Source organism: Nocardia gipuzkoensis, assembly GCF_021183645.1.
Classification (GTDB): Bacteria; Actinomycetota; Actinomycetes; order Mycobacteriales; family Mycobacteriaceae; genus Nocardia; species Nocardia abscessus.
On the sequence record NZ_CP089225.1, the window covers coordinates 6,287,541 to 6,402,883 of the forward strand.

A 115,343-nucleotide genomic window follows, 5' to 3' on the forward strand; every position below is an offset into this window, starting at 1 on the left:
CCGCCGCCGTGGCAGAACATCACGACCGGCGCGGGCCGCGGCGCGTCTTCGGGCCGGTAGATCCGGACCCGGACCTCGGACTCGCCCGGTGGACCGGGAATCCGCCGCTCCCGCACCTGCGCGACGGGAATCGGCTCGGTGGCGGGGGCGGGGCGAGCGGCGAGCAGCCGCCGCGCCTCGGCGGCGTCGAGCACCTCGGTGCCCAACGCGGGGAACGCGGCGGCGGCGGCATCGACGATCACCTGCGCCTCGGGCGTCAGCGGCATCGCGGCTCACTCCTTCGGCTGGTGCTCGGCGCCGGGCGGCAGGAACTTGCCCGCCGCCAGGCCGCCATCGATCGTCACCTCGGCGCCGGTGATGTAGGCGGAGGCATCGGAGGCCAGGAACGCGACCAGCTCGGCGACCTCCTCCGGCGCGCCGGTGCGCTGCAGCGGCAGGGCCGGGAAGCTCCCCGGGCCGGTGGTGAGGTACGGGACCATGGGCGTCGCGATCGGGCCGGGATGTACCGAGTTGACGCGAATTCCGGCCGGGCCCAGCTCCAGTGCGGCGGTTTTGGTCAACCCGCGCAATCCCCACTTCGACGAGCCATAGGCGGCGTGTCCCATCAGCCCCTCCAGGCCCGCCTGCGAGGAGATATTGACGATCGAGCCGCCGCCTGTCCGCGTCATCGGACCGACCACGGCCTGGATACCGCGGAACGGGCCGACCAGATTCACGCGCAGAATCCGCTCGAGTTCCTCGGGTGCGGTCTCGGTCAGCGGCCGGGCGGTGTAGATGGCGGCGTTGTTCACCAGGACGTCCAAACTGCCGAACGCCGAGACCGCCAGCGCCGCGGCGGCATCCCAGTCGGCGCCGACGCTTACGTCGTGCCGGAGGAAACGCGCCGCGTCGCCGAGGGATTCGGCGAGCTCGGCGCCTTCGGCTTCCAGCACGTCGGTGATCACCACGCGGGCGCCGCGCCGCACGAACAACCGTGCTTCGGCCGCGCCCTGTCCCCGGGCGCCGCCGGTGATCAGCGCGACCTTCCCATTCAGGTCAACCATGTGGAACTCCTCGATATGTCGGCGAACGCCGGTCAGCTGTTGCGGAAGTGGGGGATGACTTTCTCGCCCCAGTGCCGGATGGTCTCCAGGCACGCCTCTTGCGGCACGGTGCCCATCTGGATGAGGCACAGGATCTCGTCGGCGCCCGCCGCCTGCAGCCGCTCGACGTAGGCGATGGCGTCCTCGGGGCTGCCGTAGGCGTGCTCGACATTGAAGACCGAGGTGGCGCCGGTCTGCACGGGGATCTTGGCCTCGTGCAGGTAGGCCACGTGGTCGTCGGCGGCCTGCTTGATCGCGGCGACCTCGTCGGCGTTCGGATCGACGGCCTCGTCGGGCGCCGGGCCTGCACCGTAGTAGTGCTTGATGGACTGGGCGAAGAAGCGCTGCCCGCGGGCGCCGATCTGCTGTGCCTTCTCCCGGTCGTCCAGGACGATGGTCGGGCACAGCGCCGCGAAGTGGTCGTTCACGACGGTGGATACGAACCGCTCACCGGTGCGGGCGGCGATCGCCTCGTCGTAGGTGCGCCGTAGTTCCGCGATCTCCTCCACACCGGCGAAACCGAGGACCAGCGCGCCGATGCCGTAGTCGGCGGCCATCTTCAGCGTGTCCTTCTTGGTGCAGGCCATGAACAGCGGCGGATGCGGCAGCTGCTGCGGCCGCGGCAGCAGTGAATGCGGCGAAACCTGCAAAAGCTCACCGTGATACTCGAATTCGGCTTCCGGGTCCTGCCACGCCTTGCCGATCATCCGCAGCGACTCCTCGACCTCTTGATAGGTGCGCTCGGGGTCGACACCGCACATGGAGGTCTCGACCGGCGTCGCCCCGCGGCCCGCGCCGAGGTTCAGCCGGCCACCGGACAGCACGTCGAGCATCGCGGCGCGTTCGGCGGCCCGCACCGGGTGGTTGAAGTTGAACGGCATGCACACCACGCCGTGTCCGATCCTGATCCGCTCGGTCTTGGCGGCCACCCAGGTCAGGAAGACTTCCGGGGCGCTCATGTGCGCGTACCACTTCAGGCCGTGGTGTTCGACGGCCCAGACGGTGTCGAACCCCATCCGGTCGGCGAGCACCGCCTGCTCCACGCAGTCACGCAGCACCTGGTGCTCGTGCTCGCGCGACGGGTCGGCCATCTGGGCTTCGAAGATCATCGAGAACTTCATCCGGTCTCCTTTTCGCTCGCCCGGTCGGGGCGTTGTCTGCGGTTACGTCGAGGGGCTCATCCCGGGGCGGGACCGCCGAAAGCGGTATGCCTAATCGAAATATGACCGCCGGAACATCTGAGGTCAGGAGCTAGTCCCGCTGGCCGGGACCGTCCGGTGCCGGGGGCCGATGGGCGTCCTAGCGTCGGTGAACAAGCGATGGTCAGAGAGGACGGGAATCGGTGGGACAACTCGACGGCAAGGTGGCGCTGGTCACCGGCGGGGCGCGCGGCATGGGCGCCGAGCACGTGCGGCAGTTCGTCGCCCAGGGCGCGCGAGTGGTGTTCGGTGACGTACTCGATCACGAAGGAACGGCGCTGGCCGCCGAGCTGGGCGCGGCCGCGCGATACGTGCACCACGACGTGACCAGTGAGGCCGACTGGTCCGCCGCGGTGTCCGAGGCGGTCGGCCACTACGGGCGGCTCGACGCGGTGGTGAACAACGCGGGCATCCTGCGGTTCGTCCCGATCGTCGAGATGGGCCTGGCGGACTTCACCACGATCATGACGGTCAACGTGACCGGCACCTGGCTCGGCATCAAGACCGCGGCGCCCGCGCTCGCCGAGACCGGAGGTGGATCGGTGGTCAACGTCTCCTCGGTGGAAGGGTTCGTCGGCGCTGCCGGTCTGTCCGCCTACAGCGCGAGCAAGTTCGCCATTCGCGGCATCACCAAGTCGGCCGCCCGGGAACTGGGGCACTTGGGCATCCGGGTCAATTCGCTGCATCCGGGCGGCATCGCCACCCCCATGACCGCGGGAGTGGCCGGAGCCTCCGGCGTCGACGGCGACAACTTCTTCGCGAGCCTGCCGATTCCGCGCTGGGGGCAGCCCGCCGAGGTCTCGCACGTGGCGGTGTTCCTCGCCTCGGACGCGGCAAGCTACTGCACCGGAGGCGAATTCGTCGTCGACGGCGGCATGCTCACCGGTTGCGGCTACTGACGGAAGCGATGCGATGACTCAGGAATTCGAATTCGACGTGGTGGTCGTCGGTTCCGGCGCGGCGGGCATGACCGCCGCCCTGACGGCCGCCTACCGCGGGCTGTCGGTGACGCTGATCGAGAAGAGCCGATCCTTCGGCGGGTCCACCGCACGCTCCGGCGGCGGCATCTGGATCCCCAACAACCCGGTATTGCAGCGCGAGGGCGTGCCCGATAGCCCCGAGCTGGCCCGCACCTATCTCAAAGCCGTTGTCGGCGAGCGTGTTCCCGAAGCGAAACAGCTGGCGTTCCTCGACCGCGGCCCCGAGATGATGCGCTACCTCGGCGCCCGCAGCAAATACTGGGAGTTCGTCTACGACCGCGGCTACTCCGACTACCACCCGGAGTTTCCCGGCGGCCTGGCCCAGGGGCGCAGCATCGAGCCCGCGCCCCTCGACGGCAGGCTGCTCGGCGGCGACCTGCACAAGATCAACCAACCGACCATGTCCGGTCCCAAGGGAATCGCCTTCACGGTCAGCGACTTCCACGACCTGAACATGATCGCCCGCACCTGGGCGGGCAAGCGCACCGCGCTCGAGGTGGGTGTGCAAGCGGTGCGCGACAAGCTGCGCGGGCGGTTGCCGCTGAGCCTGGGCAAGGCGCTCGTGGCCCGGCTGTGGTTGTCGCTGCGTGACGTGGGTGTGCCGGTGTGGTTGAACACGCCGCTGACCGACCTGATCACCGAAGGCGACGCGGTGGTCGGCGTGCGCGCCGAGCACGACGGGACGCCGGTGGTGATCAAGGCACGCCGCGGCGTGGTGCTGGCCGCGGGCGGCTTCGAGCACAACCTGGAGATGCGCGAGCAGTACCTCAGCGGTCCGCAGTCCACCGACTGGACCGTGGGTGCCACCGAGAATGTCGGTGAGGGCATCGTGGCAGGCCAGAAGGCCGGTGGTGCGGTCGATCTGATGGACGACGCCTGGTGGGGCCCATCCGTGCGCAACCCCGACGGACCGCCGTTCTTCTGTCTGGCCGAGCGTTCCCAGCCCGGCGGCATCATGGTCAACCACGCCGGTCGACGATTCGTCAACGAATCCGCTCCGTACGTGAACGTCGTGCACACGATGTACGAGCAGGAAGCGACCGGCGGCGGCCACATTCCGGCGTACTTCATCATGGATCAGCGCTTCCGGGACCGGTACCTGTTCCTCGGGAACTTCCCCAAGCGCCCCCTGCCACAGAAATACCACGACGCCGGGATCATCGAGCAGGCCGCTACCCTCACCGAACTCGCGGCGAAAATCGGTGTGCCACCGGCGAATCTGACCGCCACCGTGGAGCGGTTCAACCGCTTCGCCACGGCCGGTCGCGACGAGGACTTCCGCCGCGGCGACTCCGCCTACGACCGCTACTACGGCGACCCGACCGTGCGGCCGAACCCGTGTCTGGCCCCGATCGAGCAGGGCCCGTTCTACGCGGTCGAGATGGTGCCCGGCGATCTGGGTACCAAGGGCGGCTTGGTCACCGACGAGCACGCTCGCGTTCTCGGCGCCGACGACCGGCCGATCGCTGGCCTGTACGCGGCGGGCAACAACTCGGCCTCCGTGATGGGCAACGACTACGCCGGAGCGGGCGCGACCATCGGTCCGGCCATGGTGTTCGGCTACATCGCCGCCGATCACCTCGCGGGCGGTGACCCGCGCGAAACCGCGAAACCGCCCGCACAGGCTGCGGCGAACCGGACCGAAGGAGATCGTTGATGGGACGGGTGGACGGCAAGAACGTCATCGTGACCGGCGGCGCCCGGGGCATGGGCGCGGCCTTCGCGCGACGACTGGTCGCCGAGGGCGCTACCGTGGTGATCACCGACGTCCTGGTGGACGAAGGCGCCGCGCTGGCCGCCGACCTGGGCGACGCCGCGACCTTCGTGCCGCTCGACGTCACCGACGAGTCCGCGTGGCACGACGTGGTCGCCTACACCGAGAAGGTGTTCGGGCCGGTCTCCGGCCTGGTCAACAACGCGGGCATCGTGCACGTCGATCCGATCGAGCGGCTGGCCGAAGCCGACTTCCGCAAGGTGATCGACGTCAACCAGGTCGGGGTTTTCCTGGGTATGAAGGCGGTGCTCGGGTCCATGCGCCGGGCCGGTGGCGGCTCCATCGTCAACATCTCCTCGATCGGCGGCATCATCGCCTTCTCCAACATCCTCGGCTACACCGCGTCCAAGTGGGCCGTGCGCGGCATGACCAAGACCGCGGCGCAGGAATTCGCCGCCGACGACATTCGGGTCAACTCGGTGCACCCCGGTGTCGTGGTCACGGAGATGACCGCCGATTCGGCGCGCTCCCAGGGCATGTCGGGCAACCAGCCGATTCGCAGGCCAGGCCGCCCGGAGGAGCTGGCCAACCTGGTGCTGTTCCTGATCAGCGACGAGTCGAGCTTCAGCACCGGGTCGGAATTCGTGGCCGACGGGGGCTACACGTGCCTGTGACAACGCCCAGCAGGACAACCCGGCGGGCCGACCGCCGAGCGAGACAAGGAAATCAACCGTGAAGAACTTCGAGGGCAGGACCGCGGTGATCACCGGCGCGGGCGCCGGCATCGGCCGGGCCGTGGCGGTCGAACTCGCCCGGCGCGGCGCGCGGCTGGCGCTGTCGGGCCGCAACGTGGAGAACGTCGCCGAGACCGCGGCGCTGTGCGGCAAGGAAGGCGCCCGAGCCCGCGCCTACAAGCTGGACGTGACCGACCGGGACGCCGTCTATCGCCACGCCGACGAGGTGGCCGGTGACTTCGGCGGAATCAACCTGGTCGTCAATAATGCCGGAGTCTCGCTGACCGCCAACGTGGAAGAACTCAGCTGGGCGGACTTCGAATGGATCGTCGGCATCAACTTCTGGGGCGTCGCGTATGGCACCAAGGCGTTCCTACCCCATGTGATCGCCTCCGGTGACGGGCACATCGCCAACGTGTCGAGTATGTTCGGCCTGGCCGCGTGCCCCAGCCAGGGCGCCTACAGCGCGACGAAATTCGCGATCCGGGCCTTCACCGACGCGCTGCGGCAGGAGATGAACATCGCCGGGCACGCGGTGGGCGTCAGCAGCGTCCATCCCGGCATGATCAAGACCGAGATCGCCTGGAAGGCGCGCGCGGGCGGCGATCGCGATCGCGACGCGCTGGCCGCCAACTTCGACCGGCTGGCCAAGACCACCCCGGAGCAGGCCGCGCGGGTCATCGTGAACGGCATCCGCAAGAACAAGGCGAAGATCTTGATCGGTACGGACGCGCGTGTGATCGACTGGCTGCCACGAATCTTCGGTGCCGGATACCAGAAGATCCTCACCGCCCAGATGAAGAACGAAGTCGCTTAGCGGGTTTCGGTCGAATACGAGGTCGCCCCGGCCGCCATGGCGGCCGGGGTTTTCGTGAGCGATTCAGCACGGTTACCGGACACCGTCGACGTGGCAGCCGCGGCAGCGGTGTACGTCGACGGTGTTCCGTCGGTCGGGCTCGTCGCCGCGCACGACCAGCGCGTCGCACGCTGATCGCGGTACGGACGGTGGGATCTCGCCGGACGCTCAGTATCGAGCCGCATTCGAACACAGGACGCGTTTGAGAACCTTCCCGCCCGCGTTGCGGGGTAGCGACGCCACGAACTCGATGCGGCGCGGGACCTTGTACCCGGCCATCCGAGTTCGCGCCCACGCGGTGATCTCCGCCGCGCCGATGGGCACCGATGCGTTGCGGACGACGAAGGCGCACCCCACTTCGCCCAGACGGTGGTCGGGGATGCCGACTACGGCCGCTTCGCGAATACCCGGGTGGGTGAGCAGGATCCGCTCGATCTCGGCGGGATAGGCGTTGAAACCGCCGACGATGAACATGTCCGCGATGCGGTCGGTGACGCGCAGGTAGCCGTCGGCGTCCAGGGTGCCGATGTCGCCGGTGCGCAACCAGCCCTCGGCATCCACGGCGGTCGCGGTGGCGTCGGGATCATCGAGGTAGCCGTGCATCACGTTGGGGCCACGAACCACGATCTCGCCGGGCTCACCGGCCGGTACGGGCCGACCGGACCTGTCCACGACGCCAACCCGCACGCCGGGCAGCGCTTTTCCCACGGTGCCCGCGACGAGATCCGCGGGCGCGTCGGGCGAGCAAACCGTGGCGACGCCGGTCGATTCGGTCAGCCCGTATCCGGTGAACACCTTCTTCACACCCAGATCACGGCGGATTCGCTCTACCAACCCGCTCGGCACGATCGCTCCACCTGTACCCGCCAGCCGCAGTGAACTCAGATCCCGGTCCACGCCCCGGTCGCAGGCGAGCAGGTCGTAGAAGAGCGTCGGGGGACCCGTCAGTACAGTGATCCGCTCGCGCTCGACGACGCCGAGCACCTGCTCGGGATCGAATCGGGGCACCGGCACCATGGCGGCGCCGCGCAGCAGACACGCGATGATCCCCGCCTTGTATCCGAAGGTGTGGGCGAACGGGTTGACCAGCTGATATCTGTCCTCGCCGGAGAGCGACACCGCCTCGGCCCAACGGGTGAACGCTTCGATCGTCTGCCGGTGGGTGGCGGGCACCCCCTTCGGCACACCCGTGGTGCCGGAGGTGAACAGGATGTCGCAGACCGCCTCCGGATCCACGGACGAACTGCGCGCCTCGGCCTCCTGCGCAGGTACGCCGGTACCGAGCGCGAGAAAGCGAGACCACGACAGCACATCGCGCCCTTCGTCCCGGGTGTCGTCCAGGAGAATCGTCGTCCGCAGATCCGGCAGCGTGTGCCCTGATTCCCGCAGCATTCCCACGTAGTCGTTGCCGAGGAAGTCGCCGGACGTCAACAGCATGCGGCACCGGCTACGAACGAGCAGATCAGCTGCCTCGCACCCGCGTAGCCGAGTGCTGATCGGGACGAGCGTCGCCCCCGCGCCGAGCGCACCGAGCGCGGCGATCACCCAGCGCGCACTGTTGGGCGCCCAGATCGCGACCCGGTCGCCGGGACGCACCACCGATCGCGCCATCATCGCCCGCGTGACGCTCTGCGCCGCGGCGGCGAGTTCGGCGTAGGTGAGCTGCCGCCGCGGGGCCACCACGGCGACGCGTGCGCCGTCGCGCCGTGCCCGGTCGGCCAGCACCGCGGGAATCGTCGCGAGCTCACCGGTCGCCGCGCGCCGTCGATCCATGGGGCGATCGTGCCGGACCAACCGCTCGATGCGGCCCGATCACCGCCACATATCCCGCTGACCGGGAACCTTTCCTTCCCGAAACACCCCACGGTGCCGAGTAGATACTCGCGCGCTGTCGCCGTACCGGCGGCCGTGGGACCTGCTCGAACGGGCGTGGTTGTCGATCCTGCTCAGCGGGACCGCGGCTACGGCAGGTGACCGCAGGCACGGCACGCTCGAATCGGGCGACAGGTGTGCGCGCCGCGGTTGGCACCCGGCACGACACAGTCCGCTGTACGAGATCCGAATCGCGCTGGGGCGCGCGGTGTTCAGTGAGTGCTAAGGAGTGACATGACCGCCGGAGCAGAGCTAGCGGAGCGAAACGACGAGGCAGCGGGCGCGGCGGCGGTCGTCGAACTCGACGGCGCCTGTTCGCTGCCGCGGGACCGGATCGGCGGGAAAGCGTGGAGCGTCAACCGCATGCGCGCACTCGGTCTTTCCGTGCCGCCCGCGTTCGCCATCACCATCGACGGCTGGGCCGACTTCGCGGCGCGCGGGGTGATCAGCGAGGACATCTGGCGTGCGGTCCGCGCGGGCATCGCCGCGCTGGAACGGGGTACCGGACGGACCTTCGGATCCGGCGCCCGCCCGCTGCTGGTGTCGGTGCGCTCGGGTGCGGCGGTGAGCATGCCCGGGATGATGGACACGGTGCTGAACCTCGGCATGAACGAGGTTGTCGCAGGAGCGCTGGCGGCGGAGACCGGGAACTCGGACTACGCGGTCGACACCCGGGAACGCTTTCGCACCCAATACCGCGAGACCGTGCTGGGTGACCCGGCCGGTGCGGTGCCCGAGGACCCGTGGGAGCAGTTGCGCGCGGCCATCAGCGCCGTGTTCCGGTCCTGGGACTCGCCCCGGGCGCAGACCTACCGGCGCAATCGCGGCGTGTCCGGAACCATGGGCACCGCGGTGACGGTGCAGGCCATGGTCTTCGGCAATCTCGACGAGAATTCCGGCACCGGTGTGCTGTTCAGCCGCAACCCGAACACCGGGGAGCGCGCGATGTTCGGGGAATGGCTGGTCGGGGGACAGGGCGAGGACGTGGTGTCCGGCCGGACGACCCCGCGACCGCTGGAGGAGCTGGCTGCCGCGCTGCCGCAGGTCCACCGCGAACTCGTCGCGGCGGCCGACCTGCTGGAACGCGATGGCCGCGATATCCAGGACATCGAATTCACCGTCGAATCCGGCGCACTGTGGCTGTTGCAGTCCCGCCCGGCCAAGCGCTCGGCGCGGGCGGCGGTGCGAGCCGCGGTGGCGATGGCCGAGGAAGGACTCATGGGCACGGACGAGGCGCTGAGCCGGGTCACCGCCGAGCAGGTGCGGGCCGTGCTGCGTCCGGCGACCGGTGAGTACACCGGAACACCGCTGGCCCGTGGGGAATCCGCTTGTCCAGGACTGGCGACGGGCGTCGTCGTGAGCGATCCGCACGAGGCGGAGCGCCTCGCGGAGGCAGGCGAGGACGTGATCCTGGTGCGCCCGACCACCAGCCCCGACGATCTGCACGGCATGATCGCCGCTCGGGGGATCGTCACCGGGCTGGGCGGCGTCACGTCGCACGCCGCGCTGGTCAGCCGTGAAATCGGCAGGCCGTGTGTGGTCGGCTGCGGTCCGGACGTCGTGGCGGCGCTCGTCGGCAGGCTCGTCACCGTGGACGGGGGCGCGGGCATGGTGTGGCCGGGCCGCGTCGAAGGCAGAGCCATCGACGCGAGCACCCTCGCGGATGCGGGCAGGCTGGCCGGCTGGGCGGGCACCGACGTCGACGGGTTGGCGGCGTGGCTGGAGGCGTGGGCGGCCGAGGGCCCCATCCGAAAGGAGGCGGAGCCCTCGGCGACGGTGACCGAGATTCCCGACCTCGATCTGCTGCGGCTGATCGGGATCAAAGGCCGTGCCGCGCACGACGCGCTCGCCGCGGGCGTCGGTGCGGCTGTCGAGCCCGTCGCCGCCCGATGCGAGGAGCTGGTGGCCCGAGGCCTGTGCGCCGCGACGCCGATCGGGGTGCGCCTCACACCGGAAGGCAGACAGCACTTGGACGGCCTGCTGGCGACCGAGCGACGGGCGGTCGATCGGGCCCAGATCGCCTCCGTCTATGCCGAATTCTGTGCGTTCAACGGCGATCTCAAGGAGATCGTGACCGCGTGGCAGATGAAGGATCCGGCCACGGTCAACGATCACGCCGACACCGACTACGACGGTGCGGTACTGGCCCGGCTGAGCGAACTGCACCGTGCGGTGCAGCCGCTGCTGCGGCGGATCGGCGACGTCGCGCCCCGGCTGGCCCGCTACTCCGCCCGGTTCGCGCAGGCGATCGAGCGGATCGCGGCGGGTGATCACGCCTGGGTCGCGCGGCCGGTGCTGGACAGCTACCACACCGTGTGGTTCGAGCTGCACGAAGACCTGATCGGGCTGTGCGGCCTGAGCCGCGCCGACGAGGCGGCGGCCGGCCGTGCCCACTGAGACCGCGGGAGAAGCCACTGTGCCGGAGGACCGGTGGGTCGAGTTCGCCCAGATCGACAACGTGCGCGATCTGGGCGGGCTGCCCGTGCGGGGCGGCGGGACCACCCGCCTCGGGGTGGTCTACCGATCCAGCACTCCGCAGCACCTCACCGAAGCCGATCTGGCGAAACTGCTCGGACCGCTCGGCCTGCGTACGCTGATCGATCTGCGACTGCCCGACGAAGTGGAGCGCGAGGGCTACGGCCTGCTGGCAGGCACGGATGTACGGCGGGTCTGTCTTCCGGTGCGCAAGTCGCCGCAATCCTCGCTGGCGGCAAGGGATCTGGTCCCCGACGCGGGCCGGGTCGACTTGGTGGACCTCTACGGCAAGCTGCTGGCAGGCAGCGCCGACTCCATCCTGGCGGCCGTGCGGCTCGTCGTCGACGCGGACGGCCATTCGGTGCTGTTCCACTGTGCCGCGGGCAAGGATCGCACCGGTGTGCTCGCCGCGGTGCTGCTCGACGCGGTCGGCGTGCCGCCGGAGGCGATCGCGGTGGACTACGCGCTCACCGGTGAACGCATGCAGCGGGTCCGCGACCGGCTCGACGCGCTCCCGTCCTACGCGGGCCTGCCCCCGGTCGACACCGGCATCCTCGCTGTCGAAGCCGAGGTGATGCGGCGTTTCCTCGCCACCCTGTCCACCGAACACGGCGGCGCGGGCGAATGGTTGCTGACCAGCGGTTTGAGCCGGGCCGAGCTGACCCGCCTGCGCGAAGTGCTCACCGTGGCAGAAGGGTGATCCGCGCTCGCGCTACTTCTGAACACCAGGAGCCGTGGATCGACTGCGCGGACAGACGAGAGAGCGGGCCGGTGGATACCATCCACCGGCCCGCTCTCGTCTGCGACTACTGAGGCAGCAGCTTGCCTTTCAGCGCCTCCAGCGTCGCGCCGTCGATGCCGAGCCCGTCGGAGACGAACCGGTCGAACGACCCGAACGACGCACCCGCCTGGTCGAAGGCGGCGTCGAGGAACTCAGCGCTCACACCGAGGATCGGCTCGAACAGCGCGGGATCGGTGACCAGACCTTTGGCCACCAGACCGTCCATCAGCGCTTTGTTGCCCGCGGCCAGATTGTCGTTCGATTCCAGATAGTCCTTGTACACCTGGCCCTTCGGGACGCCCAGCGCCGTCATCAGGATCGCGGTCATCCAGCCGGTGCGGTCCTTGCCTGCGGTGCAATGGAAAAGCACCGGCCCGTTCGCGGTCGCGATATCGCGGAGGGTGGCCCCGAACTGCGTGCGGGCCGTGGCGTCGGTGACCATCCAGCGGTAGTAGTCGCGCATGATTCCGGCGGCCTTGCCGTCACCGAACATCTGCTGCTGCGCCGCCGGACCGCCCTGCACTGCCTTGCCCACCATCAGGTAGAAATCGTTGCCCGGGTCGTACACCGGACGGGCGAGCGAAGGAATCGACGCGGGCAGCTTGTCGGGGTTGGCCCCGGACTCCGCCGGACTGCGGAAATCGATCACCTTGGTGATGCCGGAGGTCACCAGCTTCTGCTGGTCGGCGGCGGTGAGCTTGTCCAGGGCGTCGGTGCGGAAGACGACGCCCGTACGCAGTTTGCCATTGCCCTGGGTGGGATAGTCACCGATATCCCGGGCATTCGGCGCCGCCGACAGGTGCATGGAACGGTCGTGCACGGTGTGCACGAGCCCCGGGCCCGCCAGCGCGGTCGTGGTGGACGGGAATACGGCGATCAATGCGGCGGCGACACCGGTCATCGCACCGCGAATGGCACGCGAAATCGTCACTGGATCATTCCTTCCATAGGGTCGCGGCCCGGCGACGCCGAGCCGGCAGGTGGCCGGAGTGCGCGACCCCGGCCACAGCTCAGGCGTCGGCGAGCAGGGTGACCGTGCCGGCCGATCCGTCGACGCGCACCCGCTGCCCATCGGCCAGGCCGGTGCTCGCGGTCTTGGTGTCGACGACGCAGGGGATACCGAATTCCCGGGCCACGATGGCGGCGTGCGAAGCCGAGCCGCCGATGTCGGTGACCACCGCGGCGGCGTAGGCGAACATCGCGGTGTGCCCGGTATCGGTGACCGAGGCCACCAGGATGTCGCCCGGCTCGATGTCGTCGTCGAGAGACAGCACCCGTTTCACCGTGCCCTCCACGACCCCGGGGCACACCCCGATACCGGTCAGGCTCTCTCCGGGCGCCAGGGCGTCCACGTCAGGTAGCGGCGCCCAATCGCCCGCGATCACATCCGGCATCCGCACGCCCTGCAAGCGCGTCAGCTCCGCCCGCCGACGTGCTACGCGCTCGGCCATGTCGGCAGGCGCCCAGAGGATTTCATCGAGCGTGAGAAAGCAGGCGTCCTCGGCTTGCTGGAGTCGCCCGGCCCGGATCAGCCGTTCCGCTCGCTCGCGTACGGCCAGGCGCAGACAGTGGGTGTACCGGACGACGGCATCGCGGACGCGTTCGCGCGCCATCGTCGCACCGGCCGCCATCCGCGCGGTGCGCACCGGCGACGGGTCGACCGGCTCCCGCTCGGGTGCGGGCATCTCGGCAGCTCGTGCGGCGGCGATCACCAGCAGTTCGGGTCGATCGCCGAAGGTCGGGTTGAGCAGTTCGCACTCACCCGGTCCACGGTGCCCGATCTTGCGGAGCTCCTCGTCCAGCGCGGCGGAGAAAGCCGGGGAGATCGCCCGCGCCGTGGTGACGTCCCCCGCGTGTGCCGCTTTGTGCAACGCGGCGTCGGTGCGGCACAATCCGGCGAGCCGTTCGACGGCGAGCATGGTCCGGGCCGACTCCAGCCGCTCCAGATCGATCGGCACGGCCGCGGATTCCTTACCGCGGGCATGGATGGCGGTCGCCGCGCCGGTCATCATCACGCCGATGGATGCCGCCGCCCAGGACTGATTCAGCCGGTCCCGCCACAGCAGTGCTCTGGCATGGAGTTGCTCGTCGGTGAGTTCGCGCATCGCCTCGGCGCCCAGGCATTCCCGATGCGCCGCGGCGTTGATCCCGTCGGTGGTCTCGCGATACCGCAGCGCGGTGCGCAGCACCCGGCCTGCCGCGCGCCACGTGGCGCGGGTACTGGCGAAGCCGGTCGGTGTGGGCGGTTTGCCGTGCGGGGTCAGGGAGATCTCCGCCGGGATGTTGCCGTAGACGTCGCGGCGGATGCTCTGCTCGTCCCAGCCCGGCATGTTCTCCGCGGCCAGCACGCCGATGGAGGCGTTGATGTAGATGTGGTGGCCGAGCACGGTCGTGACGCGACTGGTCCAGTGCTCGAGCGCTATTCCCTCCAGCGCGATCATCCGGCCCATCGCCGCGTTGGCCAGCCGGATCGCGCCCGCTTGCAGGTCGACGGTCAGTGGTGTCAACGGCCCGGGCAGCGCCTCGGAGGTATTCGTCGCGGTGTGCACGGGATAGGCCGGGTCGACGCGATCGTCGAACTCGCCCTCGAGTCCGTCCGGTGCGACCGACACCAGGGAATGCCCGTCGGATGTGCTCGCCCGAGTGGGTATCACGTAGCCGGGCAGGGGGATCGCGCCGGTCTCGGTGACGAAGTCGTCCCCGTCGAACCTGCGGCCGACGAGACCGCGGACGATGTCGGCGGCGACGTCCGAGGCGTTCCAGCCACAGCGGAATCCCCACTCGTCGCGCGCCGCCGTCGCGTCCACCAGCGGTAGGTGCCGGGTACGGGACACCCATCGGGACGTCCGCGTCCCTGCCGCCCGGACGATGCGGCGCGCGTCCTCGGGCGAAATGACGCCGGAAGCGGCCAGTTCGACCACGCCGGTGCGCGGCGACGCGGTGGCGAGCACCAGGAAGCGTTCGAAGTCGTCGGTGTGCAGCACCTGCGGCCCGTTCGCCCGGCGAGCACCCAGCAACGGTGCCAGGATGCGCCAATTCTCGCGCTCGATTCGCCTGCCCGCGACCGGCGCGGTGCGCACGATCAGGGCCTGGACCCCACTGGATCGCACGACGTCGGTGGCCATCGAATCCGAACCCGCGACCACGGGGACCATGATCCGGGCTCCGGCGGCTCGGGCCGCCTCGGCGATCGCGGCGAGTGGACCGCCGAGGTGCACCACGGTCGCGCAACCGGCGACGGCCTGCGCGCAGGTCGATGGACCGGCCGGATCGCCGGTGATCACCTGGACCCGTGGGTCGACGTACCGGTGCCGCGCGTGGTCGAGCCCGACGACTTCGTATCCGGCGGCCAGCAGCATGCGCGCCACCGCGCGACCGGTCGGATCGGACACTCCGGTGACCAGGACCCGCATGAACATTCCTCCTCGCTGGCGTCCACGCAGACGTGACGCCGTTCACACACCATCGCCACCGGGCGAGCGAGCGACGGCCCGCAGTCCCGATGAACGGGACCGGTGGGTCGCTCACCAAGACGGGCAGGCGGCCACCACCCGCAGAAGGGGAACGTCGTTGCCATGAGTGGTCGGAATTCGGTCGCGCCCCGCGCGGTCGCCGAAATACGCGCCTTCGACATCGAGACCGATGTACTGGTGGTCGGCTACGGATGCGCCGGGGCCGCGGCGGCCTTCGAAGCGGCGACGGCGGGCGCGCGGGTGCTGGTACTCGACCGGATGGGTGGCCCGGGTGGCGCGTCGGCCCTGTCCGGCGGCGAGGTCTACCTCGGCGGCGGCACGCCGATCCAGCAGGCGTGCGGATTCGACGACGACCCCGCGGCCATGGCCGCCTTCCTCGGCGCCGCACTCGGCCCCGGCGCCGACCCGGACAAGATCGCTCGGTACAGCGAGGACAGCGTCGCGCATTTCCACTGGCTGGCCGATCGCGGCGTGCCGTTCAAACCCAGCCTGTGGGACGCGCCCACCTGGGTGCCGCCCACGGACGACGGGCTCATGTGGCTGGGGGAGAACAGCAGGCCGTTCGCCGAACTCGCCAGGCCCGCGCCACGCGGTCATCGCCCCACCGCCGACGACTTCGGCGGCAAACTGCTGATGGACTGCCTTGCCGAGGCGGCCCGATCCGCCGGTGCGACAACTCTTTTCGACACCCGCGCGACCTGCCTGATCGTCGCGGGCGACGGCACTGTCGCTGGTGTCGTGGCCCGGCGGTACGGCGTGGAGCTTGCCGTGCGCGCCCGCCGCGGCGTCGTACTGACCACCGGCGGATTCGTCGACAACGACGCCATGCTCGCCGCCCACGCCCCGAAACTGCTGGGGCACACCAAGGTGAGCGCGGGCACCGACGACGGCAGCGGCATCCGGATGGCGCAGGCGATCGGCGCGGGCGTGCGGCACATGGGTACCGGTCAGGTCGGCATCTCGCTCGTCCCCGGCCTCGCCGCGCGCGGCATGGTCGTGAACAAGCATGGGCAGCGGTTCGTCAACGAGGACACCTATCCCGGTCGCATCGGTCAGGCGGCGCTGTTCGGCCGGGGCATGGACACCTGGGTCGTGCTGGACGAACGGGCCTACGACGAGGTGCCGGAACAGCAGCGGTGGGGCGTGCGGCCCACACACGTGGCCGAAACGGTCGAGGAACTCGCCGACCTCATGGGCGTGCCGGGTGCCGCGCTGCGTGACACCGTCCGCCGGTACAACGCGTTCGCCTCGGACGGCGCCGATCCCGAGTTCGGGAAGGCGGCGCGCTGGGTGCGCCCCCTCGAACCGCCGTTCGCCGCGATAGATGTGCGGGCGGGAGTCCGGCCACCGGCGCAGGCGGGTGATCGCCGCGGTACCGGCGCCTCCGTCTTCACCCTCGGCGGCCTGCACACCTCGCTCGACGGCGCCGTGCTCGACATCGACGGCACCGCGATCCCCGGGCTGTTCGCCGCCGGGCGTGCCGCGAGCAACCTGCACGGCGAGGGCTACATCAGCGGCACATCGCTGGGCGACGGCACGTTCTTCGGCCGCCGCGCGGGCGTCGCCGCCGCCAGCGACAGCTGATCGCGGCGGTGGATTCCGGTCATCGGGATGGATCGGTTCCCCGGGCACCGGACCGGCTTAGCGTCGAAACGAAGGCACTACGAGGAGGACTACCGGATATGACCAACAAGGTGCTCGATCGGGTACGGGATCTGCTGCCCGCGATCCGTGAGCGAGCCGCCGACACCGACCTGCGGCGCCGAGTGCCCGAGCAGAGTATCCGGGAGCTGACCGAGGCGGGGGTGTTCCGCATGCTGCAGCCGTCCCGCTTCGGCGGCGACGAATCCTCACCGGTCGCGTTCTACGAGGTGATCCGCGCCGTCGCCACCGCATGCCCGTCCACGGCGTGGGTGGCGTCGGTGCTGGGTGCGCACCCCTGGCAGCTGGCGCTGTTCTCGCTGCGGGCGCAGGAGGACGTGTGGAGTCCCGATCCGGACACTCTGGTCTCGTCGTCGTACGCGCCGACCGGCAAGCTGACGCCGGTCGAGGGCGGCTTCGAGATCAGCGGTCGCTGGAGCTTCTCCTCCGGGTGCGACCATGCCCGGTGGGCCTTCCTCGGTGCGGTCGTGCCGGACGACGACGGGGGAGCGGAGTACCTGACCGTTCTGGTGCCGCGCACCGACTACCGCATCGAGGACGTCTGGCACGTGTCCGGGCTGTCCGGGACCGGCAGCAACGACATCGTCATCGAGAACGCGTTCGTACCCGTGCACCGGACCTACCGCGCCAGTGACCAGGCCGCCTTGCGCGGGCCGGGCCAAGAGGTCAACACCGCTCCGCTGTATCGCATCTCGTTCGGCGCGGTGTTCTCCAACACGATCACCGCCCCGATCATCGGCGCCGCGCAAGGCGCCTACGAAGCGCACATCGAGCGCATGCGCGAGCGGGTGCGGATCTCCTACGGCGGGCAGAAGGCTGCCGAGGACCCGTTCGCGCACGTCCGGGTGGCCCGCGCCGCCTCCGAGATCGACGCGGCCGTGCTGCAGATGGAGCGCAACATCGGCGAACAGCTGCGTTATGCCGAAGCAGGCGAGGAGATCCCGTTCGAGCTGCGGGTCCGCAGCCGCCGCGATCAGGTGCGCGGCACCGAACGCGCCATCGAGGCCATCGACCTGCTGTTCGACAACTCCGGCGGCCATTCGATCCGCAAACCCAACCCGATCGAGCGGCACTGGCGCGACGCGCACGCCGGCAGCGTGCACGTCATCAACGACGTCGAGCGCGCGCTCGTGCTCTACGGCCGCAACGCGTTCGGCCTGCCGGTCACGGATCGGATGATCTGATGACGCTCACCGCCGAGAGCACCACGCGCCGGAGCACCACCGGTGGACTGACCCTGCGCTACCACGAAGCGGGGTCGGGCGCCCCGCTGGTGCTGCTGCACGGCTCTGGACCCGGCGTCTCCGGCTGGGCCAACTTCGGCGCGAACCTGCCGGTACTGGCCGAGCGTTTCCGCTGCCTGGTCATCGATCAGCCGGGCTTCGGCGCCAGCGGCCGTCCGGAGGTCTACGAACGCAACTATCTGCGCATCTCCGCCGACGCGGTGCTGGGGTTGCTCGATGATCTCGGCCTGGAACGCGTTCACGTGCTGGGGAATTCGATGGGCGGCGCGGTCGCGACGTTGCTGGCGCTGGAACATCCCGAACGGGTCGATCGGCTGGTGCTGATGGCGCCCGGTGGCGTCGGGGTGAACGTGCTCGGGCCGGAACCGTCCGAAGGCATCACGCGGTTGCTGGAGTTCAACGCCGAGCCCACCCGGGAACGCCTGTTGCCGTGGCTGCGCACCATGGTGTCGGATCCGGCGACCCTGACCGACGAGCTGATCGATGCCCGGCTGAAAGCCGCCTCGGATCCGGCCGCCGTCACCGCGCTGCGCGACGCCTACGCGACCTTCGCCGACCCGGCTCTGGCCGAGCCGATTCCGCTGTGGGCGCGGTTGCGTGGCCTGCGCGCGCAGACCCAGATCCTGTGGGGCCGCGACGATCGGGTGACACCGGTCGAGGCGGCGCTGTTGCCTGCGCGGCAGATCCCGAACGCCGATCTGCGCGTTTTCGCCCGCTGCGGCCACTGGGTGCAGATCGAGCGCAAGTCGGCGTTCGAACGGGCGGTCGTCGATTTCCTCACCGCCGGACTCTGATCACTCGGGCCGGCACCGGTCACACGTCGTGATCCCGGACCCAGCCCGCGATCTGGGTCCGGGAGGTGAAGCCCAGTTTGGTGAGTATGTGCTCGACGTGGGTCTCCGCCGTGCGCACCGAGATCACCAGGTCGGCGGCGATGCGTTTGTTGCTGTGGCCGGCCGCCACCAGCCGTGCGACGTCCTTCTCCCGGCGAGTGAGGACGTCGGCCGCCGCCTCGGACACGACCGGAGCGGTGCGCGCCGGGGAGGAGACGCGGCCCAGCGCATAGTCGATCGCCTCGTCCAGCGACAACGCCGCGCCGCTGTCGAAGATCTCTTGGAACGCCTTCGCGCCCAGCGCTTCCCGCACTTCGTTGCGCATCTTGTCGCCCAGGACGCCGGTGATGGCGTGGGCGAGACGCACGGTGCTGCGCGCGAGGATCTCCGCGGCGCCGAGCAGGCGAGCGGCCCGCTCGAAGTCACCGCGCGCGACCGCCGTCCAGGCCAGCCCTTCGAAGGCGGAGGCCAGCCAGACGCATCGGTCGAACAGGCTGAACATCTCGATGGACCTGGCGAGGTACTCGGTGGCGGCATCCTGGTCGCCGTGCCGCCAGCGGTCCAGGCCCATCGACCACTGCGCCAGCCCGCCGAGCAGGTGTGGTCCCCGCGCGACGGCCACCGCCAGGAGCCGTTCGGCGAGAACGGTCGAGCGCGCCTCGTCCAGCACAAGCGCACACACGAACGCGAAGGCGAGGCTGTCCATCTCCATCGCGTGGTGGCCGCACTCCGCGGCCAGGTGGGTCGCGGTCTCGGCCAGTTCGAGTGCCCGAGCGGTGTCGTCGTCGTTGAAGGCCAGCAGCGCCGAGTCGAGCATCGCCTCGGCGAGGATGTCCGGAGCGTTGAGTTTCCTTGCCAGCGTGACGCATTCGTCCACCAACCGGCGAGCGGACCCGCGATCGGACAGCAGTGCGGCCAGCGAAGCGGCCGCCGACAGCGCGCGGGCGCGCGGCTGTGACGGTTCGCCGGACTTCGCCAGCGCGTCGGTCAGCCAGCGGTAGCCCTCGGTGAGGAAGCGGTTGTGCTCCCAGAACGGCCGCAGCACCGCGGCCATCTCCAGCGCCGTCTCCGGCGCGCCCGCGAGGCCGCACTGCAGCGCCGCGCGCAGATTCGCGTGCTCGCGGTTCAGTTCGCGGAACCAGGCGACGTCGTCGGAGCTCCAGTACGCGGTGCGGCCGCGCAACGCCAGCCTCCGGTAGTGCTCGAGGTGGCGCGCTCGCACCGCGGGTTCGCCGCCGCGTTCGGCCAGCCGGTCGTGGGCGAACTGCCGGATCGGCTCCAGCATCGCGTACCGGCCGACGTCGCCGTCGTAGCGCAGGCTCAGTACCGATTTGTCGACCAAGCCGGTGAGCGCGTCGAAAAGCGTCCGCCGACCGGCCTCCACCACGCATACCGCCTCGGCCGCTTCGATGTCGAAACCACCGGCGAACACCGACAGCTGCTCCCAGAGCCGCTGTTCGGCCGGGGTGCACAGGTCGTAGCTCCAGCGGATCGCGCCTTCGATGGTCTGCTGTCGCTGCGGCGCGAGGCGCGGTCCCGCACTGAGCAGGCCCATGGTGTCGTCGAGCCGGGCCAGGATCTGTTCGGGGGTGAACAGGCGAAACCGCAACGCGGCCAGTTCCAAGGCCAGCGGAATGCCGTCGAGCCGACGGCAGATCGCCGCCAGCGCACCACGGTTCGCGGCCGTGGCCGCAAAGCTGGGATTGGCGGCCCCGGCCCGTTCGGCCAGCAGCCGCATCGCATCGCTGTCCGCGGTCTCGTCGTCCGGTAGCGGCAGGGGCGCGACGGGCATGACCTGTTCGCCCTGCACCCCCAGCACCTCCCGGCTGGTCGCCAGTACCCGCACATCGGGGGTGGTGGCGACGATACGGCCGACCAGCCGCGCGCAGGCGTCGATCAGGTGCTCGCAGTTGTCCAGGATCAACAGCAACCGTTTGTCCGCGAGGAACTCGGTCAGTCGCGGCAGTGGCGCCGCCGTGTCGTCGCGCAGCGCCAGCACCTCCGCGACGGTCACCGTCACCAGATCGGGATCGTGCACGTCGGCCAGCTCGACCAGCCACACACCGTCCGGGAACGCGCGCGCGACCGCGACGCCGACCTGGCGGGACAGCCGTGACTTGCCGACGCCGCCGGGCCCGAGCAGGGTCAGCACCCGGGTCGTCGGCAGCAGCCGCTTCGCGGCGGCGAGTTCCTCCCGGCGCCCGACGAAGCTGGTGACCTCGGCAGGGAGATTGCCGATGGAACGCCGCGCCATGGGTGTCAACCCTAGGTACCGCGCGTGGCGCGCAAGAGCGTTCTGGACAAATTCGACTCCGGACCGCCGGTTCTCATCGGGCCGCGACCGCGGCGTCGACCTCGGTCAGCTGGTGGCGCATGCGGTCGCGCTTGGCGCGCAGATAGCGCACGTTGTGCTCGGTCGGTCTGGCCTGCAACGGTATTCGCGTCTCGACGGCGATGCCGTACTCGGTCAGCCCGGCTTGCTTGGCCGGGTTGTTGCTGAGCAAGCGGACCGACCGCACACCCAGATCGGCGAGGATCCGCGCGGCGGCGTCGTAGCGGCGAGCGTCGACGGGCAGCCCGAGCCGCAAGTTCGCGTCGACCGTGTCGGCGCCTTCGTCCTGGAGCTCATAGGCACGCAGCTTGTTCAGCAGGCCGACGCCGCGCCCCTCCTGGCCGCGCAGGTAGACCACGACCCCGCGCCCCTCGGCGGCCACGGCCTGTAGAGCGGCGTCCAACTGCTCGCCGCAGTCGCAGCGCAGCGAGCCGAACGCGTCGCCGGTGAGGCATTCCGAGTGCACCCGGGCGAGCACGTCCCGGTCGCCGGGCACACCGAACACGAGTGCGAGGTGTTCGGCGTGGTTCGTCTCGTCGCGGTAGCCGATCACCCGGAACTCGCCGAAACGGGTGGGCAGGCGGGTCTCGACGATCCGGACGACGCCCGACTCGAGCCGGTGGCGGTAGCCGATCAGATCGGCGATGGAGATGATGGGGATGCCGTGCACCCGGGCCATGGTCAGCAGCTCGGGCAGCCGGGCCATCGACCCGTCGTCGCGCACCACCTCGGCGATGACTCCGGCCGGGCGCAGACCTGCCAGCCGCACCAGGTCGACCGCGGCTTCGGTATGGCCCGGCCTGCCCAGCACGCCCGCCGGGTGCGCCCGAAGTGGGAACACGTGCCCGGGGCGAGTGAGGTCACCGGCCGTGGTGGCGGGATCGGCGAGCAGGCGCATGGTGCGCGCGCGGTCGGCGGCCGATATGCCGGTGCCGATGCCCGCCGCGGCGTCCACGGAGACCGTGTACGCGGTGCCCTTCGGATCTTGATTCACCGCCGTCATCGGTGGCAGCTCGAGCCGGTCCAGGTCGCCGCCCGCCATGGGAACGCACAGGACGCCGCTGGTGTGCCGCACCAGGAACCCGATGTTCGCCGCGGTCGCCTTCTCCGCGGCGAGCACCAGATCGCCTTCGTTCTCGCGGTCCTCGTCGTCCACGACGAGCGCCATGCCCCCGCTCGCGATCGCCGCCACCGCGGCAGGCACCGTGTCCAGTTCACCGGTCGTCATCCGCCACCTCCATATGCCTAATCGAAATATGACGAGGCAGGAAGAACCAGGCGGCGTCTCACTCAGTGAGGCGATCGATGTCCGCGAGTAGCTCCCTGGCGAAATCGCGCTCGGCCTCGTAGTGCCGCACACACCAGCGCAACACGAGTTCCGGATAGGCCCAGTCCGGATTCGCCTCGGCGCCCTGCGCGTCGGCCTCGGCCCGCTTGCGCATCTTCTCGGCGTAGGCGATGTGCTCGGTGAGGATCTCGCGCATCCGGTCGGGCTCGGCGAGATTGCCGAGCCACGCCCGCAGCAGCACGCTGTGCTTGAGCACCGGCGCCTCGACCGGCGCGTGGTTGACCCAGTTCGCGGCCGCCGCACGGCCTTCCGGCGTGATGGCGTACATCCGCTTGCCGCGCACACCGTCCTCGTGCACCACCGTGCGGGAGGTGGCGTAGCCGTGCTTCTCCAACCGTTTGAGTTCGGCGTAGATCTGGCTGAACGACGGGCTCCAGTAGAAGAACTGCAAACTCCAGTCGGCCCACTTCTTCAGGTCGTAGCCGGAGAGTTCGTCGGCGTGCGAGAGCATTCCGAGCACGGCCCACGCGGTGGTGGGCAGATCGGGCACCGCGGGTGTCACGCCATCGGTCATCGTCGGACTGTACCGCCCAGGCATATGCGGATTCGGAACTAGCGCCAGCGCGCCCGGCGTCCGAACAGCGCCCGACCGGCCTCGTGGGAGATCTCGAGCAGCACCCGGGCCAGCTTGTCGAAGCTCATCGCGTCCGCCCGCCCGGACAGCGACAAGGCCGCGGGTGCGGCGCCTCGGCCGCGCATCGGCGCTGCGACGCAGGCGATTCCGTCCATCGATTCCTCGCGGTCCAGCGCCACGCCCTGCCGCAGCCGGATCTGGGCCAGGGCGCGGTGCAGCGCGTCGGGCTCGGTGATGGTGTGCGCGGTCAGTCGGGGCAGACGGGAATGGAACGCCGCTTCGGCGATACTCGGCTCCAAGCCGGCCAGCATCGCCTTCCCGAGCGCGGTGCAGTGCGCGGGCATGCGGCCGCCGAGGCGGGTCGGCAGCATCGCCGCCAAACGGCCACCGGCCTTGTCCAGGTAGACGACCTCGCGTCCGTCGAGCACCGCGAGATGTCCGACCATGCCGGTGCGCTGACACAGTTCGTGCAGCAGCGGGCTGACGGCGTCGCGGATCTCGTTGTGATCGGCGGTGAGCCCACCCAGTTCCAGGGTGCGCATGCCCAGCCGGTACCCGCCGGAGGTGTGGGCCAGCCAGCGCAGCCGGATCATCTGGTCGAGGATCCGATGGACCGTCGAGCGCGGCAGGCCGGTGCGCTCCACCAGGCCGAGCAGCGTCAGCGTGGGGGTGGCGGCGTCGAACGCGTCCAGGATGAGCGTCATCCGCTCGATCATCGACACCGGCACGTCGGCGCCGGGATCAGCCGCCTTGGGGCGGGCGCGGTGTGGGACACGGCCGGTGCTCGGCTGTGTGTCGGGCAGCAGGGTGACGGTCATCGGAACCTCCGTCGGTCGGATTCGGTCAGCGTCGACCAGGCATCAGGTGCTCGATCGTTGTGTCTCCCATCACACTGACCGGTTCGTGACCGGGCCGAATCGGGAGAACTACGTAGCTTCCACGGATCTCCATCTCGGTGACCGGACACCGATCTTGACGCCCGCCCGGCGATGCCTGCTGTCATAGCTATCAGGTATATGCCTGATCGAAATAGGAGGCCCGATGGAACCGGTGCTCGAGATGGACGGATCGCCGCTGGACGTGCGCGACTTCAAGGCCGTGCTCGGTCGCTTCTGCACGGGTGTCACAGTGATCACCGGGCGCTCGGAAGGCGGGCCGGTCGGATTCACCTGCCAGTCGTTCTCGGCGCTGTCGCTGCGGCCGCCCGCGGTGTGCTTCTGTCCCGCGCGCACGTCCACGTCGTGGCCGCGTATCCGCACGGTCGGCCGGTTCTGCGTCAACATCCTGGCCCACGACCAGCAGGAGATCTGCAGGCAGTTGGCGCGCAGCGGCGCGGACAAGTTCGCGGGCGTCGACTGGGCGCCTTCGCCGAACGGGTCGCCGCGGCTGGCCGGAACCATGGCGTGGCTGGACTGCGAGCTGGAGCAGGAGGTCGACGGCGGTGACCACACCATCGTGATCGCCCGCGTCACGGCGCTGTCGGAGCATCGGGATGCCGCGCCGCTGCTGTTCTACCGCTCCGCGTTCGGGCGGCTCGATGAGGCCTGAGCGTCTCCCGGCCAGTGGGACTTCACATTTCCGCGCCGGCATTCGGAAACGAAATATCGAGGCGACAGACGTGCGCGAATTGTGGAGGAACCGATGACTACCGACCCCGAGATTCGAGTGATCGACGCGGGCGCTCCGCCGGCCCGGTACGCGCGCGGCTGGCACTGCCTGGGGCTCGCGGCGGACTTCCGGGACGGGAAACCGCATACCATGGAGATCTTCGGCACCGAACTGGTGGTCTTCGCCGGCTCGGGCGGAGAGCTCTCCGTACTGGACGCCTACTGCAGGCATATGGGCGGAAACCTCGGAGACGGCCGGATCGAAGGGGACTCGATCGCCTGCCCGTTCCACGACTGGCGCTGGGGCGGCAACGGTCGCTGCACCGGCATCCCCTACGGCCGCCGCGTGCCGCCCCGGGCGCGGACCCGCTCATGGCCGACGTTGGAGCAGAACAAGCAACTGTTCGTGTGGAACGACCCGGAAGGCAACCCGCCGCCGGAACAGGTCACCATCCCGCGCATCGAGGGCGCGTTCAGCGACGAGTGGACCGACTGGACCTGGAACACCATGGCGATCGACGGCGCCAACTGCCGCGAGGTCATCGACAACGTGGTGGACATGGCGCACTTCTTCTACGTGCACTTCGGGTTCCCCACCTATTTCAAGAACGTCTTCGAAGGCCACATCGCCAGCCAGTACATGACGTCGGTCTCGCGCGAGGACATGATGGGGGAGACCGCGAAGGCGTTGGGCGGCAAGAACGTTCTGCACTCCGACGCCTCCTACTACGGCCCCTCCTACATGATCGACCACTTGCGCAGCGAGAGCGCGGGCCTGACGGTCGAGGGCATCCTCATCAACTGCCACTATCCGGTCTCGCCCACGAAATTCGTGCTGCAGTACGGCGCGATCGTGAAGAAGCCGCGCGGCGTGCCCTCCGAGCAGGCGGAGGAGATCGCGGCGAAGTTCGCCGGTGGCCTGGGGCGCGGCTTCGAACAGGACGCCGCGATCTGGCAGCGCAAGACCCGCATCGACAACCCGCTGCTGTGCGAGGAGGACGGACCCGTCTACCAGCTGCGCCGCTGGTACGAGCAGTTCTACACCGACGTGGCCGAGATCGACCCGAAGATGACCGACCGCTTCGAATTCGAAGTCGACACCACCCGGGCGGTCACGGCGTGGGAGGCCGAGGTCGCCGCGAATCTCGCCGAGCGCGCCGCCGCCGGAGCCTGAGCGGGATCGGTATGGAACGAATCATCTGCCGCACCTGCGAAACCTGTGTGCTGGTCGAGAAGTTCAGTTCGCAGCACACCAGCGTGCAGTGGAGCGGTGCCGCGGTGGCGGCGTGCGCCGAGTTCGCCGGAGTGGACAGCGCGCGGAGGCGGACGTGCGCGGCGCTGCGCGACAGCATCGATGCCGCCGTCGCGGGCGGACTTCTCGTGGTCAGCACGCGGGACGGGGATGTGCCGTGAGCGTGGAACACGCGACGACAACCGTGGACGACCGGAGAGGAGACACGACAGTGGATCGGGTCGAAGCGGCCGTGCCGTCGGCGCCTGCCGCTATTCCCGCTGGAATCCTGAGCCTGCGCGTGACCCGGGTGATCCGGGAAACCGGTGATGCGATGTCGCTCGAGCTGGAACCGGAGGCGCAGCAGTCGAATTCGATCGACTATCGCCCCGGCCAGTTCCTGACCTTGCGGATACCGAGCGAGCTGACAGGCTCGGTGAGCCGCTGCTACTCGTTGTCCAGTGCGCCGCACGAGGGCGGGCCGCTGAAGGTCACCGTCAAGCGGACGCCCGGCGGCTACGGATCGAATTGGCTGTGCGACAACGCTGTGGCAGGCACGGCCGTCGACGCGCTGCCACCCGCCGGCGTCTTCACCCCCACCTCGCTCGACGACGATCTGCTGCTGTTCGCGGCGGGCAGCGGGATCACCCCGGTGCTGTCGATCCTGAAATCGGTGCTGGCGGCAGGGTCGGGGCATTGCACGCTGATCTTCGCCAACCGCGACGAGCGGTCGGTGATCTTCGCCGCCGAACTCGCCGATCTCTCGGCCCGGCATCCCGGCCGCCTGCTCGTGGTGCATTGGCTGGAGACCGTGCAGGGGCTGCCGACCCGCGCGCGGCTGGCGGCGCTGGCGGGGCCGTGGTCGGATCGCGAGGCGTTCGTCTGTGGCCCGGGCCCGTTCATGGACGCCGTCTGCGCCGCGCTCACCGAGTTGGGCGCCGACCGCAAGCGCGTGCACGTCGAGAAATTCGTGTCGCTGCACGGCAACCCGTTCGAGGCCGATACGTCGCAGGTGACCGACCCGGCCGACAGCGCAGCGGTGGAAGTCGAACTCGACGGCGAGACACGCGTACTGCCCTGGCCGCGCCACCGGGTCCTGCTCGACGTGCTGCTGGCCAACGGGCTCACGGCGCCCTACTCCTGCCGCGAGGGCGCGTGCAGCGCCTGCACCTGCCGGGTCGTCGCGGGGCAGGTCCGGATGCGGCACAACGAAGTTCTCGACGACGCCGACCTGACCGAAGGCTACGTGCTGGCCTGCCAGGCGGTCCCGGTCACCGACACGGTGCAAGTCACCTATTCCTGAGGAGTACGACGAACAATGGCTGACATCGCCTCGCTCGGTTACGTCCGAGTCGCCATCGCCGACGTGGCCGCCTGGCGCGCCTTCGCCTTCGACGTGATGGGCTTCGCGCAGGCCACCGGACCGAATCCGGACAGCGTGTACCTGCGGATGGACGAGCACGCCTACCGCTTCGAACTCGTTCCCGCGGAGCGGGATCGAGTGCTGGCCGTCGGCTGGGAGGTGCGCGACTATCGCGCGCTCGCCCGGCTGCGGGAAACGCTGGAACAGGCGGGCGTCACCGTCACACCGCTCGGCCAGGAACAGGTCGACGCACTGCGCGTGGAAGAAGCCTTTACTTTCACCGACCCCGCCGGGTTCACCGTGGAGGCCTTCCACGGCCCGGTGCTCGACCACAGCCCGGTCGTCACCGCGCACGGGCATCGTTTCGTCACCGAGGGACTGGGGCTCGGCCATGTAGTGCTGCCGGTACCCGATCTGGCGGAGGCCAACCGTTTCTACTGCGAGGTTCTCGGATTCCTGCCCCGTGGCTCGTTCCGGGTGCCCACCCCGCCCGGCGTCGGCCCGGTGCGCGTTCGATTCCTGGGGGTCAACCAGCGCCACCACAGCCTCGCCCTGATCCCCGGCACCCGATCCGACGGTCCGGGCCTGGTGCACATCATGGTCGAGGTCGACCAGCTCGACGCCGTGGGGCGGGCGCTCGATCGCGTCATGCGCGCGGGCTACCCGCTGTCCTCGACCCTGGGCAGGCACACCAACGACAAGATGATCTCTTTCTATGTCCGCACTCCCGGCGGCTGGGATCTCGAATACGGCACCGAGGGCGTGTTGGTCGACGAATCCACTTACAGTGCCGAGGAGATCACCGCCGACAGCTACTGGGGCCACGAATGGTCGCGCGGCTGACTTGCGGGGGCTTGCCCTGGATGTGTTCCGCGCCGCTCGATCCCGTCGCTGGACCTAGACTGTCGATTCGAGTAGGAAGGACGCTGATGAAGCGGAGATTGAACTGCCCCTGCGGAGAATCGATCGTCGGAACCGACGAGGACGATCTCGTGGAGAAGACACAGGCCCATCTGGCCGAGAACCATCCCGGACACGAGTACTCGCGCGACGAGATCCTGTTCATCGCGTACTGACGCCGAAGGCGCTGCGCCCGCTGTGGCGGGCGACCTATCGCGATGGGATCATCTCGGGCGCAGGCCGTCGATCATGTGCGTGATGGTCTCGTCCAAGAGTTCCTCGGCGGTCTCCGCCGCGATCACTCCGGAGCCGACGAAGGTGGCCAGGCCCTGCAGCGTCGCGACCGCCGAGAGTGCGATGCGGCGCGGGTCGCCCTCGATCACCTCGCCGAGTTGCTGGGCTTCGCTTATGAGCGCGACGGGGGTCGCGAACGCGGCGTCCACCCCCTGGGACATGGCGTCGCCGGCCGCCGGGCTGTGCCTGCGCGCGAACATCAGCGCGACGAGCGCCGGGTTCTCGGTCGCGAAGCGGAGATAGGTCCGGGCCAGCGCCCGGATGTGCCCGTCGATGGAGCCCGCGGCCGCGGTCCGCTCCAAGGCGGCGGCGAGCCGCTCGAATCCGGATACCGCGATGGCGTCCAGCAATGCCTGCTTGTCCTTGAAGTGCCGCGTGGGGGCGGCGTGGCTGACTCCGACGTCACGCGCCAGCCGACGCAGCGACAGGCCGTCGACGCCGGACTCGCGCAGCGTCGCCTCGGCCCGCTGCAGCAACTCGGCGCGCAGGTCGCCGTGGTGATAGGACCGGCTTCGGGTGATCGGCATGGTGTTTGCAGGATAACAAAATGTAGGCATTGCCTACTTTGTAGGCAGTGACTACATTAGCTCGCATGACGGTTCGGACCTTCACCGCCCCGATCGCAGTGCTCATGGTCTTCGCGGCACTGCTTGCCACCATGTACCTCGGCTACGCCAGCAATACCGAGCAGAACCTGCACGACTTCCCGGTGGCCCTGGTGAACCAGGACGTCGGCGACACGCTCGACGGCAAGCCCGCCAATGTCGGCGCCCAGGTCGCCGACGCGCTGGTCGCCGGCATTCCGGGAGAGAAGATCGACCTGCGCGTCGTCGGTATCGCCGAGGCGCGCAAGCAGTTGCAGCACGGCGAGGTCTACGGAGCCATCGTCATTCCCTCCGACTTCACCAAGCGGCTGGCGATCCTCGGCGCGTCCGCCGTGGTCCCCGGGCAGATCGAGCGGCCGGTGATCACCGTCCACACCAACCCCCGGATCGGCCCGTACACCACCGGGATCATGCAGCGCATCGCGGACCGCGCGCTGAACCAGGTGGACGAGACCGTCGGCAAGAACCTGACCGACCAGGTGAACTCCGCCCTCGCCGCGGGGCCGGGCGCGCCGGTCGAACTCAGTGGCGCCGCCCGCCTGATGCTCGCCGACCCCGTGCAGATCGTCACCGCGCCGTATCGCCCCATGGACGACGGCGCCGGGCAAGGTCTCGTCGCGTTCTTCTACACCTTGATCCTGCTGCTGGCCGGCTTCACCGGCGCCATGATCATCCACACGCTGGTCGATTCGGTCCTCGGTTTCACGCCTACCGAGTACGGCCCGTGGTTCGTCCACCCGCCCGCCACCGGCATCTCCCGTTTCCGGACGCTGCTGCTGAAGTGGGCGGTCATCGTCACCGCGGCGCCGATCCTGTCCGGAATTTTCCTGACCGTGGCGGCGGCATTGAGCGTTCCGCTGGGCAACCCGCTGCTGTTGTGGCTGTTCGGAACGCTGGCCATCGTCGCAGTCGGCGTGACCGCGCTGGCCGTCTTGGCCACCTTCGGCACCGCCGGATTGCTGGTCAATCTGATCCTGTTCGTGGTGCTCGGCCTGCCGTCCTCGGCCGCCACGGTGCCGCTGGAAGCGACGCCCCCTTATATCGCGCACCTGGCCGCTTTCGAACCGATGCACCAGATCTACCTGGCCGTGCGCGCCATCCTGTTCTTCGACGCCCGCGCCGCAGCAGGTTTCGGCCAGGGGCTGTGGATGACGTTGCTCGGCCTCGGAATCGGCCTGCTCCTCGGCGCGACGGCCACCGTGGCCTATGACCGCCGTGGACTGCACCGGGCCACAGCGCCCGCCGAGAGCGCACCGGTCGCCGGTGTGCCCGCCGTCGCCGGATAACGGTGGACCGGTGATCAGTCGTCGGCGGCGGCCAGTAGCGCGTCCAGTTTTCCGGGGTCGACACCGAAACCGGTGAGGCGGTTCAGCGGGAGGGAGGCGATCATCCGCATCATGTCCATGCCGAGTGCCGTTGCGTCGCCCATACTTTCGGACATGCCGCCGAACACCTCGGACAGCGCGGCCGCCGCCGTCGGATCGGCCAGCGCCTCGCCGAGGGTCGACTCCGCCGTGATCGGGATCCGCAGTTCGTCTCCGGCGAGGTCGACCTGTCCGGTGCGGCGCAGATCCCGGCTCGACGCGCCCGCCCAGACCTGGTAGCTACCGCCCTCCACGACCCAGCGGCCGACGCGGGTCTCCCAGTAGGCCAGGTCGTCGCGGGCCAGGAGAATCGAGATCTCTTCGCTCGCACCGGGTTCCAGTTCGGCAGTGACCGCGACGCCCTTCAACTCCCGAACCGGACGCGTGACGGAGGAGCCGGGCACCGCCGTGTACACCTGCACCACCTCGCGACCTGCGCGGGAACCGGTGTTGGTGACCAGGACGCGCACCGCGATACCCGCCGCGTCCGCCGCGAGCGCCAGATCGGCGTACTCGAACGTGGTGTAGGACAGACCGTGCCCGAACGGGTACGTCACGTCCATGTCCCGGCTGTCGTACCACCGGTAGCCCACGTAAAGACCCTCGCCGTAACGCACGTGCGAGTTCTCACCGGGGAAATTCAAGTAGGCCGGGGTGTCCTGCAGCCGTACCGGCACTGTTTCCGCGAGCCGACCCGACGGGTTCACCACACCGAACAGCACGTCGGCGAGTGCGCCGCCGCCGGCCTGGCCGAGCAGACCGCCGTCCAGGATCGCAGGCGCGGCGACCGGAGCCAGCCGAACCACTCCGCCGTGTGAGAGCACCACCACGGTGTCCGGTTGGGCCCGCACCACCGCGTCCAGCAGGTTGAGCTGCTCGGCGGGCAGTTCGAGGTGTTCCCGGTCGAACCCCTCGGATTCCTGCGTGGCGGCCAGGCCCAGGAAAACCACGGCCACGTCCGCGTCCTCGGCGGCGGCGACCGCTTCGGCGCGCAGCGCGTCGTTGTCCGCCTCGGTGTCGCTCGTGGTGAATCCCCGGCTGTAGGAAACGGTCCCGACGCCGGACAGCGCGCGGATCTCGTCGAGCGGCACATCGAGCCGGGTCGGGGTGACGTGCGAGCTGCCGCCGCCCTGGTATCGCGGTTCCACCGCGAATTCGCCGATCACCGCCAGCGAGCGCCCCGGAGCGAGCGGCAGGAGGTCACGGTCGTTGCGCAGCAGGACGACGCAGCGCGCGGCGATCTCGCGGGCCAGCCGATGGTGCTCGTCGGCGTTGTCCAGGGCATCGCCGAGCTCCCGGCCGGCCACCACCCTCGCCGCCAGCCTCGCCACGTTCCGCGCGGCGCGGTCGACGTCCGCCGGGTCGAGGGTGCCCTCGGCCATGGCCGCCACCACCTGTGCGTCGGAGACGCCGCTGCCGCCGGGCATCTCCAGATCCAGCCCGGCCGTCACGGAGGCGGGCCGGTCGGCCACCGCGCCCCAGTCGGACACCACCGCGCCGTCGAATCCCCATTCGCCGCGCAGCACGTCGGTGAGCAGCCAGCGATTCTGCGCGGCGTGCACACCGTTGATCCGGTTATAGGAGCACATCACCGTCCACGGCCGCGCGGTACGCACGATATGGGCGAACGCGCGCAGGTAGATCTCGCGCAGCGGGCGCGGGTCGATGTCGGAACTCGCGCGCATCCGATCGTGCTCGGCGTTGTTGGCGGCGAAATGCTTCAGCGAGGCGCCCACTCCGGTGGCCTGCAGACCGGTCACCCATGCCGCGCCGAGCCGACCGGTGAGCAGCGGATCCTCCGAGTAGTACTCGAAATTGCGCCCGCCGCGCGGATCCCGCTTGATATTGACGCCCGGCCCCAGCAGCACATCGACGCCCAGCGTGCGGGCCTCCCGGCCGAGCGCTTCACCCACCCGTCGCGCCAGCTCGGTATCCCAGCTCTGCGCGAGGCCGACCGCGGGCGGGAAGCAGGTGGCGGGCAGGCTCGCGGCCAGCCCGAGGTGATCGGTCGCGCCGGGCTGCCTGCGCACACCGTGCGGGCCATCGGTCATGGTGACCGAGGCGACCGGACCGATCGCCTTCGTGGTCCAGAAGTCGGCGCCGCTGCCGAGCGCCGCGCGGTCCTCCGGCCACAGGTCGGTGAGGTCGGGCTCGCTCGTCATGGCAGCTCCTCGGGTCGAAACCGTTATCGAAAACAGTATGCCATTCGGTTTTCGTGGCGGGGGAGATCCGAGTACAGTCGCGGCGTGGTTCGGCGCGGCGCGTATTCGAAGGGAATCGCCAAACGAGAGGAGATCCTCGAGGCGGCGCTCGAGATCGTGGCGCGTGTCGGGTACAGCCGGACCACTGTGCGCGAACTCGCCGAGTCCGTCGGCCTGAGCCAGACCGGTCTGCTGCACTACTTCGGCAGCAAAGAGCAGCTCTTCGCCGCCATCCTCGCGCGGCGCGACGAGACCGACCGCGCTACCTTCACCACCCCCGCCGTGCCACCCGATCTGCCCGCAGCGCTGATCCGCCTGATCCGGCACAACGCGGACGTGCCCGGCCTGGTCGAGCTCTACGCCCGCTTCTCCGCCGAGGCCACCCGCCCAGAGCACCCCGCCCACGACTACTTCCGGGACCGCTACCGCACCGCCCGCGACGCCCTCACCGCCGCCGTCGCCGACCTCCGCGAATCCGGCCACGTGCCTGCTGATCTCGACGCCGACCGCTTCGCCGTCATCGCCATGGCGCTACTCGACGGCCTGCAGACGCAGTGGTTGTACGACCCGGCCGTGGACATGGCCGACCACGTGGCCTACCTGTGGGAGCTGATCGAACGCTCCGGAAACGGAGCCGAGCGGTCGCGCCCACCCCGGTAGTATCGGGATTAGCGGTTTCGCGTCGGCCGTACCCGTATTCGGCCGGGCGGCAGCCATGGGAGTGGGAGATGAGCGCACGCGACGGCCCCAGCCTGCGGCGGTTGCATCGCAGCACGCGGGTGCTGGTGATCGCCGCCACGGTGTTCGTCGTGTCGATGCTGATCGTTCCCCGCCTGATCAGGGCCTATGTCAGCTGGCTGTGGTTCGGTGAGGTCGGATTCCGCGGTGTCTGGCTCACCGCGCTGCTCACGCGCCTGTCGCTGTTCCTCACCGTCGGCCTGCTCATCGGCGGTGCCGTTCTGGCGGCGATATGGCTTGCCTTCGCGTTCCGTCCGTCGTTCGTCCCCGCAGCCGGGGAGGAAGACAGTCTCCGGCCGTATCGGGCAGTGGTGCTGCGGCGGCCGCGGCGATTCGGGGTGGGCATCGCCGTCACGCTCGGCCTCCTCTGCGGCTTGATCGCGCAATCGAGCTGGATGAGAGTCCAGCTGTTCCTCCACGGCGGGTCCTTCGGGGTGTCGGACCCCCAGTTCGGGCACGACGTCGGGTTCTTCGTCTTCGATCTGCCGTTCTACCGGCTCGTCGTCAATTGGCTGTTCGTGGCCGTCGTGCTCGCGTTCCTCGCCTGCCTCGCGACGCACTACCTGTTCGGCGGGCTGCGTCTGTCCGGGAAAGCGGGCGGCCTGACGCACGCGGCCCGGGTGCAGCTCGCGGTACTGGCCGGCACGTTCATCGTCTTGAAGGCCGCCGCCTACTGGCTCGACCGGTACTCGTTGCTCGCCAGCAGCAGTAAGGAGCCCACTTTCGCGGGCCCCGGCTATACCGACATCAACGCCGTGTTGCCCGCCCGCTTGATCCTCTTCGCCATCGCCGTCATCTGCGCCGTGGCGGTGTTCGCCGCCGTCGTCGTGCGCGACCTGCGCATTCCGGCGATGGCCGCCGCGCTTCTGCTGCTGTCCTCGATTCTGGTGGGAGCTGTCTGGCCACTAGCCGTCGAGCAGTTCTCCGTTCGCCCGAACGCCGCCGACATGGAGCGCCTCTATATCGAACGCAACATCGCGGCTACGCGGCAGGCGTATGCGATAGGCAGCGACCGGGTCGATTACCAGCCCTATACCGGAGTCGGCACCAAGCCGCCGACCCAGGTGCCGGCGGACGCCACGACGATCGCGAATATGCGTCTGCTGGATCCGAACGTACTGTCGCGAACGTTCACCCAGCAGCAACAGCTGAAGAACTTCTACAGCTTCCCGCCGCATCTGGACTTGGATCGGTACCGCGTCGGTGGGGAACTGCGCGACTACGTGGTCGCGGCGCGCGAGCTGACCCCGAGCGCGCTGAGCGGCAACCAGCGCCACTGGGTCAACCGGCATACCGTCTACACCCACGGGAACGGGTTCGTCGCCGCACCCGCCAACCGCGTCAACGCGGCCGTCCGCGAGGCCGCCGGTGACGCCGCCAGCAGCAACAGCGGATACCCCATCTACGCGGTCGGCGACATCGCCTCGCGAGCAGCCGGGCACCAAGTGATCCGGGTGGACCAGCCTCGTGTCTACTTCGGGGAGGTGATCGCGAGCGCCGACCCGGACTACGCCATCGTCGGCGGCGGCACCGAGCCCCGGGAGTACGACACCGATTCCACCAAGTACACCTACACCGGCGCGGGGGGCGTATCGATCGGGAATTGGCTCAACCGGCTCGCCTTCGCCGTGACCTACACCGAACGCAACATCATCTTCTCCAAGGCGATCGGTCCGGAGTCGAAGATCATCTTCAATCGCGATCCGCGCCATCGCGTCGAACTGGTCGCGCCGTGGTTGACCACCGACAACAATCCCTACCCGGCGGTGGTGGACGGACGGATCGTCTGGATCGTCGACGCCTACACTGCCGTCGACGGCTACCCCTACGCCAAGCACAGCTCGCTCGAGGCGCTCGCGCCGGGCGACGATACCCGCCGTTCCCCGCACGAGGTGTCCTACGTGCGGAATTCCGTCAAAGCCACGGTCGACGCGTACGACGGCACGGTCACCCTCTATCGGATCGACCGGCAGGACCCGGTACTGGCGGCGTGGATGAAGGTCTTCCCCGGCACGGTAGAACCGGAGGAGTCGATCCCCCCGGAGCTGCGCGCCCACTTCCGCTACCCGGAGGACCTGTTCACGATCCAGCGCGAGATGCTCGCCAAATACCACGTGGACGAACCGCGAGAATTCTTCACCACCAATGCTTTCTGGTCGGTGCCCAGCGACCCCACGGTGGAGACCAACCCGCACCAGCCCCCGTTCTACGTCCTGCTCGGCGACCAGGGCACCGCCGAGCCGTCGTTCCGGTTGTCCAGTGCGATGGTCGGGTACAACAGGGAATTCCTCTCCGCCTACATATCCGCCCACTCCGACCCCGAGAACTACGGCAAGCTCAGCGTGTTGCAGCTGCCCACCGACACGCTCACCCAGGGGCCGCAACAGATCCAGAATTCGATGATCTCCGACACCAGAGTGGCATCCGAGCGGACCCTGCTCGAGCGGTCGAACCGGATCCAGTACGGCAACCTACTCACTCTGCCGATCGCCGACGGCGGCGTGCTCTACGTGGAGCCGCTGTTCACCGAGCGGATCTCGACGACACCGAACGCCTCGACGTTCCCGCAGCTGGCACGGGTGCTGGTGAGCTACCGCGAACCCGGTACCGGCGGCGTCCTCGTGGGCTACGCGCCTACCCTCGCCGAGGCGCTGGACCAGGTGTTCGGTCCGGGCACCGGCAGGCTCGCCACGCCGCCCGGCGGTGGGCCAGGCGTTCCGCTGCCACCTGGTCAACAACCGACGCCGCAGACAGCGCAACCGCCGGTGGACGCGGCGCCGCAGGATCAGGCGAAGATCGCCGAACTCAACGCGCAGATCGATGAGATCCGCGCCGCTCTCGAACGTCTCCAGAAGCAGCTGAACGAACTCGACCGCAACGGTCGCTGACGCTCGCGCCGTCGATCATCGCGGAAATCGCCTCGGGCCTACTTCGATTCCGTTGGTGGCGCGATACTTCCGGCGGCGGGGCCGGGCGGCGCGTCCGGTAGGTGCACGAGAATCAAGCCGACGCCCGCGATGAGGAAATTCTGCAGCGCGGCGGACGACGCGTTCACGTCGTCGTTGGCCCACATGCGGAACCATTCGCCGCCGACGGTCAGGAACCCGCCCGCGAACAGCAGCACCGCCATGGTCCAGCCCAGGCTCGACAGTTTCACCGCCACATCGAGACCGGCCCGCAGCCGGCGCGGCCGTCCGGTCAGCACCCTGCCCCATGCGCCACCCGCGGCCAGCAGCACGAAAGCGATCAGGAACTCCCAGATCACCACCAGGATGTAGGCGACAAGCGCGACATTGCCGTTGGTGATCGCGCGCCAGTCGGTGCCCGGATGGTGGATTGTCGCTTTCATCGACAGCACGGCGGCCACGCCGTTGCGGTTGGTGTCGGTGTCCACACAGTTGGTGAACGCGACGAACAGATAGTAGAAGCCGGTGATGGTGGCCAGTGCCGCCACCGCCATCCGACGGCTACCCACCACATCGAGAACCTTTGTGCCACCGCGCGTCATCTGCCTACCTCAGGTCGACTGGCATGAATGTCCGGACATCCAGGCGCCGACGATCATATAGGCCCCCCGATCGCGCCTACTCCCCGTAGCGGGGAGCCGAAGTCGGCAGATAGTGGATCGAGAAGCCTTCTGACGCAGATAGTTCCGACCCGTCACCCGGCCGGACGGCTCTCCGATCACCAGCCCCACCCGAGGGCCGCCATAGTGGCCGCCTTGGGGTAGGGGCTGGAGTCGATGGCGTCAGATTTTCCCGTCGAGTACCTCGCGCAACTTGTGCGCGAAGGCTTCCGGCCGGCCGGCGTACCCGAACTCTCCGTCGAGGAAGCCGCCGTGGTGGCTGGGGAACACGGTCGCCCGCTGACCGAGCAGCTCAGCGGCCGCGACAGCCGTGCGTCCGGTGAACGTGCCCGCGGACTCCTCGCCCACGGCGATCACGACACGAGTCGGCGCCGCGGCCAGCGCGGCCACGTCGGGCCGATAGCTGCTGACCGCCCAGGACCGGTCGGACAGCAGCGGGTCGTCCCGGGAACCGTCGTCCTCGGACGGCATCCCGAACAGCGCGGGGTCCGCGGCGGGCCGGGCGAAGTAGTCGTCGGTGAATTCACCTTGCCACGACGTCATCGCGATGAAGGCCGCCATGCCTGCGCCGAAGCCCTTGGCCTCGTAAGCGTCGCGTACGCCGGCGCGGGCGAGCTCGGCCGCCGCGGCGTCGGGGAGCACCGGGATGAGCGGCGGCTCGTGCGCCACCAGCGTGACCACATCGCCGGGATAGGCGGCCACGAGCGCGAGCGCGGTGACCGCGCCGCCACTGCTGGCGAACAGCTCCACCGGTCCGGCGCCGAGCGCCTCGATCACGGCGTGCACGTCCTGCGCCTGCACCTCGGGCGTATGGTCGACGGCGCCGTCTTTCCTGGTACTGCGACCGAGTCCGCGCGGGTCGTAGGTGATCACCGTGCGATCGGGGAAGTGCGCGGCCAGCGCCCGGAAACCGCCGGCGTCCATCGGCTGGCCGATCATGAGCAGCGGTGGGCGTCCCGCGACGGTGGGCAGCGGGCCGTGGACGTCGTAGGCGATATCGGCGCCGGGTGTCTCGAGCAAGTGGGTCGTCATGCCACTGTCGACGTCTCCTGCGCCGGAAACTCATCGGAACTTTCGGAGGAACCGGTCCCGAGCGAGGGCTCCTGGAACGCGACCGCTGCGCCACCTGGGGTGGTGGCGCAGCCGCTTGCTGTGCGCTCGGACAGCTCGGCGGGGCGGCCGGCGCGCACCCCACCGAGGTCGCCAGGTGCTACTGCGCGGTGGTCTGCCGCTTCGGTAGCTGCCATCCCGGGCGGGGGAAGTGGCAGGTATAACCGTCGGGGTAGCGCAGCAGGTAGTCCTGATGCTCCGGCTCGGCCTCCCAGAACTCGCTGGCCGGGGTCACCTCGGTGACCACCGTGCCCGGCCACAGGCCCGAGGCATCCACGTCGGCGATGGTGTCCAGGGCTATACGCTTCTGGTCGTCATCGAGATAGAAGATCGCCGAACGGTAGCTGGTTCCGATGTCGTTGCCCTGGCGGTCCTTCGTCGTCGGATCGTGGATCTGGAAGAAGAATTCCAGCAGTGCCCGGTAGTCCGTCCGCGCCGGGTCGTAGACGATCTCCACGGCCTCCGCATGCCCTGGGTGATTGCGATACGTGGGGTGGTCGTTGCGGCCGCCGGTGTAGCCGACGCGTGTCGACACCACCCCTGGCTGCTTGCGGATCAGGTCCTGCATGCCCCAGAAGCATCCACCGGCCAGAACGGCCTTACGCGTGTCGCTCACGCCTCCTCCTTCGCGAAGAGAGTCCTGTACTGCCCGTATCCTTCCGCCTCGAGGTCGTCGAGGTGAATGAACCGCAGCGCTTTCGAATTGATGCAGTACCGCAGGCCGCCCGCCTCGCGGGGGCCGTCGGTGAACACATGCCCGAGATGGCTGTCACCGTGCGCCGAACGCACCTCGGTGCGGATCATCAGATGACTGAAGTCCCGCTTCTCGACCACGTTCGCGGCATCGATCGGCCGGGTGAAACTCGGCCATCCCGATCCGCTGTCGAACTTGTCCACCGAGGCGAACAACGGCTCACCGGACACCACGTCCACATAGATACCCGGCTCGTGGTTGTCCCAGTACTCGCCCGTGAACGCCCGCTCGGTCCCGTTCTCCTGAGTGACGTGGTACTGCTCAGGCGACAGCGCGGCGACCGCCGCGGGATTCCGGTTGTACTCCCGTGCCACATGACCTCCTCATATCGGCTCCACGTACAACCCCTGCGACGGCTCGGAAAATCCCGACCCAGCCGGGCGTCACACTTCGAAACGCTCGACCGCGCACCACGGCGGCCGCGCCCCTCGTTACCGGCAGCTTCGACCAACCGCCGACCCGCTACGCCGTGGGGCTCGCGGCTGTTTCCGGAGCGGGAGCAACAGCGTTTTCCGCTGTCTTTCTCCGCGGCACCGTGAATACGGCGATCACGCACAAGACAGCGACGACGAAGCAGGCGAGTGTGTACCAGAGATTTCCGATCGGGTCTCCCTCGCTCGTCGTGCCGTCGACAGCGCCGAAGAAATCGGGCAACGCGGTCACCCAGAGAAGAGCCATCACGCCCAGATACACCACGCTGTAAATGCGGACGAAGTCGTTCGTATAGGGCGCGGTGTCCGAGGCGCCCCGCCGCAGCCGGAGCCATTGGCGGGTGAGGACGAGGACGGCGACAATGCTGACGACGACCAGTTCGGCGGCGTAGAGGACGCCGCGCACGGTGGTGCTACCCATGCCGAACACCGTTGCGGGGATGGGCAACACCGCTGTGCCCAGCGAGGCGAGCATGCCGATGACGACCGTGCGCCAGACCAATTGCGTTCCGGAGAAGGTTTGCCCCTGGTCGACGTGGCGGCCGACGAACCATTGGACGCACAACGCGAGCGACATCGGCCACAGGGCGGCGAAGACGACCACGCTCGGAAGCGGTACCGAATCGAACATCGGCTGATTCATCGGATTGTCGACCGACCATTCCCACCAGCGCAACTGCGGGCCGAGGTGGTCGAAGATCTCGTAGAAGGCATGGTGGACGAAGCCCACGCAAGCGGCGCCGACGAGAACGCCGTACTGCCGGAAGACTCCGAGTGTCCTGACCGTTTCGAAGGCAAGGGTCGCCATGAACGGGTAGATCGCGATGATGTAGAGCGGTAATCGGCCCCAGAGGAATTCCACGGTGAACAAATTGTGTGCGAACATCGTGTCGACGTGCGCGTCGATGCCGAAGGCCGCGGGAAAGTACAGCGGTGGTTCGATGATGAACAGGTACGCGGTCGCGCCGAACCAGAGCACCAGGTTGGTGGGATCTCCGTGGCGGCGCAACCGCACGATCGCGTAGACCAGCGCGAGGACCGCGCCGAGGACGATCGTGATCTCGAGGACGGGCAGCGTCCAGTTCTCCAACGCGAAGGGGTTCCGTACCTCGACGAGGCCGCCCGCCTCCGCGCAGGAGAAGCCGAGCGCCGTCGCGAGCTGATCGAAGGTCGGTGCGCAATGATCTGCCATCGGTCCGGCTCCTAGGGTGCGACCGCGTCGGCGGTGTACCAGTGCGAGACGTCGTATCCGGCCTCGTAGCGCTGGAACCACACGTCGGCGAGTGCGGGCAATTTCTCGTGGTCCGGGTTGTGCTTCGGCAACTGACTGCGGATGACGCCTGCCAAGGCGACGAGCTGCTCACGAAGGGGGAGATGATCGAACGCGCGCGGCATCGGGCCGTGGTCGTCCGCATGCAGAAACGGCAACCACGTGCGTAGCTTCTGCCTCCGCCGGTAGGACGCGAACATCGACAACGCGTCGACCTTCCGCTCTTCCAGCGGGACGTGCTCGTTGAAGCCCGCGCAGGCCACCCTGATCACTTTCAGCACGTGCCGGAAGATGGACGGAGCCATGCGCATTCGGTACACGTCGCTTCCGACGACGGAGTCGAAGATGATCAGCGCGGAACTGCGATGCTCGACTTCTTCGACGAAATGCCAGATGAACAGCGAAGCGACCCGGTCGTCTCCCGGCCGGAACAGGGTCGAGTCGTTGTCGAGCATCAGTTTGAACACCGGCGTGAAGGTCGCCTCCAGATCGGCGGTGTAGGCGAGCCGGTATTCGACCGATGTGTGCACCGTGAGGCGGTCGAATTCCGCGATCACCTCGTTGAGCGTCTCCTGCAATCCCGGGTAGCGCCGGATCAGACCGTTGGCATGCTGGCGATGGGCGGTGGAGTGCTGTCCCTCCTGCCGCACGAACGCGTCGGCTTCCTCCGCGACCGCCGGATCCGTGATCAGAGGCATGGCCTCGCGAATCATGTTGACGATCATCTTCTCGAAGCCGATCGCCAGGAAGGACACCGCGTTGGCCATGGACGAGAAGGCCGGATTCTCCTCGTTCCACAAGAACGGCACGTCGTAGTCGGCGAATGCGAAGCGCATCTTCCGGACTTGAAGATCGGTCACTGGGCTGTACCTCGTCTTTCGAATCGAACCGGTCCGGCGGCATCGCCCGGATGCGACCGAGCCGCGTTGGACGTGATCATACACAGAACCACGTTTGTGTATGATAAGAATCGAGGCTCGATCCGTGCAACGGGCGCAGGGCCGCCCTGTGATACCGTCGAGCCCTTGATTTGGATGGTCGTCAGGCCCTCCATCAGGGGGTTCGCCAGCGACAGGCGGCAAGTCGAGGAAGCGGGCAGTGGCAGGAAGGCGCGGGTGGGGCGGGAGTCCGCCGAAAGACGACGAGGAAGCCTCTCGTCGCATAGTCGCCGCCGCCGTCGAGCTGATCGGCCGGACCGGCTCGGAGATCAGCATCGCCGACGTCGCGGAGTCGCTGGGCGTCATCCGGCAGACGGTCTACCGATATTTCCCCAGTGCCGATGCGCTGATGACGGCCGCGGCCATGGCTTCGGTCGACGGTTTCCTCGATCGGCTGGCACGGCACGTCAGCGGCATCGAGGACGCGGTGGAAGCGATGACCGAGGCGGTGGTGTACACCCTGGCCGACGTGCGCCGGACACCCCATCTCGGCATCCTGCTGTCGAGCACCTACTCGAACGTCCACCCCGAGAGCCTCACCTCCGAAGAGGCGCAAGCCTTCGGAATGACGATGATCAAACGCTTCGACGTCGACTGGGAGCGGTACGGGTACGACGACGAGTCGCTGCACGAACTCGTCGAATACGTCCTGCGAACGATGCAGTCGTTCTTCATTTCCCCGGGCAACCCACCCCGCGGCGAGGATGATCTGCGGCGCTATCTACGCCGCTGGATGGGAGCCGCGATCATCGCCCAGCTGAAGCCGTCCGCAAGCGTCTAGCCGCTCGTCCGGATGGGATCGACGCACTCGGGAGATCAGCTCGCGTCGTCGAGACGCACCTTCACGAAGACACGGCCGCGTTCGTCGCGTTGCGCAATCGCGTGCCCGCGCCGTTGCGCACCGTCGAGATGCAGCGTGATGGGGCCGCCCTCGTCCAGAAAGTTCCGCCACCAAGTCTTCTTGTCCGGCAAGGCGACTCCGATGACGAGTTCGTCTCCTTTTCGCCAGTAATTGACCGGCGTGCTGAACGTTCGCCCTGACCGCCGCCCCACATACGTGACCACCACGAATCCCTTGCCGAGCAAGCGCCCGAGCAGCGGCACGTCGAGGAGGGCGGCGACCCCGCCGTTCACCGCTCGCACGGTGCGTCCCACCACCGTCTTCAGTTCCACGACTTCCTCCTGGCCGGTTCACGGAAAAATCCGAACAGCGCCACCCTAACCGCCACGGTGGCGGTCGGCCCGTTCCAGTGGGTCGGTCCTTTCCGGCCGACGTGCCGTCGCAGGCTCACCACAGGGGATTTGCAGTTCGACAGGTTCCGGATTTCGTTTTCCGACACTCGAGTTCTGGTTGGAGGCAGGATTCGCCCGTTGCCGGGCCCGGTGGCCGAACACGCCGTGATACTCGTGCACGACCGTCACCACGACGGCTGGAAGGCCACGCGCAGAAGGGAATTCCCATGACAACCAGCCTGCCCGCATTCCCCGCCCCGAACGAGGATCTGCTGGACACCTGCATCCGGCTCCGGGAGATCGCGCCGGTGGTCGAGGTGGAGTTTCCCGGCGGCGTGCCCGCCTACCTGGCGCTGACGCACGAGGCGGTGCGCGAGATCCTCGCCGGGGACAACAAGACGTTCGCCAGAGACCCCAAGCACTGGCCCGCCCTGTACGACGGTTCCATTCCGGAGGACTGGCCCCTGCGCGCCATCGTGCAGGGCGAACACCTGTCCACCAAGGACGGCGCCGACCATCGGCGGCTTCGCGGCCTGATCAGCAAGGCGTTCACCCCGGGCCGGGTACAGGCGCTGGAGCCGCGCATCCAGCAGATCATCGACGGGCTGCTGGACGAGGTCGTCGCCGCGGGCGACGGTGTCGACCTGGTGCCCACCTTCACCGAGGCGTTGCCGATGGCGGTGATCTGCGAACTGTTCGGAGTGCCGGAGCCGGAACGGGATCGGCTGCGGCGGTGGACCGCGACGCTCCTGGCGCACACCACCCCGCCGGAAGAGGCGTTCGCGACGCAGAACGCGCTGATGCTGTACCTGTACGAACTGGCGGACCGCAAGCAGCGCGAGCCCGGCGATGATCTGACCTCGGGCCTGGTGCAAGCTCGCGACGAAGGCGACAAGCTCACGGCCGAAGAATTGGTCGCCGTTCTGTGGATCATGCTGGTCGCCGGCCACGAGACCACGGTGCACATGCTCGGTTACGCGATTCTGGCGTTGTCGCAGCACCCGGACCAGCTCGCGCTGGCCAAGGCCGAGGACCGCTGGGCCGACGTCGTGGAAGAGACTGTCCGCTACCGTCATTCGGTGATGATGACCAGTTGGCGGTTCACGCTGACGGAGGTCACCGTGGCGGGTGTGACCGTTCCCAAGGGTAGCGCGGTCGGCGTGGCCTATCAGGCATGTGGGATCGACCCGGCGGAGTACGGCGAGACCGCGAACCAGTTCGACATCACCCGCAAGCAGCAGGGCGGGCACCTCGGGTTCGGCCACGGCCCGCGTTACTGCATCGGCGCCGGGCTGGCCCGTCTGGAGGGGCGGCTCGCACTGGCTTCGCTGTATCGGCGGCTGCCGGAACTGGAACTCGCCATCGACCCGAAGGACATCCCGTACTCGCCGTCCTTCTTCACCATCGGCCCCCTGTCGGTGCCGGTCAAACTGGGTGGCGAACAGCGGTAAGGCTCGCTCATCCGAGGACGAACGGAAGTCGCGCGGCCAGCTCGCCCAGTGCGGCCTTCTCCGCGTCGGTCGGTGCCCGTCGTCCGGTGCCGACCAGCAGTGCGTCGGTGTCGGAGAGCGAGGCGGGGAACGGGGCCCCGGCGATCTTCTCCAGCATTTCGCGGGACCGGGCGAGCCCCTCCGTAGGCGGCTCGTCCACCACCGGGAGGTGCGCGATCAGGTCGAGATGGTGCAGGGTGCTCTCCAGGACGTACGCGCGGAGGTAGTCGCCCGCGGTGAGTACCTCGTCGCGGGTGCCGACCCGGAGACCGGGGTCGGCGAGTTCGGCCGCGCGCCCGGCGGCGGCGCCGACGTCCTCGAAGTGGATCTTCAGCAACCTCGGCTCCTGGTACGCGGCGGCGAGCCGCACGATCAGCGCGTCGAGCGGGTCGGCGCCGGTCGGCGCTGTGTCGGCGACTTCCCAGTAGGTCACCGCGTCGCGGGTCGGTTCGGCTTCGGCGGGCGTCACCAGGGTGATCAGGACGTCCTGAGCGTCGATGATCAGATGGCACACCAGGTCTCGCACGAGCCAGCCGGTACAGCCGGACGGCTGTGCGAAATCCTCGTCCGAAAGGTCGGCGACCGCCGCGCGCAACGCTGCCCAAGAGCGTGAGAAGTCATCCACGCCGGGAAGCTAGCAGCGCGCGGCGCGCCCCGCGACAGATTTCGGCGGTCCGACCCGGCCGAGGCGTCGTCCTCGCGGAGCGGCGCCACCCCACGCGAATCGCACGGCCGACACCAGTGGCAAACATGATGCGCCGATCTGGTGACACGTGCGGACGTTAGTCGAAAATTGCAACGTTTCCGCTGTTCATGAGCCTATTTCGAATGGAGAACGCATCGTCTGATTTCGCACGGTCGATCCCGTTCTGTGTCAAGCTGCTGCCGTCCGCTATTCCGCAGTTAACTGGCAGGAAGGATCGATGACGCGTATGTCGCAAGGAGATTCGATCGTCGGGACCACGTCTGAACAGCTCGCTCGGATCGCCGTCGAGGGGCCCTGGGACGCTCAGGGGCAGGTCCGCCCGGAGGCGGTGCAGTTCGCGTCGAACTTGGTGAGTGCCCTGCAGAAGCGGAGCGGCAAGGGCCTGGTGCCCGATGACGTGGACGACGTGGTGAGCCGGGCGCTGAACGTCGCCGTGCCGACGTTTCCGCGCATCGAGACAGCAGACGGGACCGGTCTGTCGGCGCACATGCTGCGGCAGACAACGAGCAGCCCGTGCCCGCTGGTGGTCGTTCCGGCCGGGTGGACGCCCGTCGGGTGGCCGCTGTTCGAGTACGCCTATCTCACGCTCGCGCTGAAGGGTTATCACGTCCTGGCCTACACGCCACGCGGTATCGGCTGGACCGTCATACCGGGAACGAACTTGCCGTGGTTCGGCACTTCCGAAGGCAAGATCGATGTCGCCGGTCGACGGGACTGGGAGGACGGCTCGGAGGTGCTCACCTACGCGATCGACGCGCTCGAGCCCAGCGGAATCGCCTTCATGGGTGAGTCGTACGGCTCGGGCATCAGCCAGCTCGTGGCCGCGCACGACGAGCGAGTCGACGTCGTCGTCGCTCTGAGCACGTGGGGCAACCTGGCTACCAGTCTGTACGACAACGCCACCCGGCACGTCAGGGCCGTTGAGGCGCTGATCGGCCTGACCGGCGGCGCCAAGGAGGACAAATTCGACGAGGCGACGCTGGAGATCCTGGCGAAATTCGACGAGGGCACAGATATGAATCCGGTCGTCGCATGGGGCACCGAACGAGCGCCGGAACAATACGTCGGTTCCCGCGATATTCCGACGTTCTTCTCCAACACCTGGCACGAGGGGCTTTTCCCGGTGAACCAGGTTCTGGAGACCTTCGAGAAGCTCCCGCGACCCAAACGGCTGAACATGTGGATCGGCGATCACGCGGCGCCGGAAGGCCCAGGCCTGATCGCTCCACCCATGCCCGGCGCGGGACCGAACGAACCGCTGCGCGAGGCATATGCCTGGCTCGACCACTACCTCAAAGACGAGGACAACGGGGTCGACACGTGGCCGGAGATCAGCAACCAGGTCATGTTCACCTACGTGACCACTCCGGCAGCCGGGGACGGCCAGAACGTGATCATCGAACCCGCGCGGCGCGAGGAGAAGGCCTCGTGGGCCGACGTCACCACCGACACCGAAACACTGATCTTGACCGATACGCGCGAGGGCGGCGACGGTGCGCTGATCGCCGACGTCACGGCCGGCTGGCAGCGTGAGTTCACGGTGGGCGAGGAGGCCGAGGTCGTCGCCATGGACAAGCTCATGACGACCGGCCAGGAGGAGTGGGCCGGCAATCCCAAGATCTACCGGACGAGCGAGATCGATCGCAGCCATGCCCTGGTCTGGTCGACCGGGCCGCTGCTCGCGGTGCGAGGTGGCGTAGCCCGGCAGATTCGCGGAATCCCCCGGTTGCAGCTGACCGTCGACAGCACCGGCGAGTCCGCGACGGTGATGGCCTACCTGCTCGACGTCGATGAAGACGGTTCGGCGCGGATCATCACGCACGAGCCGAAAACCGTCGAGTCGGAAATGCCCGCCACCGTCTCCTGGGAGTTGCAGGCGGCCGCCTACGACCTGCTGGACGGTCACCGGTTGATGCTGGTCGTCGACGGGATGGATTTCCTCTATTCCAGCGCCAACACGGTCGGCTCGCGGATCACCATCAGTTCACCGCAGGGCGCCCCCTGCTGCCTGGAGTTGCCGCTCGGCTGATCGGCGCGCGTGGCCCGGGAGCGAGCCCCGGGCCACGGGAAGGTCGACGGCCGAGAACTGCTGATCGAGTCCGGCCTGCTCAGCCCGGCGCGAAGGTCACCACCAGAACATCGCGATAGGCGGGGCGGCGGGGGTCCATCGGATGCACCGGCGAGACGCTGTGCAGGGTGCGGCGGTCGTCGCCGAGCAGCAGGGCTCCCGGCTTGCTCAGGGTGGTGCGCAGCAGCCGCCTTTCGTTCGCGTCGAACACCGAACTCGCACCACCGACAGCGTTCTGCCTGCCGACCAGAAGCGACGACACCAGAGTCACACCGTCGCGGTGGCGGCCTTCCGGGGTCGGCAGGCCGTTCGCGTCCGCCGATGCGACGACTCGAAAAGGATGCACCTTCGCACTCCACTTCGACGGGTCGTCCAGTGCCGTCGCCACCCGCGCGAGCAGCCGCAGCACCGCCAGGAACACGGGATCGGCCATGAAGGCATCGGTCAGGGGCTCGAACCTGCGGTCCACGTCCACGTAGAGCGGATTGCTGTTCTCCGGCTGCACGAAGGACTCCTGCGGCAGCAGCTCGATCCGCCCGGCGGGGTCGGTGAGCGAGAACTTCCCGTAACGGCGCAGCCTGCACGTGCCGCGGGCGCCGGCGTAGATGTCCTCGCCCAACTCGTCCCAATGACGGCGGAAGTGGTCCCAGTCCGCTGTGGCCATGCCGAGACTCGATGTCGTGACCACAGCGGGCATGAGGTGGACGCCGTCGCGGGCCAATGCCGCGCGGGCGGCTTCCACCGCCTGCTCCGCCCGCGGGGCCGCGGCCCGGACATCCGTTCGTGCCGCAGGAGGGTTTCGCTTCACAGGTGGTCTGCCTCTCTGACCTCTCGCGACTGGGTCGCTCTCCGGACAGGGTCAACGGACGCCGACTCGCGGCCGGTCGCTCAGCAGAGACTCGACGCCTCGGCGGGTGGCTTCGGCGGGATCGTCTTCGGGCAGCTGCGCGAAGCTCCAGTGCCGAGTGCGAGGAGTTCCTCGGTCATGTGCTGCGGCTACCCATTGATGCGGCACCCATACCCGGAATCGGCTACCACGCCCCAGAGCAGCTGTCCGGGGCCTCGACGGATGGCCGGGGCCGAGTCGCTCGGTAGTCTGCAGGTGTGTCCGCCGCGCCCGCCGACGCTGACGCACCGATCGTGCCGGTGCGAAACGGCGTGTTCTTCACACTTCCGGAGGCACTGCCGCGTGGCAGGCACAAACTGGCGCGGGAGCAGGTGATGGCCGCGCAGCGGGAGCGGCTGCTCGCCGCCGTGACCGAACTGCTGGCCGCTCGCGGCTACGCCGGGTTCGGCCCCACCGATATCGCGAAACGGGCCGGAGTCTCCTTGGCGGCCTTCTACGAGGCGTTCGCCAACAAGGACGAATGCGTATTCGCGGGCTACGACCGCTTCATTCAAGTGTTGCTGACCCAGCTGACCGCGGCGGAGATCGTGGGCCGAGACCGCCGGGCCATCGTGGGCGACGCACTCGGCCAGTACCTGCGCACCCTGCAGAACGACCTGGTCGTCGCCCGCGCCTACCAGGTGGAGATCGAGGCGCTGGGCCCTGCCGTCCGCAGGCGCAGACGTAAGGCGCTGCGGCTGTTCGCCGAATACATCCGCGGTCTGGTGCGCGGCGCGGGCGGGAAACGGCTACCGGCGCTGTCGGTCACCGCTTACCTGGGCGTCGTGTACGCGGTGCGCCAACTCACCGCCGATGCGCTCGACGAGTCGGACGAGCCGGATCTGACCGCGCTCAGCGCCGACCTGGAACCGTGGCTGACCGATCTTTTCCGCGAGCGCTGACCCCGGCGCGCGGCGCCGCCGCCCGCGCTTGACATGACAGCTGCCGTCCATCAGCATTGGCGTAAATTTCATTACTCCGATACCCACCTCGGCGTGGTCACCGCAGCCGAATGTCCGATCACGCCGTCGTCGATCCGCTCGATGGATGCCAGTCGTCGAAAATGACCATTGCATGGCCGTAACAATCGCACTTTTCACCCGTGACCTGCGTGTCAACGACAATCCGGCCCTCTCGGCCGCCGTGCGCGAGGGCGCTGCGGTGGTTCCGCTGTTCGTGGTCGACGACCGCATCGTCGGCAGCGCCCGCCCCGCGGGCAATCAACTCCGGTTCCTGTCCGCCGCGCTGGCCGAACTCGATGCCGAACTCCGCTGTGCTGGAGGGCAACTGGTGATCCGGCACGGGGATTATGTCGAGGCGGTGGATCGGGTGGTGGCGCAGGTCCACGCCGACAGTGTCCATGTCGCCGAAGATGCCACCTGGTACGGCCGATGCCGGCTGCGGGCGCTGCGCGAGCGGCTGGACCGGCGTAGCTGCCTACTGCACATACATCCCGCCACCATCACGGCCGTGGATGCCATCGATTGCGCCCCGCACGGCCGCGACGGCAAGGCTCCGGACTTCGCGACGTACTTCCGCCGGTGGCTGGAGGCCCCGAAGCGGCTCCCGCTCGACAAGCCCGCGGAGTTGCTCGTCCCGCGCGTCGACAGCGATCCGGTTCCGAGATTCGACGAACTCGGCGATGCCGCGGTGTCACCGCAGCTGGCCGTCGGCGGCGAGATCACAGGTCGTGCTCTGTTGCGGGGCTGCACCGCAGGCCAGGGACAAGCACGCGGGCGGGCCCGCGGCGACCTCACGCGCGAGGGATTCTCCCGGCTGTCGCCGTACCTGCATTTCGGCTGCCTTTCCGCAGCCGAAATGGTGCACCGCGCCGATATGGCCACGACCGACGGCCGCGCCTTCGTCCGCCTGCTCGCTCGGCGCGACTTCCATCTCCAGTTCCTCGCCGCCCGCGCCGACATCGCGCGGTCGGACGATCGCGACCGCGGGCCGCAGGCCCACGATCCGGTCGTGGTCCGCGCCTGGCGCGACGGGCGCACCGGATATCCGATCGTCGACGCCGGCATGCGGCAACTGGCCGCACAAGGATGGATGCCGCAACGAGCCCGGGTGATCGCCGCCAGTTTCCTGACCACGACGCTACGAGTGGATTGGCGCGTCGGTGCCGACCATTTCCGCCGCTGGCTGCTCGACGCCGATGCCGCGAGCAATCGCTTCACCTGGCAGCAGGTGGGGCGGCTCGATCCGGGAGCCGCGGGCACCGGCGAACGGTACGACCCCGAGGGTAACTACGTACGGCGCTGGATACCGGAACTGGCTGCCCTGCCGGGTTCGGAAATCCATCGCCCGTGGCGCCACAGCGTGCCGACCTCGATATATCCCGCCCCCATAGCCGCACCGACCGTCCCTGACGAGTCCTCGGCGGGGTTCGCGCAATCGCTGTCGACAGCGCCGCGGGGCTCGTAGCCTTCGGCCGGTCGCGACAGCCCATCGATGCCTGCGGCGCCCGGCCCTTGCCGCCGCGCGCCGCCCGCTGAGCGCCTGGCCTGCGATCACGCCGCGATGGTCAGTCCGGAATGTGCGATTCGTGGGTGAACGGTTTGCTGCCGTGGACCGCGGGCTCGCCTGCGGGGTTGTTCTCGGCCCCGTGGTTCACGCGGTCGTCGGAGTCGAGCCATTCGGTGACCGGATTGTCGATGTAGCGCCATTCCGTCCCCGCGGGCCAGGGGCCCTGTCCCTCGTTCCACGGGCCGCGGGCGCTCGCGGCGCCGTTGGACATGTTGAACGCGACGTTCTGGAACCGATCGTCGCCGGGCAGGGCGCCCGGCGGGAAGTTGACCGGCAATTCGTTCAACGCCGCGGTGAACTGCTGGAAATGCGCGATCTCGCGGGTCATCAAGAACGAGAGCGTGTCCTGCACACCGGGATCGTCGGTGAACTGCTTGAGATACTCGTAGACGATCTTGGCGCGTGACTCGGCCGCGAGATTGCTGCGCAGGTCGACCGAGGGCTCCCCATTGGCGTCGACATACGAGCCCGACCACGGCACGCCCGCGGCGTTCGTCAAGACGGGCCCGCCGCCGCTCAGCGCGAAGTACAGCGGATTCGTCGCGACCTGATGGATCACGTGGTCACGTCCCTCGGAGGTCGCCACGACCGGCATCCAGTCGCACCGCTCGCTGGCTTGTTTCAGATCGTCGTTGAGCCCGTCGAGCAACATGGTGATCATGGCGCCGACGATCTCGAGGTGACTTGTGACTCAATTCCTCGGTGGCGATGTCCATGAACAGGTCGTAGGTTTTCGGATGCTTGCCACGCAGCAGAAACGCCTGGTTGAAATATTGCATGGCGGCCTTCAATTCGCCGTTGGCACCACCGAACTGTTCTTGCAGCAGGGCCGCGAAACGCGGATCGGGACGGTCCACGCGAACCTCGAACTGGAGATCCTTGTTGTGTGTGAACATCGCTCTCCTTACCAGTATGGTCGCCGTTCCCCCAGCGCGGCTTTCGTGCCTTACCGAGAGCAGGACGAGAAAGAGATGCGTTACTCGATTCCGTGGCGACGATACGGTCTCCGGTGACGTGTCGTTCGCAACGGCACGGCGTGCCGAGGGGGACAGTCATCCGCTGTAACGCCGGTGCTTCGCGGCTCGTTCCGGGGCCGGGTACCCGGAATCGGAGGTCGTAACGTCGGGTGGACGCGGCGGCCGGATCCGTGCCACGAGGGACGGTGCCCGGGTGCGGTGTGTGCCCGGCCGGGTAGTCGGATCCGTCGACCGCCGCGCCGGTCATCGACGAACTCGCCGAGGAATTGGGCGGCCTCGACGTGCTGGTCAACTGCGCGGGCACCGGATCGGCTCAGAAGGTCATGGACATGGCCTTCGACGCTTGGCGGCACGTGCTGTCGGTCGATCTCGACGGCCCGTTTCTCTGCGCGCGGCGCGCCGCCGAACACATGATCGCCGCGGGGGACGGTGGCCGGATCATCAACATCACCAGCGTGCACGAACACGCGCCGCGGGTCGGCGCCGCGCCGTACTGTGCCGCCAAAGCGGGCCTCGGGGCACTGACGAAAGTGCTGGCACTGGAACTCGCCGAACACGACATCACGGTCAATTCGGTGGCGCCGGGCGAGATCTCGACACCGATGACCGGTCAGGAAGACGCCGATCCGCGGGAGCAGCACCGGCCCGGCGTTCCGCTGGGGCGAACCGGTCACGCCACAGAGGTCGCCGCCGTAGTGGCGTTCCTGGCCACACCGGCGGCGAGCTATATCACCGGCGCGTCGTATGTCGTGGACGGCGGCATGCTCCTCATGGGGCCACAGGCCAGCACCCTGCTGTCCGACGAGAAATGGCGCACGCCTTAGAGTGCCGATCGGAGCGCGGGGACCCGGTGCGCACCGGCGACGGAACAGCGGCTATCTGTCCGCTACCGGCGAGAGGCAGCTGGCCGGGGGATCGACGAACAAGCAGATGGCCGGGCCGCGGGTGGGACGGTAGTTGTCCGGGACTCCGCCCGCGCCGATGATCTGGGTGTAGGCGCCGACGGCGTCGGTGGGGCGGCGGGTCAGCGCAGGGTCGGTGCGCACGTCCACGGTGTAGAGCCCGAATCGTGGGGCGTAGCTGCCCCATTCGTAGTTGTCGGTGAGGCTCCAGTAGTTGTAGCCCATGACGTTCATACCGTCGGCCTTGGCGCGTTGCAGCCAATAGACGGTATCGCGCAGGTGATCGCCGCGGGTGTAACCGTCGGCGCGTGGACGGCCGTTCTCCGTAGGCATGCCGTTCTCGACGACGTAGAGGGGCTTGCCCGGGAATCGGCGCGAATAGAATTGCAGCGCATAGTAGATGCCCTCGGTGCGCAGCGGCAGGTCCCAGATCTGCGGCCCCGGCAGGTTCGGCATCGCCGAGCCGCTGGCCCGCATGATGGACTCGATCAGCGACTGGGCCGGATCGTAGGCGAAGTAGTAGTCGACGCCCACGTAGTCGAGCCGGTCGCCGATGCGGTCGACCAACGGACCGTTGACCTGGGCCTCGGAGCCGGCCACATAGCCGACATTGCTGGTCACCTGGGCGCCCGGGTGGTTCTGGTGGATGTAGTCGTAAATGGCGTTGTGTGCCTGCGCGACCCGTTCCAGCATCTCTCCGGCATCCGCGGCGCCCCGCCGCACCTCGTGCATGATGTAGGCGACGGGCTCGTTCACGGTGACCCACAACGGATTGCGGGGCGCATAGCGGTCGACCACGTTGCGCATGTTGGCCAGCCAGTCCTCGACCATCCGCGGATTGCGCCAACCGCCGCGGTCGACGGCCCAGCCGGGGTAGACCCAGTGATCCAGGGTGATCATGGGGCGCATCCCGGCCTGCTCGACGCCCGCGATGACCGCGTCGTAGAAGCGAAATGCGGCCTCGTCCCACACCCCCGGCGCGGGTTGCAGCCGGGCCCATTCGATCCCGATCCGGAACACCTGCACGCCGAGATCGGCCGCGAGCCGGATGTCCGAGGCGTAACGGTCGTAGAAGTCGACCGAATCGCGAAGTTCGTCGTAGCCCGGGGTTCCGGCGACGTATCGCGTCCAATTGCTGTCGGGCGCATGGCCTTCGGACTGGAAGCCCGAGGTGGACACGCCCCAGAGGAAGTCCGAGCCCAGCGGCGCCGGACCGGCGGCCGGCTGGATCAGCGGGGCGGCCGAGGACTGGGTGGCCAGCAGCAGTGTGGATGCCGCGGCGGCGAGCGCGGCCAGGACGTACCGACGGAACCGAGATCGCATTGGCCCAGGGTAACCAAGCCCGTCCGGCGATTGTCGAAATCCGCGTATCAGCGCGATTCGATTCGAAGAAGCGGACAATCGTTGCCGCCGCAGGCATTGCCGCTACTGCATGGCGAAGCGCAGTAGCGCCTGCATGTCACCCTGCTTGATCTTTCCTTGACGGTTGAGGACTTCCAGCTGCCACTGGTTGCCGTTGCGGAAGGCGCGGGCAACCGCGTTGGCGTTGTCGGTGCCGAGCAGCGAGGGCCAGATATCGGCGACTTGCTGGCTGCTGCCGCCGGACGCGTCGTAGATCCGGAAGGAGATGTTGTTCGCCTTCTCGAAGGAGGTGCCCTTCTTGAAGGCGGCGGCGACGAATATGATCGCGTCGATCGCGGTGGGCACGTCGCCGAAGGTCACGTGGATGGTCTCGTCGTCACCGGAAGCGGCGCCGGTCTGCTCGTCGCCGGTGTGCGCGACCGAGCCGTTGCCCAGGGGATCCAGCGAATCCAGCCCAGCGAAGCGCACCGGCTCGTTGCCTTGCATGAGGACGGCGATCAGATCGAGATCCACACCTTTTTTGCGGCGCGCCCAGCCGAGTGCGCCGCCGCTCGTGCCGGAGGACGGGTCCCAGCTCACCCCCACACTCAACTTCGAGATACCTGCGAGGTCTGCGGCGCCGTCTTCTTTCTTGAGCGTAATCACGACATCAGGATACTGATGGTTACCTGTCGAGCTGGCGCACAATGTACTTCGCGGCCGGGGCCGCAGGCAGGACCCGCCACGTCCCCGCCGGAACCGTCACCGATCCACTCGGCGCGCCCACCATGCCTTGACCAGTCCAGTGGCCCCGACCTGCGCTCGCCGCCGGTTCGGCACGGTGGCGCGATGGTCGAACACGGCGAAATCGCTGTCCTCGATGCGCTCGAGGATTTCCGAGTACAGCGTCGTGGCCGTGGCGACGCACGGACGTGACCGAGGGTGCAGCAGCGCGATTCCGGCGCGCGCGAAGCGGTAGACCTCGCGAGTGAGCGCGCACTGGGCCGCCAAGGCCCGGCGCACCCGGGAATCGGTGCGCTGATGTGCCAGGCACCAGTGCAGGAGGTGGCGATCGACCCCGAATGCGGCGAGTTCGTCGGCGGGTAGGTAGACCCGGTCGCGCAGCAGGTCTTCACCGACGTCGCGCAGGAAGTTGGTCAATTGGAACGCCTTGCCGAGCGCGGCGGCATAGGGTGCGGCCTCGTTTGCGCAGGAGGTCCCCAGGACCGGCAGGAGCTGCAATCCGATCACTTCGGCCGAACCGTAGATGTAGGTGTCGAGGGCCGCGCGATCGGGGTAGGCCGTCACGCTCAGATCCATCCGCATCGATGCGAGGAAAGCATCGAACAGGACCGCTGATATGCCATAGCGATCGGCGGTATCGAGAACCGCGGGGAGAGTGGCGTCGGCGGTGGCCCGGCGTTCGCGGAAGTGCCCGGCGAGGGCATCCAGCTCCCGGGCTCTTTCGGTGGTGCCGCGACGCGGGTCGAGCTCGTCGAGGATGTCGTCGGCTCGGCGCGCGAATCCGTACAGGGCGTGCACCGCGGGGCGTTGATCCGGTGCGAGCAATCGGGTCGCCAGGAAGAAGGTCTTTCCGTGGCGCGCGTTGAGCTGCCTGCAGTACCGGTAGGACCGGTGCAGTTGCGGGTGGCCGAGCCGGTCGGTGCCGGGGGCGGTGCGAGTCATCTCGATTCCGATCACAGTCGTCGCTCGATCCGGCCGGCCGTGAGCGCGGTACCCACGGGCACGGCGCGGCGTTGCCGAGCGGGTCGAAGGCCGGTGACGCGGTCTGCGGCAAGGCGGCCCGAGATCAGCACCGGCGGTATTCCCACCCCCGGCACCGTCGAGCCACCGGCCAGTACGACGTTGTCGATACCGCGCAGCATATTGGCAGGTCGAAACGGGCCGGTCTGGGCGAACGTATGGGCGAGAGCGAACGGGCTTCCGGCGAGCATGCCGCGGCGCGCCCAGTCGGCAGGCGTGTCCACGCGCAAGAGCTCGACATCGCCGAACCGCGAACCCAGGCGTTCCTGAGCGATCTCCACCATGCGCTCGGCGTAGCCGGTTGCGGCGCTGTCCCAATCGATCCGGCCTCGTTCGAGGTTCGGCACCGGCACGAGAACCGACAGCAGGTCCCGCCGCGCCGGAGCCAACGACGGATCGGTCGCCGTGGGACGAGTGACCAGCAGTGACGGATCGCGCATCACCTGCCCCCGGTCGATGATGTCGCGGAAAGACTCCGCCCACGCGTTCCCGAACAGCAGGCTGTGATGCGATACCCCCGCCGCGGGCGCGCATGCTAGATGGGCGATCACTGCCGACGGGGCGGAGGTCAGCGGAACCGGGCGCCGTGGTGTGCGCGCGATCAGCCGGTAGGCCTCGTGCAGTTCGGTCGTCAGCACGACGGCGTCACAGGGTGTTCGGACGCCGTCCTGGGTGATCACGCCGGTGATCCGGGAACCGGCGCGTTCCAGGGCGGTCACCGTGGTGCCGTAGCGGAATCGGACGCCGGCGTCGGTCGCCGCCTCGGCCATCGATTCCGGAAGCGCGCGCATCCCACCCTGCGGAAAGAAGACGCCGCCGATGGTGTCCATATAGGCGATGACCGCATAGGCGGCCAGAGCCCGGGTGGGCGCGACGCCCGCGTACAGCGATTGAAAGGTGAAGACACGCCGCAGATCCGGATCACGGATGTAGCGAGCGACGGCGCGATCCCACCGCCCGAAGCCGCCCAGCGCGACCAGCCGGGCCAGTGCGGGATTCAGCATCGACAGTGGTGAGTCGAAATTCGTTGCGATGAACCGGTCCATCTCCGCTCGGTACAAGCGCGTCAGCCAATCCCGCAGCCTGCGATAGCCGTCCGCGTGAGCGGCACCGGCGAAGCGGCGGATCTCCTCTTGCATCCGCTCGGCGTCCGTGTGCACCTCCAGCGTCCGCCCATCGGCGAAATGGGCTCGGTACGCGGGTTCGACGGGCAGTAGCCGCAACCGGTCCGCGGCTCGGGCTCCGGCAGCCGCGAACACGCTTTCCACGAGGTCCGGCATGGTGAGGACGGTGGGCCCGGTGTCGAGGCGGTAGCCCGCGAGATCGGCGTACCCGGCTCGTCCGCCCGGTCCCGGGTCGCGTTCCAGGACCGTCACTTCACGGGATCGGCCCACCAGGTGCATGGCCGCGGACAAACCCGCCAGGCCGGCCCCGACGATCACGATCCGGTCGGTGGCGCCGTTGACGGTGCGCATCGGTTCACTCTCCTGTCAGGCGACGCGTTCGGTGCAGGCGGTGGCCATACTCCTGAGGGCGGCCCGTAGCGGTGCGGTGATGTTCGCGCTGTCCAGTGCGCTCTGTGCTCGGGCTACCAGTTCGGCGATCATCGTCTCGGCCTTCGCGGGCGCACCGGATTCGACGATCAGGGTTCGGGCGCGGTCGAGTTCCTCCGCGCCGAGCCGGGGACGACTCAGCAGCTCCGCGAGCTCGGTCCGGGCCGACGAGGTCGCCATCTCGCGCGCGAGAACCACCACGGTGGTCGCCGTGCGTTCCGCGAGATCTCCGTCCGCGGGCTTGCCGGTCACGGGCTGCGAGCCGAAGATGCCCAGAACGTCGTCGCGCAATTGGAAAGCCTCGCCGACCGCGGTGCCGTATCGGCCCAGCGCTTCCAGTACGGCCGCATCGCAGCCGGCGAGTGCGGCGCCCATCTCCAACGGGCGTCGCACCGTGTAGTTGCCGGACTTGGCCCGTGCGATGGCAAGTACCGAGGCCAGCGTCGGTTCGGTGCGCGCGTCGTTGAGCAGATCGGCGAACTGGCCGGTCGCGAGCTCCAGTCGCATGGCGTCGTAGCGCGGCCATACCGGCCGCAGCGCCGCCTCGCTGCAGCCGCTTTCCCGAAGCATCTGCTCGGCCCACACCAGGCACATGTCGCCGAGCAATGTCGCGGCCGACTCGCCGTATCTGGTGGACGAGCCGGGTGCGCCCGCGCCGCGGTGCAGCGTGGCGAACCGGACATGCGCGGCCGGAGCGGCCCGGCGAGTCGCGGACTGGTCCATGACGTCGTCCTGCAGCAGGGCGAACGCGTGCAGCAGTTCCAGACTTGCCGCGGCCCGTAGCGCCGCCGGGTCGCCCGGTGCGCCACACAGCCAGCCGAGATACATGAACGTCGACCGCAGGCACTTTCCGCCTATCGCGTAGTGGCGCAGGACATCCGGTGCGCCGAGCCGACGCAGGGCCGCAGGGCATTCCCGCAGGAGGAAAGCGTGGATCTCTTCGAGTACGGCTCGGCGCACCGCGGCACGCCATTGCGGAAACGAGTCCCCGGCATCGAGGACCGGAATTCCACCGGCCAAGTCGGCGGCCGGCGACCCGGGCGACACGATGGTCATGATCGCTCCCCGTCCTGTGCTCGGGTTACTACTCGAACATCGACAATGTTACGCCTAACGATGCACTAACGCTGCGAATAGCAGCCCTGCCAGGTTTGGAAATCACCGGCGAAGGCGAAGCCGCCGCTACATGTCGGCGTCGAGACGCCGGTAACCGCCACCGTGGCCCCGGGGCCCGCGATGCCGATCGACAATCCAGGCCGCACGCCGGTCGTCGTGACGGACGCGCCGGGCCCGATGGCAATCGCGGCCGGACCGGACAGGGAAGCCGAGTTCGAGCTCGCCGTGCCGCCGTTCTGCGCGATCGCCAGCGACAAGCTGGTCGGCGCCGCGTTCGCGGAGGCAGTCGCATCGAGGCCGTAAGCGGCCGCGGCGCCACCGGCGTCACTGGTTGCCGAACACGAGCCGCCGCTGCCGGAGGTCTGCGCCGTCGCAGGGCCCGGGGCCGGGCAGGCTGCCGGAGCCGCGGCGCCGGTGGGTGCGCTGACAAGAATGCCCAGCGCCGCCGCGCCGCCGCCGATCGTCAGCCCAAATGCTCGCGTGCAAAGCCGTGGATGCATGACGTTCTCCTTCGGTCTTGGACGTACAGGGCTAACACTACGCCGCTAACACTATGCCACAAATGATGCAATAACGATGCGTCTGAGTTCGGCGATGCGCCGGACGCGCTTTCGGAGGCGTTCACTTCAGGATCGCCGCAGTGCCCGCCCTCGCTGCCGCGGTCGCTGCGGGCGGGTCGATGACGCCGGTTTCGGCGAGAAGGTCCTGCTGATGCCCGCGCCACCGCGCAGCGCCCGGCGGTCTGCCAGCGCTGCTACGCACTGTCGGGGACTGCGTGGTGTCCGGGCGCCGCCGCCCGGGCGGCAGGATGCGCGGCGGTCCGTTCCACTGCATCCGGTGCCCGTCGCTGGACCGGCTGTGTGATTTGTGTGGCGAGCGAAACCTGCCCGGCGCGATGCCGGTGGGCACCGTGTGTCGCCGCTGCAATTGCCACCGGCCCGCCGCCCGTGGTCCCCGAACTCCGATTCTGCTGGCGTGCACAGCACGCGCCGTGCGACCGGCAGCGGAGCGGGTGCTGGTCGGCGGACCGGGCTGGGGCCACGATCACGCTGCCGTCGGAGGTGCTCTACGTCCGCTCGCTAGAGGACGCACTCGAGACTCTGAGCAAGCTCGGCAGGCGCGACGGCGCCCCGTAATCGGGAACGCCACCGCCCTGGCTGCCCGTGCCGAAAGCGACGCCCGCACCGGACAACAGGAGCGGACCTACTGTTCGGCAGGCGGCGAACTCAGGTGCGAGCCGCCACCGTCGACCGCACGTTCGGGAGACCGAGATTGTCGCGCAGCGTGGTCCCGGCGTACTCGGTGCGCAGCGCGCCGCGCTCTTGCAGCAGCGGTACCACCTTGTCGACGAATTCGTCCAGACCCCAGGGCACCAGATGTGATCCGAGGATGAAACCGTCCGAGCCGTCCTCCTGGACGAAAGTGTCGATCTGCTCGGCGACCTGGGTGGGAGTTCCGACCAGGGCGCCGCGTTCGAACTGGTCGATCACCACCTCGCGCACACTGAGCTTCTTCGCCTCGGCGACCTGGCGCAGACGTTCGGCAGTGGCGAATCGATCCTGGTGGACGAAGGCGCGGCCCTGGATGATCGGTGGAGCGTCGGGGTCGGGGCCGATTTCGGGTACCGGGCCCTCCGGGTCGTAGCCGGACAAGTCGCGGTTCCAGATCTGTTCCAGCAGAATCAGCGCGGTCTGCCCGGTGACCTGTTCATCGCGGATGGCGTGATACTTCTCGATCGCCTCGGCCTCGGTGTCACCGAGAACGAAGCTCGCCGAGGGCAGGATCTTGATGTCGTCGGCCCCGCGTCCAGCCGCCACCGCGCGCGATTTGATGTCGCGGTAGAAGTCCGCGGCCTCCGGTTGCTTGCCGTACGGGGAGAAGATGGCGTCGGCGTTCGCCGCGGCGAACGCACGTCCTTGGGGTGACACACCGGCCTGCAGGATCACCGGCCTGCCCTGCGGGCTGCGCGGCACGGTGAAACGACCGGAGATGTCGAACTGGCTGCCGTGGAAGGCGAACGCGCCCGCGTCCGGCCGGGCGAGGAACCCTCCGGAGCCCTTGTCGGCGACGATGTCCGCGGCGTCCCACGAATCCCACAGTGCCCGAACGGCGTTCAAGGTTTCCTCGGCCCGCGCGTAGCGGTCGGCCGGATCGAGGAATCCGCCGCGCCGGAAGTTCTGTCCGGTGAAGGCGTCGAAGGAGGTCACCACGTTCCAGGCGGCCCGGCCGCCGGACAGGTGATCCAGGCTCGCGAACTGCCGGGCCAGCTCGTAGGGCTCGTTGAAGGTGGTGTTGATCGTGCCCGCGAGCCCGAGATGCTCGGTGACGGCGGCGATCGAGGCCAGGACGGTGAGGGTGTCCGGGCGGCCGATGATGTCCTGGTCGAAGATCTTGCCCGCGCGTTCCCGCAGGATGAGCCCCTCGGCGAGGAAGAAGAAATCGAATTTGCCGCGTTCGGCGGTGCGCGCGGTGTGTTCGAAACTGCTGAAATCGATCTGACTGCCCGCCTCGGGATGCCACCAGGCGGTGTGATGGTTGACACCGCCGAGGTAGGCGCCCAGGACGACCTGCTTACGGGGGGTGCTCATAGGGTGACCTCGCTCAGGCAGTCGCGTAACGGTTGGGAACGTCGGTGGGCAAACCGAGCAGTGCGCGCAGCGAACCGTCCGGATAGCCGGATCGGAATACACCGCGTTGTTGCAGCGCGGGGACGAGCCGGTCGGCGACCGCTACCAGATCATCGACCGCTACACCGGGCCGCAATCGGAATCCGTCGAGTCCCTGCCCGCTCCAGTCGGTGAGCAGGGCGGCGGGCTCATCGGCACTGCCCGCGAAAATCGCCGCGTCGGAATCGAACTCGCTGCCCGCGACCTCGCTCAACCGCGTCAGACGCTGCGGACCGGTCTCCTTGTCGTTGTCGAGGAAAACGGTCAGATCGGCGAAGACCCGCAGCGGCTCGCCGTCGCGATCCACTCGTGCCGCCGCGGCCTCGATCTGCTCCAGGACGGCGGCCGGACCGGTCTCGCGAGGTGGTGTCACGAACACCAGATCCGCGCCGCGGGCAGCGAATTCGAACGCCAGCGGGGCGTGCGCCAGCGCCGCCACCACCGGCTGCCCTTGGGGCGGACGCGGTGTGATCGACGGGCCCCGGACGCTGAAGAAGCGGCCCTCGAAGTCGATGTAGTGCAGTTTGCCGCGATCGATGAAGCGGCGGGTGGCCACGTCACGGATTTCGGCGTCGTCCTCCCAGCTGTCCCACAGTCGCCGCACCACCTCGACCGCGTCGGCGGTTTCGGTGAACAGGTCGTGGATATGGCCGGGGAAGACGCCGGACGCGACCGCCTGCGCGAATTCGGCGGCGGTGAGGTCGCGCACTTCGCGGCGTCCGAAATGGGCCGCCTCCTCGGCGGTTCCGGACACCCTCGCCTGCCGGCCCGCCCTGCCACGCGACGTGTAATCCAGGGTGGCGATCGCCTTGGAGACGTGGAAGGGCTCGGTGTGCGTGGTCGTCACGGTCGGGATGAGGCCGATGTGCCGGGTGGCCGGGGCGACCAGCGCGGCGATCAAGTGGGCGTCGATCCTTGCCCGCACCCGACGCATCGGGCGACGGATAACACCTGGTTACGGCCGCATATCGAGTCGAGGGCACGGCGCGACATCTGCTGGGCGCGGTGGGTCAACGATTCAGATCAGCTCGAGCTGGGGGAAATACCCAGCCCCACCGACAGCTGGTGGTGAGTCCGAGCCCGCCCGCCTCGAGGGAACAGACAGCGCCGTTCCCGTCGGCGGGCATTGGTCGACTTGCCTACTGTGGCGGCCGCAGAAGGTGTTCTCCGGCGAGCTGGATGGCTTCGCGCGTCGTGTACCCGGGGTGGTCGGCGACGATGAAGTGACGGCCGATCGCGAGGGCGAAGGTCAGCGTGCTGCGTGCTTCGATCTCGTCGGGGTCGGTGATGAAAGTCCCGAACATTTTGCGCAGGAAGGACATTCGCTCGTTGTCGATACGTCGCAGGCGAGCGGCGACGGACTCGTCGTGGCGGGCCCAGGCCCGGACCGCGAGATCGATCCGGTGCAGGTCCTCCGCGAAGGTCAGGCGTCCCGCGCGACGGATGCGATCGGCGGCATCGGTGCCTTCGGCGTCGGCCTGGGCGATGACTTCGGTCGTGCAGCGTCGTTCCCATTCGTCGAGCATTTCGGCGAGCAACGTGGAACGGCCGTCGAAATGCCCGTAGAACCCGCCTTTCGTGACGCCGAGCTCGGCGGCGAGCGTTTCGACGCGGACGGCGTCGGGCCCTCCCCGGGCCAGGGCTTCTAGTCCGGCCTCGATCCAGCGGGCTCGTGTGGTGCGGGGTATGGCGGGAATCGGGTCACCTCCATTGATCGCGCCGTATTTATACGCTACCGTACGGATCAACTGTACGGCACCGTATAAAACAGCGGCACCGTGCCCGGCGAAAGTGCGAGAGAGCCGGGGCGGCATAGAAACCCGGAAGGTCACGATGAACTCCACAAAGCAATTGCTCCGCTGGGCGGCCGGAATCATGCTCGTGCTGGGCACAGGGCACCTGATCCTGCTGGCGCTCGCCTCTTGGGAGGAGATCACCGGCTGGGTGGATCGGGGGCTCTGGGCTGCGGTCCCGCTCGAGCTTTCCGGCGCGCAGACGGTGGATTCGGTGGAGTCGCTGCAGAACAAGGTCACCTTCTGGGCCGGGCCGGGGAGTTTCGCCGTGCCGCTGATCCTCTTGGGTCTCCTGATCTGGCGTCTTGCCGGCCACGGCGTGGCCGTGCCCGCCTGGATCGGCTGGGGCCTCGGGGTGTGGTGTGTGCTGGGTGGCGTCCTTCTGGTGCCGTCGCCGTACTTCGTCGGTGCTGTCGCCGGGGTACTGGTCATCTGGGCAGCGCGGCAGGACGATCGGCCGGAGAGCGCGGCGGGGCCGACATCGCCTGGTACCGAACGAACCTCACCCGACCCGCGCTGAGCGGGAGTGATCCTCGCGCGAAACGCGGCCGGGCGGTTTCGGCTGTAGGCAGTCGATTCGTCGATTCGAGAGGCGGCCGCCGACAACGGTCGCGACCGATGTTCGAAAGCCGGGGCCGATCATCACCGGCAAAACGGCCGAAGTTCGACTGCGACCTGTGGCCGCCCGACCCGCGCGTGATCGAGGCGGCCGACCGTTCTGCTCGGCCGAGTAGCGGAGGCGAATTGCCGCCCCCGACTCGTCTACCTGGCCGGCACGATCGGTGTGCCGCTGCCCGGCCCTGGCGTGGGCGGAACCAGCGCGCCGGCGGGTGTATTAGTGCTCGGCGCCGACCGCGCGGGCGGGGGCGCAAGCATCTGCAACGGCAGAGCCGGTGGCGGCGCCGCGGGCCCGCGGGACCCGGGCTTGTCGGCGCCGCATGCGGCGGATGCGGGCCCGCCCGATGTCTCTCCGCAGCTCGGCGGTGGACCGGCCGGAACGATGGGGTCGGCGGAGGCGGTCGCGGCGGCGATGATCAGGGAAACCGACACACTGGCCGGCGCGATCCAACGCCGCCAAACCCGCGTCTGGATCACAGCCATATCGGGTCACCGTAGACGGCGACCGAATTGTCCGCCGTGGCCGTGGAAATCGACACGATCGCGAACGAACGCAGGCTGACCGCTCCCGCGCACGCGTCGATCTTGATCTGTATCTGATCGACGGAGATCGAGCCGTGCGTGCCCGCAAGCGCTTTCGTGCCGAACGTGATGGTGCTGATGGTGCCGGGCTTGATGGTCGTCGACATGTTCGGCAGCGCCAGCGCGCTGGCACCGACCGCGAGGCCGGGCGAGGGGGCGACGGTCACCATGGCGTTCGGGCCGATCGCCGCCGAGAGGCCCACCGTGAGGCCGTTGGAGACATCGGCTTGGCAACCGATCTGGTATCCCAGCTGTAGCGTCCCCGAGTTCACGGCCTCCCGGCCCGCACCACTGATATCGGCCGCCGCCGACAACGTGACGAACCCTTCCCGGGTGAACGGGGTCGCCGCCAGATTGGGCACGCGTTGAACGTCTTCCGCGGTCTTGCTGATCCGCAGCTCCCAGCCGTCCTCGGTGTCGATGACGCGAGATTTGTCCGCTACCGGGTCAGCGGTCGCGGGGGCGCTGGTCATGCCGAGCGCCGCGGTCGCAGCGATGCCGAGCATCGCTATCGTCGAGCCCTTCAATGAAATCCTTAGTCCTGTTAACAGTCGGACGTGATAGTACTGACTTCGTCCTCGCGGCGGCACGGAAGACCGCCCATTGTTGACCGACAGCGGTTTTCGTCACCGGTGGATGTATCCCCGGGTGAGTGGTGCGTCGTCGAGTCGTGGGGCGATCGACTCGCCGCCGAGTGCCTGCCGCAGGATCGCCTGTTCGTCCTGGATGACGTGCATCACGGCGTTGATCAGGGCGAGGTGGGTGAATGCCTGGGGGTAGTTGCCCCAGTGCCGTCCGGTTCGGGGATCGATCTCCTCGGCGTACAGGCCCAGCGGGCTGGCGTAGCCGAGCAGTTTCTCGCACAGCTGTTTGGCCCGTCTCTTCTCGCCGATCTCCGACAGCGCCGAGACCAGCCAGAACGAGCAGATCGTGAAAGCGCCTTCCTCCCCGGCGCAGCCGTCGTCGGTCTCGCCGACGCGGTAGCGCAAGACGAGGCCGTCCTCGGTCAGTTCCTCGGCGATGGCGAGCACGGTGTTGCGTACCCGGTCGTCGTCCGGCGGCAGGAATCGAACCAGTGGAATGAGCAGGGTCGAAGCGTCCAGCGCCGTGCTGCCGTAGTACTGGGTGAACACCCGCCGAGAGTCGACCGCGTGTGCGCAGATGTCGGCGTGGATCTCGTCGGCGGCCCGTTGCCAGCGATGTGCGCGGTCGAAATCCTGCTGGATGCGAGCCAGCCGGGCCCCGCGATCGGCGGCCACCCAGCACATGACTTTGCTGGAGGTGAAGTGCTGGGGCTGCCCGCGAACCTCCCAGATGCCGTGGTCCGGTTCGCGCCAGTAGGTGAGGGCGCTCTTGACCGCGCGGCCCAGCAGCGGCCAGGCGCGTGCGTCGATTTGATCCTGATGGCGGGCGTAGAGGTAGACCGCGTCCAGCGCCGCACCCCACACGTCGTGCTGGCGTTGCCGGAACGCGTCGTTACCGGTGCGCACCGGTCCCGCGTTGTCGTACCCGCGCAGGTGCGGGAGGGTGTGTTCGGTGAGGTCGGTTTCGCCCCCGATGCCGTAGACGATCTGCATGTCGCTGGCTTCCTCGGTCAAGTCGAGGATGTAGGAGAAGAAGTCGTTCGCCTCCCAGCTGAAGCCCAGGGTGTACAGACCCCACAACGCGAAGGCGGAGTCGCGGATCCACGAATAGCGATAGTCCCAATTACGTTGTCCACCCGGGGTTTCGGGCAGTGATGTGGTGGCGGCGGCAGCGACCGCGCCGGTCGGTGCGAAGGTCAGTCCCTTGAGGGTCAGCGCGCTGCGGGTGAGCTCCGCGGTCCACGGATGGTCCGGAAAGCGCCCGCCCGCCAGCCAGTGCCGCCAGTGATGAATCGTGCGCACCAAGCGCTCGTCGGCTTCGTCGACGTCGCTGGGGGCGTCGCGAGTGCCCCAGGACAGCGCGCAGAAGCGGGTGTCGCCCGTCTTCAGCAGGGTGCGGGCGACCGCATGCGTACCTTCCAGCCCCAACCGCATGTCGGTGCTCAACGTCAGTTGCAGATCGGTGCCGTCGGCGCTGGCCTGTGCGAGGTAGTAACTGCCGAGGTAGTCCCACCGCGCGCGATACCTGCCGTAATCGAAGGCCGGTTGACAATCGAGATTGAAATGGATCTGTCCGGTCTCGCAGTGCACCGTTCGCAGCAGGATGTGCTCGGCGTCGTAGTCCGTGGGGGTGCGCCGATGGGCGCTGCGGCCCGGTGTCTGGTGCCGCCACGGCCCGACCAGCAAGACGTCGCGCACCGTCGCCCACCCGTCGCCGCTGCGCCAGCTCGTCTCCATGACCATGGTGCCGGGGATGTAGCGACGGTCGGTGGGCACCATGAAGTCGGCAGGAGCGAACCGGAACGAGCCGGCGGAGCGATCGAGAATCGCCGCGAAGACACTGGGGGAGTCCATCCTCGGTAGACACATCCACTCGATGGCTCCGCTCGGGGCGATGAGGGCGGTGACTTCGCAATCGGAGATGAACCCGTAGTCATCGATGCGCGGGAACGCCGTGAGCCGCGGTGCGCGTTCGATCTCGTCCATGCGTTGCTCCATCGTCGTCTCGGCCCCACCTGCGGCCGGGGCATCCGCGCGATTACCGGCTGGACCGCCTTCCTTCAACGCTGCGAGCGGTACGGGCGTGCGTGATGTGACGCTCTACTAGCCCACCACCTCGGGGGTGGAGTCGGCAAGCCCCTGTGAAGTCAGCGACGGTCTTCGGTCCGGGGCACGTCCGGGCTGACCAGTCGGCGGGCGGCGAGGACAGTGGCGGCACGGCGTTCGCTGATGTTGTGGTGATCGGTGCGGGTGGCATGCATGGCCGCCGTGCGGGCGAGATCGGTCAACATGACGATCAGGGTGATGGGCTGGAACGCCTCCGTGATCAAGCCTCGGTCCTGTCCATGCCGGATCTCGGCGAGTTTTCCGGCGATGATGCGGCGGATGGCGTCTTCGGCGGCGGGGATGTGGGTCTGTTCGATCTCGGCCCAGGCCTGCAGCCGGGCATTGTCGGGGTGCGCGAGGTAGTGATCGAACAGCCTGCCCACGTAACCGGGCAGGTCGGCGGCGTCGAGGGCGGTTTCGTCGGTGGTTTGGGTGACCCATTCCTCGGTGACCGCGGCATAGAGCTCGTCCTTGCCTGCGAAATACGCGTAGAGCCGGTCTTTGCTCGCTCTGGCCGCCTCGGCGATCCGGTTGATCCGCGCACCGGCGATGCCGTACCGGGCGAACTCCGCCTTGGCGGCGACGAGGATTCGTTCCCGGGTGGCCTGACCTGCTGCGCGCATGGCGGCATCCTATCTTGCCGAACCTTTTGGTTCGGATATAGAGTTTCCGAACCAAAAGGTTCTGGAACCGCGTCGGGAACGAGGATGGATATGGGCTCTGTAGGGAGTGGCTGGCGGGAGCTCGCCGAGCGGGAGACCGGGGTGTCCGCGGCCGAGTTGGATGCGCTGTGGGCCGAATTGCCGGTCGCGCGTGCCGAGGACATCCTGGGCGAGTGGAAAGGGGCCGCGTTCCCGACCGCGCATCCGCTGCGCAAAGCCCTGTCGGTGCATCGCTGGTACGGCAAGACCTTTCACGCCCTGCTCGATGCGAAGCCGTTGATCTGCCGCGCCGAGGACGGGTCGCTGTTCTCCGATGTCGAACTCGGCGGTGGCGGGGAAGCGACGCTGTGGAATATCGAATTCCGCGGCGAGGTGACCGCCACCATGGTCTACGACAGCCGCCCGGTCTTCGACCACTTCAAATGGCTCGACGACAACACGCTGATGGGCATCATGAACGGCCGACCCGACGTGGTGCTGGTCGATGGTGAGCACTTCTACTTTCTGCTCGAGCGGAGCTGAGCGATGGTGACCACCACCGCGGTGCTCTCCCGCGATCCCGCCGCGCCGTTCACCGTCGAAGCAGTCGAGATCGATGCGCCCCGCGACGACGAGATCCTGGTGCGGGTGCAGGCCACCGGCATCTGCCACACCGACCTGATCACCCGCGCGGCAGGTGGCGCCGATCATCCCGTGCTGCTCGGGCACGAGGGCGCCGGAGTGGTGGAGACCGTCGGCGCGGCGGTGACCGGTGTACGGCCCGGCGACCGTGTCGTGCTGACTTTCCGGCACTGCGGAACGTGCCGGAATTGCCGAGCGGCTCGCCCGGCGTATTGCGTGCGCGCGAGGGAACTCAACCAGTTCGGCGCCCGGACGGACCGCACGCGCCGGGTCACCGTCGCGGGAACGCCGGTGCGGGACGGGTTCTTCGGCCAGTCCAGCTTCGCCGCGTACGCGTTGACCACGGTCGACAACACAGTGGTTGTCGACACCGAGGTCGATCCGGCGGTCGTGGCTCCGTTGGGTTGCGGGTTCCTCACCGGTGCCGGAGCGGTACTCAATGTATTGCGGCCGGACCGGGATGCCCGGGTCGCGATCTACGGCGCGGGCGCGGTCGGCATGGCCGGGCTGCTGGCGGCGCAGGCCTGCGAGGTCGCCGAAGTGGTCGTGATCGAGCCGTCACCGTTCCGGCGGGCATTGGCGCGCGAACTCGGCGCCACCGCGGCCCTGGATCCGGCGGTCGAGGACATCGTGCCCGCGGTTCGCGAGCTGACCGACGGCGGGGCGACCCACGCACTCGACACCACGGGATCGGCGAAGGTGCTCGCCGCGGCGGCCGCCGGAGTCGCGATCGGCGGCACCGTGGTCGCGGTCGGTCTCGGTGCCGGAGTCCCTCCGATCGACCTGCGCGACATCGTCCTGGGCGGCAAGGTCGTCCGCGGCTGCCTCGAAGGCGACGCGGTGCCCGCGACCTTCATCCCCCACCTGCTGGACTTGCATGCCGCCGGCCGCTTCCCGATCGATCGGCTCATCACCACATACCCGCACACCGACATCAACCTCGCGCTCGCCCAGCAGCGTGACGGCACGGTCGTCAAACCCGTCCTGACCTGGTGACCGTCGGAGTCCCGAAAACGGTTTGAGAGCTCGATGCTTCGGTCCATACGCTCAGCGTGTGAACGGGGTTTCCGGGTTGCTGAATGTGGTCGATGTCGAGGCGACGTGCTGGGCGGGGAAGGTTCCCGCTGGCGCGGTCAGTGAGATCATCGAGATCGGATCGACGGTGGTCGACTTGGACGCGGGGGAGCGGATCGCCAAGCACCGCATCCTGGTTCGGCCTGCGCGATCGACGGTCAGCGAGTTCTGTACCGAGCTCACCGGCCTCACGCAGGCCGAGGCCGACACCGGTATGGAGTTCATCGATGCGTGCCGCTTGCTGGCGCGCGAGCACTCGGCGGGGCTGCGGCCGTGGGCAAGCTGGGGTGACTACGACCGTAAACAGTTCGAACGGCAGTGCGCCGCCACCGGCGTCGAATATCCCTTCGGGCAGCGGCATACCAATGCCAAACAGCTATTTTCAGAGGCTTACGGGTTGAATCGCCGTCCAGGGATGGCCGGAGCGCTGGACATCGCCGGACTGCCCCTGGAGGGCCGTCACCACTGCGGTGCGGACGACGCGTGGAATATCGCCGGTCTCGTCCTGAACATCCGCGAACGCAACGCTTGGCGCGTCACTTCGGAAGCCTGACGCGCGGCCGCGTCCTGTACACGACGCGGACGCTCCGATCTTGCCCACGACTGGGCGCGACCGGCCGATGCCTGATTCTGGGCGACTTGCCTGGTTGGTGCGGTGCAAATGGGGGATACCACGCGAAAGGCCGGAGTGCGCAGGCATCCGGCTCCGGAGAACGCGGGAAGGGGCCGGCATGGTGTCGAGCACGCTCGCCGCGCTCTACCAAGCGTCGGCAGCCGAGCCGCCCGGTCTGCTGCCCGCGCGCCAGCAGATGGCGTTCTCACTGGGCTGGCACATCGTGCTGGCCTGTTTCGGGGTGGCGTTTCCCGCCATGATCTACGTCGTGCATCGTCGTGGCATCGTCCGCGACGACCCCGTCGCCCTGGGGCTGGCCAAGCGGTGGGCGACGGTGTCGGCGATCCTGTTCGCCATCGGCGCGGTCTCCGGAACGGTGCTCAGTTTCGAAATGGGCTTGCTGTGGCCGGGCCTGATGGGCCGCTACGGCGACGTGCTGGGCTTGCCGTTCGCCTTCGAAGGGCTCTCCTTCTTCATCGAAGCGATCTTCCTGGGCATCTACCTCTACGGATGGGGTCGGATGCCGCCGCGCCGACACCTCGCCATGCTCGTCCCGATGGGCGTCGCGGGGGTGGTCGGCACGTTCTGTGTGATCAGCGTCAACGCGTGGATGAACAATCCGACCGGATTCCGGATCGTCGACGGCGAGGTGACCGATGTCGATCCGTGGCGGGCGATGCTCAACGACGGCGTCTACCTGCAGTTCGCGCACATGTGGGTCGGGGCGTTCATGCTGGTCGGATTCCTGGTGGCCGGTGTCTACGCGGCCGGTCTGCTGCGGGGACGACGCGACGACCACCATCGGCTGGGTTTCACGGTCCCCTTCGTCTTCGCTACGTTCGCCGCCCTGGCGCAACCCCTCATCGGGCACGTTCTCGGCATGCGGGTGCACGATACGCAACCGTCGAAGCTGGCCGCGTTCGAACTGGCCCCCACCACCGAAGGGCCGCGGGGCGAACTTCGCATTCCGGAAGTACTCCGCGACGCTGGGCCAAGCGCGCCTGTTCGGCGCGTTGTTCGCTGGTGCGTCGCTCATCACGCCGTTCTTCTTCGGGACCGCGGTCGGCGCGATCGCCTCCGGCCGGGTGCCCGCCGAGGGTTATGGCGACGTGGTGCGGTCGTGGCTGAATCCGACCTCTCTCCTGGGCGGCACACTGGCCGTGGGAACGTCCGCCTTCCTGGCGGGGGTCTTCCTCACCGCCGACGCCGCGCGCTCGGGTGACCACGCACTCGCCGACTACCTGCGTTCCCGCACGCTGATCGTCGGCGGCGTGACCGGTGTGGTCGCTATCGCGGCGATCGCACCGATCCGCCGCGACGCCCCGACCCTCGGTGCCGGACTTCTCGGGCGCGCTCTACCCCTGATCGCGCTCTCGGCCGCCGCGGGCGTGCTCACCCTGGTCCTGGTCTACCGGCGTCGCTACGGGTGGGCGCGGGTCCCCGCGGCGACCGCCGTCGCCGCGATCGTCATCGGGTGGGCGGTCGCGCAGACGCCGTGGATCCTCGTGGACCAGATGCTCATCGCCGATGCCGCGGGTGCACGAGCGACCCTGCTAGGACTGCTAGCCGTCGTGGCCGTCGCCGCGGTCACCGTGCTACCCGCTCTGGCCTACCTGTTCTGGCTCACCCAGACCGATGCGTGGGTCCGCGACGAGCCGGTCTCCGTCGAGTCTCCGGAGCAGGCGTAGGACACAGCTCGGGACCCACACATCGGAGGTTCGCACTCGAGAAGCGCACGGGTAGATCCGCGAAGTGAGTACCGAAAGAACGGTTTGTTTACGGTCGTGCGTGGTATACGCCGCACGTATCGGCTCGACAGCGCGGTCGTGCCGGTACCCATCGGGTGCCCCTGCTGCGCGAACGATGGCGCGACACAGTGCGCGCCGCATGAGCACGAGGTGCCTCTTCTCGAGGATGTACGGCGCAGAGGAATACATTGTGATCGAGGACGCGAACATGCCCATCACCGACGACGAAGACCCGGACCGGATCATCTGGCCGGAGTCCAGCGCTACGAGCGCATGGTGGGCGGATGTGATGGGTCACCGATTCCCCGGAAACCAGACGTGACATCCGGGTGACACCATCTTGCGCGCGCCCAGCATCGCGCTTGCGCAGTGCTCCGATGAGTTGTTCGTGCTGCGGCGCCATGGTGTTCGGTCCTGGCGAGCCGGACTGTGCACGCGCGTTACGCGCCGGAAGCTTCGGGCTCCGGTGACCGGCGCAGCGCGAGGAGTTTGTCGATGATCTCGATCGCCGTCAGCGAAGACGGTGCCGTGCCCACGGCGGCGTCGGTGCGGATCTGGGCGGCGATGCCTGCCGGGCACCCGGTTCCCGGCCGGGAGGTGGTGGCGCACGCAGTGCAGCCCTCGACGGCATCGGCGAGATGGGCTTCGACATTGCGCACGTCGAGCGCGGCGATCAAATCGAGCCCGCTCAAGAAGTTGATCGGCATGTCGATGGGTTTCCTCTGGCTCAATATCCGATCGGGTCGGCGGTCGCCCAGGATTGTTCCAGCCCTTTCCGTGCCGCGCAGCCCGACACGACCGGGACATCGGTGCGGCTTTCCGATGACCCGTGGTCGACCGAACTGTTCGCGAGCGATGCCACGGAAGACGGGCTGGAAACGGTATCCGGCGGGTGTGCGTCCATTGCACGGCCGACGTCGTTGTCGACCTCCGACGTCATTGTCGGGGCGGAGGTCCGGTGACAGCGTTGTCGTTCGGACCAGGAGCAAACCCGTTTATATAGGCTCCGCATCGGTAATGTAACAGAAGGATATACCTTCTGGGAACCCCCAGCGAACTACAGTGCTGCCGCGCTCGCCCCTGCCTGTGGGGCTTTTTGCGCGCGTCCCGCGAGGCGGGCAAAGGTTCAGCGACGGCCGACCCATCCGCCACCTCGGCCCCTGCGCTGACCGCGTTGGTCGGAAGAATCTTCAGGCGATGGGTGCGGTCACCAGCCGGGCCCGCCGGGTGAGGGTGAGTCCGATCCCCTCGGCGGCCGCGCGGACCGACGCCGCGTGGGCATCGGGGTGGAACCGGTGGGACGGGCCTGCCACGCTGATCGCGGCCACCACCTGGTCCGCTTCGCGGACCGGGGCGGCCACGCACACCAGACCGCGAGTCGATTCCTCGAATTCGAACGCCACGCCTTCGGCCGCGATCCGATCCAGCTGGTTGCGCAGCGTGCCCGGCAGGACCATCGTGCGCGGGGTGTAGCGACGGAACGGTCCGGCCAGTACCTGGTCACGGAGCGCGGCATCGGCGTGGGCCAGCAGCACCTTGCCGATAGCCGTGCAGTGCACCGGCATTCGGCCCCCGATCCGGGACGGGGCGCTGGCCTGCCTGCGTCCGCCGATCTTCGTCAGGTACACGACCTCCGTGCCGTCGAGGACGCCCAGATGCACGGTCTCGTGGATGCGCGCGTTCAGCTCCTCCAGGAACGGGATGGCCACCTCGAGCAAACTCCGCTCGACCGACGCGCGCATCCCCAGCTCGAACAGATGTCCCCCGAGCCGGTACCCGGCCTCGGTCCGGTCCAGCAGTCGCACCGCCACCATGTCGGCGAGGACCCGGTGCAAGGTTCCCTTCGGGATGCGGGTCCGCCGCCCGAGCTCGGCCAGACTCAACGCGCTGTCATCGATCGCGAACGCCTCGAGTACCGCCATGATCTTTCCCAGCACGGTCGAACCGTCTACCGCACGACCGGCAGATGACATCGGCGACCTCCACTCTTTCGGTCCGCACCATTCTACCGGCAGTGTTCGACTCAGTGGAACATAATGCTGGCGGGCCCGTGGCACCCGCGGCGACAGTGAGACCATGCCAACACCTTCCGGCCTCGACCGACGAACCGCGGCAGCGGACGCCACCACGATTGCCGCCGACCTGCTCAGCGCCGCCGCCCGCTCCGGCACGCCGTGCCCCCCGGTACGCGATCTGATCGGCGCCGACGACATGGCCGCCGCCTACGCGGTGCAGGAGCGGCTGACCGTCGAGCGCATCGCGGCGGGCGCCGAGATAGTCGGCCGCAAGATCGGCTTGACTTCCCCGGCGGTGCAGCGGCAACTCGGCGTCGACCAACCGGATTTCGGCGTGTTGTTCGATGATATGCACTACCGGCAGGGCACGCCGGTGCCGCTGAGCAGGCTGCTGCAACCGAAGGCGGAAGCCGAGATCGCGTTCGTACTGGCCCAGGACCTGGCCGATGGCCCGCTCGACGCGCAGCAGATCCGCGGCGCGGTCGACTACGCCGTGGCCGCGCTCGAGATCGTCGACAGCCGCATCGCAGGCTGGGATATCGAGTTCGCCGACACCGTCGCCGACAACGCCTCCAGCGGCCTGTTCGTCCTCGGGACCGAGCGCCGCACCCTCGACTCCTTCGAACCCGTGTCGGTGCGGATGCGGATGGCGATCGACGGCGTCGAGGTGTCGACCGGAACCGGCGCCGCGTGTCTCGGCGACCCGCTGCATGCGCTGGCCTGGCTGGCACGGACCACGCGGGAGTTCGGCCGTCCGCTGCGGGCCGGCCAGATCGTGCTCTCCGGAGCGCTCGGACCGATGGCCCCGATCGAGGCCCCGGGAACCGTCACCGCGGACATCACCGGCCTCGGCTCGGTGACCGCGACCTTCATTCAGGAGTGAGCACAATGAACGACAGCCCCGCCACGCTCAAAGTCGCGGTGATCGGATCGGGCAACATCGGCACCGACCTGATGATCAAGGTGATCCGGCACTCCGAGGTGCTGGAGATGGGCGCGATGGTCGGCATCGACCCCGAATCCGACGGCCTCGCCCGCGCCCGCAGGCTCGGCGTCCCGACCACGGCCGACGGCGTCCAAGGCTTGCTGGAGCTGCCGAACTTCGACGAGATCGACGTGGTCTTCGACGCGACTTCCGCCAAGGCCCACGCCGCCCACGCCGCGGTGCTCGGACCGCTCGGCAAGCGCCTGATCGATCTCACACCGGCCGCTCTCGGCCCGTTCGTCGTACCAGCGGTGAACCTCGACGAACACCGGCATGCCCCGAACGTCAACATGGTCACCTGCGGCGGGCAAGCGACCATCCCGATCGTGGCCGCCATCTCCCGCGTCGCCCCGGTGCCCTATGCCGAGATCGTCGCGTCCATCGCGTCGAAATCCGCGGGCCCCGGTACCCGCGCCAATATCGATGAGTTCACCGAGACCACCGCGCACGCGATCGAAACGGTCGGCGGCGCCCGCCGCGGCAAGGCCGTCATCATCCTCAATCCGGCGGACCCGCCGCTGATCATGCGCGATACGGTGCTGTGCCTGGTCACCGCCCCGGATTCGGCCACCCACGAGGCGATTCGGGCATCGGTCGAGCGCATGGTCACGGACGTGGCCGCCTACGTGCCCGGCTACCGGCTCAAGCACCAGGTCCAGGTCACCGCCGTGCCGCAGGACCAACCCGTGCGCACCCTGCTCGGCGCAGGCGCGGTGGGCACGCCGACCCATCAGGTGACGGTATTCCTCGAAGTCGAGGGCGCCGCGCACTACCTGCCCGCATACGCGGGCAACCTCGACATCATGACCTCGGCTGCGGTGCGCTACGCCGAATCCATCGCCGCTACGATCGCCGCCGCGCCGGCAGAACAGGAAGCCCTCCGATGACCGGACAACTGTTCATCCAAGACGTCACGCTCCGCGACGGCATGCACGCGGTGCGCCACCGCATCACCCCCGACGACGTCGGCCGGATCGTGGCGGCGCTCGACGCCGCGGGAGTCGACGGCATCGAAGTCGCCCACGGGGACGGCCTCGCCGGAGGTAGCTTGAACTACGGCCCGGGCAGCAACACCGACTGGGAATGGATCGAAGCCGCTGCCGCCAACCTCACGCACGCGCGGCTGACCACGCTGTTGTTGCCCGGCATCGGCACCATCAGAGAACTGGAGCAGGCCTACCGGCTGGGCGTGCGGTCGGTGCGGGTAGCCACCCACTGCACCGAAGCGGATGTGTCCGCCCAGCACATCGCCACCGCACGGGAACTCGGCATGGACGTCTCCGGATTCCTGATGATGTCGCACATGGCCGAACCGGCTCGCTTGGCCGAACAAGCCAAGCTGATGGAATCCTATGGGGCGCAGTGCGTCTACGTCACCGATTCCGGCGGCCGGTTGACCATGGACGGTGTGCGTGACCGCGTCCGCGCCTACCGCCAGGTGCTCGATCCGGGCACCGAGATCGGCATCCACGCGCACGAGAATCTCTCCCTGTCGGTGGCCAATTCCGTTGTCGCGGTCGAAGAAGGCGTCACCCGGGTCGACGCCTCGCTCGCCGGGCACGGCGCCGGAGCGGGCAACTGCCCGATCGAACCGTTCGTCGCCGTCGCCGACCTGTACGGCTGGAAGCACAACTGCGATCTGTTCGCCTTACAGGACGCCGCCGACGATCTGGTGCGGCCGCTGCAGGATCGCCCGGTGCGCGTGGACCGCGAAACCCTCACCCTCGGCTACGCCGGGGTCTACTCGTCCTTCCTGCGGCACGCCGAAGCGGTGTCGCGGCGCTACGGCATCGATGTGCGGACGATCCTGCTCGAAGTGGGACGTCGCGGACTGGTCGGCGGGCAAGAGGACCTCATCGTCGACATCGCCCTCGACTTGCTCGCCGACTCCGGCAGTGCCACTGCCTGAACGACATCGATCTCGCCGGGCCCCTCCGGTGCGCATTCGCCATGCCGGTGGTGCGGACGACGAAATCGGCCTGACGGCACAGCGCAGCTGTGCGCTGGGCGAAAATTGCTCGGCGGACGTTCGAGCACGCGCGCTCGGGACAGGAGCCCGCCAACGGTTCCGTTGCGCGCGTGCGAGACTCGCTACGATGCTGACCTACTTGCAAGCGACTGTCATCGGTGCGGTACAGGGTGTCACCGAACTGTTCCCGATCTCCAGCCTGGGGCACTCCGTGCTGGTCGCGGGTTGGCTCGGTGGTGATTGGGAGAAGCTGACCGGTGCGGGCGAATCCGAGACGGGCACACCGTATCTGGCGTTCGTGGTGGCGTTGCACGTGGCGACGGCGGTGGCACTGCTCGGCTACTACTGGCGCGACTGGTGTGCCATCGTCGCGGGCTTGCTCACCACGCTGCGAACCCGGCGCCTCGACACCATTCCGCAGCGGCTGGCGTGGCTGATCGTCATCGCCACCATTCCGGTCGGCGTGCTCGGAGTTCTGCTGGAACATCCGTTGCACGCCCTGTTCGGAGCGCCGATCTACGCCGCGGTCTTCCTGGCGCTCAACGGTGTCGTGCTGATCGTCGGTGAGGGACTGCGCCGACGGAACGAGCCGTCACTGGCCGAATACGGTCGACGGTTCGCCCGGCAGGAGGCCCGGACAGACACGCTCACCGGCGCGGCGGAAACTCGACGCCGATCCGATCGGCCACTGGCCGCCCTCTCCGCGAGGGACGCCCTCGGTATCGGCTTCGTTCAAGTCGGCGCGCTGCTGACCGGTTTCAGCCGGGCGGGCCTGTCCATGGTCGGCGGCCTGTGGCGAGGTCTCGCGCACGAGCACGCGGCCAAATTCGCCTTCCTGCTGGCCACTCCGGCGATTCTGGGCGCGGGAATCCTGGAGATACCGGAGCTGGTGGGCCCGGAGACCGACGGCATCGGGGGACCGGTGCTCGTCGGCGCCATCGTGTCCGGGGTGTCGTCGTGGCTGGCGGTGCGGTTCCTGGAGCGGTACTTCCAGACCCGCACCCTGCTGCCGTTCGCGGTGTATTGTCTCGCCGCGGGGACGCTCTCGATCGTCCACTTCAGCTGAGGTCTCCCGCTGTTCTGCCCGCGAGTGACCGAGTTCCAGCGGCCGCACCGGAAGCCCCGATCCGATTGCGGCCAGGCGGCGACGATCAGCCGGTCACGCATTCGTCTTCCAGCACTTCACCGTCGCCGTCCAGGACGATCGCCGCGCCGACCGTCCCGCACGCGACCAGTTCGATCAGGGTCGTCGAGGATCTCGGATCGCCGTGGTGCAGGATCTGGGACTCGTAGGTGAGTTCGGCGCGGGTACGAAGTTCTTCGGCCGCGGTGGCGAGCTCGTCGTAGCTGAGAGTCCGCGCGGAGACGAACGCCGGGTCGCTGCCGCGCAACGCACCGGTGCGGTGGGCGTAGGTGACCGGGCGGGGGGACTCGGCGCCGATCTCGGCGACCACGGCGGGGTCGTCGAGCGCGAGCCAGTCGGGTGCGTCGGTGGACCGGGTGCTGCCCACCGTGAGACCGACCTTGATCTCGAGCTCGTCCGGCAGTGCCGCGTCGAGTGCGTCGACCGGCACCACCGCGGCGCCTGCTTTGAGGACGGCCCAGGTGGCGACGACGGCCTCGATCCCGCGGTCCAGCCGTACCGCCACGCCCGCGCCGGGTCCGCAGCCGCGCGCGATGAGCACCCGCGCCAACCGCGACGAGCGGGTCTCGAGGTCGTGGTAGGTCAGCTCCTCGTCGCCGCACACGATGGCGGGGGCATCGGGATCGTCTTCGACGGCGGCCACAAGTGCCTGAGTCAGTGCGGTTCCCGCGGTTGTGGTCAATGACGGCGGGGCGGTGGGTTTGGCGGTTGCGGTGACGAGTTGATGCTCGGCTTGGTCGAGGATGTCGATGTCGCCGATGAGGGTGTGGGGGTTGGTGGCGATGGTGGTGAGGATTTGTTGGAGGCGGTGGCCGAGGGTGTGGATGGTGGGTTCGTCGAAGAGGTCGGTGGCGTAGGTGAGGATGGTGTCGAGTTCGCCGGGGGTGCCGTCGGGGTGGTGGTGGGGGTGGATGTTGACTTGGAGGTCGAATTTGGCGGCGACGGTTCCGGTGTCGAGGGTGGTGATGGTGAGGCCGGGCAGTTGCAGGGTGGGTTGTTCGTTGTTCTGGAAGGACAGTACGACCCCGAACAGGGGGTTGTGGGTGGTGGCGCGGGTGGGGGTGAGGACTTCCACGACGCGTTCGAAGGGGATGTCGGCGTTGGCGAAGGCGGCGAGGTCGGTTTCGCGGGCGCGGTCGACCAGGGCGGTGAACGGCAGTGCGGTTTCGACGTGGGTGCGCAGGGTGAGGGTGTTGACGAACATGCCGACCAGGTCGTCGAGGGCGCGTTCGCCGCGTCCGGCGATGGGGGTGCCGATCGCGATGTCGGTCTCGCCGGTCAGTCGTGCCAGGAGTGCTGCCAGGGCGGCGTGGACGACCATGAACAGGGTGCAGTTGTGTTCGCGGGCGAGGGTGTTGAGGGCGTGGTGGATGTCGGGGGAGACCGCGAAGCCGGTGTTGGCGCCGCGCATGCTGGCCACGGGGGGTCGGGGGCGGTCGAGGGGTAGTTCCAGTTCGCCGGACAGTCCGTGGAGTTGGTCGCGCCAGTAGGCGAGTTGGCGGGCGGCGACGGAGGTGGGGTCGTCGTCGGTGCCGATCACTCGGCGTTGCCAGATGGCGTAGTCGGCGTATTGCACTTCCAGGGGTGCCCAGCGGGGGGAGTTGCCGCCGATGCGGGCGAGGTAGGCGGTGACCAGGTCGCGGGCCAGGGGTGCCATGGAGGCGCCGTCGGCGGCGATGTGGTGGGCGACCACCGCGAGGAGGTGTTCTTCGGGGCTGGTTTCCAGCAGCAGCGCTCGCACCGGGACGTGTTCGGTGACGTCGAACCCGGTGGACATCAGGTCGGTGATCTGGGTGATCGGGTCGTCGGTGACGGTGACTTCCAGTCCGGCGGGCATGGCTTGGGCGACGGTGAGGATTTCTTGGAACGGTAGCCCGCCGGGTCCGCCGGCGGGGTAGCGGGTGCGTAGCGATTCGTGGCGTTCGAGGACGTCGGCCAGCGCGTAGCGCAGTGCGGAGACGTCCAGGGCGCCGCTCAACCGGATCGCCATGGGGATGTTGTAGGCGGGAGAGGTGGGGTCGAATTGGTTGAGCACCCACATGCGTTGCTGGGCCAGCGACAGCGGGATCGGTTCGGCGCGTTCGGCGCGTTCCAGCAGCGGGCGGCGGCCGCCGCCGGCGCCGGGTACCACGCGGGCGGCCAGCGCGGCCACGGTCGGGGCGGCGAACAATTCCCGCACGGCCAGATCCGCATCCAGGGCTTCGTTGATCCGCGCGACCACCCGGGTGGCCAGCAGCGAGTTCCCGCCCAACGCGAAGAAGTCGTCGTCGAGGCCGATGTCGGTGGCGCCGAGCAGGCCGGCGAACACGTCGGCTACCGCCTGCTCCACCGGTGAGCTCGGCGCCCGGAACGCGACCGCGGACACAAACTCCGGCGCCGGCAGCGCGCGGCGGTCGAGTTTCCCGTTCGGTGTCAACGGCAGCGCCTCCAGCACCACCACCGCGTCCGGCACCATGTAGCCGGTGAGGAATTCCGAGACCTGGGTGCGCAGCACCGACGCATCCACGCTCGCACCCGCATCCGCCACCACATACCCGATCAAACGGTCCCCGGCGTGCTCGTCGGCACGCACCAGCACCACCGCCTGACCGACCCCCGGACACCGCAGCAGCGCCGCTTCGATCTCGCCGAGCTCGATCCGGAACCCCCGCAACTGCACCTGTTGATCACCACGCCCGGCGTACTCGAGCGCAGCGTCGTCCTCACCCGCGCGCCACCGGCCGATATCGCCACTGCGGTACATCCGCGACCCCGGCGCACCGAACGGGTTCGCCACGAAACGCGTCGCCGTCAACCCCGGACGGCCCAGATACCCGCGCGACAACTGCGCACCGACCACATGGATCTCACCCGGCACACCCACCGGCGCGGGATGCAGCCGCCGGTCCAGCACGAACGCATCCAAACCCGGGATCGCCCGCCCGATCACACTGGCCGCGTCCTGCACATCACGCTCCCGCAACGGCAGGAACGACACATGCACCGTGGTCTCGGTGATGCCGTACATGTTCACCAACCGCGCCGAGGCGTCGTGGCGCTCATACCAGCGGCCCAGCTTACGCAGATCCAAAGCCTCACCACCGAACACCACATACCGCAACGCGAGCTCACCCGCACCGGCCACCCGATCGGCCTCCACCAGCTGATAGAACGCCGACGGAGTCTGATTCAGCACCGTGACCCGCTCCCGGACCAACAGCTCACGCAACTGCTCCGGCGAACGGGACGTCACATAGTCGACCACGACCACACTGCCACCGTGCGCCAGCGCGCACCACAACTCCCACACCGAGAAATCGAACGCGAACGAATGGAACAACGTCCACACATCGGTGTCGTCGAACCCGAACAACGGCTGGGTGTTGGCGAACAACTCCACCACATTGCGGTGCGCCACCCCGACACCCTTGGGCACACCCGTGGAACCGGAGGTATAGATGACATACGCCAAATTGTCCGGACGCAACCGCGCCACCCGCTCCGCATCACCCACCGGCGTATCGGAATACGTTCCCGCCTCCGACAACAGCACCACCGGCAACTCACCAGCCGGCACCGCCTCACGCTGCTCCGCGGTGGTCAGCACACACACCGGGCCGGCGTCTTCGAGCATGAACTCCAACCGCTGCACCGGATACGTCGTGTCGATCGGCAGATACGCCGCACCCGCGACCAACACACCCAACAACGCGACCGGCAACTCCTCAGTCCGCGACACCGCCACAGCCACCAAAGACTCCGGACCCGCACCCTGGGCGATCAACGCCCGCGCCACCTGATTAGCGCGCCGCTGCAACTCACCGAACGTCAGCGACCGGTCACCGAAGCGGACCGCGACCGCCTCCGGACGGGTGCGTGCTCGGGTGGCGATGACCTCCACCAACGTCACCTCCGGCACGAGCGCACCCGGGGTGGACCACTCGTGCAGCACCTGTTCCCGCTCACCGGGGGCCAGCACGTCGATATCACCCACGACCACCGCCGCGTCCGCGGCCACTGCGGTCAGGATTCGGGTGAACCGGTCGGCGAAATCCCGCACCGTCGCGGAATCGAACAGGTCGGTGGCATAGGTGAACGCCGCCGACAACCCCCCGACCGCACCGTGGCGGTCGATGTTCTCCGCGATCGCCACCTGCAGATCGAATTTCGCCAGTGGCACCGCCAGATCCACCGCCGACACCGACAGCCCCGGCAACTCCAACTCCGTCGCCGCCAGGTTCTGGAAGGTCAGCATCACCTGGAACAGCGGATGCCGCCCCGGCGACCGCGGCGGATCGAGCAACTCCACCAACCGCTCGAACGGCACATCGGCGTGCCCGAACGCCTCCACATCCACCGAACGCACCGCGGCCAGCAGCTCGTCGAACCGTGCACCGGGATCGATGTCGGTGCGCAACACCAGCGTGTTGACGAACATGCCGACCAGATCGTCCAACGCCGCCTCGCCGCGCCCGGCGACCGGGGTGCCCATCGCGATATCCCGGCTTCCGGACAACCGTGCCAGCAGCACCGCCAACGCGGCGTGCACCACCATGAACAATGTCGCATTGTGTTCCTGCGCAACCCGGCTCAAGGCGGCACGCACATCGGCATCGATCTCGAAACCCAGCGTGGCACCGTGATGCGAGGCCACCGCCGGACGCGGCCGATCCGCCGGCAATTCCAACTGCTCGGGAAGCCCGGCCAATTCGCTACGCCAGAACGCGATCTGCTGCGCGAGCACGGACTCCGGGTCGTCCTCGTCGCCCAGGATCTCCCGCTGCCACAGCGCGAAATCGGCGTACTGCACCTCCAACGCCGCCCATTCCGGTGCGCCACCACCCAGCCGGTCGACATAAGCACTCATCAGATCCCGCGTCAACGGACCCATCGAAAAACCATCACCGGCGATGTGATGCACCACGCACACCAGCACATGCTCGGTCGGGCTCACTTCGAGCAACCGCACCCGCACCGGCGGCGCCACCGTCACGTCGAAACCCTCACCCACCACGGCGGCGACCAGCGCGAGCACCTCTGGCTCCTGGGCCCGCTCCACTACCACGTCCGGGACCGCCCGCGGGTCGGCTACCGGCAATACCACCTGCCTGCCCTCACCGTCGAGGTCCGGGTAGACGGTGCGCAGCACCTCGTGCCGCTCGGCCAGATCCCGCACCGCCGCCCGCAACGCCGCCGCATCCAACTGCCCCGACAACCGCACCGCGACCGGGATATTGTTCACCGCACTTGCGGGATCGAACCGGTTCAAAAACCACATCCGCTGCTGCGCATACGACAACGGCACCCGCTCCGGACGCGGCTGCGCCACCAACGCCCGGCCCGCCGCCGACCCCGCATGCTGCTCCACCCGAGCAGCCAGCGCCGCGACCGTGGTCGCCTCGAACAGCAACTGCACCGGCACCCGCACACCCAATGCCGCGCCGACCCGCGCCGCCGCCTGCGCCGCCAACAACGAATTCCCGCCGAGTTCGAAGAAATCGTCGTCCGCGCCCACGCGCCCGTCCTCCGCGGGCACCAGCAACCCCGCGAACACCTCCGCGACGATCTCCTCCACCGGCGTCGACGGCGCACGAAACGCCCGCGCGGCGAACACCGGCTCCGGCAACGCCGCACGATCCAGCTTGCCCACCGGCGTCAACGGAATCTCATCCAAGACGATGATGGACGCGGGCAGCATATAGGCGGGCAAGGTCTCGGAGATGAAGTCGAAGAGTTCGGTGGTGTCGAATCCGATCCCTGCCGCGTACACCTCTGCCCCCTTGGGGAGGACATAGGAGACCAGCATGGTCGTGCCGTTCGGTTGCCGCTTGCCCAGCGTCACCGCGAATTCGACATCCGGATGGCGGCTCAGCGCATCGTCGATCTCGCCCAGTTCGACGCGGAAGCCACGCACTTTCACCTGGAAATCGGAACGTCCGAGGACCTCGATGCCGCCCGAACTCAGTCGGCGGGCCAAGTCGCCGGTGCGGTACATGCGTGATCCCGGATTACCCGCCTCGCCGCCGAAGGGGTTGGTCACGAAGCGTGCCGCGGTGAGGGCCGGCCGGTTCAGATAGCCCGCCGCCAGCGCGGGACCGGAGAGATACAGCTCCCCGACCACTCCGGCGGGGGCCGGTCGCAAGCGGGAATCCAACACGAACAAACCGAATCCGGGTATCGCGTTACCGATGGTGATCGTCTCACCCGGTACGAGCGGCGCGCTGCTGGTCGCGATGACCGTGGCTTCGGTCGGGCCGTAGCCGTTGATCATCGCGCGGCCGTCAGCGGCCCAGCGGTTCACCAAGTGGGGGCCGAACCTGTCACCGATGACCATGACGACCCGCAGGTCGGTGAGACCCGCGGGATCGACCGACTCCAGCGCGCCGGGTGTGATGAGCATGTGCGTGACGCGTTCGCGTCGCAGCAGATCGGCGAGTTCGAACCCGCCGAACACCGTCGGCGGCGCGATCACGAGAGTCGCCCCGGTGGCGAAGGCGAGCAGCAGTTCCAGCACCGACACGTCGAAGTTCGGCGAGCAGATGTGCATCACCCGAGAGCCTTCGGTGACGTCGTAGCGCTCCCGTTCGGACGCCACCATCGCGCCCAACCCGGAGTGCGTGACCACGACACCCTTGGGACGACCGGTCGAACCAGAGGTGAAGATGACGTAGGCGGGGTGCTGTTCGGTGAGCGGCCGCACCCGATCGGTGTACGACACCGGGTGCGCGGGCCGCCGCCCGATTCGCCCCTGGTGCTGCGGATCGTCGAGTTCTATCCAGGGGATGGACGTGCCGAGCGCGGCGCGGTATGCGGACGTGGTCAGACCCAGCGCGGCTCCGGAATCGGAGGCCATGTAGGCGATCCGCTCGGGCGGATAGGTCGGATCGATCGGCACATAGGCGGCGCCGGTCTTGGCGATTGCCCACACCGACAGCACCGACTCGGGGGAGCGCCGAATGCCGATGGCCACCACGTCGCCGGGCCCCACGCCCCGGTCGATCAACTCCCGTGCCAGCCGAGACGACTGTTCATCGAGCTGCCGATAGGTCAACTCCACGGCATCGGTGGCGTCACCCGTCGGACTGAATCGAATCGCCACCGTGTCGGCGGCCGATTCGACGGCGGCGGTGAGCAGTTGCCCGAAGAGTAGACCGCCGGAACGGCGACGGCGATTTCCACGCGCAGAACGGCGGTCCATCTTCATTTCCTGTGCTTTCTCCTTCAGGTGGTGTCGGCTCTCGGCAACCGGATCATCGGTCCGGCCCCCGAGATCGCTACTTGCTCGCGAGGGTGTCGCAGACAGACTGATAGCCCTCCCGTGAGAAGTCCGGACTGTCCGCCCCCGTCGGGACAGTACACAGCCCGTGACCTGCAAACGGCGCGGCATACTGCAGCGTCGGGCGAAATATGCTGTGTCTCACATCTTTCGCCGACCAGGTGCACCAGTGCGGCGCAGACCTACCCGGCGCTGCTCGGTCGGCCCGCTTGTCTTCCTCGCTCAACTCCGTCGCGCCGGCGTGGGCCGAGTCCGACTTGCCGTCGACATGACAAGCATGGCAAGGGGTTTCGGCAGCGTCGAGGGCGCATCCGCGAATTCGCGTTCCGACCGCAGCGTCCCCTCGGGCTGCGCCCACACCGGTTGCAGGCCCTCAGGGGAATGTGCAGGCAGGGCCGCCACCGGAACTGTCGACGTACCCGGCGCGCAACATGCGCAGCAGCAGGCACAGCGCTTGGGTTGCCGAACCGGTCGAGGCCGACCCGGTGTCCGCGATGGTCGCCTGCTGCTCGAGTGGCGCGGCGGACGCGGTCGACAGCGGAGCGAGGAGTGTGGCCGTCGCGAGGAGGCTCGCGGTGATCGCCTTCATGGGCACGAGTATTCGGCGAATTCGTCTGGGACGCACGACCCCATTCATCGGGGCCCGCCGTGCGTCGTCACGCAGATCCCAGGGGCTGCAAAGCCCACGGTGTCGCCTCGACCGGCACCGCCGCGGCAGGCCGATCCATCCGGCTCGTCTTGGATCCGGTGGTGAACTCGGAATCGGTTCCCATGATGACGCGGCCCTCGCCGTTGACCAGTACCACCCGCTGGCCCGCCGCCCGGAATTGTGGAAGCAGCACCTCTTCGATCGACGCGACCGGGACGTCGGCACCGGCTATTCCGAGAAAGGTTCCCGATGTGATCGTGACCGGTACCGCGAATGTGCAGATGTATTGATCAGTACACGCATAGTCGAGACACGGCCCGTGGGCCCAGCGCCGGCCCTGGTCGCGCGGAATCGCGAACCACTCCATTTGCGTGTAGTCGTAGAAGTATTCACTGCGCGGATCCAATTCCAGTAACAGGCGTTGCGGTCCGCGCTGCGTGTTCAGGAACCACCATTCCAGATATCGGGGCCGATCCACGAGAACGCCGTCAGCCAGCACTACACCTGCGCTTTCGAACAGATTTCCGCGCTGCTCGAGTTCGCCGACAATGGTCTCGCGCAGCGGTGCCAGGTCGGTCGATCGGGGAGTGTGCCGCGGGTTCTCGGCCAAGCCTTCCCACAGTGTCGTCAGCCCGGCCCCGATGATCCCCAGCGACCGGTAGATCTCGTCGGCCAGCTCAGTGACGGCGGAAGCGAGCGACTCGACAGTCACCGGAGTGGGAAAATCATCGGTTGTCCTCATCGATCAACTGAGCTCCAAGCGTAGGGCGACGAGGCGGCGGATCCGTGATTCGGTTTGTGACTCTGCCAGTTCTCTCGCCCTAGCCCAGATATTTCGTGCGGCTGAGGTGTTGGCCTGATCGGGTTCGGGTTGGTGTTTTGCGGCCGTTCCGGCCGCAAACGGTGTGACGGTGTGGCCCGTTCAGCGGGTTGGCTGCCGGGTTCCACGGGCCCGGAAGTGGTTGCCCTTTTGGTCGTCGGGGTGGGTTTACGCTGGTCAGCCCGGTTGCAGGCGGGCGAGGGCGGTGAGGATCAGGCCGGTGTGAGGCCAGTGGGCGGAGAATCGGAGGGAGGTTCGGCGGGCGTGGCGGGTGATGCGGGCCGCAGCGGAGAACAGGCGCAGGCGCAGCCGTTTGGGTTCCCAGCGGCGCGCTTCGTGATCAGCCAGGGCGAGCATCTGCATCCATGCGGTGAGTTCTGTTGCCAGGCAGACGATCTCGAGCCAGATCCGATTCTGGTTGAAGCCTTGCAGCGGCAGGTTGGTCAGCCCGGTGTCCTTCGCGGTGCGGATGCGGTCTTCACAGCGGGCGCGGCGGCGGTGGCGCAGCTCCAGGTCCGGGAGCTGGCCGGTGCGGGCGTTGGTGGCGAAGGCGGTCAACCGCAGACCGTCGCGGTCGGTGAACCGCAGTTGCGCGCCGGGGTGCGGGCGCTCTTTGCGCACGATGACCCGCATGCCGGACGGCCAGTCGGTGAGATCGATCAGGCCGGTCAGCTCGGCCACCCACGCGCCGTCACGGACCTGGCCGTCGGTGTCGTATGCCTCGGCCCAGGCGTCTATGGGGATGAGATCGACTGCGGCGGCGGTAGTTTCGGTGAGCGAGAAGCCGACCGAGTACTGCAGATGCCGGGCAGTGAGGTAGTTGAGGAATTCGTGGGTGCCGCCGCCGGAGTCGGTGCGCACCAGCACTTTCCGGCCGACTCGGTAGCCGGGCTGCCACGGCAGCTGCTGCAGGGCCGCAGCCAGCACTCGCTTGTGGTCGGCCGCGGTGTTGCTGCCGGCGTTTCCTGGTCGCAGATCCGTGATCAGCGGTTCACCGGTGCCGGACGGGCCATGGTCGGCCCACGAGCCGAGCGGATGATGGCCGAAGCTCTTCTTGAACGTCGGTGCTGCGTGTTCTTTCTCGGAGTGGGCGATCGTCAGGGTCGCGTCCAGGTCGATGATCAGTGGATGCTCGGCGTCGATCCCGTGATCGGGAGCGCGGTCACCGGCACGATCCCACGCCGCGGCGCGGGCGGATGCTCGCGCGGATCTGATGGCCGCCAATGCTTTCGGCGCTTCGACGGCCAGCCCGGCGATCGCGCGCGACACGGTCGGATCCGATGCCACCAGCCCGAACACACCCGGCTCGGCACGCAGCATGCCGATATCGGCCAGGCAATCACCGCCGAGCGCGACCGCGACCGCCAGATCCAGCACAACCTTGCCCGGATCGTGCACCGACCCCGGCTTGCGCCACGGCGCCAACGCTTGCGACAAACCGCTGGTCAACCCAACCATTTCGGCGGTGCGCAGCAGCAACACCGCTCCCGCCTGCGACACGACATGCGAACCCGACCCATCCGCGGCCAGCCGCGGATACGGCGACGTAGACTTCCCCACCGAAAGGGTGCTCCTCGAATCTGTGCGAATTCCGACCTCAGCAATCAGAATTCTCCCAGTTCAGAGCACCCTTTCTTGTTCGCGACACGCGATCCTCAGTCACCTGCGATGAAAGCCCAGGGCTAGCATCGTCTTCTCGCTCGATCGCGTCCACCAAGTCGCGGTGAGCGGTGGCTTCGGCCGCCGGGTCGAGTTTCAGCCGGGGTAACCAGAGCAACGCGGAAAGTTCGGCCTGCAGCGCGACCTCTGCACGGGTCAGGCGGGTGGATTGCGCGCAGACCGCCATCTCGATATGGAATCGGCTGTCGGCACGGCGTGCCGAAACGGATTCGCTGCTGTCCTTCAGCCGGTCGGCCAAGGACCGCAGCCGGGCTATATCGGCCCGCCCCCCGCGTCGCGCGGCGAAAACGGCAGCCGCTCCGGTGACGGCGAAGTGTTCGTCGCCCAGATCGCGCAACTCCTGAATGCTCATCTGCTGCAACCGAGCCAGCGAGCTGCTCTCCAGGACGTCTGCCGCACCATGGATGAAGCTGCCACCACCGCGGCCGCGTTTGGTGTGCACGATGCCCCGCTGCCGGAGTACGGCCAGCGCCTCCCGCAAGGTCATCGTCGACACGCCCAACTGATTGGCGAGGTCGGTCTCGCTCGGCAACTGCTGGCCATCGACCATCAGGCCGAGGCTGATGGCAGCGCACAATCGCTGCACCACGGCCTCGGTTTTCGGGCCGCCGCCTTCGAGCGGTGACAGCACGGCGCCGAGGGCGGTCAATCCGGCGCTCTCCTGCTTGGACAACGCGACTCCTCGGTGGTGGATGTGATTCGATCCTAGCCAAGGAACACTTGAAATATGAACTCTATATTTAGAGGTATAGTCTACGCCTCTTCGGTCCGGGGTAAACGCACGCCGCCTGTGTAGGTGGTGTTCCTGCGGGGTGAGACGCCGTGCCGCTGGGCCGCCACCTTCCTCCGGGAGGTCTGCCGACGGCTCACCGTCGTACGCTGCGACTTTGCTCGAGATCTACGACCTCACGGGCCGCAGCCCTGCGTAGTGGACGCCGACCGGGACGGCCAACTTGATGGGATTTTTACGCGGCAGCCATTGAACTATGAACTCTAATGTCTTAGGTTCAAGACCGTGCAACTGCCTCCTTGGGCGCATCGACGCGTCGGCGGCACGATCGAAGCAGGATTTCTCCATGTCCGAGAACCAGAGCAGTCATAGCGAGTACCTGAAGCGGCGCGTCCGAGCCGAGTCGTCGGCCGAGGCAACGGCCCGTACGGCCGGGTGCACGTTGTCAGCACGAGCGGAGCGCACGGCGCCGGAGTGTCGAAGATGAATGACGTATGCCAGACAGAAGTCGACGGAGTACGGGTGACGTGGCGTTTCGTCCACCACCACCTGATCGCGATCGTCGCCGTGAACAACGCGTCCGATGCTTCGCCGGTGGTCTCCTTCAGTCCGGACAACTACCCCGATCTCGCGCAGGCGCGCGAGCTTTTTCCGGAGCTGACGCGGCTGTGGGATGCGATACGCCGCGAATTCTGGAACAAGCTCATCCCGCCGCTGCAACAGGCATGGGCGTGAGCTGAGGTCACCGCGCGCCCGGCTGCGTAGCCGGGCGCGCGGCGTCGTACCCGCGCGGAGACCGGATCTCAGTCCCGCGTGATGGCCCCGTCGACGCGCCGCCAGATACCGAGCGGGTTGTCCGCGCGGATCTCGTCGGCGAGAAGGTCGTCGGGGACGTTCTGGTAGGCCACCGGACGGAGGAATCGCTCGATGGCGCGGCTGCCCACGGAGGTGGTCGAGGGAGCGCTGGTCGCGGGGAACGGGCCTCCGTGGACCACCGCGTGCCCGACCTCCACTCCAGTGGGCCAGCTATCGAAGAGCACCCGGCCCGCGATCAGTTCGAGTTTGCCGAGCAAGGTCCGGGCGAGTTCGCGATCCGTGCGCGCGGCGTGCACCGTGGCGGTGAGCTGGCCTTCGAGTTCGTCGACGAGGGTGGCGAACTGCTGCGGGCCGGCTACCCGGACGATGATCGAGGCGGGTCCGAACACTTCCTCCTGGAGTTCCCGGTCCGCCAGGAACCGCTCACCGGTGGTGACGAACAGCTGTGGCACACCGGTGCAGGCGGCCCCGTCCGCGGTGCCGGTCGCGACTGTTCGCACGGCATCGGTAGCGGCCAGCCGTCGCGCTCCGGCGGAGAACGCCGCGGCGATGCCAGGGTTGAGCATCGGCGCACCGGGCGCGGCGGCGATCTGCGCGCTCGCCGCGTCGACGAAATCGCCGGCCCCGGGCCCGTCGGCCAGGAACACCAGGCCGGGGCTGGTGCACAACTGTCCGACGCCGGTGGTGAGCGAGGCGGCGAATTCGGCGCCGAGCTGTGCGCCGCGCTCGGCCAGGGCGCCGGGTAGCACGAAAACCGGGTTGACACTGGACATTTCGGCGAATACCGGAATGGGCACCGGCCGCGCCGCGGCGGCCGCGACGAGCGCGAGCCCGCCTCGCCGCGAGCCGGTGAAGCCGACGGCCCGGATATGCGGGTCGCGCACCAGCGCCGAGCCGGTCTCGACGCCGCCGTGGATCAGCGAGAAGGTGCCCTCGGGCAGGTCGTGCTCGCCCACGGCCGCGCGCACCGCCCGGCCGACCAATTCGGAGGTGCCCGGGTGGGCGGGGTGTGCCTTCACCACCACCGGCGAGCCTGCGGCCAGCGCGGACGCGGTGTCACCACCGGCCACCGAGAACGCGAGGGGGAAGTTGCTCGCCGCGAACACCGCCACCGGGCCGAGCGGGATTCGGCGTTGCCGCAGATCGGGCTTCGGCAGCGGGCTGCGCGTCGGATCGGGCCGGTCCCATCGGGCGCCGGTCCAGCTGCCCTCACGCACCACGCCCGCGAAAAGCCGCAGCTGGCCGGTGGTGCGCGCGATCTCACCGCGCACCCGGGCCTCGGGCAGACCGGTCTCGGCGATCACCCGGTCGACCAGTACATCACCCAGTGCCTCGATCTCCCCGGCGATGCTGTCCAAGAACGCCGCACGCTGCTCGAATCCGGTGCGCCGATAACGCTCGAAAGCGGCAGCGGCCAGTTCGGCGGCACGGGCCACGGTCGCGGCGTCGGCTTCGCGATACACCGGAGCGAGTTCGGCGCCTGTCGCCGGATCCGTCGCGTGGAATGGCGCGCCGGCGCCAGGGACGTCCGCGGCGCCCACCAGGTTGGCGCCGGTCAGGTGCGCTGCGTCGAGGTGCGAGGCGGTCATCAGTTCACTTTCTTCACGAGATCGGCCAGCTCGGCGAGTTCGACTTCGTCGAGGTCGGTCAACGGGCTGCGGACCGGTCCGGCCGGGCGTCCGATCACTTTCATACCCGCCTTGATGATGCTCACCGCGTAGCCCGGCTTCCGGTTGCGCAGGTCGCAGTACGGGATCACGAAGTCGTTCAGCGCGGTGCGGACGAACGCGGTGTCGCCGCTGCGCAGCGCCCGATAGAACGCGAGCGCGAACTCCGGGACGAAGTTGTAGATGGCCGAGGAGTAGGTGGTGACGCCGAGGGCCAGGTAGGGCAGCGCGAACATCTCCGCGGTCGGCAGCCCGCCCACATAGGTCAGCCGGTCGCCGAGTGCGGCGTAGATCCGGGTCATCTGCTCGATGTTCCCGATGCCGTCTTTGAACCCGATCAAGTTCGGGCACCGGTCGGCGAGTTCGGCGACGGCGGTCTCGGTGTAGGCGGCGTTGGCCCGCGAGTAGATGATCACGCCGAGGTCCGTGGCCGCGCACACCTGCCGGACGTGGGCGGCCAGGCCCTCCTGGCTGGCCTCGGTGAGATAGGGCGGCAAGAGCAGGATTCCGTGCGCACCCGCCCGTTCCGCGGCCCGCGTCATCTCCACCGCGGTGGCCGTGCCGTAACCGGCCGGCGCGATCACCGGCAGGCCCTCCGGCGCCTCGGCTACCGCCGCGGTCACCACCTGGTCCACCTCGGCGGGGGTGAGCGAGAAGAACTCGCCGGTGCCGCCCGCGGCGAAGAGACCGGACGCGTCGTAGCCGCCGAGCCAGGCGATGTTCTCCCGATAGGCGGCCTCGTCGAACGAACCGTCGGCACGCAGATGGGTGACCGGGAAGGACAGCAGACCGGAGCCGAGCTTCCGGGCGATGTCCTGCGGTGCGGCAGTGGTCATGGTGGGCGCTCCTGTTCGATGGGCCAGCTGAGCCCACCCTAGGAACGACTTATGATTCACGTCCAACACTGTTTGCATATCTATCAATACAAGGTCGGTATCGAATGTTCACCTTCGTGCAGCTCACCCATTTCGTGGCCGTCGCCGAGGAACTGCACTTCGGGCGTGCCGCGGAACGACTCCGGATGACGCAGCCGCCGCTGAGCAGGCAGATCCAGCTGCTGGAGAAGGAGGTGGGCGCGGAACTGTTCGATCGCTCCAATCGCACTGTCCGGCTCACCCGGGCCGGTCAGGCGTTCCTGGTGGACGCTCGCCGCCTGCTCCAGCAGGCCGAGCGTGCGACGCTGGCGGTGCGCCGGGTCTCCGCGGGTACCGGCGGGGTGCTGCGGGTGGGTTTCACCGGCGCCAGCGTGCACTCCGGTCTGCCGCTGGTGCTGGCGACCGCGCGCTCGCTGCTGCCGGATGTCGACGTGGAGCTGCGTGAACTGGTGACGATGGACCAGGTCGAGGCGCTTTCGGACGGCTCGCTGGATCTGGGCATGGTGCGCCCCCCGATCACCCGGCCGGATCTGACCGCCCGCGCCTTCGTCCGCGAAGGCTTGATCGCCGCGTTGCCCGGCGATCATCCGCTCGCCGTCTCGGCCGACCCGCTGCCGGTCGCGGCACTGCACGGCGCGGAGATGGTCATGCACGCGCCGGTCGAGGCGCGCTACTTCCACGAATTGGTGACCAGCGTGCTGCACGCCGCGTCGGTGGTTCCGGCGGTAACCCAGTACATGACCCAGGTGCACAGCATCCTGGCCTTGGTCAACCTGGGCTGGGGTGCGGCGCTGGTGCCCGAATCGGCGGCGGGCATGCGTTTCGACAACGTGCGGTATCGGCCTCTGGCGCAGGTCGCGCGGGTGGTGGAACTCGATCTCGTCTGGCGACAGGACAACGAGAACCCGGCGCTGGCGCGGCTGCTCCCGGGGCTCGGCGCGGGGGAGCAGAGAACGTTCGATACCTTTCCTGTATCGATTCATCCGTAATTAGTGTTGGACGGGAATCGTCCCCGCTCTCTAAGTTCTGTGCTGTGAGGCGAGTCACTCGCCCGACGATCTCTTCCCACAGCACCGCGCAGCGCGGTGGTGGTTCGACCGAAAGGAGTGGACGATGTCGTTCACTCGGCAGCCGACGGCGGAACTGGATGCGGCCGTATCGAAATTCTTTCGACGAGTCGTCCCGCTGTTCATCGTCATGTTGATCTGCAACCAGATCAACCGATCGAATATCGGTTACGCCCGTGAATATCTGGAGGCCGATGTCGGTATCGGCGCCGCCGCGTACGGGTTCGGCGCGGGCGTGTTCTTCATCGCTTACGCGCTGTTCGAGTTGCCGAGCAACGTGATGATGGAGAAGTTCGGCGCCCGCATCTGGCTCACCCGGATCATGATCAGCTGGGGCCTCATCTCCGCGGCGATGATGTTCGTGCAGAACGCGACGATGTTCTATGTCCTGCGCTTCCTACTCGGCGCCGCCGAGGCGGGCTTCTTCCCCGCGGTGATCTTCTACCTGGCCAAGTGGCTGCCCAACAGCCACCGCGGACGCGCCACCGCGCTGTTCGTCGCCGGGTCGTCGATCGCCGCGGCGATCTCCGGGCCGCTGTCGGGCCCGCTGCTCTCGCTCGACGGCGGCGGCGGCCTGCACGGCTGGCAATGGATGTTCGGCATCGAGGGAATGGTGTCGGTGATCGTCGGCTGCATCGCCTTCTTCTTTCTGGATTCCCGGATCGAAGACGCGAAATGGCTGACGCCAGGGGAACGAAAAGCGCTCAGTGGCACCATTGCCGAAGAGGAGATCGACAAGGCCGTCAATTCGGGTGTGGCACACAAAGCGTCGCGCTGGCGCATGCTCGCCGATCCGAAGCTCCTGCTCTTCTGCTGGATCTATTTCGCGATCCAGCTTTCGATCTACGCCAACACCTTCTGGCTGCCCTCGATCATCCGCCGCATCGACGGCGTGAACGACATCACCGTCGGCCTGCTCGCCTCCCTGCCCTGGATCTGCGCCGTGGTCGCCATGTACGTCTCGGCCCGGATCGGTGACCGCACCGGCAATCGGAGGCCGCTGCTGATCATCGCGCTGCTCACCGCGGCGGTGGGCACCTATCTGGCCGCGATCGCCTCGCCGTGGCTTGCCCTGGTGTTCCTGTGCATCGCCGCCATGGGATTCAAGAGCGCCAGCCCGCTGTTCTGGTCCATTCCGCAGTCGGGCCTGCACCCGCTCGTCCTGGCGCCCGCCATCGCCATCATCAACTCCATCGGCAACCTCGGCGGCTTCGTCGCGCCGTACGGCTTCGGGCTGGTGAAATCGGCCACCGGTGAGGTGACCTGGGGTCTGTACGCGCTGGCCGCGGCCTCGGTGCTCGCCGCCGCGTCGGTGCTGCTGGTGCGTCGTGAAGCGCGAGCAGGCGCCGCCGACACCGTGTTGCGCGCCGACCCCACCGACCATGCCGCCGATCGCGCACCGGCCGCCGCCCCGAACGCCGTCGCCGTCACCACTCTGGAGAACCGGTCATGACATCCTCGTCTCGCACCCCTCGCGTCACCGGCATGCGCGTCGTGCCGATCGCGGGCCACGACAGCATGCTGCTCAACCTGAGCGGCGCACACGCTCCCTACTTCACTCGCAACCTGGTGATCCTCACCGATTCCGAGGGCCGCACCGGGGTGGGGGAGGTACCCGGTGGCGAACGCATCCGCGCCACCCTCACCGACGCCAGGGAATTGGTGCTCGGCCGCTCGCTCGGCGAATACCACGCCGTGCTCGATGACATCCGCCGCACTTTCGCCGCCCGCGACTCGGGCGGGCGCGGCAGCCAGACCTTCGATCTGCGCGTCACCGTGCATGCCGTCACCGCGGTGGAATCCGCGCTGCTGGACCTGCTGGGGCAGCACCTCGAGGTGCCGGTGGCCGCACTGCTCGGCGACGGCGTGCAGCGCACCGCGGTGCCGGTGCTCGGTTACCTGTTCTTCGTCGGCGACCGCACCCGCACCGACCTGCCGTATCGATCCGGCGCGGACGAGCCCGCCGACGCCGACACCTGGCTGCGGTTGCGGCACCAGGCCGCGCTCACACCGGACGCGGTGGTCGCGCTGGCTCGCGCCGCCCGTGCGCGCTACGGCTTCCGGGACTTCAAACTCAAGGGCGGCGTGCTGGCCGGGCGGGACGAGGCCGCCACGGTCCGCGCGCTCGCCGAGGAATTCCCGGACGCGCGCATCACCCTGGACCCCAACGGTGGATGGCTGCTGAGCGAGGCCGTGGAACTGTGCCGCGAGCTGACCGACGTGCTCGCCTACGCCGAGGACCCGGTGGGCCCGGAGGGGTCCTATTCCGGCCGTGAGGTGATGGCGGAGTTCAAGCGGGCTACCGGTCTGCCCACCGCCACCAATATGATCGCCACCGACTGGCGCGAACTCGGCCACGCCGTCCGCGCGGGCGCCGTCGACATCCCCCTCGCCGATCCGCACTTCTGGACCATGGCGGGCTCGGTCCGCGTCGCCCAGCTGTGCGACGCGTGGGGCCTGACCTGGGGCTCGCACTCCAACAATCACTTCGACGTCTCGCTGGCCATGTTCACCCACGTCGCGGCGGCCGCTCCCGGCGCGATCACCGCCATCGACACCCATTGGATCTGGCAGGACGGCCAGCGCGTGACCCGCGACCCCTATCCCATCGCCGGCGGCACGCTCACCCTGCCGTCGCGCCCCGGTCTCGGCGTCGAACTCGACGAGGAGCGGGTCGCCGCCGCCAACGAGCTCTACCAGCGGGAGGGCTTGGGCGATCGCGACGACGCCGCGACCATGCAATACCTCGTGCCGGGGTGGCGCTTCGACAGCAAGCGGCCTGCGCTGGTGCGCTGAGCCAGTCGGTAGGAAACGGGAGCCGCGGACCATCGGGTCTGCGGCTCCTTGCCTGCCGCGTGGCGGCTCGCCCGGCCGAAACTCGTTCCGGCGAAACGTCATACATTCGCCGGTCGTAGCGCGGCCCTGCCGCACGGTAGCAGGGCGAGCACGCCGAACACGTCGAAGATCAAGGGTTTGGAACCACCCAGAAGAGGCATTACCCCCTGCGAACAAGCTCGGCAAGGAGGTCAAGATGTCGGCTGGAGTATGGGTGATCATCGCCGTCATCGTCATTGTCGTCGCGGCCCTGCTGGCGTTCCTGGTCTGGCCGATGGTGCGCAGGCAGCGACTACGCCGCAGATTCGGCCCCGAGTACGACCGGACGGTGCAGGAACTCGAGGACCGCAAGACGGCAGAACAAGAGCTCGCCGAACGCGAGCGCAGGCACGCGCAGCTGCGGCTACGCGACCTGTCGAAGGACGAGAAGCGGGTCTACACCACGCGGTGGGTCGAGGTGCAGGAGCGATTCATCGACGACCCGGCCGGTGCGCTCACCGAAGCCGACCGCCTCGTCACCACGATCATGGCCGAGCGCGGCTACCCCACGGAGAACTACGAGCAACAGCTCGCCGATCTCTCCGTGGAGCACGCCGAGCCGCTGGTCCACTATCGCGCCGCGCACGAGATCGCGACGCGACCGGCGGGTGCCGAGGTGTCCACCGAGGACCGGCGCACCGCTGTCGTGCATTATCGGGAACTTTTCAAGGACCTGCTCGGCGTGGCCGATCAGGAGAAGAAGGGCGTGAAATCATGAGCACCGAATCCGAGCGGCGGCTGCACACCAGGGCGGAAGAGGATTCGGCCAGGGCGGGGGAGCCCGCCGGGTCCGAACAGTACGGCGAGACGACGGACCGTCGGCAGGAAGCCCACGCCGGGCAGGTCGGCGAAACCGACGCGGTCCAGCGCGACACCGCGACGCCGATCGACGACTCCGAGCGCCGCCCGACGAGCGGCGATGCGGTCGAGCCGGACTCGGCCGCTCGGGCCCACGACCCGGGGGCGATGCGCGAGACCACCTCAGCAGGGCAGTCCGCGACCGGCAACGAACGAGCGGAGTTCGCCGGTGACGCCGAGCGTGGCAGCATGGATGCTTCGACGCAGGGGGTTGCGCAGGACTCCACCCGAGGCGCCGACGCCACGGCGTCCGCTCCCGCGGCAAGCGACCAGCTCGCGCCCTTGATCCCCGAAGCCGATCTCGATCGTCTGCGCACCCAGTGGCGCGAGGTCCAGGTCACCTTCGTCGACAACCCGAGGGCCGCCGTTGCTCGCGCCGACGAACTGCTCGGCGGCACCATCGACCAGTTGGTCGCGACCTACCAGGAGCGCAAACGCGAACTGGACTCGCGGCTGGGCGACGAGTCCGACACCGAAGGCCTCCGGCAGGCGTTGCGCGGTTACCGAGGGTTCTTCGACCAGCTGCTCTCGACCGGCGCCTAGCCGAGCCCCGTGGCCCATGGATGTCTTTCGACTGGCGACGGGAACGGTCGACCGAGCGACGAACTGGGTCGCCCAGCAGGTGAAGGCCCGGGTACCCAGCGCTGACCCCGGCGACCGCGACCCGGAGTTCATCGCCGACACCATGGGCCTGGGCTGGCTGTTCGTCCGCCTCTATTTCCGGGCGGAGGTGCGCGGGCTGGATCGGGTTCCCGAAAAGGGGCCGGTATTGCTGGTGGCCAACCACTCCGGCGGCAACGTGTCGCCGGAGGTTCTGGTCACCACGCTGGCATTCGTCCGGCGTTTCGGCCCGCACCGGCCCTTTTTCCAGCTTGCCCACGACATGGTGATGGCCTACCCGGTGATCGGGTCGTTGCTGCGTCGCTTCGGCACGGTGAACGCCGACCCGGGCAATGCCGAGCAGGCGCTGCGCGACGGTGCGGTGGTGCTGGTCTATCCCGGCGGCGACTGGGAGGTCCACCGCCCCAGCTGGGAGGAAGACCGCCTCGACTTCGCCGGTCGCACCGGTTTCCTCCGCTTGGCCTGGAACGAGCGGGTGCCGATCGTCCCGGTGGTCAATATCGGTGCGCAGCAGAGCGAGCTGGTGCTCACCCGCGGGGATCGGATCGCGCGCCTGCTGCGGCTGGACCGCATGCTGCGGCTGAAAGTGTTCCCGATCTCCATCGCCCTGCCGTGGGGACTGAACATCGGTGATCTCGCCGGGCACCTGCCCTTGCCCAGCAAGATCACCGTCGAGTTCCTCGACCCGATCGACCTGCGCGAAGCGCTGGGTCCGGAACTCGACCTGGAGCGGGCCTACCGGCACGTCACCGGGATCATGCAACGCACACTGACCAGGCTGGACGAGGAACGCGACCTGCCGATCGTCGGGTGAACGGAATCAGTGGGGCGATTTCGGCCGCACCCTCCCACGGCCGCCAATTTTTATGATACCGTTCGTAACATATATCCGCTCAGTGTGATGGAGGTCTCCCGTGCGCGCAGTCGCGCATGAAAAGATCGGATGGTTCGCCGCGCCGGGCACCGAGGGCGGCGGAGCGGCGCTGGACCAGGTAGCGGCCATGACCGGCGCTGCCGGGGTGGTCGCCATCGTGCTGCTGTGGGTCGGTTACCTGCACCGCACCCGGCGAATCACGTGGCTGCAGCGTGTCGCCGACCGTCTCGGGCGGCTGTTCAATCGACCCGGCTGGGTCGCCCTCCCGCTCGCGATGTTCCTCGCGACGATTCTGACCGCCCTGTTGGGCTTCATCTGGGACGTCAGCCTGCACGTGGGTAACGGACGCGACGACGGGCCGCTGGCGAATCCGGCGCACTACTTCATCTTGGCGGGGTTGTTCTTCCTGTTCACCGCCGGAATGTCGGCGATCGTGCTTCCGTTGGACGAAAAGCCCGGCGCCGCGGCGGTGCGGATCACCCGCACCTGGTACGCGCCTGTCGGCGGCATCCTCATAGCGGGCGCCGGTCTCTACGCGCTGATCGGCTTTCCCCTCGACGACATCTGGCACCGGCTGTTCGGTCAGGACGTCACGCTGTGGGGGCCGACGCATCTGATGCTCATCGGCGGCGCCGGTTTGTCACTGGTCGGTGTGCTGCTGCTCGAGTTCGAGGGCAGGCACAGCAAGCCCGAACCCGACCGCGCCGATGGACGGTTGATGTGGCTGCTGCGGTCGTTCGCCTTCGGCGGCCTGCTCATCGGCCTGTCGGTGTTCCAGGTGGAATTCGACTTCGGCGTGCAGCAGTTCCGGCTCGTCCTGCAACCGATGCTCATCGTGGCCGCGGCCGCCATCTCCCTCGTTGCCGCCCGCTTGAGCCTCGGGCCGTTCAGCACGCTGGTCGTCGTCGGCTTCGCCGCCCTGGTTCGCACCGTGGTCGCCGTGCTGGTCGGCGGGCCGATCATCGACGCGCCACGCAACGTCTTCCCGCTCTATCTCGGCTGCGCGGTCGTGGTGGAACTGCTCGCGCTGCTGCCGCTCACCCGGCGACCGATCTGGTGGGGCGCTGTATGCGGACTCGGCATCGCGACGGTCGGACTGTGGCTGGAATCCCTCTGGGTCCGTGCGATGTTCGTCAATTCGTGGCCGGCCGCGATGTGGCCGGAACTGCTGGCGATGGCAGTGCCCACCGGTGTCGTGGGCGGTGTCGTCGGTGCGCTGCTGGCCATGGCATTGCGCGGTGAAGCGCTGCCACGTCCGCCGGTGCGACGCGGGTTGATGGTCGCCGCGGTCGTCATCGTTGCCGCCGCGACCGCCAACGGCCTGCTCACCGACGTACCGGAGCGGGCCGAGGCCACCGTCACCCTCCGCGACGCCGCATCGGATGCGGGCGGACGGATGGTGCTCGCGGACGTTCGCGTCACGCCCGCCGATCTCGTCGGCTCCGACCCGGAATGGATGCAGATCCTTGCCTGGCAAGGCGGGATCGGCGCGGACAGTCCCGGTCGCGGTCTGGTCGTGGACCAACTCCAGCGAGTGGGCCCCGGCCACTACGTGTCCACCAAACCTGTTCCGGCACATGGGACGTGGAAGACCGTGCTGCGGCTGCAGGACGGCCGGGTGCTGACCGCGGCGCCGATCTTCATGGCCGCCGACCCGGGCATCGGCGTGGAAGAGGTTCCGGCCCTCGACTCGTTCACCCGGCCGTTCATCGCCGAGATCACCGTGCTGCAGCGGGAGCGCTCGTTCGATTTCACGTCCTGGTTGTTCACCGCGGCGTCGCTGGTCGTGCTGCTGTGCAGCCTCGTCCTGGTCTGGGCGTTGTCCTGGGGCGCGGCCCGAATCAACGACCGGTACCCGCACGCGAGCCGACCGGCGGCAGAGCCGGTGGTTTCGCGATGACCCAGGGCTACGACGGCGTGGACGTCCTGGCCGATCATTCGATCCTGCTGGCCATCCCCGCTTTCCTGCCCGCCTTTCTGGTAGTCGCCGTCGTCGTGTTCGTCGCGCTGCGTGATCGTCGTGCGGAGGAGCGCGATCGCGCGCCCGGTTCGCCGTCCGAGCACGGCGTGGAGAAGGAGGAGTGATGGCATCGGTGCGGCGTCGGGTCGCGCTCGTACTGCTCGGCGGTCTGCTCGTGGCAGGCTGCGCCTCGACCGATCCGGCCACCACCACCTCGGCGACCGCGGTGGCCGGAGACCCGGACAGTCTCGTTGTCGCGGTGCGGATCTCCGGGGGATCGGTGAGCCCGGCCGACGTCCGCCTGGAGACCAGGGTGGGACGGCCGATCGAGATCGTGGTCGACAGCGACACCGACGACGAACTGCACGTCCATGCCACGCCCGAGCACACTTTCGCGGTCACCCCGGGCACCGGACAGCGATTCCGCTTCACCGTGGACGTGCCCGGGCGGGTGGAGATCGAACTGCACCACGCGCGCCGCACGGTGGCGACGCTGCTCGTGCGCGGATGACGGTTCTGGCCCATGGCATCGGCGGAGCCGCCGATCTGCCGATCCCGCTGTCGTACGCCCTGATCGGGGCCGCCTGGGCCTTGACGTTCTCCTTCGCGCTGCTGGCGTTCGCCTGGCGCGAGCCGCGTCTGGAGCCACGATCACCGGGCGTCGCGCTCCCCGCGATCATCGGAACGGCCGTGGACTCCAGGATGGTTCGAGTCGCGATTTCGGTGGTGAGCGTGTCCTCTGCGATCGGGGTGCTCGCGATCGGTCTGCTCGGTCCATCCGAGTCGGCCGACAATCCCGTGCCCGGTGTCGTCTACATTTTCCTGTGGGTCGGGGTCATGGTCGCCTCGCTGGTCGCCGGTCCCGTCTGGAAGGTGCTGTCCCCGGCGCGCGCGCTGCACCGCGCCATCTGCCTGGCGTGGCGCCGCCCGCCCGGGCACGGCCTGGTCCGGTATCCCAGCTCCTGGGGGCAGTGGCCGGCGGTGCTCGGTCTGTTCTCCTTCGTATGGCTCGAATTGGCCTACCCGGAACCGGGTTCGGTGGCGGCTGTGACCACCTGGCTGGCTGCATACTTCGTCGTGACCACGATCGGTCTGATCGTGTACGGCACGGCGTGGGCCGAGCGCGCCGATCCGCTCGAGGTGTACAGCAGCCTGCTGGGCAGGTTGAGCCCGTTCGGACGCCGCGCTACCGGTGCACGCGTGCTCCGTTCGCCGCTGGACAACCTGGCGGGCACTCCGGCGCGGATCGGCGGGGTGGCCGTGGCCGCCACCCTGCTCGGCTCGACCGCGTTCGACAGCTTCACCACATTTCCATCGTGGCGCGGACTACTGGCCGATGCGGGCAGCGGTGGATCCGATGTCCTGCCGGTGGTGCTGAACACGGCGGGACTGCTCGGGTTCATCGTTGTCGTCGGCGTCGCGTTCCGGACCGCCGCCCGGGCGACCGGCGGCCTGGACGAAGCGCGGCGGCGGCTGCTACCGGCTCGCCTCGCCCACAGCCTGACACCGATCGTCGCCGGCTATCTGGTGGCCCACTATCTGACGTTTCTCGTGGAGAAAGGACAAGCGACGGTGATCTTGTTCGCGGATCCGTTCGGGCGAGGATGGAATCTCGCCGGGCTCGCCGACCGCGACGTCGCCTACGTCCTGTCCGCCCACCCCGCGGCGCTGGGGACGATCAAGGTGCTGGCCGTTGTCGTCGGCCACGTCCTCGGTGTCGCCGCCGCGCACGACCGCTGCCTGCGCCTGCTGCCGCGGGCCCATCGGCTCACCGGTCAGCTGGCCCTGATGCTGACCATGGTCGCTTTCACCTTCACCGGTCTTTATCTTCTGTTAGAGCACCCATTTGGCAGCGATTTCGCCACGTATGTGGGTTCATAGCGGGTTACCTCATGGTTCGGACTCGCTGGATCGTTGCCGGTTACGGGGGGACAGGGGTGTCGTGGGGTGTGCGGCAGGAGGGGATGAGGCTCACCGGCCAAGGCGACAAGTGCCTCGATCACATCCAGCAGCCCGGCCTTGGCGCAGCGGCTGCCGCGTAGATCGCGTAGCAGCAGATCGATCCGTTCGGTGGGATCGATCCGCAGGCCCGATTCGGCCTCGGCCAGGCCGGTCACGTGGATGCCGGCGCCGCGTCTCGCAGGCTGTCCAAGGCGGCGAGGAGCCGCCGCCGTACGTCACCGGCTACCGGGGGTAGCTCCGATCCGGCCATGATGTGAGGCGGTACATCGGGATCGATCGCCTCGACCACGGTGCCGTCGTCGACCGAGCGCACCACCACACGGCACGATGTCACCAAACCGGCCTGCCGGTCGGAGGTCAGCGCGCGGAAGGTCAGCCGAGGATCGCATGCGTCCACAACCAGGTAGTTCTCGATGTGCTCGCCGATGGTCTCGCGCAGTGTGGCCTGCATGTCCACTTCGGCGGTCACGATGAGCCCGTGGTTTCGCAGCGCCTCCCTGGTGCGTTCGACGGCGAGTTCGAACGGCGCGTCGAGGTTGGCCGCGATGGTCGGGGCGGGAGCGACCGGCAATCGGATCTCGGTCAGCAGTCGCCGGGCATCCGAGACCTCGTCCGGGCCGATCAGATACGCCTCGGTGGGTGGACCGATCGGCTGATATCCCGCGTCACGCAACCACTGCCGTAGCGCCCGATACGCCACGCCGAGGTCGCGATAGCTACCGCGGTGGCTGGTGCGGGCGACCAGGGTGCCGGGCATGAGGACTACCTGGGCGCCGGAGCTGGGGCCGAGGTTGGGCGCAGGCTCCACCGGAACGCCGAATTCCACCACGATCGCCTCATCGATCGGCAGATCCTCGCGGAACGTGATCGTCGGCGCGCCGCTGGCGGTCAATCCCGCATTCTGCACGATCCGGGTCACCTCCCGCATTCCCTCGGAGATGTCCTCGCCGAGCAGATTCGAGTTCGGTCGGATCTCGCGGGGCACTCGCAGCACTACCTCCGGCGCCGACTCGATCAGGGCCACCTGGTAGTCCATCGCAGCCTCCTCGGTTCGCGTCATGCGATGAGCGTGCGCTCTGCGGCCTGCCGCCGCACAGGGGCGAAAGTCCTGCTCTGGGGGTCCAACCGCCATCGGACGCCGGAAACGACGGAGGTCACCACAAGGGAAGGCCCGTCCTGCCCTCTCACTCCGGGACCAATGTCCTCGGGGTGGTGTCCAGGGTCCTGTGCATGTTCCGAACGGCCATCGGATGGTGACTTTCGTTTCTGTGGCAGCACGAAGACGCAGCAGAAGATCGAGGTATGGAACGAGGCGATTCGACAGACCGGCAGACTGAGTCGCTCCGCTTGCTGGCGAGCGCGCGGTACGGGCGGGTCGTTTTCACCTGCGACGCGCTGCCTGCCATACGCCCGGTAAATCATCTGTTCGACGGTGGGATGGTCCTCATACGCACCCGCCTGCTCTCCGTGCCCCGCTCTCCAGCACTCCCAGAACGACGCCGCCCCGCCGCTGCGGTAACCGCACCACACGCTCCGAGCCTCAGTACGTGGACAGGGCAGAGGTGGACAGAGGTCAGCGCGGTCGCCATCCGACGGCTCTCCGAGAAAGTGTGGGACGTTCGACCTCCGCCTTCGAGTCGATGTCCTCCTCCAATGCCCTCCGCGAAACCGCACGCTGATTAGTGCCGCCGACGGCAGCGAGCGAATGGAGAAACCGTGCTGGTAAACGAGGACCGCCGACTAGCGGACCGGATCGGACGCGTATTCAATCGGCGGGCAGTGGTGGGTGCCGCGGTCGCCGTCGTACGTGACGGGCGAATGGAGTTCGCTGGGCACGGGATGGCCGACATCGCCGCGAACCGCCCGCTCACCCAGGACACCATCTTCCGGATCGCGTCTATCACCAAGACGTTCACCGCGATCGCGGTGATGCAGCTGTGGGAGCGCGGACTGATCGATCTCGATGCCCCGGCGAGCAAGTATCTACGTGCTTATCGTCTGGTCCCCGCCGATTCGCGGTTCGGGCCGGTAACGGTACGCCACCTGCTGACCCACACCTCGGGCATCGGTGAGACAGCCCATCCCCGGCGGGTGCTGGACCCCGATTTCGGAGAGAGCGTTGCGCCGGGCGAACCCGTACCGCCGCTGAGCCGGTACTACCGGCGAGGGCTGCGTGTCCAGGCCGAACCGGGCAGCCGATGGACCTACACCAACCATGGCTTCGCCACCCTCGGCCAGATCGTCGCCGATGTCACCGGCGTCCCATTCGCCGACTATCTGCGCGAGCGGCTCTTCTTGCCGCTGGGCATGCTCGACACGAGTCTCACTCCGCCCGCAGCCGCGGCGCGGCGGGCGGTGGGATACCGGCTGCGCGCGCACGGGCCAAAAGAGATCACCCATCGCGAGATGATCACCGCCGCGGCGTCCTCGGCCTACTCCACTCCGCGCGATATCGGCCGCTATATCGCCGCACTGCTCGGCGGCGGTGGCAACGAATACGGTTCCGTGGTCGAATCCGCGACGCTGGCAATGATGTTCGCACCGCAGTACCAGCCCGATCCCCGGGTGCCGGGAATGGGCCTCGGATTCTTCCGCGGTCAGGTCGGAAACCATCGGGTGATCGAACATCAGGGCATCCTGCCCGGGTTCAACTCCCAGATCTGGCTCGCCCCCGACGACGGACAGGCCGTCCTGGCCTTCGTCACCGGCGGTCATCGCGCCCTGCTCTGGCTTCCGGCCGAATCCTCCGCCCTACTGCACGAGATCCTGGGTGTCGCGCAACCGGCGATCCGCGACGACGTCGCGCACCGACCGGAAATCTGGTCCGAGATCTGCGGCTTCTACCCACTGCCCGGAGCGCTCACCGATGTCCGCGCCCGATCGATGGTAGGAGCAGGCGCCGAAGTGCGGATCAGCGGTGGCCGACCGGTGCTGCGGGTGCTGACCCCGATTCCCGCCCTGGTGCGCGGACTGCCTCTGCACCCCGACGATCCCGACGATCCCTTGGCCTTCCGCATCGATATGGGTCGGTGGGGTCTGGGCACCGGCAGAATTCTGTTCAGTCGGGAGTCCGGCACCGGGGCGATGAGGATGCACTTCGACCTGCATCCCATGACGCTGCGAAAGTCGAGAACCTGGCCGGCCCGGCGGGTGGAAAGGATGCCCAGATGACCGAGCCCGCGATTACGATCGCCGGCCTGACGAAATCGTTCGGTCCCGCGAAAGCACTCGATGGACTGGATCTGACCGTAGGCACCGGTGAGATCCATGGGTTCCTGGGTCCGAACGGCTCGGGTAAGACGACGACGATTCGGATTCTGCTGGGACTGCTGCGTGCGGATTCCGGGACGGTGCGCATGCTCGGCGGTGATCCGTGGTCGGACGCGGTCGCACTGCACGCGCGATTGGCCTACGTGCCCGGTGAGGTCCTCCTCTGGCCCGGAATCACCGGCGGCGAGGTCATCGACTTGATGGGCCGTCTGCGCGGCGGGATCGACCGGCGCCGCCGCGCCGAATTGCTGGAGCGATTCGATCTCGATCCACACCAGAAGGCCCGTGCCTACTCGAAGGGCAACCGGCAGAAGGTCGCGCTCGTCGCGGCGCTGGCCTCGGACGCGGAGCTGCTGTTGCTCGACGAGCCGACCGTTGGCCTCGACCCGCTGAAAGAAGCCGAATTCCAGCGCTGCGTCGCGGAATGGAAGCACGAGGGCAGGACCGTCCTGCTGTCCAGTCACATTCTGGCCGAGGTGGAGGCACTGTGCGATCGGGTGAGCATCATCCGGTGCGGGCGCACCGTGGAAAGCGGCACCTTGGCCGAGCTGCGGCATCTGACCCGCACCACGATCACCGTCGAAACCATCCGGCCGCTGGCGGGGCTGGACGCGGTGGCGGGAGTGCACGACCTCGTCCGCGACGGCACTCGGGCCAGGTTCGATGTCGACACCGCCCACCTCGACGCCGTGACGCGCGTACTCGCCGATTCCGGTGTGCGCAGCCTCACCAGCACGCCGCCCACACTCGAGGACATCTTCCTTCGCCACTACGGCGCCGCCTCGGCCCCTTCAGGGGAGGAGAGCCGGTGAGCACCGCCATGATTTCGCGGCCGACGCTGCGGCAAGATCTCTCCGGGGCGGGCACGCTGCTGCGCTTCGCGCTGCGACGCGAGCGGTTCTCGCTGCCGTGCTGGCTGTTCGGCGCCGCCGCGCTGCTCGCGTTCCAGTCGGTCGGTAGTCAACGCTTCTACGACACGCCGCAGAAGCTCGCGCAGCTGCGCGAGACGATGAGTGCCAGTGCGGCCGCCGTCGCCATGGGCGGGCCGACGCAATTGCTGACGACCATCGGCGGCGAGATCGTTTTCGAGATACTCGCGTACCTGGCGGTCGTGGTCGCGTTGATGAATATGTTTCTGGTCGGCAGGCATACTCGCTCGGACGAGGAGACCGGGCGCGCGGAACTGCTCCGCTCGGCGCGGGTAGGGCGCCGGGCACCCACCGTCGCCGCGCTGACACTGGCTGGGCTGGCCGATATCGCCGTCGTGCTGGTGCTTTTCGCCGCCGCGGTCGGTACCGGGCTTCCGACGGGTGGCTCACTGCTGCTGGGAGTAGTCATTGGGGGAGTGGGTGTCACGTTCGCCGCCGTCACCGCCGTCGCTGCGCAGATATTCGAGAATCCGCGCAGCGTCTACGGGGCGGTCGGGCTTGCTCTGGCGGCCGCCTATGTAGCGCGCGCGATCGGCGATGTGGGCAGCGGAGCCGCCTCCTGGGCATCGCCCATCGGATGGGCCCAGCGCAGCTACCCGTACGCCGGCGACCGCTGGTGGACGGTGCTGTTGTTCGCCGCCGCGACCTTCGCGCTGACCGCTTTGGCCTTCGCTCTGCTGGATCGACGCGACTTCGGCGCCGGACTGCTCCCCTACGGCACTGGGCGCGCGACCGCGTCCTGGGCGCTGGGCTCGCCGCTCGGCCTTGCCTGGCGGTTGCAGCGCGGTTCGCTGGCCGGGTGGGCCGTGGCCGTTTTCGCGTTAGGGGCCGCGTACGGCTCGTTCGCCGACAGTATCGCGGAGTATCTCGCCGACAATCCCGAGATCGCCGCCTACCTTCCCGGCGGCGCGGCCGACGCGGTGAACTCGTATCTGTCTCTGACGGTGTCGATCGTCGCGCTGCTCACCGCCGCGTTCGGCGTCGCCAGTGTGCTGCGCGCGCGTGGGGAGGAGACCGCGGGACGCGCCGAGCCGCTGCTGGCGGCTCCGGTCAGCCGGTATCGCTGGCTGGCGAGCCATCTCGCCATCGCTGTGGGGGGCGGCGCGTTCGTGCTGGCTGTCGGCGGTTTCGGCATCGGTCTGACGTACGGGTTGACGATCTCCGATTCAGGACAGGCACTGCGCATGACCGGTGTGGCGCTGGTGCATCTACCGGCGGTCTGGTCGGTGATCGCGGTTGCGGCGCTCGGCCTCGGCTGGGCTCCGAGAGCGGCTGTAGCGGTGGCGTGGGCCGCCTTCGCCTACTGCGCCGTGGCGCTGCTCTTCGCGGCCGCATTCGATCTGCCCGACTGGTTCGACGACGCCTCGCCGTTCACCCACATTCCGAAGGTGCCGCTGCATACCGTCACCGCCACGCCCATACTCGTGATCATCCTGACCGCACTGGCCGGGCTGATACTCGCTGCCGCCGGTTTTCGCCGCCGCGACGTCGGGTATTGACCAGGACTCCGTCCGCTGGCGCACACATTGTCGCTCGTCGGGCGAGTACTCGGCGGCATCGAAAGCGCAACGAGAATTGTCGACGACCCGGAGCCTCCGCTGGTACACCGTTGGTCGGTGCGCCTACCACGGGTAGCGGAGGCTTGCGTCCCGGCAGGCCGAACCGGGGGTGCGATGGCGACTTTCCGCGCGACTGATCAGCGGGGCCACAAGCGACGGAGACCTCGCACGGGTGCTCGGTTCGGGGCGTGGTCGTCGTCGTGGCCGGGGCACCACCGGCTCGGCGGGGTAGCGGCGCGGACGGCGTCGATGTGCGTGCCGCAGCCGGCCCAAGTGGTCTTGCCGCAGACACGGCACTGGATGGGGGAGCACATCAGCGCTGTCCTTCGACGCCCGCGAAGGTGGGCGGGCCCTGGTATGGGCGCTGCAGCGCGGCGAATCCGGGAGTGGTGGCCGCGGTGATGAGGGCAGCCAGCAACTCTGGGGCGCTTCCCGGCCGAGGTGGCTCGGTCAAGACGGGACCGCTGAAGACGTGACCGTCGACGCCGATGATGGGGCTGCCGCTGCGCCCGCCGAGCGCTGCTTGGCTGGCGTGATGGGCGTGGGCGACCGCGGCATCGTAGCGGGCGTCATCAAGGGCCTCGATCAGTCTGTGATCGAAGCCGGTCGCGGCCAGTGCGGCGGCCACCGCGTCGTCTGCGTGGTGGCCGCCCGCATGCCACCGCTGACCCAACTCGAGGTAGAGCGGGGTGAACGCCGTCCGACCGTATTGCTCGACGGCGGCGGCGAACACTCGGCCGATCCGACGTGATCGGACGATCATCGGGGCGTGGTCGGCATCGACATCGTGATCGCCGTTGAGCACGGCCAGGCTCATCGGTCGCAAGGTCACCACGTGCTCGTCGGCCGCACTGTCGAGCAGCCACTGCGCGGCCACCCAGGCAAAGGGGCACACAGGATCCACGTACAGATCGATATCGGCCACCGAAATCCTCCTGTCGTCACTGGCCGAATACCCCACGGGGTATATTCCTTATTGGCCACTATACCCCCTGGGGCATGGGAGCCGGAGAGGCTCATTCGCTCCCTGGGTATACCCCCTCGGGTATCATGAACAAGACAACGAAAGAAGGAAGGCGCCACCATGGTCGGCGACGAAACAGCGATCACCGAAACACTCAACAGGCTGCGGAGGGCGCACGGTCAGCTCGCCGGGGTCATCGCCATGATCGAGCAGGGTCGTGACTGCAAAGACGTGGTCACCCAACTCGCCGCGGTTTCCCGGGCGCTCGACCGCGCCGGATTCAAGATCGTCGCTACCGGACTGCGCGAATGCCTCACCGGCCGATCCGTCGACGGCCAGAAGCAGATGACCGTCGACGAGCTGGAGAAACTGTTCCTAGCTCTGGCCTGACACGAATCGTCGCTCATGAAAGGACCGAACAATGAACCTGGGACTGGCCACCACCCTGCACACCAGTTTCGGTGACGCCGTCGACCGGACCAGGGCCGCACTGAGTGAGCAAGGATTCGGCGTCCTCACCGAGATCGACGTCCGGGCCACCCTGAAAGCCAAACTCGACGAGAACATGGAGGACTACCTCATCCTCGGCGCCTGCAATCCACCCTTGGCCCACGAAGCGGTCGAGATCGACCGGCAGATCGGACTCCTGCTGCCCTGCAACGTCGTCGTGCGCCAGAACCCCGGCTCCGATTCCGGGGTCATCGTGGAAGCAATGAATCCGCAACTCATGGTGCAGGTTACGGATGAACCGGACCTACAGCCCGTAGCCAGTCGGGCCGCTGCCAAGCTGCAGGCCGCCATCGATTCCCTGAGCACCGCGGATCGCGTGCTCTGACATGCCCTGGGCGGTAACCGCTCGCGTGTTGGTTCAGCGGGAGACGGTGAAGATGTCGGTGACCGGTCGGCGGGGGGTTGGGGGGACCATGTTCGTGTCGTCGGGTGCGGTGCCGACACGGATCAGCACTTGAGGTGCCGCGGGACGCGGAACGAGACCGCCGAGCAGTCCGCGGGTTGTCGGCAGTTCGGTGATGTGGGTCAGCGCGCAGGTCGCCAGGCCCGCGCCGGTGCATTCCAGCAGCACGGCCGACAAAGCCTCGCCGGTGCGCAGCCACTGGGTCACCGAGTCCCCTTCGGTGCTGAGTACCACCAGTCGCGCGTGATCGTCGAGCCGGGCGCGTCGCGTCGTATGCGGAGCCGGGGGAAACGCGCGTCCGACTCCGACCCGAGCGTTTTCGGCGTCGGACACCAGCGCGGAGGCGGGCACGCCCTCGAGGGACTCCGAATGTCCTGCCCACCATTCCAATTCGGTCTGGTACAGCAAGTCCTGGCGGCGCAGAGCTCCGGCCTGCTCGGAGGCGGCGGCCAGTCGAGGGCGGGCACTGTCATCCAGGACGGTGAGTTCCACCTCGTGCGGGGAGGTGAGCATCCGCAGCCGGGGGAGGAGGTCGGCGAAGCCCACCGGTGCGTTCATCGGTAGCCGGTCGGTGCGTCGCCGGTCGATGGCGAGCGCTCGGGTGTGGATGCCCTCGGGTGGGTCCGGCCACGGCCGGAATTCGACTACCGCGAGGTGGTCGGGTCGCTGCCGGTCGGGTATCCGCATCGTGTCGGTGTGCCAGCCGTGGTCGGCGAAGGTGGTCCGCGCGTGATGCAGCATGGCTCCGCAGCTGATGACCAGCTGGCGCCCCTGCGGGTCGGTCGAGGGCAGCTGCCGGTCGGCGTCGGTGTAGAGGTGCAGGCGCGTGCCGTCGAACACCCAACGCCACGGCTGGGTGTTGTGGACCGAAGGCGCGCGGGTGGCCAGCCGCAACGCGGCCAGGATCGTCCGATGATCGGGCACCGAAATGGCGGCTGTTTCGTCGTTCGCGGTCATACCTCGAGTGTTCTCGGTACACGACGCTGCGGATACGGGCCATGCGTCCGCGGCGCAGGGTCTTTTGTCATTTCGGGTGGCCGGCGCTCCCGTCCGAGCCTCTCCGCGCGCTGTTCGATGCCCCGCAGCATCTTCCGCTCCATCACCAGACTGCCCGGTTCCATCACGACCACGGTGAATACGCGGGTAAGCGCGGATGCGCCCGTCAGTGCGATCCGATTGCGACTCACCAGCCGGGTCGCCGCGCCCATGGGATAGAGCCCGAATGTCCATACCCACCGGCCGTCTTCGGAAGCGAAGACCAAGTGGCGCTCGGGTTCCAGCACCGCGACGCGCATACGCGGACCGGACTTGCCGAGCGCGAAGCTGTCCCCGACCGCGACGTCCTGGAACTGCGGGAGGATCTCATCGGCGCTGTGCATATCGAGGCCGAGCAGGTTCTCGACCCAATCATAGGTGTACGCCCCGCCGCGGCCGGGGCCCAGTTGGACCAGCCACGGCCAAATCGCGTCGGCGCCTGCACAGATCGTGATGGCCCGGGTCGAGACGATATCGGTGTCTACCAATAGATCGTCACCCGGCATAACCCGCGCGATCTCTTCCCCCGTGGCTCCCCAGGTCAACCATTTGGTGCGCAACCGGGCTCCGGTCAGCCTTGCTATTGCTGATCGAACGGTTGCGGCAAGCCTCATCGTGTTCATGAAGTCCGATTTCTCCTCGAATTCAGGACGTGCACATGGAGCGTGGGGTATGGACGAACTCAATCCAGCTTGCGGACGGATTCAGGCATTTCGAGGATCTCGCTGAGTGGGCGGCGTGAAGTCGCCGGAGCGTTCGGCTCCGATTCGGGCGCGATACCGACGCGGATCAAGACCTGAGGGAGGCCGGAGTGTGCGGTCAATTCGCGGACCACGGCACGGCTGCTCGGCACCTCGGTCAGGTGAGTCAACGGACAGGTCGCGAACCCGGCGAGTGTGCACTCCAGTAACACCGTGGACAGCACCTCACCGCAGTGCACCAGGTCCTCGGGCGTGTCGCGGTCGGTGGATAGGACGAGGATCACCGAATGGTCCTCGGTGATCTCGCCGCGCCGGTCGCCGATGGTGGTCGGAAACTTACGGCCCACGCTCACTCGCTGCCGTTCCTCCTGGGAGATCAGCGCGTCGCTGGGCACGCCCGCGGCGCCGATCGTGTGCCCGGTCCACCACTGCAATTCGGCGTGGTAGCCGGCGTCGTAGCGGCGCAGCGCAGCGCTCATCTCCGAGGCGCGGGCAAGGCTGGGGCGGCAGTCGTCACCCAGCACGTCGAGTGTTGCGTCGAAGGGATCGAAGGTCGACCGGAGGACCTCTTCGAAGTCGGGCCATCCGTTGGGCGCCTGGAACGGCAGCCGGTCGGTGTGCCGCCGCAGGATGGCGTCGGCGCGAGCACGCGCGGCTTCGGTGACGATCGGAGCCGGTTCGAAGGTGATGTTGGCCAGGTGTTCGCGGCGGTTCGGATCGGGGAAGCGGGCGACGTGGATACGCCAGCCCGCCGCGGCCATCGCGGCGCGCAGATGGTCCAGAGCGATACCGCAGCTGATCAGCATCTGCCTGCCGGATGGGTCCGTCGCCGGAAGCATACGTTCGGGCGCCGCGAACAGCCGCAGGGTGTGGCCGTCGAATGTCCAGTGCCAGGGCTGGCTGTTGTGCAGCGACGGCGCCCGGCCGGCGAGCAGGACGGCCTTCTCGATGGTTTCTCCGGACGGTAGCTGGTTCATACCGTCACGGTAGGGATCGAGAGGCGATGTCCGGAGGAGTCGTTGGTCCCGAATCCCACCGCAGGTGGTCCCCTGTCGGCCGAGTCTCCCGGGACTTCGGCCCCTAGACGGGAGGCATCGGTCCGTTCAGGCTGTATGTGTGGGAATAGGTGCCACGGCGATACCGCCGATCGACGCGCGCCGACACGACGCGGTGATCTTCGATATGGACGGGGTGGTCACCGACAGCGCGTCGATACATGCAGCGGCCTGGACGGAATTGTTCGATTCCTTCTTGAACCAACGCCCCGCGGGTGGCGGGCAGGACCGCTCACCGTTCACCGAGGACGACTATCTACGTTTCGTGGACGGTAAACCGCGTTATCGGGGCGTCGCGGATTTTCTGGCCGCACGAGGGATCGCACTGCCTTGGGGGAGACCATCCGATTCGGACAGTGCTGAGACGGTATGCGGGCTGGGCAACCGAAAAGATCACCTTTTCCTGGAGCGGGTCGCGCGCGAGGGGGTACGAGCATTCGAATCGACCGTCACACTGGTGCGGCGGCTCGGCGAGGCGGGCATCCGTACGGGGGTGTTCTCAGCCAGCCGTCACTGTGCGGAGGTGCTCACGGCTGCCGGTGTCGCCGACTTGTTCACCGTGCGGGTGGACGGTCTCGATGCCGAGAGGCTGGGTTTGCCGGGCAAGCCGGATCCGTCGATGCTGCTCGAGGCGACCCGGCGGCTGGGTGCCGAACCGGATCGAACGGTGGTCGTGGAGGACGCCGAGGCGGGGGTGGCGGCCGGACGCAGCGGTGGGTTCGCACTGATCGTCGGAGTAGACCGGCACGCGGGCACCGATCGCCTACTGGCGCAGGGGGCGGACATCGTTGTTGCCGACCTGGCGCAGGTGAGCTTGCGTGGCGGCTTCCGGCGAATCTCGGAGGTACCCGACGCCATGGAGTGCTGGTCACACATCGTGGATCTGCTCGGCACCGAGAAGCAGGCTGTCCTACTGGATTTCGATGGCACGGTGGCCGAGATCGTCACCGATCCTGCCGACGCCGAACCTATCGACGGCGTGGCGACAGTCCTGACAACGCTTGCCACGCAATGCCCGGTCGCGGTCATCAGCGGACGCGATCTGACCGATCTGCGCGACCGCGTCGGTGTCGATGGCATCTGGTATGCGGGTAGCCACGGCTTCGAACTGATGGCTCCGGACGGTACCCGGCACGTCCACGACGCGGTGCCGGGAGCCGAGCGAGCACTCGCCGACGCGGCGGGCGAACTACGCCGGATTCTGCACCAGATCGCGGGAGTGCTGGTCGAGCACAAGCGTTTTGCGGTCGCGGTTCATCACCGCACTGTCGCGGCCGAGGATGTCGGACGGGTGGTTGCCGCGGTACACCAGGCCGGACATGCGGCCGGCTTACGTGTCACGCACGGCCGTCGCGTCACCGAATTGCGACCGGATGTGGACTGGGACAAGGGCACCGCGCTGCGGTGGATTCTCGACCATCTCACGGCCCCGGTACTGCCGATCTATCTCGGGGACGATCTGACCGACGAAGACGCCTTCGATGCCGTCGAAGCCGACGGCATCGCCATCGTGGTGCGTGCCGAAGAGACCGGCGACAGGCATACCGCTGCCCGCTTCTCGGTCGCCGGACCACGACAGGTTCGCGCGTTCCTGGAGCGGCTGGCGGAATTGTCGCGCACCGAATCGATTGCCATCGTGCCGGATTCGTGGTTGCTCGTCTTCGACGGGTACGACGCGGCCCAGGAGAAGCTTCGCGAGGCGCTGTGCACTGTCGGAAACGGCTACTTCGCCACTCGCGGGGCAGCGCCGGAAAGCGTGGCGGGGGCGGTCCATTATCCGGGTACTTATGTCGCCGGGGTGTACAACCGGCTCTCCGACGAGATCGCTGGGCACGTCATCGACAACGAGAGTCTGGTGAATCTGCCGAACTGGCTTCCGGTGACCTTCCAGATCGGCGGCGGAGAGTGGTTCGACCTCGATGCCGCCGAACTGGTGTCCTATCAGCAGAAATTGGATCTGCGCCGCGGCGAACTCGTGCGGCTGTTCCGTTTCCGCGACGTCTCGGGGCGGATCACCGCGGTGTCGCAACGCCGCTTCGTCGCCATGCACCGCCCGCACCTGGGCGCATCGGAAGCGACGATCACCGCCGAGAATTGGTCGGGTACTCTGCGAATCCGGTCGGCGATCGACGGAAGGGTGCGCAATCACCTGGTGGAGCGCTACAGCGCCCTGTCGGGCACGCACCTGACCGCCGAGCACGCGGTAGCCCTGTCCGACGATTCGGTGCTGCTCGCGGTGCGGACCACCACATCCGGCAGATCAGTGGCGATCGCGACGCGCAGCGCCCTGCGACGCGGCCGGGAACCGGTGGACCCGCCGCGGGAGTTGATCGATCGAGATGGACTGATCGGCCACGAGTACACCGTCCACATCACAGCCGGAGAGGCGGTGACCGTGGAGAAGATTGTCGCCGTGTTCACCGGACGCGACAACGCGGCTGCGGGTCCCGAGGAAGAGGCCGCCCGGACGATCGCCGTGGCAGGCGGGTACGCGGACCTGTTCGAAGGTCATGCCGTGGCGTGGGAGCATCTATGGGCGCGGCTGCGCATCGACCTGGATGGAGCGGAGGACGCGACGCGGATCGTGCGCCTGCATCTACTGCATCTGACGCAGACACTGTCGCCGAACACCACGGATCTCGATGTGGGTGTACCCGCGCGCGGCTTGCACGGCGAGGCCTATCGCGGTCACGTGTTCTGGGACGAGCTGTTCGTCTTCCCGGTGCTGAATCCACGTTTCCCCACCTTGACCCGAGCACTGCTGCGGTACCGCTATCGACGGTTGCCCGAGGCGCGCCGGGCGGCCGCGGAAGTGGGACTGGCCGGGGCGATGTTCCCGTGGCAGTCCGGCAGCGACGGCCGTGAAGAGAGCCAGAGAATGCACCTGAACCCGTTGTCGGGACGGTGGAATCC

97 protein-coding genes and 3 pseudogenes (2 of these 100 cut by a window edge) are annotated in these 115,343 nt (G+C 68.3%); 52 read left to right on the forward strand and 48 right to left on the reverse strand.

The genetic code is table 11. The annotated features are described in order from the left end of the window. The 3 genes in view from LTT66_RS28650 to LTT66_RS28660 are tightly spaced (at most 32 nt apart) and all read right to left on the reverse strand, a layout consistent with a single transcriptional unit that may run on beyond the window. A protein-coding gene (locus tag LTT66_RS28650; protein WP_233061705.1) for an alpha/beta hydrolase crosses the window boundary here: on the reverse strand, nucleotides 1-266 show its beginning. It extends 709 nt beyond the left edge of the window; 266 of the gene's 975 nt are visible here — the first part of the coding sequence; the start codon lies at nucleotides 264-266; its stop codon lies off the left edge, out of view. A gap of 6 nt (nucleotides 267-272) precedes the next feature. Beyond that, a complete protein-coding gene (locus LTT66_RS28655) occupies nucleotides 273-1,043 on the reverse strand; it encodes a glucose 1-dehydrogenase (protein ID WP_233061706.1) in 771 nt (256 codons plus the stop codon). A gap of 32 nt (nucleotides 1,044-1,075) precedes the next feature. Further along, nucleotides 1,076-2,203, reverse strand: coding sequence for an LLM class flavin-dependent oxidoreductase (locus tag LTT66_RS28660; protein ID WP_043687053.1), 1,128 nt, complete (start codon nucleotides 2,201-2,203; stop codon nucleotides 1,076-1,078). A gap of 272 nt (nucleotides 2,204-2,475) precedes the next feature. Between LTT66_RS28660 and LTT66_RS28665 the strand changes: the two genes are divergently transcribed. Genes LTT66_RS28665 through LTT66_RS28680 form a run of 4 tightly spaced genes read left to right on the forward strand, consistent with a single transcriptional unit; the run spans nucleotide 2,476 to nucleotide 6,526 of the window. Continuing rightward, nucleotides 2,476-3,180, forward strand: a complete 705-nt coding sequence (locus tag LTT66_RS28665) for an SDR family oxidoreductase (protein ID WP_233069429.1) — start codon at nucleotides 2,476-2,478, stop codon at nucleotides 3,178-3,180. 13 nt (nucleotides 3,181-3,193) lie between these two features. Then, a complete protein-coding gene (gene kstD, locus LTT66_RS28670; RefSeq protein ID WP_233061707.1) occupies nucleotides 3,194-4,918 on the forward strand; it encodes a 3-oxosteroid 1-dehydrogenase in 1,725 nt (574 codons plus the stop codon). Continuing rightward, complete coding sequence (locus tag LTT66_RS28675; RefSeq protein ID WP_233061708.1) at nucleotides 4,918-5,649, forward strand: glucose 1-dehydrogenase; 732 nt, start codon at nucleotides 4,918-4,920, stop codon at nucleotides 5,647-5,649. Before kstD ends, LTT66_RS28675 begins: the two co-directional genes overlap by 1 nt. 58 nt (nucleotides 5,650-5,707) lie before the next feature. Further along, entirely contained in the window at nucleotides 5,708-6,526 is an 819-nt protein-coding gene (locus LTT66_RS28680; protein WP_233061709.1) for an SDR family NAD(P)-dependent oxidoreductase, read from the forward strand. 207 nt (nucleotides 6,527-6,733) lie between these two features. Here LTT66_RS28680 and LTT66_RS28685 read toward each other — a convergent pair whose 3' ends face one another. Next, nucleotides 6,734-8,338: a FadD3 family acyl-CoA ligase gene (locus tag LTT66_RS28685; protein ID WP_233061710.1), complete on the reverse strand. Its 1,605-nt coding sequence runs from the start codon at nucleotides 8,336-8,338 to the stop codon at nucleotides 6,734-6,736. Nucleotides 8,339-8,671: 333 nt separating this feature from the next. Between LTT66_RS28685 and LTT66_RS28690 the strand changes: the two genes are divergently transcribed. Both LTT66_RS28690 and LTT66_RS28695 read left to right on the forward strand, forming a co-directional pair. Continuing rightward, entirely contained in the window at nucleotides 8,672-10,834 is a 2,163-nt protein-coding gene (locus LTT66_RS28690; RefSeq protein ID WP_233061711.1) for a pyruvate, phosphate dikinase, read from the forward strand. Continuing rightward, nucleotides 10,824-11,612 carry a tyrosine-protein phosphatase gene (locus LTT66_RS28695; protein WP_233061712.1) on the forward strand — a complete coding sequence of 263 codons (789 nt, stop codon included), beginning with the start codon at nucleotides 10,824-10,826 and terminating at the stop codon, nucleotides 11,610-11,612. Before LTT66_RS28690 ends, LTT66_RS28695 begins: the two co-directional genes overlap by 11 nt. 106 nt (nucleotides 11,613-11,718) lie before the next feature. Here the strand turns inward: LTT66_RS28695 and LTT66_RS28700 are convergent, their stop codons facing one another. Together LTT66_RS28700 and LTT66_RS28705 are read right to left on the reverse strand one after the other, a co-directional pair. Further along, a complete protein-coding gene (locus tag LTT66_RS28700; protein WP_233061713.1) occupies nucleotides 11,719-12,624 on the reverse strand; it encodes a tyrosine-protein phosphatase in 906 nt (301 codons plus the stop codon). Between the two features lie 79 nt (nucleotides 12,625-12,703). Further along, complete coding sequence (locus LTT66_RS28705; protein ID WP_233061714.1) at nucleotides 12,704-15,112, reverse strand: PEP-utilizing enzyme; 2,409 nt, start codon at nucleotides 15,110-15,112, stop codon at nucleotides 12,704-12,706. A gap of 156 nt (nucleotides 15,113-15,268) precedes the next feature. Here LTT66_RS28705 and LTT66_RS28710 point away from each other — a divergent pair, with 156 nt between their 5' ends. The 3 genes from LTT66_RS28710 (at nucleotide 15,269) to LTT66_RS28720 (ending at nucleotide 18,866) form a co-directional block, all read left to right on the forward strand. Further along, nucleotides 15,269-16,750, forward strand: a complete 1,482-nt coding sequence (locus LTT66_RS28710) for an FAD-dependent oxidoreductase (protein WP_233061715.1) — start codon at nucleotides 15,269-15,271, stop codon at nucleotides 16,748-16,750. Nucleotides 16,751-16,848: 98 nt separating this feature from the next. Continuing rightward, nucleotides 16,849-18,012 (forward strand): 3-hydroxy-9,10-secoandrosta-1,3,5(10)-triene-9,17-dione monooxygenase oxygenase subunit, encoded by a 1,164-nt coding sequence (gene hsaA / locus LTT66_RS28715; protein ID WP_233061716.1) that lies wholly within the window; start codon nucleotides 16,849-16,851, stop codon nucleotides 18,010-18,012. Next, nucleotides 18,012-18,866 carry an alpha/beta fold hydrolase gene (locus tag LTT66_RS28720; protein ID WP_233061717.1) on the forward strand — a complete coding sequence of 285 codons (855 nt, stop codon included), beginning with the start codon at nucleotides 18,012-18,014 and terminating at the stop codon, nucleotides 18,864-18,866. The genes hsaA and LTT66_RS28720 overlap by 1 nt, the downstream gene beginning before the upstream one ends. 19 nt (nucleotides 18,867-18,885) lie before the next feature. On the opposite strand, the gene LTT66_RS37145 is transcribed toward LTT66_RS28720, so the two are convergent. From LTT66_RS37145 to LTT66_RS28745, 4 genes are all read right to left on the reverse strand, one after another. Then, the gene (locus LTT66_RS37145; RefSeq protein ID WP_269821976.1) at nucleotides 18,886-21,159 is read right to left on the reverse strand and encodes a LuxR C-terminal-related transcriptional regulator; all 2,274 of its coding nucleotides are present in this window, start codon (nucleotides 21,157-21,159) and stop codon (nucleotides 18,886-18,888) included. A gap of 73 nt (nucleotides 21,160-21,232) precedes the next feature. Further along, complete coding sequence (locus LTT66_RS28735; RefSeq protein WP_233061718.1) at nucleotides 21,233-22,465, reverse strand: bifunctional 3,4-dihydroxy-2-butanone-4-phosphate synthase/GTP cyclohydrolase II; 1,233 nt, start codon at nucleotides 22,463-22,465, stop codon at nucleotides 21,233-21,235. Between the two features lie 58 nt (nucleotides 22,466-22,523). Then, nucleotides 22,524-23,099: a PadR family transcriptional regulator gene (locus tag LTT66_RS28740; RefSeq protein WP_233061719.1), complete on the reverse strand. Its 576-nt coding sequence runs from the start codon at nucleotides 23,097-23,099 to the stop codon at nucleotides 22,524-22,526. 38 nt (nucleotides 23,100-23,137) lie between these two features. Continuing rightward, a complete protein-coding gene (locus tag LTT66_RS28745) occupies nucleotides 23,138-23,977 on the reverse strand; it encodes an IclR family transcriptional regulator (protein ID WP_233061720.1) in 840 nt (279 codons plus the stop codon). A 223-nt stretch (nucleotides 23,978-24,200) separates the two neighbouring features. Between LTT66_RS28745 and LTT66_RS28750 the strand changes: the two genes are divergently transcribed. The 6 genes from LTT66_RS28750 (at nucleotide 24,201) to LTT66_RS28775 (ending at nucleotide 28,436) form a co-directional block, all read left to right on the forward strand. Then, nucleotides 24,201-24,707, forward strand: coding sequence for a flavin reductase family protein (locus LTT66_RS28750; protein WP_233061721.1), 507 nt, complete (start codon nucleotides 24,201-24,203; stop codon nucleotides 24,705-24,707). 93 nt (nucleotides 24,708-24,800) lie between these two features. Beyond that, nucleotides 24,801-25,940, forward strand: coding sequence for a Rieske 2Fe-2S domain-containing protein (locus LTT66_RS28755; RefSeq protein ID WP_233061722.1), 1,140 nt, complete (start codon nucleotides 24,801-24,803; stop codon nucleotides 25,938-25,940). An 11-nt stretch (nucleotides 25,941-25,951) separates the two neighbouring features. After that, nucleotides 25,952-26,179: a hypothetical protein gene (locus LTT66_RS28760; protein ID WP_233061723.1), complete on the forward strand. Its 228-nt coding sequence runs from the start codon at nucleotides 25,952-25,954 to the stop codon at nucleotides 26,177-26,179. 152 nt (nucleotides 26,180-26,331) lie between these two features. Beyond that, the gene (locus LTT66_RS28765) at nucleotides 26,332-27,300 is read left to right on the forward strand and encodes a ferredoxin--NADP reductase (protein ID WP_233069430.1); all 969 of its coding nucleotides are present in this window, start codon (nucleotides 26,332-26,334) and stop codon (nucleotides 27,298-27,300) included. Nucleotides 27,301-27,315: 15 nt separating this feature from the next. Then, on the forward strand, nucleotides 27,316-28,203 hold the full coding sequence (locus LTT66_RS28770) for a VOC family protein (protein ID WP_233061724.1): 888 nt from the start codon (nucleotides 27,316-27,318) through the stop codon (nucleotides 28,201-28,203). Nucleotides 28,204-28,289: 86 nt separating this feature from the next. Then, nucleotides 28,290-28,436 (forward strand): DUF1059 domain-containing protein, encoded by a 147-nt coding sequence (locus LTT66_RS28775; protein ID WP_195101874.1) that lies wholly within the window; start codon nucleotides 28,290-28,292, stop codon nucleotides 28,434-28,436. Nucleotides 28,437-28,484: 48 nt separating this feature from the next. Here LTT66_RS28775 and LTT66_RS28780 read toward each other — a convergent pair whose 3' ends face one another. Then, nucleotides 28,485-29,081 carry a TetR/AcrR family transcriptional regulator gene (locus tag LTT66_RS28780; protein ID WP_181720373.1) on the reverse strand — a complete coding sequence of 199 codons (597 nt, stop codon included), beginning with the start codon at nucleotides 29,079-29,081 and terminating at the stop codon, nucleotides 28,485-28,487. Between the two features lie 65 nt (nucleotides 29,082-29,146). Between LTT66_RS28780 and LTT66_RS28785 the strand changes: the two genes are divergently transcribed. Beyond that, the gene (locus tag LTT66_RS28785; protein WP_195101870.1) at nucleotides 29,147-30,445 is read left to right on the forward strand and encodes a YhgE/Pip domain-containing protein; all 1,299 of its coding nucleotides are present in this window, start codon (nucleotides 29,147-29,149) and stop codon (nucleotides 30,443-30,445) included. A 14-nt stretch (nucleotides 30,446-30,459) separates the two neighbouring features. Here the strand turns inward: LTT66_RS28785 and LTT66_RS28790 are convergent, their stop codons facing one another. Beyond that, on the reverse strand, nucleotides 30,460-32,685 hold the full coding sequence (locus tag LTT66_RS28790) for a glycoside hydrolase family 3 C-terminal domain-containing protein (protein WP_233061725.1): 2,226 nt from the start codon (nucleotides 32,683-32,685) through the stop codon (nucleotides 30,460-30,462). Nucleotides 32,686-32,769: 84 nt separating this feature from the next. Here LTT66_RS28790 and LTT66_RS28795 point away from each other — a divergent pair, with 84 nt between their 5' ends. Both LTT66_RS28795 and LTT66_RS28800 read left to right on the forward strand, forming a co-directional pair. Beyond that, nucleotides 32,770-33,384: a TetR/AcrR family transcriptional regulator gene (locus LTT66_RS28795; RefSeq protein ID WP_233061726.1), complete on the forward strand. Its 615-nt coding sequence runs from the start codon at nucleotides 32,770-32,772 to the stop codon at nucleotides 33,382-33,384. Nucleotides 33,385-33,452: 68 nt separating this feature from the next. Then, nucleotides 33,453-36,350, forward strand: coding sequence for a UPF0182 family protein (locus tag LTT66_RS28800; RefSeq protein ID WP_233061727.1), 2,898 nt, complete (start codon nucleotides 33,453-33,455; stop codon nucleotides 36,348-36,350). Nucleotides 36,351-36,388: 38 nt separating this feature from the next. On the opposite strand, the gene LTT66_RS28805 is transcribed toward LTT66_RS28800, so the two are convergent. The 6 genes from LTT66_RS28805 to LTT66_RS28830 form a co-directional block, all read right to left on the reverse strand. Next, entirely contained in the window at nucleotides 36,389-36,940 is a 552-nt protein-coding gene (locus LTT66_RS28805) for a DUF2165 domain-containing protein (protein ID WP_233061728.1), read from the reverse strand. Between the two features lie 270 nt (nucleotides 36,941-37,210). Next, entirely contained in the window at nucleotides 37,211-38,080 is an 870-nt protein-coding gene (locus LTT66_RS28810) for an alpha/beta fold hydrolase (RefSeq protein ID WP_233061729.1), read from the reverse strand. Nucleotides 38,081-38,258: 178 nt separating this feature from the next. Then, a complete protein-coding gene (msrA, locus tag LTT66_RS28815; protein ID WP_233061730.1) occupies nucleotides 38,259-38,774 on the reverse strand; it encodes a peptide-methionine (S)-S-oxide reductase MsrA in 516 nt (171 codons plus the stop codon). Next, complete coding sequence (msrB, locus tag LTT66_RS28820) at nucleotides 38,771-39,226, reverse strand: peptide-methionine (R)-S-oxide reductase MsrB (protein ID WP_233061731.1); 456 nt, start codon at nucleotides 39,224-39,226, stop codon at nucleotides 38,771-38,773. Before msrB ends, msrA begins: the two co-directional genes overlap by 4 nt. A 148-nt stretch (nucleotides 39,227-39,374) precedes the next feature. Then, a complete protein-coding gene (locus LTT66_RS28825) occupies nucleotides 39,375-40,535 on the reverse strand; it encodes a hypothetical protein (protein WP_233061732.1) in 1,161 nt (386 codons plus the stop codon). A gap of 11 nt (nucleotides 40,536-40,546) precedes the next feature. Then, a complete protein-coding gene (locus tag LTT66_RS28830) occupies nucleotides 40,547-41,473 on the reverse strand; it encodes a metal-dependent hydrolase (protein ID WP_233061733.1) in 927 nt (308 codons plus the stop codon). A 238-nt stretch (nucleotides 41,474-41,711) separates the two neighbouring features. On the opposite strand from LTT66_RS28830, the gene LTT66_RS28835 reads away from it, so the two are divergent. Continuing rightward, nucleotides 41,712-42,332: a TetR/AcrR family transcriptional regulator gene (locus LTT66_RS28835; RefSeq protein ID WP_195035016.1), complete on the forward strand. Its 621-nt coding sequence runs from the start codon at nucleotides 41,712-41,714 to the stop codon at nucleotides 42,330-42,332. Nucleotides 42,333-42,367: 35 nt separating this feature from the next. Here LTT66_RS28835 and LTT66_RS28840 read toward each other — a convergent pair whose 3' ends face one another. Next, complete coding sequence (locus LTT66_RS28840) at nucleotides 42,368-42,718, reverse strand: PNPOx family protein (RefSeq protein WP_228820812.1); 351 nt, start codon at nucleotides 42,716-42,718, stop codon at nucleotides 42,368-42,370. A 293-nt stretch (nucleotides 42,719-43,011) separates the two neighbouring features. Here LTT66_RS28840 and LTT66_RS28845 point away from each other — a divergent pair, with 293 nt between their 5' ends. After that, on the forward strand, nucleotides 43,012-44,235 hold the full coding sequence (locus LTT66_RS28845) for a cytochrome P450 family protein (protein WP_233061734.1): 1,224 nt from the start codon (nucleotides 43,012-43,014) through the stop codon (nucleotides 44,233-44,235). Between the two features lie 7 nt (nucleotides 44,236-44,242). Here LTT66_RS28845 and LTT66_RS28850 read toward each other — a convergent pair whose 3' ends face one another. Next, complete coding sequence (locus LTT66_RS28850) at nucleotides 44,243-44,899, reverse strand: maleylpyruvate isomerase N-terminal domain-containing protein (protein ID WP_181720386.1); 657 nt, start codon at nucleotides 44,897-44,899, stop codon at nucleotides 44,243-44,245. Between the two features lie 307 nt (nucleotides 44,900-45,206). On the opposite strand from LTT66_RS28850, the gene LTT66_RS28855 reads away from it, so the two are divergent. Further along, entirely contained in the window at nucleotides 45,207-47,009 is a 1,803-nt protein-coding gene (locus tag LTT66_RS28855; protein ID WP_233061735.1) for a CocE/NonD family hydrolase C-terminal non-catalytic domain-containing protein, read from the forward strand. 79 nt (nucleotides 47,010-47,088) lie between these two features. Here the strand turns inward: LTT66_RS28855 and LTT66_RS28860 are convergent, their stop codons facing one another. Beyond that, nucleotides 47,089-47,790 (reverse strand): 2OG-Fe dioxygenase family protein, encoded by a 702-nt coding sequence (locus LTT66_RS28860; RefSeq protein ID WP_408638684.1) that lies wholly within the window; start codon nucleotides 47,788-47,790, stop codon nucleotides 47,089-47,091. A gap of 362 nt (nucleotides 47,791-48,152) precedes the next feature. On the opposite strand from LTT66_RS28860, the gene LTT66_RS28865 reads away from it, so the two are divergent. Continuing rightward, nucleotides 48,153-48,836, forward strand: a complete 684-nt coding sequence (locus LTT66_RS28865; RefSeq protein WP_233061736.1) for a TetR/AcrR family transcriptional regulator — start codon at nucleotides 48,153-48,155, stop codon at nucleotides 48,834-48,836. Between the two features lie 145 nt (nucleotides 48,837-48,981). Then, nucleotides 48,982-50,361 carry an FAD-binding domain-containing protein gene (locus LTT66_RS28870; protein ID WP_233061737.1) on the forward strand — a complete coding sequence of 460 codons (1,380 nt, stop codon included), beginning with the start codon at nucleotides 48,982-48,984 and terminating at the stop codon, nucleotides 50,359-50,361. Nucleotides 50,362-50,461: 100 nt separating this feature from the next. Here the strand turns inward: LTT66_RS28870 and LTT66_RS28875 are convergent. Next, a pseudogene (locus tag LTT66_RS28875) lies at nucleotides 50,462-51,359 on the reverse strand (manganese catalase family protein). 347 nt (nucleotides 51,360-51,706) lie between these two features. Here LTT66_RS28875 and LTT66_RS28880 point away from each other — a divergent pair. After that, nucleotides 51,707-52,264 (forward strand): SDR family oxidoreductase, encoded by a 558-nt coding sequence (locus LTT66_RS28880; protein ID WP_456299732.1) that lies wholly within the window; start codon nucleotides 51,707-51,709, stop codon nucleotides 52,262-52,264. Nucleotides 52,265-52,315: 51 nt separating this feature from the next. Here LTT66_RS28880 and LTT66_RS28885 read toward each other — a convergent pair whose 3' ends face one another. The 9 genes from LTT66_RS28885 to LTT66_RS28925 all read right to left on the reverse strand — a co-directional run bounded on the left by LTT66_RS28885 (nucleotide 52,316) and on the right by LTT66_RS28925 (nucleotide 62,596). Further along, nucleotides 52,316-53,665 (reverse strand): family 1 glycosylhydrolase, encoded by a 1,350-nt coding sequence (locus LTT66_RS28885; protein ID WP_233061738.1) that lies wholly within the window; start codon nucleotides 53,663-53,665, stop codon nucleotides 52,316-52,318. A gap of 102 nt (nucleotides 53,666-53,767) precedes the next feature. Next, the gene (locus tag LTT66_RS28890) at nucleotides 53,768-54,349 is read right to left on the reverse strand and encodes a TerD family protein (protein WP_233061739.1); all 582 of its coding nucleotides are present in this window, start codon (nucleotides 54,347-54,349) and stop codon (nucleotides 53,768-53,770) included. Between the two features lie 96 nt (nucleotides 54,350-54,445). After that, the gene (locus LTT66_RS28895; RefSeq protein ID WP_233061740.1) at nucleotides 54,446-55,369 is read right to left on the reverse strand and encodes a phytoene/squalene synthase family protein; all 924 of its coding nucleotides are present in this window, start codon (nucleotides 55,367-55,369) and stop codon (nucleotides 54,446-54,448) included. Nucleotides 55,370-55,380: 11 nt separating this feature from the next. Beyond that, a complete protein-coding gene (gene crtI / locus LTT66_RS28900; RefSeq protein ID WP_233061741.1) occupies nucleotides 55,381-56,922 on the reverse strand; it encodes a phytoene desaturase family protein in 1,542 nt (513 codons plus the stop codon). Between the two features lie 15 nt (nucleotides 56,923-56,937). After that, complete coding sequence (locus LTT66_RS28905; protein ID WP_233061742.1) at nucleotides 56,938-58,056, reverse strand: polyprenyl synthetase family protein; 1,119 nt, start codon at nucleotides 58,054-58,056, stop codon at nucleotides 56,938-56,940. Between the two features lie 65 nt (nucleotides 58,057-58,121). Continuing rightward, nucleotides 58,122-58,616 carry a DUF6764 family protein gene (locus LTT66_RS28910; RefSeq protein ID WP_233061743.1) on the reverse strand — a complete coding sequence of 165 codons (495 nt, stop codon included), beginning with the start codon at nucleotides 58,614-58,616 and terminating at the stop codon, nucleotides 58,122-58,124. A 726-nt stretch (nucleotides 58,617-59,342) separates the two neighbouring features. Further along, nucleotides 59,343-60,704: an NtaA/DmoA family FMN-dependent monooxygenase gene (locus LTT66_RS28915; RefSeq protein ID WP_233061744.1), complete on the reverse strand. Its 1,362-nt coding sequence runs from the start codon at nucleotides 60,702-60,704 to the stop codon at nucleotides 59,343-59,345. A 13-nt stretch (nucleotides 60,705-60,717) separates the two neighbouring features. Continuing rightward, nucleotides 60,718-61,716 carry an LLM class flavin-dependent oxidoreductase gene (locus LTT66_RS28920; RefSeq protein ID WP_233061745.1) on the reverse strand — a complete coding sequence of 333 codons (999 nt, stop codon included), beginning with the start codon at nucleotides 61,714-61,716 and terminating at the stop codon, nucleotides 60,718-60,720. A 205-nt stretch (nucleotides 61,717-61,921) separates the two neighbouring features. Next, nucleotides 61,922-62,596 carry a TetR/AcrR family transcriptional regulator gene (locus LTT66_RS28925; protein ID WP_233069432.1) on the reverse strand — a complete coding sequence of 225 codons (675 nt, stop codon included), beginning with the start codon at nucleotides 62,594-62,596 and terminating at the stop codon, nucleotides 61,922-61,924. A 19-nt stretch (nucleotides 62,597-62,615) separates the two neighbouring features. Here LTT66_RS28925 and LTT66_RS28930 point away from each other — a divergent pair, with 19 nt between their 5' ends. Beyond that, complete coding sequence (locus tag LTT66_RS28930; RefSeq protein ID WP_233061746.1) at nucleotides 62,616-63,095, forward strand: DUF6463 family protein; 480 nt, start codon at nucleotides 62,616-62,618, stop codon at nucleotides 63,093-63,095. Between the two features lie 571 nt (nucleotides 63,096-63,666). Here LTT66_RS28930 and LTT66_RS28935 read toward each other — a convergent pair. The 3 genes from LTT66_RS28935 to LTT66_RS28945 all read right to left on the reverse strand — a co-directional run bounded on the left by LTT66_RS28935 (nucleotide 63,667) and on the right by LTT66_RS28945 (nucleotide 67,088). Beyond that, the gene (locus LTT66_RS28935; protein WP_233061747.1) at nucleotides 63,667-64,302 is read right to left on the reverse strand and encodes an MspA family porin; all 636 of its coding nucleotides are present in this window, start codon (nucleotides 64,300-64,302) and stop codon (nucleotides 63,667-63,669) included. A 99-nt stretch (nucleotides 64,303-64,401) separates the two neighbouring features. Further along, nucleotides 64,402-66,345 carry a glycoside hydrolase family 15 protein gene (locus LTT66_RS28940; protein WP_233061748.1) on the reverse strand — a complete coding sequence of 648 codons (1,944 nt, stop codon included), beginning with the start codon at nucleotides 66,343-66,345 and terminating at the stop codon, nucleotides 64,402-64,404. A 161-nt stretch (nucleotides 66,346-66,506) separates the two neighbouring features. Next, entirely contained in the window at nucleotides 66,507-67,088 is a 582-nt protein-coding gene (locus tag LTT66_RS28945) for a TetR family transcriptional regulator (protein WP_233061749.1), read from the reverse strand. Nucleotides 67,089-67,172: 84 nt separating this feature from the next. On the opposite strand from LTT66_RS28945, the gene LTT66_RS28950 reads away from it, so the two are divergent. From LTT66_RS28950 to LTT66_RS28970, 5 genes and pseudogenes are all read left to right on the forward strand, one after another. Beyond that, on the forward strand, nucleotides 67,173-67,649 hold the full coding sequence (locus LTT66_RS28950; RefSeq protein ID WP_233061750.1) for a DUF4334 domain-containing protein: 477 nt from the start codon (nucleotides 67,173-67,175) through the stop codon (nucleotides 67,647-67,649). Between the two features lie 6 nt (nucleotides 67,650-67,655). Then, on the forward strand, nucleotides 67,656-68,744 hold the full coding sequence (locus tag LTT66_RS28955; protein ID WP_233069433.1) for an NAD(P)-dependent alcohol dehydrogenase: 1,089 nt from the start codon (nucleotides 67,656-67,658) through the stop codon (nucleotides 68,742-68,744). A 58-nt stretch (nucleotides 68,745-68,802) separates the two neighbouring features. Further along, nucleotides 68,803-69,375 (forward strand): 3'-5' exonuclease, encoded by a 573-nt coding sequence (locus LTT66_RS28960; RefSeq protein WP_233061751.1) that lies wholly within the window; start codon nucleotides 68,803-68,805, stop codon nucleotides 69,373-69,375. 256 nt (nucleotides 69,376-69,631) lie between these two features. After that, nucleotides 69,632-70,321: pseudogene (locus LTT66_RS28965) on the forward strand (cytochrome ubiquinol oxidase subunit I); the annotation flags it as partial. A gap of 115 nt (nucleotides 70,322-70,436) precedes the next feature. After that, nucleotides 70,437-71,123, forward strand: coding sequence for a cytochrome d ubiquinol oxidase subunit II (locus LTT66_RS28970; protein WP_233069434.1), 687 nt, complete (start codon nucleotides 70,437-70,439; stop codon nucleotides 71,121-71,123). A 500-nt stretch (nucleotides 71,124-71,623) separates the two neighbouring features. Here the strand turns inward: LTT66_RS28970 and LTT66_RS28975 are convergent, their stop codons facing one another. Beyond that, complete coding sequence (locus LTT66_RS28975; protein WP_181720409.1) at nucleotides 71,624-71,890, reverse strand: hypothetical protein; 267 nt, start codon at nucleotides 71,888-71,890, stop codon at nucleotides 71,624-71,626. A 483-nt stretch (nucleotides 71,891-72,373) separates the two neighbouring features. Continuing rightward, the gene (locus LTT66_RS28980; RefSeq protein WP_233061752.1) at nucleotides 72,374-73,156 is read right to left on the reverse strand and encodes an IclR family transcriptional regulator; all 783 of its coding nucleotides are present in this window, start codon (nucleotides 73,154-73,156) and stop codon (nucleotides 72,374-72,376) included. Nucleotides 73,157-73,259: 103 nt separating this feature from the next. Here LTT66_RS28980 and LTT66_RS28985 point away from each other — a divergent pair, with 103 nt between their 5' ends. The 4 genes from LTT66_RS28985 (at nucleotide 73,260) to LTT66_RS29000 (ending at nucleotide 77,218) form a co-directional block, all read left to right on the forward strand. Continuing rightward, nucleotides 73,260-74,081: a 2-keto-4-pentenoate hydratase gene (locus LTT66_RS28985; protein WP_233061753.1), complete on the forward strand. Its 822-nt coding sequence runs from the start codon at nucleotides 73,260-73,262 to the stop codon at nucleotides 74,079-74,081. Between the two features lie 5 nt (nucleotides 74,082-74,086). Further along, nucleotides 74,087-75,070: an acetaldehyde dehydrogenase (acetylating) gene (locus tag LTT66_RS28990; RefSeq protein ID WP_233061754.1), complete on the forward strand. Its 984-nt coding sequence runs from the start codon at nucleotides 74,087-74,089 to the stop codon at nucleotides 75,068-75,070. Further along, nucleotides 75,067-76,092 carry a 4-hydroxy-2-oxovalerate aldolase gene (gene dmpG / locus LTT66_RS28995; RefSeq protein ID WP_233061755.1) on the forward strand — a complete coding sequence of 342 codons (1,026 nt, stop codon included), beginning with the start codon at nucleotides 75,067-75,069 and terminating at the stop codon, nucleotides 76,090-76,092. Before LTT66_RS28990 ends, dmpG begins: the two co-directional genes overlap by 4 nt. Before the next feature lie 187 nt (nucleotides 76,093-76,279). After that, nucleotides 76,280-77,218 carry an undecaprenyl-diphosphate phosphatase gene (locus LTT66_RS29000; protein ID WP_233061756.1) on the forward strand — a complete coding sequence of 313 codons (939 nt, stop codon included), beginning with the start codon at nucleotides 76,280-76,282 and terminating at the stop codon, nucleotides 77,216-77,218. An 85-nt stretch (nucleotides 77,219-77,303) separates the two neighbouring features. On the opposite strand, the gene LTT66_RS29005 is transcribed toward LTT66_RS29000, so the two are convergent. From LTT66_RS29005 to LTT66_RS29025, 5 genes are all read right to left on the reverse strand, one after another. Then, complete coding sequence (locus tag LTT66_RS29005) at nucleotides 77,304-84,479, reverse strand: amino acid adenylation domain-containing protein (RefSeq protein WP_408638685.1); 7,176 nt, start codon at nucleotides 84,477-84,479, stop codon at nucleotides 77,304-77,306. 445 nt (nucleotides 84,480-84,924) lie between these two features. Then, nucleotides 84,925-85,140 (reverse strand): hypothetical protein, encoded by a 216-nt coding sequence (locus LTT66_RS29010; protein WP_233061758.1) that lies wholly within the window; start codon nucleotides 85,138-85,140, stop codon nucleotides 84,925-84,927. A gap of 67 nt (nucleotides 85,141-85,207) precedes the next feature. Further along, complete coding sequence (locus LTT66_RS29015; protein ID WP_233061759.1) at nucleotides 85,208-85,942, reverse strand: cache domain-containing protein; 735 nt, start codon at nucleotides 85,940-85,942, stop codon at nucleotides 85,208-85,210. Nucleotides 85,943-86,197: 255 nt separating this feature from the next. After that, nucleotides 86,198-87,580: an IS1380 family transposase gene (locus tag LTT66_RS29020; RefSeq protein ID WP_233061760.1), complete on the reverse strand. Its 1,383-nt coding sequence runs from the start codon at nucleotides 87,578-87,580 to the stop codon at nucleotides 86,198-86,200. A 37-nt stretch (nucleotides 87,581-87,617) separates the two neighbouring features. Continuing rightward, nucleotides 87,618-88,349, reverse strand: coding sequence for a FadR/GntR family transcriptional regulator (locus LTT66_RS29025; RefSeq protein WP_233061761.1), 732 nt, complete (start codon nucleotides 88,347-88,349; stop codon nucleotides 87,618-87,620). Between the two features lie 603 nt (nucleotides 88,350-88,952). Between LTT66_RS29025 and LTT66_RS29030 the strand changes: the two genes are divergently transcribed. Then, nucleotides 88,953-89,165, forward strand: coding sequence for a hypothetical protein (locus LTT66_RS29030; RefSeq protein WP_233061762.1), 213 nt, complete (start codon nucleotides 88,953-88,955; stop codon nucleotides 89,163-89,165). A gap of 68 nt (nucleotides 89,166-89,233) precedes the next feature. On the opposite strand, the gene LTT66_RS29035 is transcribed toward LTT66_RS29030, so the two are convergent. Continuing rightward, nucleotides 89,234-90,835, reverse strand: a complete 1,602-nt coding sequence (locus LTT66_RS29035; protein ID WP_233061763.1) for an aldehyde dehydrogenase (NADP(+)) — start codon at nucleotides 90,833-90,835, stop codon at nucleotides 89,234-89,236. Continuing rightward, complete coding sequence (kdgD, locus tag LTT66_RS29040; protein WP_233061764.1) at nucleotides 90,835-91,749, reverse strand: 5-dehydro-4-deoxyglucarate dehydratase; 915 nt, start codon at nucleotides 91,747-91,749, stop codon at nucleotides 90,835-90,837. The genes LTT66_RS29035 and kdgD overlap by 1 nt, the downstream gene beginning before the upstream one ends. Before the next feature lie 104 nt (nucleotides 91,750-91,853). Between kdgD and LTT66_RS29045 the strand changes: the two genes are divergently transcribed. From LTT66_RS29045 to LTT66_RS29090, 10 genes are all read left to right on the forward strand, one after another. After that, on the forward strand, nucleotides 91,854-92,777 hold the full coding sequence (locus LTT66_RS29045) for a LysR substrate-binding domain-containing protein (protein ID WP_233061765.1): 924 nt from the start codon (nucleotides 91,854-91,856) through the stop codon (nucleotides 92,775-92,777). Between the two features lie 124 nt (nucleotides 92,778-92,901). Beyond that, entirely contained in the window at nucleotides 92,902-94,308 is a 1,407-nt protein-coding gene (locus tag LTT66_RS29050) for an MFS transporter (protein WP_233061766.1), read from the forward strand. Next, nucleotides 94,305-95,651, forward strand: a complete 1,347-nt coding sequence (gene gudD / locus LTT66_RS29055) for a glucarate dehydratase (RefSeq protein ID WP_233061767.1) — start codon at nucleotides 94,305-94,307, stop codon at nucleotides 95,649-95,651. Before LTT66_RS29050 ends, gudD begins: the two co-directional genes overlap by 4 nt. Nucleotides 95,652-95,886: 235 nt before the next feature. Further along, nucleotides 95,887-96,447, forward strand: coding sequence for a hypothetical protein (locus LTT66_RS29060; protein ID WP_233061768.1), 561 nt, complete (start codon nucleotides 95,887-95,889; stop codon nucleotides 96,445-96,447). Then, complete coding sequence (locus LTT66_RS29065; RefSeq protein ID WP_233061769.1) at nucleotides 96,444-97,130, forward strand: hypothetical protein; 687 nt, start codon at nucleotides 96,444-96,446, stop codon at nucleotides 97,128-97,130. The genes LTT66_RS29060 and LTT66_RS29065 overlap by 4 nt, the downstream gene beginning before the upstream one ends. A gap of 16 nt (nucleotides 97,131-97,146) precedes the next feature. Continuing rightward, on the forward strand, nucleotides 97,147-98,022 hold the full coding sequence (locus LTT66_RS29070; protein ID WP_233061770.1) for a 1-acyl-sn-glycerol-3-phosphate acyltransferase: 876 nt from the start codon (nucleotides 97,147-97,149) through the stop codon (nucleotides 98,020-98,022). A 187-nt stretch (nucleotides 98,023-98,209) separates the two neighbouring features. Then, nucleotides 98,210-99,982, forward strand: coding sequence for a hypothetical protein (locus tag LTT66_RS29075; protein WP_233069435.1), 1,773 nt, complete (start codon nucleotides 98,210-98,212; stop codon nucleotides 99,980-99,982). Further along, entirely contained in the window at nucleotides 99,979-100,167 is a 189-nt protein-coding gene (locus LTT66_RS29080) for a hypothetical protein (RefSeq protein ID WP_043698411.1), read from the forward strand. Before LTT66_RS29075 ends, LTT66_RS29080 begins: the two co-directional genes overlap by 4 nt. Further along, entirely contained in the window at nucleotides 100,167-100,553 is a 387-nt protein-coding gene (locus tag LTT66_RS29085) for a hypothetical protein (RefSeq protein WP_233061771.1), read from the forward strand. The genes LTT66_RS29080 and LTT66_RS29085 overlap by 1 nt, the downstream gene beginning before the upstream one ends. Continuing rightward, nucleotides 100,550-101,923, forward strand: a complete 1,374-nt coding sequence (locus LTT66_RS29090; protein ID WP_233061772.1) for a hypothetical protein — start codon at nucleotides 100,550-100,552, stop codon at nucleotides 101,921-101,923. The genes LTT66_RS29085 and LTT66_RS29090 overlap by 4 nt, the downstream gene beginning before the upstream one ends. Nucleotides 101,924-102,155: 232 nt before the next feature. On the opposite strand, the gene LTT66_RS29095 is transcribed toward LTT66_RS29090, so the two are convergent. Continuing rightward, on the reverse strand, nucleotides 102,156-103,064 hold the full coding sequence (locus tag LTT66_RS29095) for a DUF302 domain-containing protein (RefSeq protein WP_233061773.1): 909 nt from the start codon (nucleotides 103,062-103,064) through the stop codon (nucleotides 102,156-102,158). 242 nt (nucleotides 103,065-103,306) lie between these two features. On the opposite strand from LTT66_RS29095, the pseudogene LTT66_RS29100 reads away from it, so the two are divergent. The 4 genes and pseudogenes from LTT66_RS29100 to LTT66_RS29115 all read left to right on the forward strand — a co-directional run. After that, nucleotides 103,307-103,465: pseudogene (locus LTT66_RS29100) on the forward strand (pyridoxamine 5'-phosphate oxidase family protein); the annotation flags it as partial. A 357-nt stretch (nucleotides 103,466-103,822) separates the two neighbouring features. Beyond that, complete coding sequence (locus LTT66_RS29105) at nucleotides 103,823-105,175, forward strand: serine hydrolase domain-containing protein (RefSeq protein ID WP_233061774.1); 1,353 nt, start codon at nucleotides 103,823-103,825, stop codon at nucleotides 105,173-105,175. Further along, nucleotides 105,172-106,086, forward strand: a complete 915-nt coding sequence (locus LTT66_RS29110) for an ABC transporter ATP-binding protein (protein WP_233061775.1) — start codon at nucleotides 105,172-105,174, stop codon at nucleotides 106,084-106,086. The genes LTT66_RS29105 and LTT66_RS29110 overlap by 4 nt, the downstream gene beginning before the upstream one ends. After that, nucleotides 106,083-107,702 (forward strand): ABC transporter permease, encoded by a 1,620-nt coding sequence (locus tag LTT66_RS29115; RefSeq protein WP_233061776.1) that lies wholly within the window; start codon nucleotides 106,083-106,085, stop codon nucleotides 107,700-107,702. Before LTT66_RS29110 ends, LTT66_RS29115 begins: the two co-directional genes overlap by 4 nt. A gap of 373 nt (nucleotides 107,703-108,075) precedes the next feature. Here LTT66_RS29115 and LTT66_RS29120 read toward each other — a convergent pair whose 3' ends face one another. After that, nucleotides 108,076-108,687 (reverse strand): mycothiol-dependent nitroreductase Rv2466c family protein, encoded by a 612-nt coding sequence (locus tag LTT66_RS29120; protein ID WP_233061777.1) that lies wholly within the window; start codon nucleotides 108,685-108,687, stop codon nucleotides 108,076-108,078. Nucleotides 108,688-108,846: 159 nt separating this feature from the next. Between LTT66_RS29120 and LTT66_RS29125 the strand changes: the two genes are divergently transcribed. After that, the gene (locus LTT66_RS29125) at nucleotides 108,847-109,116 is read left to right on the forward strand and encodes a metal-sensitive transcriptional regulator (protein ID WP_067806486.1); all 270 of its coding nucleotides are present in this window, start codon (nucleotides 108,847-108,849) and stop codon (nucleotides 109,114-109,116) included. Between the two features lie 31 nt (nucleotides 109,117-109,147). Beyond that, nucleotides 109,148-109,561, forward strand: a complete 414-nt coding sequence (locus LTT66_RS29130; RefSeq protein WP_233061778.1) for a DUF302 domain-containing protein — start codon at nucleotides 109,148-109,150, stop codon at nucleotides 109,559-109,561. A gap of 33 nt (nucleotides 109,562-109,594) precedes the next feature. Here LTT66_RS29130 and LTT66_RS29135 read toward each other — a convergent pair whose 3' ends face one another. The 3 genes from LTT66_RS29135 to LTT66_RS29145 form a co-directional block, all read right to left on the reverse strand. After that, a complete protein-coding gene (locus LTT66_RS29135) occupies nucleotides 109,595-110,596 on the reverse strand; it encodes an Acg family FMN-binding oxidoreductase (RefSeq protein WP_233061779.1) in 1,002 nt (333 codons plus the stop codon). Then, entirely contained in the window at nucleotides 110,593-111,234 is a 642-nt protein-coding gene (locus LTT66_RS29140; RefSeq protein ID WP_233061780.1) for an SRPBCC family protein, read from the reverse strand. The genes LTT66_RS29135 and LTT66_RS29140 overlap by 4 nt, the downstream gene beginning before the upstream one ends. Nucleotides 111,235-111,356: 122 nt before the next feature. Then, nucleotides 111,357-112,352: an Acg family FMN-binding oxidoreductase gene (locus tag LTT66_RS29145; RefSeq protein WP_233061781.1), complete on the reverse strand. Its 996-nt coding sequence runs from the start codon at nucleotides 112,350-112,352 to the stop codon at nucleotides 111,357-111,359. 139 nt (nucleotides 112,353-112,491) lie between these two features. Between LTT66_RS29145 and otsB the strand changes: the two genes are divergently transcribed. Continuing rightward, nucleotides 112,492-115,343, forward strand: partial view of a trehalose-phosphatase gene (otsB, locus tag LTT66_RS29150; protein ID WP_408638686.1) — the 5' portion only. The gene runs 1,123 nt beyond the window's last position; 2,852 of the gene's 3,975 nt are visible here — the first part of the coding sequence; its start codon is at nucleotides 112,492-112,494; the stop codon falls past the right edge of the window.

Coding starts and splice junctions, on each gene's coding strand:
- LTT66_RS28655 (WP_233061706.1), bottom strand. CDS start 1,043: ATGGTTGACCTGAATGGGAAGGTCGCGCTGATCACCGGCGGCGCCCGG.
- LTT66_RS28660 (WP_043687053.1), bottom strand. CDS start 2,203: ATGAAGTTCTCGATGATCTTCGAAGCCCAGATGGCCGACCCGTCGCGC.
- LTT66_RS28665 (WP_233069429.1), top strand. CDS start 2,476: ATGGGCGCCGAGCACGTGCGGCAGTTCGTCGCCCAGGGCGCGCGAGTG.
- kstD (WP_233061707.1), top strand. CDS start 3,194: ATGACTCAGGAATTCGAATTCGACGTGGTGGTCGTCGGTTCCGGCGCG.
- LTT66_RS28675 (WP_233061708.1), top strand. CDS start 4,918: ATGGGACGGGTGGACGGCAAGAACGTCATCGTGACCGGCGGCGCCCGG.
- LTT66_RS28685 (WP_233061710.1), bottom strand. CDS start 8,338: ATGGATCGACGGCGCGCGGCGACCGGTGAGCTCGCGACGATTCCCGCG.
- LTT66_RS28690 (WP_233061711.1), top strand. CDS start 8,672: ATGACCGCCGGAGCAGAGCTAGCGGAGCGAAACGACGAGGCAGCGGGC.
- LTT66_RS28705 (WP_233061714.1), bottom strand. CDS start 15,112: ATGTTCATGCGGGTCCTGGTCACCGGAGTGTCCGATCCGACCGGTCGC.
- LTT66_RS28710 (WP_233061715.1), top strand. CDS start 15,269: ATGAGTGGTCGGAATTCGGTCGCGCCCCGCGCGGTCGCCGAAATACGC.
- hsaA (WP_233061716.1), top strand. CDS start 16,849: ATGACCAACAAGGTGCTCGATCGGGTACGGGATCTGCTGCCCGCGATC.
- LTT66_RS28720 (WP_233061717.1), top strand. CDS start 18,012: ATGACGCTCACCGCCGAGAGCACCACGCGCCGGAGCACCACCGGTGGA.
- LTT66_RS37145 (WP_269821976.1), bottom strand. CDS start 21,159: ATGGCGCGGCGTTCCATCGGCAATCTCCCTGCCGAGGTCACCAGCTTC.
- LTT66_RS28735 (WP_233061718.1), bottom strand. CDS start 22,465: ATGACGACCGGTGAACTGGACACGGTGCCTGCCGCGGTGGCGGCGATC.
- LTT66_RS28740 (WP_233061719.1), bottom strand. CDS start 23,099: ATGACCGATGGCGTGACACCCGCGGTGCCCGATCTGCCCACCACCGCG.
- LTT66_RS28745 (WP_233061720.1), bottom strand. CDS start 23,977: ATGACCGTCACCCTGCTGCCCGACACACAGCCGAGCACCGGCCGTGTC.
- LTT66_RS28750 (WP_233061721.1), top strand. CDS start 24,201: ATGGAACCGGTGCTCGAGATGGACGGATCGCCGCTGGACGTGCGCGAC.
- LTT66_RS28755 (WP_233061722.1), top strand. CDS start 24,801: ATGACTACCGACCCCGAGATTCGAGTGATCGACGCGGGCGCTCCGCCG.
- LTT66_RS28760 (WP_233061723.1), top strand. CDS start 25,952: ATGGAACGAATCATCTGCCGCACCTGCGAAACCTGTGTGCTGGTCGAG.
- LTT66_RS28765 (WP_233069430.1), top strand. CDS start 26,332: ATGTCGCTCGAGCTGGAACCGGAGGCGCAGCAGTCGAATTCGATCGAC.
- LTT66_RS28770 (WP_233061724.1), top strand. CDS start 27,316: ATGGCTGACATCGCCTCGCTCGGTTACGTCCGAGTCGCCATCGCCGAC.
- LTT66_RS28775 (WP_195101874.1), top strand. CDS start 28,290: ATGAAGCGGAGATTGAACTGCCCCTGCGGAGAATCGATCGTCGGAACC.
- LTT66_RS28780 (WP_181720373.1), bottom strand. CDS start 29,081: ATGCCGATCACCCGAAGCCGGTCCTATCACCACGGCGACCTGCGCGCC.
- LTT66_RS28785 (WP_195101870.1), top strand. CDS start 29,147: ATGACGGTTCGGACCTTCACCGCCCCGATCGCAGTGCTCATGGTCTTC.
- LTT66_RS28790 (WP_233061725.1), bottom strand. CDS start 32,685: ATGACGAGCGAGCCCGACCTCACCGACCTGTGGCCGGAGGACCGCGCG.
- LTT66_RS28800 (WP_233061727.1), top strand. CDS start 33,453: ATGAGCGCACGCGACGGCCCCAGCCTGCGGCGGTTGCATCGCAGCACG.
- LTT66_RS28810 (WP_233061729.1), bottom strand. CDS start 38,080: ATGACGACCCACTTGCTCGAGACACCCGGCGCCGATATCGCCTACGAC.
- LTT66_RS28825 (WP_233061732.1), bottom strand. CDS start 40,535: ATGGCAGATCATTGCGCACCGACCTTCGATCAGCTCGCGACGGCGCTC.
- LTT66_RS28845 (WP_233061734.1), top strand. CDS start 43,012: ATGACAACCAGCCTGCCCGCATTCCCCGCCCCGAACGAGGATCTGCTG.
- LTT66_RS28855 (WP_233061735.1), top strand. CDS start 45,207: ATGTCGCAAGGAGATTCGATCGTCGGGACCACGTCTGAACAGCTCGCT.
- LTT66_RS28870 (WP_233061737.1), top strand. CDS start 48,982: ATGCCAGTCGTCGAAAATGACCATTGCATGGCCGTAACAATCGCACTT.
- LTT66_RS28885 (WP_233061738.1), bottom strand. CDS start 53,665: ATGCGATCTCGGTTCCGTCGGTACGTCCTGGCCGCGCTCGCCGCCGCG.
- LTT66_RS28895 (WP_233061740.1), bottom strand. CDS start 55,369: ATGACTCGCACCGCCCCCGGCACCGACCGGCTCGGCCACCCGCAACTG.
- crtI (WP_233061741.1), bottom strand. CDS start 56,922: ATGCGCACCGTCAACGGCGCCACCGACCGGATCGTGATCGTCGGGGCC.
- LTT66_RS28905 (WP_233061742.1), bottom strand. CDS start 58,056: ATGACCATCGTGTCGCCCGGGTCGCCGGCCGCCGACTTGGCCGGTGGA.
- LTT66_RS28910 (WP_233061743.1), bottom strand. CDS start 58,616: ATGCATCCACGGCTTTGCACGCGAGCATTTGGGCTGACGATCGGCGGC.
- LTT66_RS28915 (WP_233061744.1), bottom strand. CDS start 60,704: ATGAGCACCCCCCGTAAGCAGGTCGTCCTGGGCGCCTACCTCGGCGGT.
- LTT66_RS28920 (WP_233061745.1), bottom strand. CDS start 61,716: ATGCGTCGGGTGCGGGCAAGGATCGACGCCCACTTGATCGCCGCGCTG.
- LTT66_RS28925 (WP_233069432.1), bottom strand. CDS start 62,596: ATGCCGCCCCGGCTCTCTCGCACTTTCGCCGGGCACGGTGCCGCTGTT.
- LTT66_RS28930 (WP_233061746.1), top strand. CDS start 62,616: ATGAACTCCACAAAGCAATTGCTCCGCTGGGCGGCCGGAATCATGCTC.
- LTT66_RS28940 (WP_233061748.1), bottom strand. CDS start 66,345: ATGGACGAGATCGAACGCGCACCGCGGCTCACGGCGTTCCCGCGCATC.
- LTT66_RS28945 (WP_233061749.1), bottom strand. CDS start 67,088: ATGCGCGCAGCAGGTCAGGCCACCCGGGAACGAATCCTCGTCGCCGCC.
- LTT66_RS28950 (WP_233061750.1), top strand. CDS start 67,173: ATGGATATGGGCTCTGTAGGGAGTGGCTGGCGGGAGCTCGCCGAGCGG.
- LTT66_RS28975 (WP_181720409.1), bottom strand. CDS start 71,890: ATGCCGATCAACTTCTTGAGCGGGCTCGATTTGATCGCCGCGCTCGAC.
- LTT66_RS28980 (WP_233061752.1), bottom strand. CDS start 73,156: ATGTCATCTGCCGGTCGTGCGGTAGACGGTTCGACCGTGCTGGGAAAG.
- LTT66_RS28985 (WP_233061753.1), top strand. CDS start 73,260: ATGCCAACACCTTCCGGCCTCGACCGACGAACCGCGGCAGCGGACGCC.
- LTT66_RS28990 (WP_233061754.1), top strand. CDS start 74,087: ATGAACGACAGCCCCGCCACGCTCAAAGTCGCGGTGATCGGATCGGGC.
- dmpG (WP_233061755.1), top strand. CDS start 75,067: ATGACCGGACAACTGTTCATCCAAGACGTCACGCTCCGCGACGGCATG.
- LTT66_RS29000 (WP_233061756.1), top strand. CDS start 76,280: ATGCTGACCTACTTGCAAGCGACTGTCATCGGTGCGGTACAGGGTGTC.
- LTT66_RS29005 (WP_408638685.1), bottom strand. CDS start 84,479: ATGAAGATGGACCGCCGTTCTGCGCGTGGAAATCGCCGTCGCCGTTCC.
- LTT66_RS29010 (WP_233061758.1), bottom strand. CDS start 85,140: ATGAAGGCGATCACCGCGAGCCTCCTCGCGACGGCCACACTCCTCGCT.
- LTT66_RS29015 (WP_233061759.1), bottom strand. CDS start 85,942: ATGAGGACAACCGATGATTTTCCCACTCCGGTGACTGTCGAGTCGCTC.
- LTT66_RS29035 (WP_233061763.1), bottom strand. CDS start 90,835: ATGACCGCCTCGCACCTCGACGCAGCGCACCTGACCGGCGCCAACCTG.
- kdgD (WP_233061764.1), bottom strand. CDS start 91,749: ATGACCACTGCCGCACCGCAGGACATCGCCCGGAAGCTCGGCTCCGGT.
- LTT66_RS29045 (WP_233061765.1), top strand. CDS start 91,854: ATGTTCACCTTCGTGCAGCTCACCCATTTCGTGGCCGTCGCCGAGGAA.
- LTT66_RS29050 (WP_233061766.1), top strand. CDS start 92,902: ATGTCGTTCACTCGGCAGCCGACGGCGGAACTGGATGCGGCCGTATCG.
- gudD (WP_233061767.1), top strand. CDS start 94,305: ATGACATCCTCGTCTCGCACCCCTCGCGTCACCGGCATGCGCGTCGTG.
- LTT66_RS29060 (WP_233061768.1), top strand. CDS start 95,887: ATGTCGGCTGGAGTATGGGTGATCATCGCCGTCATCGTCATTGTCGTC.
- LTT66_RS29065 (WP_233061769.1), top strand. CDS start 96,444: ATGAGCACCGAATCCGAGCGGCGGCTGCACACCAGGGCGGAAGAGGAT.
- LTT66_RS29070 (WP_233061770.1), top strand. CDS start 97,147: ATGGATGTCTTTCGACTGGCGACGGGAACGGTCGACCGAGCGACGAAC.
- LTT66_RS29075 (WP_233069435.1), top strand. CDS start 98,210: ATGACCGGCGCTGCCGGGGTGGTCGCCATCGTGCTGCTGTGGGTCGGT.
- LTT66_RS29080 (WP_043698411.1), top strand. CDS start 99,979: ATGACCCAGGGCTACGACGGCGTGGACGTCCTGGCCGATCATTCGATC.
- LTT66_RS29085 (WP_233061771.1), top strand. CDS start 100,167: ATGGCATCGGTGCGGCGTCGGGTCGCGCTCGTACTGCTCGGCGGTCTG.
- LTT66_RS29090 (WP_233061772.1), top strand. CDS start 100,550: ATGACGGTTCTGGCCCATGGCATCGGCGGAGCCGCCGATCTGCCGATC.
- LTT66_RS29095 (WP_233061773.1), bottom strand. CDS start 103,064: ATGACGCGAACCGAGGAGGCTGCGATGGACTACCAGGTGGCCCTGATC.
- LTT66_RS29105 (WP_233061774.1), top strand. CDS start 103,823: ATGGAGTTCGCTGGGCACGGGATGGCCGACATCGCCGCGAACCGCCCG.
- LTT66_RS29110 (WP_233061775.1), top strand. CDS start 105,172: ATGACCGAGCCCGCGATTACGATCGCCGGCCTGACGAAATCGTTCGGT.
- LTT66_RS29125 (WP_067806486.1), top strand. CDS start 108,847: ATGGTCGGCGACGAAACAGCGATCACCGAAACACTCAACAGGCTGCGG.
- LTT66_RS29130 (WP_233061778.1), top strand. CDS start 109,148: ATGAACCTGGGACTGGCCACCACCCTGCACACCAGTTTCGGTGACGCC.
- LTT66_RS29135 (WP_233061779.1), bottom strand. CDS start 110,596: ATGACCGCGAACGACGAAACAGCCGCCATTTCGGTGCCCGATCATCGG.
- LTT66_RS29145 (WP_233061781.1), bottom strand. CDS start 112,352: ATGAACCAGCTACCGTCCGGAGAAACCATCGAGAAGGCCGTCCTGCTC.